We start from the raw sequence: 112,262 nt of genomic DNA on the forward strand, positions 1-112,262 counted from the left end.
GTTCCTTTAGCTATACTCCCAATCCCGGTTTTGTTGGGTTGGAGGAATTCAGCTACAGTGTCAGCGATGGAACTTTCGTGCCTGCGACCACTCAGATAGGTATCAATGTCACAAATCAGCCGCCGCAGGCAAATAGTGACAGTTACAAAACCCTGCACGGTCGAGTGATAAACGTTCCTGTGGCTGAGGGAGTTTTAGCCAACGATAGCGACTTGGACGGTGATTTGCTGACGGCAACGAAAGTCACAAATCCCAACAATGGCACTCTCGGATTTAATAAGGATGGTTCGTTTACTTATACTCCGAATCCTGGATTTGTTGGACTCGATAGCTTCACCTACAGTGTCAGTGACGGGGCTGCTACTTCACCAGAAATTTCGGCAAATATCAATGTCATAAACAATCCGCCCACAGCAAATCCCGACACCTACAGCATCAGTGCGGGAAAAGCCCTCAACGTCACAGTGCCGGGAGTTTTAGCCAACGACTCCGACGCAGAGTTAGACCCGCTGACGGCTGCGGTGGCAGCAAATCCGACGAAAGGGTCGATCGCCCTCAACAAAGACGGTTCTTTCGCTTATACTCCTAACGCTGGCTTTTCAGGGACAGACACCTTTACCTACACACTCAGCGACGGAATAGTTAACTCTACACCCGCTACAGTGACTGTTAATGTCAGCAATAACCCACCTGTCGCGATTCCTGACAACTATACAACTTCTTTTAATACCCCTCTCAACGTGGCAGGGTTGGGAGTCTTAATCAACGATACAGACCCGGAAAACGATCCGCTGAGTGCAATTTTGGTGACTGGGCCGACTAAAGGGGCGATCGCCCTCAACGCTAACGGTTCCTTCGATTACACTCCGAATACTGGTTTTGCAGGGACAGACTCTTTTACCTACAAAGCTAATGACGGGAAAGCTGATTCTGCGATCGTCACCGCCAGCATTGTTGTCGATAACCCTCCGACAAGTCCAACTCCGACAAGTCCTACACCGACAAGTCCAACTCCAACAAGTCCTACACCGACAAGTCCGACTCCGACAAGTCCGACTCCGACAAGCCCGACTCCAACAAGCCCGACTCCAACAAGCCCGACTCCGACAAGTCCGACTCCAACAAGTCCGACTCCGACAAGTCCGACTCCGACAAGTCCGACTCCAACAAGCCCGACTCCAACAAGTCCGACTCCAACAAGCCCGACTCCAACAAGTCCGACTCCGACAAGTCCGACTCCAACAAGTCCGACTCCGACAAGTCCGACTCCAACAAGTCCGACTCCGACAAGTCCAACTCCGACTCCGACAGAAACTCCGACACCGACAAGTCCGACACCGACAAGTCCAACAAGTCCGACACCGACAAGTCCGACTCCAACAAGTCCGACTCCGACACCAACAAGTCCGACACCAACAAGTCCGACACCAACAAGTCCGACACCAACAAGTCCGACTCCTGCGGGAACTCCGACTCCAACAAGTCCGACTCCGACAAGTCCAACTCCGACAAGTCCGACTCCGACAAGTCCGACTCCGACTCCTGCGGGAACTCCAAGTCCGACTCCGACTCCGACTCCTGTTGACTCTGACAGTGTTGTCGGCGGCGATGCCGATCGCACTTGCGACGACATTACCCTACCCGCGATCGCTTCGATTCCCGGCGCTAATTCAGTCGATCGCACTTTTAACGGCACTGACGGCAACGACTTCCTCACCGGCAGCAATCTCAGCGATGCGATTAATGGTCTCAACGGCAACGACATTCTGCAGGGAACACTCGGCAACGACAATATTTACGGGGGAGTGCCCAGCAATGTCCCCCTCGGCGCGAATGCAGACAGAGACGTGCTGCTTGGTGGCAGGGGCAATGATTACCTCAACGGCAACGCAGGCGAAGATTTCATTTTCGCGGGTAAGGGCGATGATGTGGCGAGTGGTGGCAAAGATGATGACTTGATTTGGGGCGACAAGGGCAACGATACTATGGTGGGGTCTGAGGGTAACGACTGCTTGTTTGGAGGCAGTGTTAACCCGTCTAGCCCTGACTCTACCGGACGCGATCTGCTGTTTGGCGGTACTGGAAACGACTTTTTACATGGGGGAGATGCTGCCGATACTCTCAGCGGCGATGAGGGCAACGATACGGTTTATGGCGGCAAGGGCAATGATGTGGTGGTGGGGGGTACGGGCAACGATCTGCTGTTGGGCGATCGGGGCAGCGATACTCTTTGTGGTGGTGATGGGGACGATACTATTCTCGGAGGCAGCGCGATCGCTTTTAACGGCGAACCTGATTCCCTGTGCGGCGGTGCCGGTAATGACTTGATGTTTGGCAATGGCGGTGATGACAAACTGTGCGGCGGGGAGGGGAACGATACTCTCTACGGCGGTAAAGGTGACGATACTCTGACGGGGGGATTAGGTAACAATACTTTGATTGGTGGTGTTGGGGGCGATCGCTTCTTGTTAAGTGCAGGTGAAGGCAGCGATGTGATTGCTGATTTCACAAAAGGTGAAGATTTGTTGGAATTAACTGGCGGTTTAAGTTTTGCTGAACTGAGTATTACCCAAAATGCCAATACAACTTTCATCTGGCTCCGTCAAAACGGTCAACTTTTAGCTGCTTTGAATGGAGTGTCAGCTAGTGCGATCGATCGCAGTGATTTTATCGTGTTTGGGTAAGCAGAACTTCATTGTATTTGGTGCGTCAGCCAAGATAATTCTCAAATAGATACAAACCAATAATTCTTGTGGAACAGGCTCTTCGAGCCTGTTTTTTACAGGTTTTGAGAGGATTCGTCTCTTGGGTACAGAAAATCTCACTACTGACATCAAGTTCGATGGATTGACCGCGATTATTGTAGGGGATCGCTTCACTAATAGACTTGAGTTGCATAAATATTCGATCGAGCCGATTAACCGCAGATTTCAAGCGGATTAACACTGATGGACGCAGATAATTCAATAATTGAAAGCGATTGAGTCCAACTCAATTCTAATATTGACACTGAAAACAATAGAGCCCATCAACGCGCCCCGGCCCCTCGATTACGTGCGATCGACCAGGCTTGATATGACCCAATACGCTGCCATCGGCTTTCACCATGTGAAAAATAAATACTGCGATCGCCACGATCGGGATGTTCGCAATCACAAAAAAAATTAACTCAACCGTATTTCTCGATCGAGGGGATGGCTAACCCGGATTTGGTATGATATCTTGTCCGATCGATTGACAAGGATAAAATTGGTTCGTAGTGCGGACTTTAGTCCGTAACCGAGCTGGACTAAAGTCCGCACTGCGAACCGTTTTTGTTATGGTAATTGATCGGACATGGCATGAAGTGCTCGCAAAGCGAAAAAAATACGGCGTTGCAAAGCCGGAGATCCTCCCCATCCCAACTTTATACTTGACACCGATCGGCAGTCAAGATATTATTTGTGTACCCAAAATCACATACAACGGCGATTGTACGTAGAAACTACTGAGAGTTTGATTACGTAAACTAAATTATAGTAATTGTTAAAAAATCACAGTAGTTGATAGCTAAAACCATCATCTCAAATTTAGGTGCATCTAAATGGGACAGATAATTATTAACGAATTCCGGCGCGCTACTGGAGACTTGACTGGCAACGAGTATGTAGAGTTACTGCTGACAGAAGATGTAAGTGCAACTCAGCTTCAGAGCTATTTCGTGGGCGACTCAACTCTTCCAACAACAGCCAAATATTCTGCTTACCAATTTACGAATATGGCGAGTATTGCTCCTGTGTTTAAAGCAGGAACAATAATTGCGATCGGCGGTTCGCCCGCCAATCAAGAGATTGCCTACAACCCCATACCGTCGGGAACAAATAATGATTGGAACATTAGATTGAGCCTTGAAGGTGGATTTTTGACAAAGCTGCTCCCCGTGGGAAATTTTGATGGGGATTTCGCGGCTTCAGATGTTGTTTATGTTGATAATACTAGCACTACAAATTTCGATACAGTAGATGCGATCGCCTGGAGGACATCAGGAAACCACGGAGCCTTTGGCAGTGCAGCTAAAATGCAAATTTCCGCACCAAACAACGGGGGAATTGTCGAGTTTTTTAGCGCTCTTGGTGGTGTCAGCGTCACTGCTAATTATGCCGTCAACAGTCCCGGTTCCTTGGGTTTGCCCAACGGCGGAATTAACACTATTTATATTAACAGCCTCCGCAACCCGCAGCTTAACAGCGCTCCAACTTTGGGAAATTCAAATTTTAATACACTCCTCCCAATTAATGAAGATACAACCAACGCAGCTAACACAGGTTTTACTCCTTTAGCCATCACCAGCGAGTTAGGAAGTAACAATGCTAATAGCTATGTTTTGGGTGTTGCAGTCACCACCGCAGACAATACTAACGGCAATTGGCAATTTTCAACTAACGGCAATACTTGGACAAATTTCGACACCGTGTCGGAAACTTCAGCGACAGTGCTCGGCCCTAGTCTTCTTTATGATGGATCGCTTGGCAATACACCCAGTTCACAAAATTGGCTGTCTTTGACAAATTTAAATTCTATTTCTCCTACCGATACTGCTTCCGAAATATTGAGCGGAAATGGAGTTAATTTAAATAGCACTGCTGCCGGTAGCATCTATGCTGGCTATACAAATAATCCTTTAAATCCGTCATTTCCACCGCTCGATCGCAATTCTGGCTTTAGCTTAGGTTTTAATCTACAAATTATCTCAGAAGCGCGCACTAATCCAAATCAAGCGGGTTTGAGCATTATTGCCGTTACGAGCGATCGCAAAGCAATTGAAATCGGTTTCCAGCAGCTATCTGCAACTTCCGGCAACATTTTTGCCCAAGCAGACGGCATTACTCCCAATCCGGGCGGACAAACTAACAGCTTATTTGTCGCCGCCGAAAGTGTTGCTTACAACACCAATAGTGCTACTAATTACACTCTCAGAGTGTTCGGCGACAATTACTTTCTTTCAGACGGCAGCGATATCATACTAACAGGCCCGCTGCGAGATTATTCTGGATTTAGTGGCGCGATCGATCCTTACGAAACTCCTAATTTTTCATTTCTCGGTGACGGCACAACCGAGGCGCAAGCTAATATCAACTTGACTGGGGTTTCCCTGCTAACGCCTGCGAGAGTCCGCTTTGCACCCAACCCAGACTATTACAGCATTTCTGGAAGCGAACCCACAATTACTTTTCGGGGGTGGGATGGAAGGAATGGGGCGGGTAACGGTACTGCGGGCGTTAATGCTTCAGTGACTGGGGGAACAACGCCGTTTAGCACTAATAGTTTGACATATTCGATCGCAGTTAATCCAGTCAACGATGCACCTTCGTTTGTCAGTGGGGGCGATCGCACTTTCAGTAGCAAATCCGGCGCGCAAACCATCCCCGGATGGGCGACTGTCATTTCTCCAGGCCCGGCCAACGAATCGGGACAAACTGTGGCTTTTCAAGTGGTAGGGAATGATAATGCTGCTTTGTTTAGTGTACAACCTGTGATCGACTCGGCGGGAATGTTAACTTTTATACCGACGGCAGGGGCGATCGGCAGTGCTAATATCACCTTAAACCTGAAAGATAATGGCGGCACAGATAACGGCGGTGTCGATACTTCCCCCAACCAAACTTTCACTATAAACCTGACTAATCCCGGCACATTCAACTTCAGCAACGCCAATTACAGCGTTAATGAAAACGGTCAGTTTGCCACAATTACCGTTACTCGCACTGATGCTACTAATGTGGCTGCTGCTGTCAGTTACACTACAAGTAATGGCACTGCTAATGCTGGCAGCGACTATAACCAGACATCGGGAACATTAAATTTTGACATTGGCGAAAGTGTGCAAACTTTCACGATTGCCATTGTGGATGATTCCGAAATAGAACAAAATGAAACTGTTAATTTAAGTCTGAACAATCCCACTAACGGAGCAGATTTAGGAGCAATTTCTAGTGCTCTTTTGACTATTGTAGATACAACTCCGACTCCGACTCCGACGCCAATTCCGACGCCAATTCCTGCGGAAACTCCGACGCCAATTCCTGCGGAAATTCCGACTCCGACTCCGACGCCAATTCCGACGCCAATTCCTGTGGAAACTCCGACGCCTGCGGAAATTCCAATTCCCACACCGACGCCAATTCCGACGCCAATTCCTGCGGAAATTCCAATTCCCACACCGACTCCGACGCCAATTCCTGCGGAAATTCCAATTCCCACACCGACGCCAATTCCTGCGGAAATTCCAATTCCGACGCCAATTCCTGCGGAAATTCCAATTCCCACACCGACGCCAATTCCTGCGGAAATTCCAATTCCCACACCGACGCCAATTCCTGCGGAAACTCCAATTCCGACGCCTGCGGAAACTCCAATTCCGACGCCAATTCCTGCGGAAACTCCAATTCCGACACCGACTCCGACGCCTGCGGAAACTCCGACGCCTGCGGAAACTCCGACACCAATTCCGACGCCAATTCCGATATCTGCGGAAACTCCAATTCCGACGGCTAAACCTGGGGAAACGCCGATCGCAAATCAGAATTCGATCGCCCAAACTACATCTCCACCAACCGAAACCCCCAAACCTGCGGTAATTCCTGCTGCTTCGGAAGACTGTACGTGCGATCGGCTAAATTTACCCGATCGCGCTTCCATTCCCGCCCAAAATATCCCTGCAAACACCCTCAGCGGTACAGACAGCAGGGATTCCCTAACCGGCAGCAATATTAATGACAGCATCAACGGTTTTAACGGCAGCGACTTGCTAATGGGCTTATTGGGTAGCGATAATATTTACGGTGGTTTTGCTAGCCCGGTTGCTTTGGGCCCGGATGCAGACAGCGACACCATATTTGGCAACGAAGATAACGACTACATCGTCGGGCACGCTGGGAATGACATTATTTATGCGGGTAAAGATGATGATTTGGCGATCGCAGGCAAAGATGATGACGTAGTTTGGGGCGACAAAGGCAACGATACCTTGCTTGGGGATGAAGGTGGCGATCGTTTATTTGGGGGCACTTCTGACTCGTCTGAGGGCGACTTAACAGGAAAAGATTTGCTTTTTGGCGATCGCGGCAACGACCTTTTATACGGGCAAGAAAGCGCAGATACTCTGGTTGGGGGCGAGGACAATGATACCATCCACTGCGGCAAAGATAACGATCTAATTTGCGGCGATTCGGGCAATGATTTGCTGTTTGGAGATTTGGGAAGTGACACCATCTGTGGCGGCGAAGGCGATGATACAATTTTCGGAGATACTGACAATATCGCGACGGATGCTAGCAGTCAAAAAGATTATTTGTGCGGCGGTAACGGCAACGATCTAATTTTTGGCGGTGGAGATGCGGATCAATTGTGCGGCGGTGAGGGTAGCGATACTCTGTGGGGCGACAAGGGTGATGATACTTGGATTGGGGGAAGCGGGCGCGATTACTTTTGCTTGACTGCGATGGAAGGTGGCGATGTTATTGTTGATTTTAGGCAAGGTGAGGATTTATTGGTTTTGATGGGAGGCTTAAAGGTCGATCGACTCAGCATAGTTGAAGAAAACACTACAACTTTTATCAAAATTGCCAACACAGATCAAATCTTAGCTAGCCTCAAGGGTGTGCCAGCTAATCTCATCACCCAACAGGATTTTACAGTAATTGGGCTTGGTTTGTAGATAAGACGGCGGTTTCAACCGCGTCTACACAAACTCTTTGAATATCTGAGTGAGTTGCTTTTCGGTTTGTCTAGCCCGGACAAACCACTTAAATCCAACGCACAAAGCGTCAGCAAATAGCCACATCACCTTGATTTATCCTCTCGTTAATTAATCCACCCTGCCTTCTTAGGGCAGGCTAGGGGCGATCGGGAGGAGTATGGAGTTAAACACAATATTGGTACTACACTTGGGGTTAAGTTGAAACTAATGGTGCGAAGTACGCACCCTAAAGTTTCTCGTTTTCCGGCTCTGAGTATTCTTTAAACTGTCACGATATTCGGTTCCAAAGTTGCCACTAATTTGAGATTGTACTCATCTTCAAAACAGGGCTTTTTATAATCCAAACTCCACATTTCCAGAGCGCAATCGTCCGCGGGGTTGAGCGGTTGCAGCCGCAAGTGAAACTCTCGCACTTCCGGGCGGTGTTCGCATTTGAAGTCAGCAATAGCGCCAATTTGCCGCCTATCTAAAGCCACAGCCAACCGCAGAAAAGGATGCAGTTTACTCACTACTTCTCGGTATCTTTTCGGGAGAATTTGAAAATTTTCATGCTTCTTTTTGGGAGGATTTTTGCGGTGATATCGAGCTAGATTAGCAATTACTTCAATCTCTGTTTCAGTGTATCCCAATAACTCACCATTGCGAATTAAATAGTAAGAATGCTTGTGGTGCGCCGAATGACTGACGTACAAACCGGAGTTGTGCAGAATCGCCGCCGCCCACAGCAACTCGCGTTCTTCTGTTCCCCAATTGTGTAAAATTCCTTGGGTTTGGTCGAACAAATTCAGGGCAAATTCGGCGGTTCTTTCACTTTGTTTTAAGTTAACTTGATATTTTGCAGCCATGTGTAGAACGCTGCGCTGGCGGATTGAACCTTGATAGCGCAAGCGGTTTTCGATCAAACCGCGGCTCAGCATCCAGTCAACTATTACGCCTTCTCTCAAAGATCGATCGCACACAGTGAGCGATTCCATCCCTAATAGTGTCATCGCTTCCTGCAAAATCAAAGCGCCGGCGAGAATAATTTCCGCCCGCTTATCAGACATTCCGGGAATTGCCAGCCTTTCCGAGTAAGAAAGTTTGCGAAAGCGATTGACTAAATCGCGCAAATCTTTTAAACTTAACTGATAGCCAGCTAGCGGACTCGGAACTGTTCCCAACTTTTCGCGAGCGTTAATTGCAGCCAGAGTTTCGATGGTTCCAGCAGTGCCAATTAAGCGCAGATGTTCGTCTGTCTTGAATTGCGATCGCAATTCGTCGATCGGTCTTTCCAGCGAAATCCGAATATAAGCTTGCAAATAAGCAAACTCCTCCTTGCTAATCGGGTCAGTTTTGACAAATTCTCCAGTCAGGCGAACCGCACCAATTTTGGTACTGGTGAGACAGCGCGGTTCAGAACTATCTCCTAAAATCAACTCAGTAGAACCGCCGCCAATATCAATAATTACCTGGGACTGATTGTTAAATTCCATTCCCGAAAGTACGCCGAGATAAATTCTCCGCGCTTCTTCCTGACCGGAAATTAAGCTAACATTCAGGTCTAATTCCTCAGCAACTCGTTTGAGAAAATCCCGCCCGTTAGGAGCTTCTCGAACCGCACTCGTAGCCACAGCGATAATTTGTTCGGCGTTGCAAGTTTTAGCAATGTCTAGAAAACGGCTCAGAGTGACGATCGCCCTTTCCATAACCTCAGCCTTTAAACAGCCTGTTTTTGCTTCGGAATCGCCTAACCGAACCGTATCTTTTTCTCTAGCAATAATCGCAAAGGCGGGTAATTTCGGATCGATCCGCGCCACCACCATGTGAAACGAGTTAGTACCCATATCAATAGCAGCAATAATGCGATTTGACTCCGCAGAAGCACTTGAATTAACCATTGGAGTGTATGGGGGTTGATAGATATTATGATTATTTCACGAATCCAGTTAGGCATCCTATGAAATCAGCAAAAATCGGGAATTAGGGCATCGGGCATCGGGCATCGGCCAAACAGGGCATCGGGACATACATCACTTTTTTGAGAACCGCTATATTAGGTGATTTTGCCTAAAATTTGATAACATTTAATGTTAAAAATCTAAAATCTAGAATTAAAATGCTTCAAGAGTCCGATCGCCCAACCGAATCCACATTGCTAACCATCATAAAGCTTTTGAGGTGGGACAAACCAGCAGGAAGGCTGATTTTAATGATTCCAGCCCTGTGGGCCGTCTTTTTAGCATCAGACGGGAGGCCGCCCGCAGCATTGGTGGGCGTAATTGTGTTGGGTACCTTAGCCACCAGTGCGGCGGGATGCGTGATTAACGACTTGTGGGATCGCGATATCGATCCCGAAGTCGAAAGAACGCGATCGCGCCCCCTAGCATCCCGCGCCCTGAAAGTGCAAACTGGTATCGGAGTTGCTTTAATTTCCTTTGCAAGCGCCGCCATTCTCGCCTTTTATCTCAATCCTTTAAGCTTCTGGCTGTGCGCTGCCGCCGTACCAGTAATTATCTGCTATCCCCTAGCAAAAAGAGTCTTTCCAGTGCCGCAATTAGTATTATCAATAGCCTGGGGATTTGCCGTATTAATTAGTTGGAGCGCGGCCGTAAATCAATTAGAAATAGCAACTTGGCTGCTGTGGGGAGCAGTCGTGTTTTGGACGATGGGATTTGACACAGTTTACGCGATGAGCGACAGAGAAGATGATTTGCGTTTGGGTGTGAATTCCAGCGCCATATTTTTTGGGGATAATGCCGCTAATGCTGTGGGTTTTTTCTTTGTTGGGACTGTCGGTTTGTTAGCAGCAATGGGAATTAATTTACATTTGCATATTGGCTTTTGGATAGCGATTGGTGCGGCAGCGATTTTGTGGGTTTTGCAGTACAGTCAACTGCGAAAGACCGACATTCCGAATCCCGTTTACGGTCAAATTTTCCGCCAAAATGTTTGGGTGGGGTTTGTGATTTTGGCGGGGATGATTGTTGGGGATATTTTTTGATAAGTTCCCCAATATCAAGTGTAGGTTAAGTTTAACGCTCGTGAAACAAAACTTACACTTGCTCAGAATCGTGAAGCTGAGAAATAAAAAGTGGGTTCCAGAAACACTCAAGTGAAAGCAAAAAAATAGTAGCAGTGAAGATTAAAGCAATCGACGACGATCGCCAAAAATTCAGTTTATTTACTTGACAAAATAACTCTTGTAAGCTACTCTGAAAGCACCTCTACATTTAAATTGTCATATAAAATTTTATTCATAATGTAGACCCTACACTTTATGATTCAAAAAATCCGTGAAGCTCTTGCATTATTCGCATCAAACTTTGTGCTGTTTAGTTTGATAGTGCTAACAGTATGGTTGCCGGGGTCAATTCTGTTGATATATTTGCGCCTGTACGTTTTTCCGGGGATGAATGGCGGAGACGAGTTGCGTATAACCATTCAAGAGTTGCGAATGTCGCAATTCATTGAAGGCTCGTTTGGTACGCTGTACGTGGGTGCATTACTTCATGCACTTGCTCAGTTGAAGCGGGGACTTCATCCAACTTATCGTGAGTCCATGACCCACGCAGCACGAAAGTGTTTCAAGCTGTTCGGAACTCGTTTTGTCACGGGATTTATTGTGCTAGGTGGTTTAATTCTTTTCATCGTTCCAGGTGTCATCTTCGCATTGCGCTATGCACTAATTGATGCCGCTGTGGTGCTGGAAGGTGTAGAAGGCTCGAAGGCTCAAAAAATGAGTGCGAATTTGACTCAAGGGAAAAGATGGAAGATATTTTGGACGATGATTCTGACCTATCTTGGATTGTTTATTGCTTCGATGATTGTGTCTTGGATTTTGTATTTACCGCTATCATTAATTGGACAACATGATAACTTTGGAATCGAATTAATCTACCAGTGTATTGCGAGTATTCTTTCTGCATTGCCCATCATAGTTTTGTTTTTGTTCTACTGGGATGCAAAAAATCAGCAGCCGGTTGTCTAGGGTAAGTCTGATGTCTAACAGTGCGATCTCCTACTATCAAGGTGACAATTCAGGTAATAGCTCTATCTACGATCCTGCTCAAAATTATCAAATCGTATTTGCCAGTTCAAGTTATGAAGAAGCTAAACTCTGCCTATTAGAAAATGAATACGAACGAGTAGAACGTCGATTACAAATGTCAGCAGCATAAACCCTATTGTTCAGACACAATAAAAGTGCGAGCGCCCGTTATACAATCAAAAAGGCGATAGATAATTTTATCCGGCGGTAAGCTACGAATTTTTTCTATCAGCTTGGTTTCGAGACTTTTAGCGCTACTCATTTTCTTTGACCTGTTTAATAAAAAAATAACACACATTCTTCCCAACCAGATACTCAACCATAAAATATGAAAAAAACTATCATTGGCATCATGGGCCCAGGCGAAAGTGCCACATCAACTGACTTAGAAAACGCCTATCAACTCGGACAACTCATCGCCGAAGCAGGATGGATATTGCTAACTGGCGGCAGAAATCTCGGCGTGATGGATGCCGCCAACAAAGGTGCAAAATCAGCTAACGGTTTAACAATCGGCATCCTTCCGGGAAACGATACTCGCGGCATTTCCGAAGCTGTAGATATTGCCATTGTCACCGATATGGGAAACGCCAGAAATAACATTAATATTCTTTCTTCAGATGTGATAATTGCCTGCGGTACGGGCGCGGGTACCGCTTCGGAAATTGCCCTCGCCATCAAAGCTCACAAGCAAGTTATTTTGTTAAATCATAGCTGGGAAAGTCAACTTTTCTTTAAAGATTTAGGCAAAATTAACATTTTTGTGGTACACAATGCTGTAGAGGCTATGAATCAAGCTCGCGAAATCCTAACAAATCCCAGATGAAATTCAAGATGAAAGTAAGCAAATTCAACTTTTGTGCGATCGCAATTTTCCTAACTCTGGGTATTTTCGGCAGTACCAAAGCAGACGGAGGAATTGCACAGTTCAGTTTCAGCAACAAATCCACTCAAACTTTAGCACAAACCCTCCCTCCTGCGCCCCCTTCGGCACAGCCTGTTACCGAACAAGAAGCGCCACTTATTCGCAGCGAATCCGTGCCGGATCAAATAGCTTTAGCAACCCATTTGCAGACAATCAAAGCTAGAATGTACGGTGCTTACTGGTGTCCTCACTGTCACACGCAACAAGAACTTTTCGGCAAAGAAGCATTTACTGCGATTACTTACATTGAGTGCGATCCCAGAGGGAAAGATGCTCAACCGGATTTGTGCAAAGCTGCGAAGATTCAAGCTTATCCCACTTGGGAAATTCGGGGCAAATATTACACCGGCAGGCAATCTTTGGAAAAACTTGCTCTTTTATCCGGTTATAAAGGCAGCAGCAATTTTGTGCCACCACTTCCCTCTCCTTAAGAATATCTAACTGACAAGGCAAACATTCTTAGCGACACCACCGAAACTCACCTAAATCAAATGATTTCTGATTTTAGTCGTTTTACCTCGATCGCAAATCGATCTATGAAGCTCAAAAAAAACTCATCTGTAACTGGCAATTAAGATAAATTAGTCAGGATAAAAGCTTCCCGATTGACCTGTAACAGTAATTTTTACTCTATCGGGCTGCATAGTCTGCGAGCGCATCTCTCATAAGTATGATGCGCTCGCTAATCATATCAAACAGCATCACAAAACGTTGCGATGACTCGTTGCAAATTTTAATTATTTAGAATAAGATTTATTAAGGATGAAATCAACCGTGAAATATCAACTCCTTTTTTTTATCCCAACCTAAAAAATTGATCGAGTTGGGTTCACTATAAAATCATCAAAAACTTGAGTTTCTACTACCCAGCTCATCTTGTTAAATAGCATAGGAATTTTTCAATGAAACCGAATTTAGTTACGGTAGCTTTAAGTGCGATCGTCCTCCTAGGGCTGCCCAGTTGCAGTACGACGACCAGCAGTGCCACCACGACAACAGCGCCCACGACTGCGGCAACGCAAACCCAAACCTCGATCAAAGTTGGGGGATCAAGCAGCACGTTGGGTCTGATTAAGGTGCTGCAAACCAACTACGAAGCTACCGCAAAAAACGTCAAAATTACCCAGCTAGAACCGGGGCAGTCTGAAAATATAATTGATGGGATTAAACAGACATTAGTCGATCTAGGTGTAATCTCGAAAAAATTAAAGCCAGAAGAAAATGATGGCACTTTAGAGTCTCGCGAGGTGGTTCATGATGCCCTTTTAGTTGCCACTCATCCCAGCGTCACAGGGGTGAAAGACCTCACGACTGAAGACCTCAAAGGTATTTATAGTGGCAGCATCACCAACTGGAAGGAACTCGGAGGAACCGATGCTAAAATTGTACTGCTCGATCGCCCAGAAGATGAATCTGCCAAGCGACTCTTGCGGGAATATTACCTAGGAGCAGATTTAAAGAATTCATTAGAAGCAATCGTATTTCGGAAAGAAGGGGAATTGATCGAGGCAATTCAAAGCACTCCTTACAGCATCGGTACCTTTTCCCTTGCTCACGCCATTTCCGAAAAACTACCTGTCAACCGCCTCAGCCTCAACGGGGTTGAACCAACACGAGAAAATGTCAAAGCGGGCAAGTATCCGATGGTTCGGACAATTTCAATTCTCTGGCACAAAAAACCGACCGAGGCTACCCAAGCGCTACTTCAATACATCTCTAGTCCGCCAGGAATCAACGCGATTGAGGAGTCTGGCTTTATTTTCGTGACCCCATCCGCCAAGGATTAAGAGCTGTGGCCATCCAATCCAGATACGCGCGGTTACCCGTTTCCGCCAAGTTGTTATCGCCTCTGTTATTTGCATTTCTGAGTCTATGGACTGTTGGAACCTTGGGTTTTGGTTATTTTGCTAGAAACAGCTTAGAACAAATGGCGCGAAAGGAGATCGTGGATCTGGCTAGTATGCTGCGGGAATCTCTAAAGCAAAGGCAAGAATCACTCCGTTTGAAAGCCCGTTCGGTGAGTGAGGATAATGATGTCATCACAGCAGTAATAAAGGGCGATCGCCCTTTATTGCTGCGGACTATATTACCAATCCAAGCTGGTCTTAAACTGGATTTGATCAGAATAGTTGACGCTGATGGTCAAGTCTTAGTGTCTTCACAGTTGGGAGCAATAAGACAGGCGACATTGCAGGATGCCTCTGTGAACCGTGCCGCCCGAACCGGACTAGAGTTATCGGGAATCCTCCTGGCCCAAAACAGGGCTCCGTCTTCCATGATTGGGTTAATATCAATCAAATCATCTCAAAAGATCCTAGCTGGTTTGGTTGCGGGATTAGCCATTGACGATACAGCGCTCCAGTCGATTCGTGGCAACACATCCATACATTTGGTGGCTTTTGACGGCGAGAAGGTGACGGCTGCTACTTTGCCACTTCCGCGCGATCGACCTTGGCAATTTCGACAGCCAGACGGGTTGCCCACCAAAATCAGGATTGCAGGTGAAGAATACCTGATCGCAACAATCGAATTACAAAGTTTTGATGGGGCAAATCTCCAAATTGCTGTACTCAAGTCTGCTAAGGAAATAGACGAAGCAGAACAGCATTTATGGTTTGTGGTGGGCGGCTTTGGTCTATTAGGAAGTGTCCTGATCGCAGTCGTGATGATCGGAGGTTTCCGTCTCACCCAAGCTCTGAGCCGTCGCATTCAAAGACTGACTGAGGCAACCCAGGAATTGGCCAGAGGCAATTTAGCCATTGGTATTCCGGTTGATAGTCAGGATGAAGTGGGGCTTTTAGCTGAGGGATTTAAGAGTATGGCAGAGCAACTTATGGCTCGCGATCGGCAACTGAACCAACAGGTGCAACAACTAGAGAGTACCCTTGAAGAACTGCACCGCACCCAGAGTCAGATGGTGCATAACGAAAAAATGTCGGCACTGGGGCAAATGGTGGCAGGGATAGCGCACGAAATCAACAACCCGGTAAGCTTTATCTACGGCAACCTGTCTCATCTCAACGATCACATCCATGACTTAGTGCGATTACTAGATGCCTATCAAATGGATCATCCCAACCCGTCCCCATCAATTCAAGATGACCTAGAGGATGTGGATCTAAACTTCCTAAAAGAGGATCTCACTAAGATTCTTAAGTCGATGAAAGTGGGCAGCGCTCGCATTCGGGACATTGTGGTTTCGTTGCGTAGCTTTTCTCGTCTGGATCACTCGGAATTCAAGGCTGTCGATCTCCATGAAGGCATTGATGACACTTTGATGATTTTAGAACATCGCCTTCAAGCCAACCCAGAACGCCCAACCATTGAAGTAGTCCGACAATATGGCGAGGTACCGTTGGTAGAATGCTATGCAGGTCAACTTAATCAGGTGTTTATGAACTTGCTATCAAATGCGATCGATGCTTTGGAAGAGAGCAATGAAGGACGTAGTTTTCAGGATATTGCTGACCAACCGAATCGGATTTGGATTAAGACTACCAAAACAAAAAAACAGTGGGTGCAGATTGCGATCGCCGATAACGGTACAGGTATTCCAGAGAAAGCGCGATCGCGCCTATTCGATCCCTTCTTCACTACTAAACCCGTAGGCAAGGGGACAGGATTAGGCTTATCCATTAGCTATCAGGTGGTGAAGGAAAAGCATGGAGGAAAACTGTGGTGTGATTCCACCCTGGGCGAAGGCACGAAGTTTGTGATTGAGATTCCCATAGAGGTCGGACTCAGCCAATAAATAGTTGAGCATCGGTTTGCAGTTTTTCGACTCACTGTCAACCGTCAACCGTCAACCGTCAATTGTCAACTGTCTTCTCACTAAAATACTCTTCAACAATTTTCAAAATCCGCGACGCAGCCAAACCGTCACCAAAGGGATTAATTGCCATTGCCATTGCGTCGTAAGCTGTAGAATCACTCAGCAATTCTGCGGCTGCTGTGAAAATTGTATCAGAATTTGTACCGACAAGTTTAGCGGTTCCGGCGGCAATTGCTTCTGGTCTTTCTGTGGTTTCTCGCAATACTAAAACTGGCTTACCCAAACTCGGTGCTTCTTCTTGCAAGCCGCCGGAATCTGTGAGAATTAAATGACTTCTCTGCATGGCTCCTACTAATTCGGCGTAGTCCAATGGTTCAGTTAAAAAGATTCTTGGATGGTCGCCCAAAAGAGCTTTTAATGGTTCCCGAACTGTCGGATTTCTATGCAGCGGTAAGAGTAAGGCTGTATCGGGAAATTTATCGAGAATTTGGATGAATGCCCTGGCAATTCCTGCTAAGGGTTTTCCCCAATTTTCGCGGCGGTGGACTGTTGCTAAAATAGTGCGATGTTTGCTCCAATCTAGGTTGGGAATTTTGCATTCTGGTTCGCGTTTGGCGACGGATAACAAAGCGTCGATTACTGTGTTGCCTGTACGGTGAATTTCTCCTAAAACGCCCGATCGCCCTAAATTCTCTGCAGCCAGCGCTGTTGGGGCAAAATGCAGCCTTGTGAGCTGAGATATCAACCGTCGGTTAGCCTCTTCGGGATAGGGATTGAACACGTCGTCTGTCCGCAATCCGGCTTCTACGTGACCGACTGGTATTTTCTGGTAAAATGCAGCTAAAGCTGCTGCAAATGCTGTTGTTGTATCGCCCTGCACTAATACGATTTCTGGCTGCAATTCCTTAAAGCAGGCTTCTAAACCTTGCAAACTGCGGGATGTAATGTCGGTTAGGGTTTGCTGGTGCTGCATAATTGCTAAATCGCGATCGGCTTTCAGGTCGAACATTTGCATTACTTGCTCGACCATTTCTCGGTGCTGACCGGTTAAAATTACTTGGGTGTCAAAGATTGGTGAATTTTTGAACAGTTGAATTACAGCGGCTAGTTTGATCGCTTCCGGGCGAGTTCCTAGGACGATACAAACGCGGTGTGTGGCTTCGGGCATGGTAAAATTGGGTAGTTGAGATTTTTGCTGCTCTTAAAGGCTGAATATTTTATAGCAGGTTTGAATAGTTGGTGAATAAGATTTATTTTTTTTATGAACCGCAGAGGGCGCAGAGGGCGCGGAGGAGAGAATAGAGTTAGAAGGTGTTTTTTTGGGAGTTATATTGTTTTTGCTTGCACTATTTGTACATTTTTAATTTTTAATTGGTCATGCCCTATCGCTACATTCTATTTTACAAACCTTACGATGTTTTAACTCAGTTCACTGACAATTCCAGCGAGAATAAACGCAGTACCCTGAAAGATTATATTCCGATTCCTGATGTTTATGCGGTGGGAAGGCTCGATCGCGATAGCGAAGGTTTGTTGCTGTTAACGGATGACGGACAAATGCAGCACCGCCTCAGCGATCCAAAATTCGCTCATCCTCGCACTTATTTGGTTCAGGTGGAACGGGTTCCAGATGCAGGCGCGATCGCCCTTTTGCAAACTGGTGTCACAATTCAAGATTATCGGACTCGATCGGCAAAAGTGCAATTATTATCAGCAGAACCCCAATTACCGCCCCGCCAGCCCCCGATTCGATTTCGCAAAAACATTCCCACAGCTTGGCTGGAAATGACTCTCACAGAAGGCCGCAACCGCCAAGTGCGCCGGATGACCGCAGCAGTAGGGTTTCCGACGCTGCGGCTGGTGAGAAGTGCGATCGGGCATTTGCAACTAAATGACTTGAAACCCGGTGAATGGCGCGAATTAACTCAAGCTGATTTGAGATTTGAGATTTGAGATTGCAGAATTACAGTCAACAGTCAAAAGTCAGTAGGGGCGGTGGATGGTGCGGGCCCGCCCTCAACAGTCAACAGTCAACAGTCAACCGTTAACAGTCAACCGTCAACAGTCAACAATCAACTACTTTCTGGGCGGCAAAATAAAACTCTCGTTTCCATCCTTATCTTTTTTTACCTGAGCTCCCAACTTAACAAGAGCTTGTTTCGCCCTTTGCCGCACCAACTTATCAGTTGTTTGAGCATAAACCGTACTCCAAGCATTAAACCGCACCGGCACGCTATCTGGATCTCGGCGCAAATACTCAGCAGTTGCTCGAAACAGCGGCGCTAATTTCGGGCCGTCGGCTGTGTTTTCTACCCAATCAGCGGCCATTTCGTGAGAGCGCATTGAGTCGGGAATATCGCCCAACAGCAGCAACTCATCAAGACCTTTGGTTCGCCACACAATCCACGCTTGGGGATTATTTTCCCGCGAAAGGGCGTTAGTACCGCGCTCTATAAACTTAACAGCAGTTTCAGGCTTTCCCTGATAAAAAGAAACGGCTGTGGACAGAAACAGGTAGATGTCAGCCCAGCGTGGATCGCGCCGAGTAATTATGTCAAAATAATCTTGACTGAGATTGTAGCCCGTCACATCTCGGGCTTCATCGTCGCCAAAATACTGCAAAAATTTCAGAAATGTCCAGTCGGCAATTAAATTGTCAAACCCAAAACTAGGAAGTGTTTTGAGCATTTTTAGCCGCAGGGCTTCTTGCTGCGCTTCTTGCTGGGAGGCTTGCTTGAAACTGGCGGCAGACATTGCAGAGACCGGCTTTCGTTCCGGAACGCTAACTGCGGGCATTCCTCCCAATTGCCCGATCGACTGCATGGTAATCACTCCCGCCAGCGCTGCTATACCGATAACTCCATTAACGAGCAGGCTCAACCACTTACGCGAAAATTGTTTGATTTTAGCTTCCACGGCACCTTCAAATCCAAGTTTAAAATTAAGTTTATTAAAATACAGTAACGATTGGTTGGCGATCGGCTATGAATCTCGTTAAACTATCCAAAGGGATGGTGGAGCCTCCACACAATAGTTTAAATGGTAGTTTGAGATTTTTTAGCAATATAAAATCTCAAATCAAAAATCTAAAATCGAATTGAGCCAAAATTCAATGAATCAAGCCCGCAGACGCTTTTCTATGTTACAGGCAGCCCTGTTCACTGGGGCGATGGCCACAACCGCTTCGATATCTTTACTCGTTCCTGGCCTGAGTCAATCAGTCCGCGCCGAGCTTCAAGATAGCCCCAAAGCTGTCTTAGACGAAGCTTGGCAAATTGTGAACCGAGACTATGTTGATGGCAGCTTTAACAAGACTGACTGGCAAGTGGCCCGCCAAGAATTGTTGAGCAAAAACTATACCTCTCGCGAAGCTGCCTACACCGCTCTCCGCAAAGCCCTAGAGAAATTAAACGACCCCTACACGCGCTTCATGGACCCGAAGCAGTACGAAGCGCTGACGAATCAAACCTCCGGGGAACTGACAGGGGTGGGGATGAGGCTGGAACAAGACGAGAAAACGAAAGCGATTACGGTAGTCGAACCGATGGAAAATTCCCCGGCCCTGAAAGCAGGGATTCAAGCGGGCGATACGATTTTGGCGATTGATGGCAAAACTACCAAGGACTTGACTGTCTCGGATGCGGCTCAGATAATTCGGGGCGACGAAGGCACGAAAGTTTCGCTGCGGATGGCTCGTCCGGGCAAAAGCGAGTTTGATATTACTCTGACTAGGGCGAGAATTGAGGTAGCTGCGGTTCGCTACAGCCTCAAGGATGAAGGGGGTGAAAAAGTAGGTTACATCCGCTTGCAAGAGTTTAGTTCCCACGCGGGCGAACAAATGGAGGCGGCGATTAAAAAGCTCTCGGCTCAAAAAGCTGACGCTTTTGTGTTGGATTTGCGGGGGAATCCCGGCGGTTTGCTGCGGGTGAGCATTGATATTGCCCGGATGTGGATGGATACAGGGGCGATCGTCCGTACAGTCGATCGCGCGGGCGATTCTCAGGAAATGCGGACAAACCGCACTGCGCTCACTGACAAGCCTTTGGTGGTGCTCGTGGACGACAACTCGGCCAGCGCCAGCGAGATTTTGGCTGGTGCTCTCAAGGACAACAAGCGCGCAACTGTGATCGGCACCCAAACTTTTGGCAAAGCTTTGGTGCAGTCGGTGCATTCTTTGTCTGACGGTTCGGGATTGGCGGTGACGATCGCACATTACTATACTCCCAACGGTACGGACATCAGCCACAAGGGCGTTACTCCCGATGTTAGGGTGGAAATCACCGACGAACAAAAGCTGACATTAGCTAACAAACCGACATTGGTTGCGACTAAGGACGATCCTGTTTACGCGCAGGCGATCGCACTTTTGAAAACTACCGCGGCCTCAACCCGCCCCGTTGCGGCTAATGAGACTCTTACTCCTGAGAAGTAGTTGAAAGCGTAAGCTATTAACAATTAGTTTTAAGATAAAACCCGCCGATGCGGGTTTTATTTTTGTAGCCACGGCAGGAGGAGATTGCTATGATTAGGTCGATCGCCAAAAATCAATCAATCAATCAGCGATCGTGATTTTAAAGATTTTTAAATTCGCGAGTTCCCTGATAGCCAGATAAATCTCCTAACTCCTTCAACGATTTTTGCCCTTGGTAAAACTTACCGTTAATTTCCCAAGTGGGAGTCCCCTGAATCTTCGCAGCTTGACAAAGATCAGGCCTCGCATTTTTCCCTTGAGGATTGCACTCGATATAATTGATAATGCGAGCCGCTTCTTTGCCAAAACTTTCTTTCTGCATCTGACAGTGATCGCAGGTAAAAGAGCCGTACATTTTAGCTCCCACTCTTTTTAAATGCTGTGCTAAAGCAATTTCCGAAGTACCGGAAGATGTTGTAGTCTTCATGCTAGTCTCCCTAGCAGTACCGAGATTATTCACATCGGCATAAAGAGCGAGAGAAGAAATCAGCACTAACATAGATACCAGAATTCCAATGAAAAATAGTTGCCCAATATCATCCCATTCGCGACCGATTAATGCTAAGACAAACAAGCTAGTTGCAAACAAAGCAGACGCAACACAATAAATACAAGTTGCTTTGATGTCAACAGTGAGTACGTACATCAAATAGCCACTAAAAATCATCATTGCTGTACCGCCAGCAAACAGCAATAGTCCCGTCCAAGACTCTAACTTAGAGCGGAGAGCCTTCTGTTCTGCCGGATTGACTAATAGGGGAGCTACGGCAAAAATTATCATGCTCAAATAGCCCAAAAACCCGAACAAAGAAAGAGGCAAACCAAAAACATAAGCATAGGGACTCGAAAGCACTATATCGCAGCCGGCTATGGGACAAGTTACCGCTCCTTGGGATAACTTGACGGCTGTTAGATAGGCAGTGATCGCAGCCCCAATACTTGCAATTCCTGCCATAATCGGACGGGAATAGCGGTGAATCCAAGGCAGAGAACGTTGACGACGCATAATATTTTTTCCTGTGCTGGATATTTCGCCAGACTAAAGTTTATTACCAACCATTTTACACTTTTAGGAAATAAGCTACAACTCCTAAAACTATTAACACTGCTCCGGTTAATCCTTGTTCATGATGCTCAAAAAAATGCAGCTTTTCTTCTAAAGCATTAACTCCTTTCATGCCCAAATCTACTAGCAAAACCATTCCCAAAACAGTCACCACTAAGTAGACGACAGAAACTACAAGTATGCCGATCCAACCAATCGTTCCTGCTGAAAAATAATAGGCTTCTATTTCGATGCAAGGCGAGAAAAACATTCCTGTTCCTAAAACAGCTAGAATTTGAAATTGCGATCGCTTGGTAGTTAAATTAACTGTTTCAACGTGATGATGGTGGTGGTGCTGTTTGCGAGAACTATCTAACTCTGCCAAAAGATAGATAATTCCTAAAACCAATAAAACTAAAGGCGCAATTACTTTAGCTGCCTCTACATAGGTAGCAGCTAACTTGTAACCAAATAAGCCGACGACAATTCCAATTAGGATAATGCTGAGAGTATGAGCAACTCCTGTAATTACTGTTGCCCGCAAAGTTTCGCTGCGAGACCAATTTTCAGTTTTACCAATCGCAATTAATGGCATCCAGTGGTTGGGAATTAATGCGTGAATAATACTAAGAGCTAGACTTCCCAACAGAATTTTGATGACACTTTCCATTTGCTTTCCTCTACAAATTGCTACAAGGATGGAGGAATTGCCCGCCCTCCTGGAGTTTTCATCCGACTACTTTAAAACTCTAGTTGCATTGAAAATTGCAGCTAAAGCGACCCCAACATCGGCAAAAACTGCCTCCCACATAGTAGCCAAACCAAAAGCACCCAAAGCAATAAATATCGCTTTAACTGACATCGCAAAAATGATATTTTGCCAGACAATATTGTGAGTCTTTCTGGCAATTTGGATGGCTTGCGCCACCTTTGACGGTGCATCTGCCATAATCACAATGTCAGCAGTTTCGATCGCCGCATCCGAACCCAAACCGCCCATCGCTATGCCCACATCAGCCCTAGCCAGAACTGGTGCATCATTAATTCCATCCCCGACAAAGACAATTTTATCGCCTTTTTTAGATTGGGATATCAGTTTTTCGATCGCCTCAACTTTTCCTTCGGGCAATAACTCAGCTAAATAGGAATCTAAACCGAGCTTTTTCGCAACACTATCGGCTACAGCTTGATTATCTCCCGTCAGCATCACAATTCGCTCCACACCCAGTTTCTTGAGGTCGCGAATCGCCTGTACTGCGTCGTCTTTAAGCTCGTCAGCAATTAAAATATAGCCAGCGTAGCGGTTGTCTACTGCTAAATGGACGATCGTACCTTCAGCATTGCAAACATCGTGAGCAATGTTTTCTCGGTGCAGCAAACGGTCATTTCCCGCAAAAACAATTTGATTGTTGACTTGGGCTCGGATGCCGTGTCCCGCTATTTCTTCGTAATCTTTCACATCCGATGAATCAATCTTGCCGCCGTAAGCTTCCAGAATAGATTTCGCAACTGGGTGATTAGATTGAGATTCTACTTTTGCGGCTATTTCCATTAACTGAGATTTGGAAAAACCATTTTGAGGTACAATTTGTGCTACTTTAAAAACTCCTTTTGTCAGAGTTCCTGTTTTGTCCAAAACAACTGTCTTGACTGCTGTCAGCGTATCTAAAAAAGTCGAGCCTTTAACCAAAATACCGCGCTTGGCTGCACCGCCAATTCCCCCAAAGTATCCCAGAGGAATGCTAATCACCAATCCGCAAGGGCAGGAAATAACTAACAAGACTAGGGCGCGGTACACCCACAAAAATCTGTCTGCATTAGTTACTCCAGAAATGAACAAAGGCGGAATTAAAGCCACTGCTAGGGATGCAAACACTACAAAAGGCGTGTAGTAACTGGCAAATTTGGTGATAAATTTCTCAGTTTCAGCTTTTTTGCTTCTGGCATTTTCTACTAATTCCAGAATTCGGGAGATTGAAGATTCGCCGAAGAGTTTGGTAACTTTGACGGTGAGAACTCCTGTCTGGTTAATTGTTCCTGCTAAAACTGTTTCTCCAACTTTCACGGTTCGAGGTACTGATTCTCCGGTTAATGCAGAGGTATCAATTTGAGAATTTCCGTCGATAATTTCGCCGTCTAAGGGAATTTTTTCTCCCGGTTTTACTAGGATGATGTCGCCGACGGCTACGGTTTCGGGCGAAACTTTTTTGATGTCGCCATTTTGCTTGAGGTTGGCGCTGTCTGGGCGAATTTCTAAAAGCGATCGAATTGATTGACGCGATCGCCCGATCGCAAATTCTTGAAAAAGTTCTCCGATTTTGAAGAACAACATCACCCCGACAGCTTCAGGCAATTTATGAATGGCTAAAGCCCCCAGTGTTGCTACAGTCATTAAGAAATTTTCATCAAACACTCGGCCTCGCAGAATGTTGCGGCCGGCGCTGGTTAAAACATTCCATCCGCTCAAAAGATAGGCGGGGATGAAAACCAGATATTCAGCTATAGAATAGGGCGTGTTGTGCAGTTTTTCTTCAAAAATTAGACCGCCGACAAACAGTACAACGACCAAGATCACAGGAATCAATTCTTGCTTGAGGTTGAAATCTCCGTTCCCGTGGTCGTGTCCGTGGTCGTGTCCGTGGTCGTGTCCGTGGTTATGATTCTCATGGCTGCGATCGTCGTGGTCGTCGTGACCACAGCAGCCGGAATCGCTAGATTTGGCTTTTTGCATGGTGTTTTCTGGGTTTTTGTTTATGCCTGATAGTATGAATAGATGTTCATATTATAGGTTAAAAAGATAATTTACTAGATTTTGATTTCAAAATCTAGCTATTTTTTAGAAAAATATTGTTGAGTTTGTAGTGACGGTGAGAACTAATTAATAATAATAACTGTTCTCAATTGCGGGCAAGTAATTACATGGCTGATACACAAAGCTCAAGAAACCGGGTTTTTCAGCGATATTGAGGGTGTTTGGCGAGTATTTTGGTGTAAAAACCCGGTTTCTGTCTACCCATTTTTTTAAGTATTGTTAAGAGAACATAATCTGTGCTAATCGTCACAGGCAGAAAACATGAAAAAAGGTTTTTGTTGTGAAATAGACATAAAAAAAGTCAAAAAGCCTGCCGTACCAGGGCCGAAAGATTCATCACCATAAAAGTTATGGCGATGGTTGTTTCAGAAGTATTAGAAAGTTTAGCCATGACTCTACCAAGGCTGAATCTTCTTTTAGCTTCTCCAAATTTTCTGACAAATTGAGTTACGAATTCTCTCGTCTGACTGAGCTTGTTTCTTCTTTGACTTGCTAATATTTTTTGGGGTCTTCCTACAGGAACGCCACTCATCCTAATTCCTCTTTCTTTGCACCAAGCTCGATTTTCCTGCGTTCGATATAGCAAAATCACTTCACCCCTGACAATATTTCGGTCAAAACCGTTTTCTTCTTCATCCAAGGAAAAGGTTCTTCTAATATAGGTAAATTGAAAAATGGACAGAGCTTTTCCCATCCTTCGCCATCACAAACATCAATAATTAACAAAGATTCTGGACGGTCTTTAAAATATTCAAGCACATTTCTATAATGTAAATCATAAACATAAGACATTCTATCTTCATTAAACGCATAAGTACCATAAACAGCCGCTCTTAATAATCTTCTGATCTGCATCTTAGTCTCATTACTAGGATCGAAATCAAACGCAGACCTCTTTGACCAGTGAGCTTCTAAAGACTTTAACCAACATGATTTATTACGCACGGTTAAGATAAACTTACTATCAGGAAATAATTTATCTAACTGAGAATAAAAAGGAGCTACCGTTATATCTGTAATCCCATCATAATCATTGAGAATCGAAAAGTCATACTTAGCAGCCATCAGGTCTTGTAAAATTGTCTCATCATCAGGATAATGAACAACATTAATCCCTAGCATATTTAATGCCATTGTTAAGCTTTTAGTTCCCGTGCGACTCAAGCCAATTCCAAAAACTTTCATCTTTTTACTTATCATGGGTCTTTGAATAATAATTTTACTAGAAAATTCTATAGTTTCGGCTAACGTCAAAGGAGCTTTTTCCAAAATATTCATTTGCTTAAGTTCGCGGAGAGCAATATTTGGTAAATTCTCAATAAACCTAGCAATTTCCGGCTGACTTGCCTGCTTTGAAATATATTTTCTTGCAGAATCTACACCATATTTAGCAACCAAAAAATCTAAATCTTTTTCTTGTCTTCCCCAATCTTCCTGACAAACAGTTAATTTAGCTTGATGATAATCTTGGCGACTTCTCAGTTCTCTCAAAGCGCATTTGGCAAAAATATGGTGATAGAATTGAAAAAAATCATGGATAATGTTAAATTTCTTAAATGCTTTTTTTAGCTTCAGTTTTTTTAGTGCCAGTGCACGAGTTCTTGATTCAGGTCTTAACACATATTTAGCATCATTATCAGGTACTTTAATTGCTTGCATTTCTCTGATTACATCAATTCTAGTAATATGTACACCACAATGAATATGACCTCTGAATTTATCAAGAACATAACAGTCTACGTATGGCAAACTATTGCTGGTAAGGAAAGGAGACATATTCTCCATAATTAAACAATCAGCATCCATGAAGACAACAAAATCACAATCGTAATTCATCTTCAGCATTTGCTGAACAGCGTGGGCAAAAGGTTTAACATTTTCAATAATATGAACTTGACGAGGCTGAATATTTTTGATAGCTAGGTCTAAGGCTATTTGGGATGTTCTTTCGCCAACAGTTCTAAAAACTAAATCGATTTTGTTCATGGTATTTTAATCCCAAGCCTGAGTTTTTAACTTGGAAAGCTGATAAATTATACTATCACCAGAAAAATCAGAAGTCAAGTGCTTGATTTTTCTGTAAATTTATGATAATGGTGTGAACTTGTACCAATTCTTAAAAGTTATGTAACAAGCGACATATTAGACCTCTTGCATAAGTCTTTTTAATCAAATTTTCGGACGATGCTCAGAGCCCATCCCACAAGAAAAAAAAATTGTGGGATGGGCTCTGAGCATCGTCCTAATTATTTTTGCAAGAGGTCTATTAAGTGCAGATTCATAGTGAATTGCTATGAGCCGCCTCCTTGTGGAGGGTGAACGCTTAATAGCAGAATTTTCATAGCAAATTTACAATACTCCGAACAATTTTGAGTTGAGAAGAGGTCTGAGAAATATCAAAAGTTGGTTCGATGCTACACCTCCCATTTCAATTCTTCGTTTTCTTTATCGGCAATTTCTTCAAATAAACGCTCCACAGTAGGGTCAAGTTCTTGACGCCAACGCAAATCTAAAGTAATTTCTAAACCATGATTTTGGTAATAATCTGAGCAACGCTTTGATACCTTATGTAAAAATTCTTCTGTATTTTTGTGTTGAGCCTTTACTATTAAAAACTTCGTTCCGTTGTTTCCTCCTACTGGATGATGTTCGTGCTGGTAATATTTAACCATTTGGGGTTGATAGTCTATTTCCAAAAAATCGCAAAGCGTTCTGATGACATTTTCTACATTTGTGGCAAGATGTTCATATTTTATCTTAATTTTATTACCCTTAAAATGACGGTACAATTCTTGGGTTTCATTAATGAGTTCCTTCCAATCATTAATTATTTCTTTGACATTTTTTTGAGGATATTTTCTGGTGCGGGAATTGATAACTGCCCGCCCATCTCTTTGGAGAAATATCAAAAAAGGTTGGGAAGATGTTTTTTGAATAGTGGCTATTTGCTCTTCTAGCCAAGAAGTGTTTTTTGTAGAATCAATTACAATTGGCTTTTGTGTTTTGAGCGATATTTGTTCGTATAAGTCTAGGTGAGTGCTAGTAATAAAATCTTTCCAAACTGGACAATTGATACCACAAAGGTTGCAAGTTCTTTTTATGGGGTAGTTTGTATTTTGCATGAATCTGGCTTTCCTTGCCTCTCCCGAGTAGAAACAATCCTGATGACTTCCCAGTATAAGTCCTAGAAGCGTAGAGCCAGAGTGACCAGCGCCACAGATAAAACAAACCTTTTGATTGATTCTTGATCCAGAATTTAGCACCATATCGCTGTAAGAAATAAATTGCTTTGGGAGAATATTTTAGAACTTTAATTAACACACAATTTCACTGACGGAATATCAAAACACTGAGTTGTTAATCCTTCACACTGCTGTTTTGACCATTACGGCATCAATTGGCCAAGCTTGTAGTCATACTCAGGAGGCTCAAATTTTCCCATGCCAGAACTAGGATTAAGGGTTAGCTCACCAAAGATATGACGGCCAATATCCTAAAAATCGACGCGTAAAAATGGCTGCTCGCTTGCTAAGGTTTCAGCCATATCAATTATAACAGTAAAGTTTGTAGGTTTCATCAGTTCTCCCCGAGAGCGGGGGTATTCTTCACCTAGAGCTAAGTCGAGAATCTTAAAATTGTTTTTATACTCGGACTTATCCCCAGGCTTCTTGAACTTTTTGGCTAACATTTTTTAATTGCTTTGGTTCTTGTTTAGCCCAGTCTTTGATTTGGGCTTTCTGCGAAGAGTTAAATAGTGCCTCTTCACCTCTTCCTGGTTTATTATAAAGTCCTATCATTCCCTCTAATTCCCACCGAGTGAACCACTTATAGAGTGTCTTATAACTTATTCTGAAAATATTCATTAACTCTCTTTTTTTTACTCCTTGCGAAGCTAATATGAGGCAATGTGCTCTCTGTTCTGATGATGTCGGCTTTAGCGATGAATTCGCTGTAGCAATTTAGACAAAAGAGGATTTATTTTCCTGATAAACATCATAGGAAATTCTAATTAACTCATAATTTTGCCTGGAATATCATTATACTATGTATTTGTGTAATTAATTCTGTCTAATACCAATTCACCATGAAGGTACACGCTTATATAGGCTAAAGTAGAGGAGATCCAATATGGTCAACAAATTTCAGGTAGAAATCCAGGAAACGGTTGAGGAACTAGAGCATCGACTCGAACGCGCTATAACCGCAGTAAGTAAATAAAAATTACTGCTATTATACTTGATTGCCACCCAAAAAATCGGTGTTGCTTAATCATGGTATGAAAAAAATAACTTGAAAATCCAAACGCTTTGTGAATACTGGTTTCTATGACGGGCATATTTAGCCTTTCATACCGTAAATCAGCAACGCCGTTAATTGATATCCGGATTAAAGCAGATTAGTGGGATTGGGATTTTTCAACCGCAGATATCAGCAGATGAACACAGATGGGATTTCTGAAGTGTTTTAACTCAGACTTAATTAGCTATTCATCCGCCGGATAAACTCTAAGGGTAAACCGTCTGTATCGGCAATAAAAGCTACTTCGTAAACATTTTGCCCGATCGCCTGTTGAGTCGGTTCTAATAAAACTTTCAAAGGTTGAAACTGGTTTGGTTCGTCTTTAGCTGCTTCCTCAAACTGTTTTTTGAGAGACTGCAACCAACTAGGCAAGTCAGTTGTCGCCTCAGTTAAATCGAAAGATAAATGATAATACCCAACATAATGCTCGTCACCGAAAGCATCCGGTGCGGGTTTTGGTTCTGGGATTTGGATTAGTTCGATGCGTCCGTTGAGACCTTCCATCCAACAGGCTAAGGTGTAACCTGTGGTAAAGCGATCGCTCACAGTAAATCCTAACTGTTCGTAAAAGGCGATCGCCCGGTGAATGTTAGCAGTGCGAATCGAGGCGTGGTGCATTTGGCAGTTGACAGTTGACAGTTGATAGTTGACAGTTGATAGTTGGCAGTTGGCAGTTGACAGTTGATAGTTGACAGTTGATAGTTGACAGTTGATAGTTAACAGTTGATAGTTAACAGTTAACAGTTAACAGTTAACAGTTGTCAATTGTTACCTATGACCAATGACTACTGACTACTGACTATTCAAACAACCGAAAATAGGGATATCTAATCGGAACTCCCGGCTCTTTTTCCAAATCAAAATTAATCACTTCCCAGCAAGGTTCCTCCTGGGGTTCGGGGCTAAAATCCACAGGTAAACCGTACAGCTTTGGGCGCGGCGAATCCGGTTGGCCCCGCCAAGGCGTGCTGCGTTCCAAATAAGCGCTGATTAAGTCTCGATAGCGTTGAGCAACGATCACGCGAGTTGCTCGGTAGCCTTGAGTATAAAGTCGATCGAGCGCTTCGTGAATTTCAAACCGAATCCCGTCGGGGTGGGTGTGCTGGCGATACCATTCATCCTCCCAGCGGCGCCAGTGCCGCCCAGACTGAAGATGAACAAGTTCCCCCGTTTTTGGATCTGCCTCAAATGCCCCGTGACGCACGCACAAATAGGTATCCGTGAGCGTTAGAGCCGGAATTGTTTGGCGGCAGTGGGGACACTGAATTTCCGGGCCAAACATCGGGTATTGCAAGGCAACTTCAATCATTTATTGCGTCCCAGCATATTTATCTGCAAAAGTGGCAAATAGTCTTATTATATCCCGTATCAACAACCAGCTAATCTGCTAGAAGTATCACGATCGACCAAAAAGATGAGCAATCTCAACGAACCTCTGCTTGCACTTCCTGCCTATTGGCCCGCACCGGATCTCTCCCAAGCGGCTTTTGTCGCTGTTAGCGCTGTTGTCATCGGCAGGGTAGAGGTGGCTGCAGGCGCTAGTATTTGGTACGGGGCGGTGGTTCGGGGGGATGTAGAGCGAATTGCGATCGGTAAAAGTACCAATATCCAAGATGGAGCAATTCTGCACGGCGATCCGGGAAAACCGACTATTTTGGAAGATTTTGTGACTGTCGGACACCGAGCGGTGATTCATTCAGCTTACATTGAACGGGGGTGTTTGATCGGGATTGGGGCGATCGTCCTAGACGGAGTGAGAGTGGGCACAGGCTCGATCGTCGGTGCGGGGGCGGTTGTGACGAAGGACGTTCCCCCTCGCACGCTGGTTGCGGGAGTGCCTGCGAAGCGGCTGCGAGATGTCTCTGAGGAGGAATCTGCGGAGTTGGTGGAACACGCTAAGCGTTACGAAAAGTTGGCTCTGGTGCACGCGGGGAAAGGTTCTGATTTGGGATTTGCGTAAGGAAGTGCGATCGGGTTTGTCTTTAGGATTAAAGGCTAGAATGCAGTATTTTCGTCCATCAAACCTGGTTTCTGCGTCCAAGACAGAACAATCAGGATTGGGAAGCTCGATCGAGCGGTAAAATTTAGACCATGAACGATCGCACATTTAATCCAAACATCCCTCCGCACACCTGGAATCGCTCCATCGGCCTCGGTTGGGAAAATCCCTATACAGTCCGCTACGCAAGCAATCTCGACGACGGCCCCTGGCACGGAATGCCTCTGGGCGGGTTCGGGGCTGGCTGCATCGGGCGATCGCCCCGCGGCGACTTCAACCTCTGGCACATCGACGGCGGCGAGCACATTTTTCGCAGTTTACCCGCTTGTCAATTCAGCGTTTTTGAAGAAACAAAAGGTAAGAAACAAGCCTATGCACTGTCTACTGAACCGCCTACAGATAGCAGTTTATCTAGTTGGAAATGGTATCCTTGCGAAGGAAGATTGGCAGCGAGCAATGTACGGGATTTAACGGATGTAACGGATGGGAGAGAGCAGGCTGAAGGAATGGGGGGAAAGTCTTATACTGGGACTTATCATGCTTTGTATCCGCGCAGTTGGTATGTTTATGAAAATGTGTTTGAGGCTCAATTGAGCTGCGAGCAATTTTCCCCAATTTTGCCCAATAATTATCAAGAAACCAGTTACCCAGTCGCCATGTTTGAATGGGTAGCGCACAATCCTACAGATGCGCCGATTACTCTCAGCATCATGTTAACTTGGGAGAATATTGTCGGCTGGTTTACTAATGCTAACAAGTCGCCGGAAGTGATGGTGCGAGATGATGGTAGTCCATTTTATGACTATAAACCCCGCTGGGGAGAAAGTGCGGGAAATTTGAATTTGTTGGTGGAAGATTTTCACCGTTTTGGTTGCGTGATGACGCGGTTGACTGCTGACGATCAGCCACAAGAAGGGGATGGACAGTGGGCGATCGCAACTGTGACTAATCCGGCGGTAGAAGTATTCTATCAAACTCGCTGGAATCCGGCGGGGAATGGCGAGGATATTTGGCGACACTTTGCTGCGGAAGGTTTCTTGTTGGATGACAAAGATGAGACAGCGGCCTCGGCAGGGGAACGGTCGGCTTGTGCGATCGCAGTTCGCTTTACAATTCGACCAGGGAAAACTCGCAAAATCCCCTTTATCATAGCTTGGGATTTGCCCGTTACTGAATTTGCATCGGGAGTTTCTTACTACCGCCGCTATACTGATTTCTTCGGGCGGAATGGCAAAAATGTTTGGCCGATTATTCGCACGGCGATGAAGCATTCCGATACTTGGCGCGAAAGTATTGAAGCTTGGCAAAAACCCATTTTAGAACGCACAGATTTGTCCGACAGTTTCAAAATGGCGCTGTTTAATGAGTTGTACATTTTGACTGACGGCGGTACTATTTGGAGTGCGGCGGACGAACGCGATCCGAAGGGTCAATTTGGGGTTTTGGAGTGCATTGATTACCGCTGGTACGAAAGTTTGGACGTGCGGCTTTACGGTTCTTTTGCTTTGTTGATGCTGTGGCCTGACTTGGAAAAGTCGGTAATGATTGCCTTTGCTAGGGCAATTTCTGCAGGAGACGATACTGCGCGAGTTATTGGTTGGAATCAAGCTGCGGCTATTAGAAAAGCTGTCGGTGCAACGCCGCACGATTTGGGTGCTCCGAACGAACATCCTTGGGAGAAGACGAATTATACTAGCTATCAAGATTGCAATTTGTGGAAGGATTTACCGTGCGATTTTGTGTTGCAGGTTTATCGGGATTTCCTGTTGACTGGTGGCACAGATTGCGAGTTTTTGCAAGAGTGTTGGCCGGCAATTGTTGAGGCTTTGGCTTATCTGAAAACTTTTGATGAGGATGGGGACGGCATTCCTGAGAATTCGGGTGCGCCGGATCAGACGTTTGATGATTGGCAAATGCGGGGGATTAGTGCGTATTGCGGCGGTTTGTGGTTGGCGGCGCTGGAAAGTGCGATCGCGATCGGCGAAATCTTGGAAGATGCAGCACCGCAGATAATTCCTAACCCTCAAGCAAAGATAGCATTATATCACAGTTGGCTGCTACAAGCAAGACCAAGCTATCAAGAAAAACTGTGGAACGGTCAATATTACCGTTTGGACAGCGAGAGTAATTCCGAAGTGGTGATGGCAGACCAACTGTGCGGTCAATTTTACGCAAAACTGTTAGGATTGCCGGATATTGTGCCGCCGGAATGTGCAGTCAGCGCTTTAGAAACTGTGTACGATTCTTGCTTTTTGAAGTTCAACGAGAGCGAGTTCGGTGCGGCAAATGGGGTGATGCTAAACGGTTCGCCGGAAAATCCCAATGCGACTCATCCTTTGGAAGTTTGGACGGGGATTAATTTTGGGTTAGCAGCTTTTTTGGTACAGATGGGAATGGAGGAGAAAGCTTTTAAATTGACGGATGCTGTGGTGAAGCAGATTTATGACAATGGCTTGCAGTTTCGCACGCCGGAAGCGATTACGGCGGGGGGGACTTTTCGGGCGAGTCACTATTTGCGGGCGATGGCAATTTGGGCGATTTACGGGGTGTTGACCAATTTTAAATAGGGGAAAAGGTATATTAGCTGGTGAAGCCCACTAAAATTTAAAAAATTTAAGCCTTCAACCCCATTTTTAGCAAGGAAAACGGTTAATTCACCTATCAATAAAATTGACCGTAAAAATTTTTTGCGTTCGAGGAAGACATTAAGGTTTCATGCTCAAATGTTAGCATAGCTAAAGTTTGAGCATGAAACAGCCCTGGGATGCGAGGGGTATCGAACTCGGCTAAGTAGTCGTGCAAAATTAATTACACAATATTTCGCGTGAAAGCCTTACCTAGCAAGGAGTCTTTCTGTAATTAATTTTGTTTAGTTACTTATAAACGAGAGAGACCAAGGGTATGAGGCAATTATTGACACCAATGCAGTCCGCACCTTACCCGTATATAATTTGGAGCGATCGCCAATTTCAAGATAAAATATAAAAATGTCAAATCCTTTACTTTCCCTCAACTACGAACCCGCCATCGAATCCCTCGGTGGCGACTATTTTGATGAAGTCCCTGCTGCCGATTTTCCGCAGCATATTCTCCGCTTCCGCAATGACCAATTATTGCCGACATTGGGTTTAGACCCCGCACAAGTAACCGACCAACATTTCATCGAAGCATTCGGCGAATTTCACTGTGTGCGTCCCTTTCTCGCACTCCGTTACCACGGCTATCAATTCAACGAATATAACCCGAATTTAGGCGACGGTAGAGGCTTTTTATACGGTCAAGTTCGCGGTACAGACGGCAGACTTTACGACTTCGGCACTAAAGGTTCCGGCCGCACGCCCTACTCGCGCAGCGCTGATGGTAGACTCACTCTCAAAGGGGGAATTCGCGAAGTTTTAGCCGCCGAAGCTTTGCACCGATTGGGAGTTCGGACATCTCGCTGTTTTAGTTTAGTTGAAACTGGGGATGCTTTGTGGCGAGGGGACGAACCATCACCCACGCGATCGTCTGTAATGGTGCGTTTCAGCCACTCTCACATCCGTTTTGGCACTTTTGAAAGACTGCACTATATCCGGCGCCCGGATTTAACTAAAAAACTTTTAGATTTTGTTATTGAATATTACTATCCAGAACTGCATTTAGAAGCAAGTAATGCCGGTGTTTCGCCTGCAGAAAAATATGCGCTATTTTATGCATATTTAGTCAAGCGAGTAGCTGAATTAGTCGCTCAGTGGATGGCGGCAGGATTTTGCCACGCAGTGCTGAATACTGATAATATGTCGATTACAGGAGAAAGTTTTGATTACGGGCCTTTTGCTTTTATCCCAACTTATAAGCCGGAATTTACAGCAGCTTATTTCGACCATTACGGTCTTTATTGTTACGGCAATCAACCGTTTATTTGCAAGGGGAATTTAGAAAAGCTCCAGCAACCGCTAGCAGCGGCAATTCCTCAAGCTGATATGGATGCTGCTTTGGCAAAGTTTGGCGATTATTATAATGCAGCTTACCGCAAGTTGATGCTGAATAGATTGGGCTTTGAGGATTTGCCAGAGGCGGAGGGAGATGAGTTGTTGAAGGTGACAATTAAAATGCTGGCGCAGTCTCAAGTAGCCTATCACGATTTCTTTTGGGAATTGCGAAGACAGTTCTCTGGCACTTGGCGAGATGATGCTAGTCTAATTTTTGCGGAGGCGGAACCGGCCGATTTGATAGCACCTTGGCGGCAGTTTTATTATCACGTTTTGCAAAGTTTGTCGGCGGATGATATGGACAAAATGGCGGATAGGTTGCGGAAGCACAATCCCGAACAATCGCTGTTGAGACCGACGATTGAGGCTGTGTGGGAGTCCATAGCTATTGAGGATAATTGGGAACCGTTTTATGAATTGGTGAAGAGACTTCAAAATTCTTAAAGGGAATTGGGCATGGCATTGTTGACTGTTGCCTGTTGACTGTTAACTGTTGACTAACAACTAACAACTAACAACTAACAACTGACAACTGACTAATGACTACTTGAGTTTTTCAATCTCAAATTGTGTGTCTTTGTAACCGCCAGTAAGTCCTTGATCTAGAAACATTTTGCCGGCTTTTTCTAAATCGCTAATTGCTCCCGCTTTGTCTCCCAATGAGCGGCGAACCATGCCTCTACCGTAGTAAGCACCAGCATAATTCGGACTGATCCGAATAGCCTGCACATAATCGGCGATCGCACTATTGTAATTCTTTAACTCCTGATAAATCTTAGCCCGATTGGCGTAAGCTTCAGCATTGTTGGGATTGAACCCGATTGCTGCTGTAAAATCTGCGATCGCCCCCTGGGCGTCACCCCCGGCGCTGCGAGCTAAACCACGATTGTTAAAAGCATTAAAATCATTCGGATTTACTGTCAGCGCTTGAGTGCAATCGGCAATTGCTTTCGGATAATCCTTCAAATTTAAATAAGCAATGCAGCGATTGTTGTAAGGAACCCCATCCTCATCGCTTAGCGAAATTGCCTGAGTGCAATCGTCAATTGCCGCTTGATGCGCTCCCAAATTCAACTGCGTGCTACAACGATTAGCGTAAGCATCTCCACTCTTGGGATCGATCGCAATTACCTGAGAATAATCCGCCAAAGCTCCCTGATAATCTCCTAGGTGAAAGCGAGCTCTCCCCCGACTGTAAAAAGCATCAACATTCTTAGCATCAAGTTTAATTGCCTCAGTATAATCTCCAATCCCCCCCTGCAAATCGCCGCTCCCAGCACGAGCCAGTCCCCGCGAATGATAAGCTTTAACAAGGTTCGGCTGCAACCGAATTACTTCGGTAAAATCCTGAATAGCCATCTTGTAGTCTTGCTGTTCTAAATAAGTAACTCCTCTTTCATAATATGTATCAACATCGTTGGGCTGGAGATTCAAAGCTTGAGTGTAATCCTCAATCGCCCCACGCTTGTCGTTAAAATCGTGACGGGCTAGGCCGCGGTTAAAATAAGCCTGAACATATTTAGGATTGAGAGCGATAGCCTGAGAATAATCCGCAATTGCTTCTTGATACTTTTTTAAATCATAATTAACATTACCGCGCTGGTAAAAACTCTCAGCATTTTTAGGATTCAATTGAATTGACTTATTAAAAGCCTGCAAAGCTGCATCCGCATCTTGATTGCGAGACTTTTCTACTCCCTGTTCGTAATATTCCTTAGCTTTAATCGGATTCGGTCGGCTCCCATAACTAAACAGAAATATCAGAACTATCGCCGCCCCTACGCCCGCCAAAATCAGCAACCAAAATCGACTTCCCAAACGTGAATAAAAACGATCAGAAGACACTAAGCTGGGAGCAATACTTTTCTTGTGAGCCGTATTCACAGGATCTTGGCGGTGTCTCAACTTGCTGAGAGCTACCAAAACTTCCTCTGCAGATTGATAGCGCTTGGCAAATTGGTGACAGACCATTTTGTCAATTATATTTGCTAATCCCACAGAACATTGAGATCGGTTTCGCCAAACAATTTCCCCGGTATGAGAAGGACTCGGATCTTGCAATTTTGGCAAATCCGTACCGGGTAAACCAGTGATAGCTTGGACTGCCATCATCCCGACTGCATAGAGGTCACTGCTAAATTGCGGGTTGCCTTGAAATTGTTCGATCGGCATATAAGCCGGAGTTCCAGTAGCAATGGTGCGCGGAAATTCTGTATCGTAGTCACTGACGTGACTCGCAACTTCTTTAACCGAACCGAAGTCAATTAAAACTAATTTGCCGTCTGGTTTGCGGCGGATTAAGTTGGAGGGATTAACATCGCGGTGAATCACTCCCTGAGAGTGTACGAAGGCGAGAAGTTGTAACACTTCTTCCAACAAATCCAGCACTCTTTCTTCCCGCCAAGGTTGACCGGCCACAATTTCCCTATTTAGGGCGTGTCCGGGTACAAACTCTTCGACGAGGTAGAATTGATTGGCTTCTTCAAAATAAGCTAGTAAAAATGGAATTTGATCGTGTTTTCCCAGCTTTTCTAATATTTCTGCTTCTTGTTTAAATAAGCGGTAAGCGGTTTTGAGAACTGTGGAAGTGTTGCTGGGAGGGCGTAGTTGTTTGACTACACATTGAGGGTGGCCCGGCCGGCGAGTATCGACAGCTAAATAAGTTTGTCCAAAAGCTCCTGAACTGAGAATTTGCACTACGCGATAACGCCTGTCTAAAAGTTGACCAACCATGTTCATATCTATAATTGAGAATTGGTAACGGGGAGTTGGTAATTGGGAATTGGTAACGGGGAGTTGGTAATTGGAAGTTGGTGATTGGGAATTGCTGATTGGTGATTTTCCCTTCTTCCTTCTTCCTTCTTCATTGTTCATTCTTCATTTTTCCTGATAACTGATGATTGATGACTACTGACTAATGATTGATGACTGAGAGGGCGGGTTTAGCCTTTTTTTTAGTCATTTATATCATATATCCTTAGCTAAACCCGCCCCTACAAAATGCTAATGATTGATGACTGATGACTGAGAGGGCGGGTTTAGCCTTTTTTTTAGTCATTTATATCATATATCCTTAGCTAAACCCGCCCCTACAAAATGCTAATGATTGATGACTGATGACTGATGATTGATGACCGATCGCTAATAGTTTATTTAGGGTCGTTTATTTGTGCTTGGGCGTTTTGGAAACCATCGGCTCTTCCTTGTTCTAGAAAGAGGGTTGCAGCTTTCTGAAAATCCTCGATCGCCCCAGCACGGTCTTTGAGTTGGCGGCGGACGAGGCCTCGGCTGTAAAAAGCGCTAGCATTGTTGGGGTTGAGCCGCAGCGAGTGAGCGAAATCCTCAACCGCTAAAGGGTAATTTTTTAGTTCTGAGTAAATAGTACCGCGATTGCTGTAAGCTACTGCATCGCTGGGATTGAGCCTAATTGCTTGAGTAAAATCTTCCACAGCTCCCTGTTTGTCTCCCGAAGCCGATCGAGCTAATCCTCGATTGCTGTATGCTTTGGGATTGTTGCCGTTGAGTCCGATCGTCAAACTGCAATCTTCGCTGGCCTTTTGAAATTGTTTTAAATTCAGATAAGCAATGCAGCGGTTGTTGTAAGCTGCTTCATCTTTTGGATCGAGGCGAATTCCTTCGGTGCAATCTGCAATCGCTTTGTCGTAGGTGGCCAAATTCAAGTAAGCGCTGCACCGATTGGTATAGGCATCAGCGAGATCTGGTTGCAATTCGATCGCCTTAGTATAATCTTCCATCGCTCCTTGATAATCTGCCAGATTAAACCGTGATCGACCACGACTGTAGTATACGCCAGCTTGTTTGGGGCTAATTTGAATGGCTTGAGTAAAATCTGCCATTGCTCCTGTTTTGTCGCCTGCTGCCGATCGAGCTAAACCCCGATTGCTGTAAGCTGTAGCATCGTTGGGAGTGAGCCGAATTGCTTGAGTGTAGTCTTCAATTGCCTGGCGGTAGTCGCCCAAATCGTAGTAGGCTAAACCCCGCTGAGAGTATGCCTCACCGTCGCTGGGATTCAGTCGCACTACTTGGGTGAAATCTTCCACGGCCCCCCGCTTGTCCCCGATGTCGAGGCGGGCCATACCTCGATTGTAGAGAGCTTTGGCGTGGCTAGGATTGACTTTAATTGCTTGCGTGTAATCCTGTATTGCTTGCTCGGTTGCGCCCATGTCATAGCGAGCGTTTGCCCGCTTGTAGTAAGTTTCCGCATCGCTGGCATTCAGGGCGATCGCTTGAGTATAATCGGCGATCGCACCTGTTGTGTCACCTTGCTGCGCCTTGCCCACGCCGCGGGCTAACCATTCTTTTGCCCTCGCCGGACTTTGACTCTGCCAAAAGTAAATTATCAGTGCCGTCAGGATTAAAGCTGCCGCTGTTGCAGCCAACAGCAGCAGTTTGGTTTGGCTTTGTCTTCGCGGTTGACTCATAGCGTGCGTGATGATTGTGGCTGGCGGTGGCTCAAGCTCCAATTTTACGGCGATTTGTTTGAGGTATGCTAAAACTTCGGCGGCCTCCTGATAGCGTTCCTCGCAGTCAGGGCGCACCATTTGATCGATAATATCTGCTAGGGCAGGCGAACAAGTTGCCCGGTTTCGCCAGGGAATTTGGCTTTTGTTGTTTTTTAAGGCACTCAGTTCGTTGGGTGAGAGTCCCGTCACGGCAAGCTGGGCGATCGTACCTAGAGCGTAGATGTCGCTATTGTAACGGGGGTTGCCGCTCAATTGCTCGATCGGCACGTATAACTCCTGGGCCGCCAAATCCTGTTTTTTTGCCTCATGCCCTTTAACAGAGTTGGGGGAGGTTTGCGCCAACAAATGACAATTAGCGACTTCCGGGTTAATTTCTTTGTCTAAGCTAAAGTCTACCAACACAAATTTGCCGTCTGACTCGCGCCGGATAGCTCTGTCTGGTTGAATTCTGCGGTGAATAAAACCCTTCTCGTGTATGAACACCAAAATTTCTAATATTTCTGATAGCAGAGCAATTACTTGGTCTTCATCCCAAGGTTGACCGGGTATTAGTTCTTGACTTAAAGGTGATCCGGCAATAAATTCTTCAATTAAGTATAAACTTTGATTTTCCTCAAAATACGCCAATAATTCGGGAATTTTGTCGTGTTTTCCCAATTTTTCAATTATTTCAGCGTTTCTTTGAAATATAACTTTGACTAATTCGGGAGTTTGCGAACTTGTGCCGGGGAGTCGCATTTCTCTAACCGTGCATTGCGGATACCCGGGACGGTGAGTATCTGCTGCTAGATAAGTTTTTCCCACCTCACTTGAGTCTGTGACTTTAATGATGCGGTAACGTCTGTCTAGAAGTTGACCAATCATGCTTTGCCCTCTACCCTGTCAATTTCCCATTATCGCATGAAATCAGGATATATCACTGCGGTGTCAAACTTTTAGCTATTGATTCGGGTGTGCCAAGCCGCCTTTAAATTGCCAGTAGTAGGACTACAGGTGCTGGCAATTTAAAGGCTATCGCCCGGACTTTGAGCCTTGTCTGAATTTGAGCAGTCTTGGACGCAGTGTTAAAAGCCGGGATGCAGTATTTCCGTAAAAAAAACCAATTTCTGCGTCGAGGACTATAGCATTAAGATTAGTCCCAGTCTGCTGCCCGTATCCGTTGACTCTAGATGCAAACCCTGAACTTATAGTATAATTTAGTAACCGAGCAACAGATGACTTAAAATGAACGTACAACTGGTTGACTCCCTAATTCAAGTTATCTTATCTCTCTCCGCAGACGAGCAATTAGCGATTACGGACAAATTACTAGAAAACATCCCGTACCCTTCGACTCAGGAACTTATGCAGCTCGATCAAAGCGGTGGCTGTTTTGACTTTTTGCATGACGAACCTGATATTTACACGATAGAAGATGGAGAACCTATTGCGTGATACTAAAAAAAGGAGATATTGTATTAGTCGAATTTCCATTTACTGATTTGAGTCAGATGAAATTGCGTCCTGCTTTAGTGCTATGTGCTATTTCAATTCCTGATGAAGTTACTGTTTGCTTTATTTCGTCTCAAAATGTTACCCGATTAAATAATGAAGAGTTTGCTCTTAATGTGGAAGATATAGAATTTCCTGCAACTGGATTGCGAGTATCATCTAAAGTTAGAGTAACTCGAATAGCTACCCTCCAACGCAGATTAATTATCAGACGATTGGGTGAATTAGGAAATCTATATATACAGCAATTAGATGCATATATGATCGAGGCATTGCAGATAGGGTGATCGAGATAATTATTGAACTATAGAGCAATTAAAAATGGCTGAATCACTAACAAAAGGAGGAACGATCGCAGCGATCGCCACTGCCATAGTTCCCCAACAAGGCAGCGTCGGCATTGTGCGAGTTTCCGGTTCCGCAGCCTTAAAAATTGCCGAAACTCTGTTTTGCGCCCCAGGACGGCAAATTTGGGAGTCTCACCGCATTCTTTACGGTCACATCCGCCGCCCCAAAACTCAAGAATTAGTCGATGAAGCTTTGCTGCTAATCATGAAAGCGCCGCGTTCTTTCACCCGCGAAGATGTGGTGGAATTTCACTGTCACGGCGGTATTATGGCCGTGCAGCAAGTCTTGCAGTTGTGTTTGGAACATGGGGCGAGATTGGCCGTGCCGGGAGAGTTTTCGCTGCGGGCTTTTTTGAACGGAAGGCTTGATTTAACTCAAGCTGAAAGTATTTCAGATTTGGTGGGAGCAAAATCGCCTGCTGCTGCACAAAGTGCTTTAGCTGGTTTGCAAGGAAAATTAGCGCAGCCAATTCGCCAACTGAGAACAACTTGTTTGGACTTGCTGGCAGAAATTGAGGCGAGAATTGATTTTGAGGAAGATTTGCCGCCTTTAGATGAAGCTAAAACTTATTTGGAAATAAAGCTTGTTTTGGCGGAATTGTCAACAATTTTGACGACGGCGGATCGTGGTGAATTGTTGAGAACCGGTTTGAAAGTGGCGATTGTGGGGCGGCCGAATGTGGGAAAGTCGAGTTTGTTGAATGCGTGGAGTAAGTGCGATCGGGCGATCGTCACGGATTTGCCCGGTACGACGCGGGATGTGGTAGAATCGCAGCTAGTTGTGGGCGGAATTCCGGTGCAGGTGCTCGATACTGCGGGCATTCGAGAAACCGAAGACAAGGTAGAAAAAATTGGCGTTGAGCGATCGCGCGCCGCAGCAAAACAAGCTGATTTAGTATTATTGACAATTGACGCAGAATCGGGTTGGACAGAGGGCGATTCCGAAATTTACGAACAAGTAAAACACCGCCAGCTAATTATAATTATCAACAAAATCGACCTAGTAAAAACAATCCCAGAATTGCCTTTTACCTCGGAAATTCACCCGATAGTCACCGCAGCAGCCGCCCTCGATCGAGGCATAGAAAAATTAGAAACAGCCATCTTAGATGCCGTCAGCGGCGGAAATTTGCAAGCAGCAAACTCCGACTTAGCAATCAACCAGCGGCAAGCAGCAGCCTTAACCAAAGCTAAAATTTCTCTAGAACAATGCACGGATACTATTAGCAACAAATTGCCTTTAGATTTCTGGACAATAGATTTGCGCGGGGCAATTCAAGCATTGGGAGAAGTGACGGGGGAAGAAGTGACCGAATCAGTGCTCGACCGAATATTTAGCAAGTTTTGCATTGGGAAATAAGGAGGGAAAAATATTATTAATCCTTAATAGTAAAAGTAATATTACAATTATGAGTTTAACCTGAAATTACCAACAAATAATAGCAGTGCAATTACCAATCTACCACATCACTCACATTGATAATCTAGAATCTATTTTTTCTGCAGGTGGATTGTTAGCATACAACGCTAGGCGTGCCGCACGCACTCAGTACACTAATATCGCCTACGAGAACATCCAAGATCGTCGTGCTAGAATCCGCGTTCCCTGCGGTGCAGGCGGCGTACTACACGATTATGTTCCATTTTATTTTGCACCGCGTTCTCCCATGTTATATACCATTAACCGAGGCAATGTAACAAGCTATACTCAAGGTCAAGCAGCAGTTATTCACCTCGTTTCTGATGTAGTTGAAATAGACATTAGGGGTTTAGATTTTGTTTTCACTGACGGTCATGCAGTCATGGCATTCACCGAGTTTTTTGACGACCTCAACCATCTAGAGCAAATCGACTGGGATGTTATGGAATCCCGTTACTGGAACGACACAAACGAAGACAACGACAGAAAGCGCAGGCGTCAAGCCGAATTCTTAGTTCGCAACTTTTTCCCTTGGCACTTAATCACAGAAATCGGCGTTATCAATTCTATAATCAAATCACAGACAGAGAATATTTTACAAAATTTTACACATAAACCCTCAGTAATAATTCGTAAAGAATGGTATTATTAAGATAAAAAACAATCGGAAAATTAAAGTGATTGAAATTCAGGAAGGCAACCTTTTAGAAGCAAATGCAGAAGCCTTAGTGAACACAGTTAATTGTGTTGGAGTTATGGGCAAAGGAATTGCCTTGCAATTCAAGCAGGCATATCCCGATAATTTTCGTAAATATGAAAAAGCTTGTCGGGCGAGCGAAGTGCAGCCCGGACAAATGTTTGTAATATCTACTGGCAATCTATTCAATCCCCGATACATTATTAATTTTCCGACTAAACGCCACTGGAGAGACAAATCAAAAATCGAAGATATTCAAACTGGACTAAAAGCTTTGATTCAGGAAGTAAAGCAATTGGGCATCACTTCTATTGCTGTTCCTCCGCTAGGCTGCGGGAATGGTGGATTGTCTTGGAAGACAGTCAAACCGCTAATTGAATCAGCTTTTTTAGAACTGCCAAACGTGCAAGTTTTGCTGTTTGAACCGCAGGCTGCTCCCCAAGCTGATTCGATGCCGATTGCTACCGAAAAACCCCAAATGACTCGCGCTCGTGCCTTATTTATTAGCTTGCTAGAATTGTACGGAATTCCTGGCTATCGCTTGACAATGCTGGAAATTCAAAAGCTAGCTTATTTTCTTCAGGTAGCCGGTGAACCGCTAAAATTGCAGTATGTGAAAGAAAAGTACGGGCCCTACGCAAATAATCTAAATCATGTTTTGCAGAAGCTGGAAGGGCATTATATTCGAGGTTATGGAGACAGAAGCCAAGAGGCACAAATCTATGTGTTGTCTCAAGGTAAAATAGCCGCGCGGGATTTTTTACAAAATGCTGCTGATGCTAATATTAGACTAGAGCGTGTGAGCGGGTTAATTAATGGTTTTGAAACTCCTTACGGGATGGAACTGTTGGCAACTGTTCACTGGGTTGTTGGGGAAAATAGGGAAGCTGCCGAGGATTCCGAAAGAGCGATCGAACTTGTGCGCGAATGGAATATTCGCAAGAGCGAACTATTTAAGCCTCAACATATTCGCAAAGCGTGGCAGCGGCTTCGCGAGCAGAGTTGGTTTTTTTAGAATAAATTCTGCCTTCTGACTACTATCGTTCGATCGCTAATTCTCACGATCGCGGTCTTCCCAGAGTAGTAATATAAAGCACGGCCTCGCTCGCAGGAATACCGAGAACGTCATTGACGCGATCGTCAAAAAAGCCCGCGATACCGCTGACACCCAAACGCAGTTGAACCGCTGCTAAATTCAACCGCTGGCCCAAATGACCCGCGTCCATGTGCAAATAGCGGTAAACTCGATCGCCATATTTTGCTACAGCCCTGTTCAAATCCGCCGTGTGAAATAACAGCGCCCCCGCATCTCTGCCCAAGTCTTGCCCCAAGCACAAAAAATGCAACTCCCTGCGGAAATTTTTAAACCGAATTTGCCGCAATTCTTGAGCTTTCGGAGCGTAATAGTAACACCCTTCTTCTAAGCCATGCACTCCCGAAACAGCAATAAAAGTCTCGATCAAACTTAGATCGAAATAGTCTGGATAACCGTCTAATCCTTGGTCGATATAGTGCTGCGGCTGGTAAGTAAAATCGAGCATAGCTAGCAGTTCGCCCAAGCTCAAAGAAGCACCTGTATAAGCACGGGTCGAACGCCTTTTGAGCATAGTGTTTTCTAAAGTTTCCAGGTTCACTCCCCAAGGAATCGAAGGAGTGACCGTCGAAACTTTAGTACAAAATGGAAAGTTATATTTATCCTCTAATTCCCCTTCACTTTCGTCAAGTTTCCAGCCGTCAGATCCTGTAGGGTCTGATTCTAAATGCGTGGCTTTGTGGAGGTATTTTAACAGTTGCCCTTCGGAAATTTTCGGGTAATCTGTCGTGGTGTTTCCGGGCAAAGCTGTTTTAAATTTAGGCAAGTTTTGGTCAATATCTAGCAAGTCGGCTAAAGCAACTACACAAATCGCTCCTTCTTGCTCCGAGTCGATGTATAGTAATTCATTGACAGCTTCGTCGGCGAATCCTCCAATCAGGTGAGGTCGGTAATCGTTGACGGCGCAAGCTAACTCGATATTACTCAATAAATGGCCGGTGTCTAGAAAAATTCGCCGATAAGCTCGGTCTTCGTAACGCCAAGAAGAACGGAAAAAAACAGTGGTAATGGCGATCGCCAATTGGGTATTTTCTAGCGCCGGCGACTGGAAACAAGCGGCTTGCAATGCCGGCCAAACTTGACTGTCCCAAAAATGAACAAGTGAATGAGTTCTGCACTGATAGTTGTAGAGTCCGGCCGGCAAATGCGGCGTGCCACGGGAGATTAAATAAACTTCTGCTGGGTAGAGGCCGCCCGCCGACGGTGCCGATCGCAAATACAGGTAGCTGTCATCTACCGTCTGCACCTTCGCCGTCAGCCCGTAGCTGCACAGCAACAAGCTAGACAACCGATGCCACCAACCGGCATCGGGAGTGGCATTTGGATCGTCTGAGGGGTCTTTTAGATAAGGCTTGAGGTCAAAATACGCTCCAATTTTATATTCTTTGAAAGACACAGGTTGCTCTGTCCAATCTAGCTGTTTACTTTTAGCAGCAATGGTTTCAGGGTCGTATTTTGTCCGTTCGTGGTAGTGCTCAGCAATGGAGAGAGGAAGTTCTGGCATATTTCAGTAGAGGATTGGCTTTGGTTTCTCGATCGATCTTGACATTACTAACCGCTTACTGGTCGAGCAAGGCAGAAATTCACAAATATAAAAAAAATCTTAGAAAAAATGCGACTGTTGTTACACAAGCTTAACATAATAAGAGACATAAGTATAAATACGCAGAATAATAACCATTAATTACTGTTATGGATTGGCTGCTGTAGCTGTCATCATGAGGAGTGAAAATGCAAAAGCTAAGCGCTGAGGAATTGCTCGCTCAGTATGCTGAGGGCAAGCGAAACTTTAACGCCGTTGACTTAAGTGAAGATAACTTGTTTCAAGCAGATTTGGCGGAAATAAATCTTTCTGGTAGCGTTCTGAAGCGAGCTTATTTGCCCTACGGAAATTTAACTCAAGCCAATCTTTATAAAACTGATTTGCAAGATGCTGAATTGGGCGACATTCAACTTTATGAAGCTAACTTGTCGGAAGCAAATTTATCAAGAGCAAATTTATCAAGAGCAAATTTACGTCACGCAAATTTGCAAGGTGCGAATTTGCAGAAAGCCAATTTGCAAGGTGCGGATTTGTACAATGCAGATTTAAGGAATGCCGATTTGAGATATGCGGATTTGAGCCGAGCTAATTTGGAGAAAGCAAAGTTAACCAAAGCTCAACTAGCCGGCTGCAACTTATTTCGATCGCGCTCGGTTGATTTGTCGGAAGCAGAGTGCGATCGCACTACTATCGGACCCGAAGGCTATTGATGATTCGCAGCACTGCGGGCGATCGGCTTAATTAGTCGTGAAGCGTAGCTATCCCGTAGGGAATCGCCCTTTTTAAAATTTCTTAACATTTCTCGACACGGGGGAAAATGTGAGTTACAGTCGTAGAGAACTTATCGCTGCGCAACATTGACAATAAATAACACATTTTTCCAGCACAAAACAGGCTAAGATTTATGAATTCTCCCGATAAAAAAGCCAGAGAACTCCGGCACAAAGAACAAGAACTACGGCAGCGCGAACAAGAACTTCGGCTCCGCGAACTAGAAGCCGAAATCGACCGCTCAGTGCCAGAACATCTAACAAGCAAGTACCAAGAACCAGACAGCCAAGTTAACGGCAAACTCAAACAGTGGCGCCGAAAAATTATAGCAGCCGCTCAATTTACAGGCATTGTCATTGCTGTTGTCGTTGCAGTTCGCATAGCATCTTGGCTGGCAGCGGCGCTGATAGTGGGAGGCATTGCTTTCATAGCTTACAAAATGTTTATTGAAGAAGACAAAAATTGAGAATTTCAAGCAGAAAACTATCAGGAAATACCCATGAACCTTAAAGTAGAAACTAGCAACTTTCTCAACGATCTAGAGCGCGTAGCCGCCGTCCGCCGAGAAATTGCCACTCGCCTCAGCAACATCGCGACAGCCATCAACCAATCAGAATTAGCAGGAGGAGAAGCATCGGGAAAACTCGGTTTAGAAACAGACAACGCTGACATAGATCTCGCCAGTAAAAACTTGCGCCAAGGAGTCTTTCGGCTGTTAGTGCTAGGCGACATGAAACGCGGAAAAAGCACTTTTCTCAATGCGTTAATCGGCGAAAACTTACTGCCCAGCGATGTAAATCCCTGTACAGCTTTGCTGACGATTTTGCGCTATGGTTCAGAAAAAAAAGTTACCGTTTATTTCAATGACGGCAAAAGCCCAAAACAACTAGATTTTAAAAGTTTTAAACAGAATTACACAATTGACCCCGCTGAGGCAAAACGCCTAGAAGAAGAAAAGAAACCAGCATTTCCAGATATCGATTGCGCCGTAGTAGAATATCCCTTACCCTTGCTAGAAAAAGGCATAGAAATAGTAGACAGTCCTGGACTAAATGATACAGAAGCCCGCAATGAATTATCTCTAGGTTACATCAACAACTGCCACGCTATTTTGTTTGTGCTCAGGGCAACTCAGCCTTGCACAATGGGGGAAAGGCGCTATCTAGAAAATTATATCAAAGGTCGCGGTTTGAGCATTTTCTTTCTGATCAATGCTTGGGATCAGGTGCGGGAAAGTTTGATTGACCCGGATGATGCTGAAGAAATGGCAGAAGCAGAAGAGAAACTGCGGCGCGTTTTCAAAGTTAATTTGGCTGAATATTGTTTAACCGAAGGACACGATATTTACGACGAGCGAGTGTTTCCAATTACTTCAATTAAGGCGCTCAGGTTGCGGATTAAAAACCCGGATGCGGATTTAGCAGGAACTGGTTTTCCCGAGTTTATGGCGGCACTGAATACGTTTTTGACGCAGGAAAGGGCGATTTCTGAACTGCGTCCGGCGAGGACTTTGGCGCGTCAAATTTCTGCTCGCGTCCGCGAAGCTGTTGGGCGCAGATTACCATTGCTCGATCGCGATGTCAATGAGTTGAAGGAAAAGATTAATTCAGTTGAGCCGGAGTTTAAGAAGCTGACTCAGATTCGCGATGAGTTTCAACAAGAAATTATCGGAGTTAGAGATAGTAAATCGCGGGCGATCGCCGATTCTTTCCGCGCCTACGTTCTCAACTTAGAAAATACCTTTGAAACAGATTTTTTGCGGTATCAACCGGAGCTGAGCTTTCTGGATTTCTTCAGCCAAGGCAAGCGAGAAGCTTTTGAAGCATCGCTCAGAAAAGCATTAGAGCAGTACATCAACGACAAACTAGCAGCTTGGACTCTCACCGCTGAACAAGAGATGAATTCAGCATTTTCGCAGTTGTCACAAAGTGCAGCAAATTACGGAGCATCTTACACAAAAGTGACTGAAAAAATTACCGAAAAACTGACGGGGCAAAAAATACCAGCAGCAGTCAGTAACTCGAACGAAGATAACTCGCCAGCTTGGGCAAAATGGGCGATGGGATTGTTCTCGTTAACGACCGGAAATCTGGCAGGTGTAGCAATGGCAGGAGCGGGTTTTGATTGGAAAAATATCCTGCTCAACTTAATCACTGTGTTGAGCGTCAGTACGATTCTTGCTAGTTTGACGGGGATTGTTTTGGGGCCGCTGTACTTGGCTTTGTTGGGGATGGGTGTTGGGGTTTTGCAAGCAGACGGAGCTCGCAAACAATTGGTAAAAGCGGCGAAAAAAGAGCTTGTGAAATATCTGCCGCAGGTGGCTCAAGAGCAGTGGCAGCCGATTCACGATGCTGTGAAAGAGTGTTTTGATGTTTACGGGCGCGAAGTGGGCGATCGCATGAATGCGGATATTAATTCTCGGAAATCGGAGTTAGATAATTTGCTCGAACAAAAGGAATCTCGCGAGATTAATTGTCAGGCTGAATCTGAGCGGTTGAAAAAATTGGAGGCTGATGTTTCTGCCCAGTCGCAAAGTATTGAATCGCTATATCAAGGTTTCCTAGCATCTGCCAACTGAGATAAAAAAACAATATGCAACAACCCGAAACTTATCAAGATTTAACTAACAATCTCAAATCAGCACTCGGCATCCTCGAACTCGATAAAAACTCCCAACTTTACCGAGATACCACCTCAATCTGCGACTATCTCGCCAAACCAACTTTTCAAATTGCTGTCTTTGGCCCGTTTAATTACGGCAAGTCAACTTTGCTGAATGCTTTGCTTGGAAATCGTGCTTTGCCGATCGACCTTGTGCCCACTACAGGTGCTGCCATTTATGTCAACTACGGCGAGGAATTGCACGCAAAAATTACCCTCAAAGACGGCACAGAAATTAGCGAACCGGGGACTGATGTGTTGAAACGCTATGCCATCCTTGACGACGCTAGGCAAATGCGGGATGATGTGGCAGCCGTGAATGTGTACTGTCCCCACCCATTCCTAAAAACGGGCGTGGAATTGCTGGATTTGCCGGGAACTAACGATCGCCAAGAACAGGATAACTTGGTTAGGGATAAATTGCTCACTGCTGATTTAGTGGTGCAGGTTTTGGACGCTCGAAAATTGATGACTTTGGGCGAACGGGAGAACTTGAGAGACTGGTTGAGCGATCGCCAAATCAACACTGTCGTCTTCGTTGCCAATTTTCTCAATCTACTCGAACCAGACGACCAAAAACAAGTATACAATCGGTTGTTGTTTGTTGCCGAAAGTTTTCGATCCAACTTGCCGAACAATATTAGCAATATCTACCGCGTCGATGCTTTGCCGGCTTTGAGGGCGAGGCTGAAAGGAGATGTGGCGGCCGCCCAAACTACAGGAATTGCCACGTTTGAATCGGCTTTGCAAAGTATTGTGGCAGCTCAACAGGAACAACTAGCAGTTAAGTTACCCAGAATTGAAGCCATAGCTACTAAGATTTGTCAATCTCTGCGAGCTAAATCTGAAACTGTAACCGCCGAAATAGCCGCAGCTCAACAAAAGCAAAAAAACAAAATTGAAATTAAACAAAAAGCAGAAAAACTGATATTAAAAGGCTTTCAAGCCAGCGTTTCTGACTTCGAGATTTGGCTTTACCAGCCCACATTTTTGCAGCGATATCAATCGAAAATGGCGCTGTCGCTTCAGGAAGGGAGTTTTGATGCGTGGAATCTAAAATTTCAGCGAGAGGTCTTGAAGCAGCAGCAAACCATCGCAGAATGGGTAAATAAAGCTTGCGAATTCTTTGATAAAGAACAGCCGATCGCACTTTTGATTTCGTTTCCCCCAGCCCCGCAAATCGTTTTACCGCAACCGCCGCCACCTCCACCTCAAAAGTCGAACGAGGGCGAAGTGGCTCCAGTGGCGATCGCAACCGGCTTAGGTTGGCTGTTGGGCGGGCCTGTGGGAGCCGCAGTAGTCGGCGGTGCTAGCTATATTTTGAATAAAAGAACTGGGTATGAAAAGCCGCCTGAATCGTCAGAAGCTTATCTAAATCAAGTAAGGGAAATTTGCAGCGAGGCTGCTAAAAACTATCTCGCTCGCTTCAGTACCGATACTTTTTCCATGCTGCAACACTACAAGGAAATCGCCGGAAAAGTTATCTGTTTTCAAGACAGCAAAGAGCCGCTACAGACAAATATTCAGCAATACCAGATACAGTTAATCAATAATTTGTTAGAAAATATCGAATCCTGTCTTCAAATGACCAAATCTGTAATTAACGGCAAATGATCCGAACCGACATTGCGGCCAGTACGAATCTTTAAAACACCAATTTCTTTGCTGACTAGAAAGTGATCGATCGGAATATAACCACAAGTTACACTAGACCTTTTGCAAAAGTCTATATTTCTATGTGTTTTAAACACTTTGCATTAGGGCTTTTGTATTCACGAACACAAGGAGACTTAGCAGTGACTTATTCCTTTAGACAGTTCCATAACTCAAGCACCTCCGACCAAGGCTAGAGAAAAGATTGCTTCTAGCTCTTTAGGATTATTTCTGTGACCTACTTTGATAGAGGTTTTTTGCATCTGTTCTTCTAATACTGTGAGTAAGTCCTAGTTATTTCTTAAAGGAGACATTTATGGGTATCACCAGACGCGATTTGTTAAAAGTAACTTCTGCTTCGGGTTTGGTTGCAGCAGGGCTGGCTGCTTCCGAAGGATTTTTCAAACCTTTGTTAGCTCAAGATGAACCGACCCAAGTATACGCTGAAAGTGCAGTTGCCCAAGGTCAAACTCAAAGTGACGAGATGAGTTACAGGACGCTGGGACGCACAGGAGAGCGAGTGTCTGCAATTGGTTTAGGGGGACACCATATCGGACGCCTTCGAGAGGAGCAAGAAAGTATCAAGCTCATCCGCAGTGCGATCGACCGCGGCATCAATTTCATGGACAACTGCTGGGATTATCACAACGGACGCAGCCACCGCTGGATGGGTGCAGCGCTCAAGGATGGCTACCGGCAAAAGGTCTTCCTGATGACAAAGATCGACGGTCGCACTAAAGGCGCTGCTATGATGCAGATTGACGAATCGCTGAAAGCCTTGCAGACGGATCGCATCGACTTGATGCAGCATCACGAAATTATTCGGATGGAAGACCCCGATCGCATTTTTGCACCCGGTGGGGCAATGGAGGCTGTGGTGGAAGCGCAGAAGGCGGGCAAGATTCGCTACATCGGGTTTACAGGACACAAAGATCCTTTGGTTCACTTGCGAATGCTGGAAGTTGCCGCTCAAAACAATTTCCGTTTTGACGCAGTACAGATGCCGCTGAACGTGATGGATGCTCATTTTAGAAGTTTTGAGCAACAAGTTCTGCCTGTGCTGCTGAAGAACCAAATCGGTGTGTTGGGGATGAAATCTATGGGCGACCCCTACGTTCTTAGAAGCAATACTGTCAACCCGATCGAATGTCTTCACTATGCGATGAATCTGCCTACTTCAGTTGTGATTACTGGCATTGATACCATGCAGATCCTCGATCAAGCGTTTGAGGCCGCTCGCACGTTTAAGCCGATGGATGGGGCACAAGTTGCGGCGATGCTGAATCGCACACGCGAGGCTGCTGCAAAAGGGCAGTACGAACTGTATAAAACCAGCAACCAATTTGATGGTACGGCAATGAACCCATCGTGGCTAGGATAATTTGTTATACCAATTTAATGTGAAGTTGTACATATCTCGATCCCCCTAAATCCCCCTTAAGAAGGGGAGTAGCGGTTGACTTTGAGCGGAATCTTGTCCCCCCTTATTAAAAGGGGCTAGGGGGGATCGGATTCTATGCAGCGTCATAAAAAATTGGTATTAGAAAATATCGAATCATGCCTTCAAATGACTAAATCTGTAATTAACGGCAAATGATCCGAACCGACATTGCGGCCAGTACGAATCTTTAAAACACCAATTTCTTTGCTGACTAGAAAGTGATCGATCGGAATATAAGCCAGCGGCATAAAAGTCGGCCAAGTCGGTAAAATCCCAAAGCCCGATCGCGCATTTCGCAGGTTTCCGGTTTTTACCATATTTTTGTAAAATGGCGACCACATTGTGGTATTGAAATCCCCAACCACAATCAGCGGATTTTTGACTTGGGCTGCATACTCGCCGATGGCTGCTAGCTGTTGGTTGCGATCGATAAAACTCTGCTGTTTAATCGGCACAGTCGGATGAGAAAGAATCAGAGAAATGATTTTACCTTGAAATTTAACATCCACCAACAAGCTCTTTCTTTGGTTTGAAAAGGCTCTAACAGAGGAATTGTTTAAAGGCAGCTTGCTGTATATTGCACTGCCAAATCTCTCAGATTCTTGCTGGGTTGAAGAGTAAGGAAATATCTCCCTTAAAACCGATAACTCTCTTGCCCAAGATGAGTTGAGTTCTACAAAAACCGCGATATCAGGTTGTTCTGCTTTAACTAGCGATATCACCTCAGAATATCGCCGATTACTCCTTAAAACATTTGAATGCAAAATCCGCAAGTTTTGTCCGGGATTTGCTCCTGCAAATGCTGGCGCTGGAAAATACCAAGGAACAATTTCCGCCAAATTAATGATAATGCAAAATGCGCTCACCAGCAACCATATTTTTTTTGAGCGCACCAGAGCGAAGAATATAAAAGTAGATAAACCAACGAGCAGATATTGTAGTTTAAAATGAGAACTCAATTCAAGAAGTAGATTTAATTCTCCTAAATAACCTGCCAGTGACAATAGTCCATCTACAATTGCTGCGATAATAAACCATTTAGAAATTATGTGCTTCAAGCTATGTATTTTGTTTGTGGTGCTGTGCATCACCGCCCATTTGAGCTTGATTTTGAGGTCATTGGTAATCGGCAATTTATCAATTTCTATTATCAATTGTTCTGGCTGTTCCAACTCTCGCCGCTTTTGATAAAATCTCACCAGCAAGCTATCTACCACAAAATAACTAAAATAATTAGCAACAAAGCCTGCAAATACCAACACACCTAAACCGATCAGCATACCAAAGGAACCGCCGACTTTGACCAAACCAGACCAAACGGCTGCATCACCTGTTTTACCTGTAGCTAGTATGGCTATAAATAGCATTAAAGCAGGCAATCCGATCGTGATTGTGTTTCTGATGAGATAGTCCATTATTTATCTTCTCGGCTCAGCTTTTTTCGATTGGGCTGTTGCTCTAAGTTTCATAAATTTCTAAGGGTAAGTTGTCGGGATCCCTGAAAAATGTAAATCGTTTTTCGGTAATTTCGTCAAGGCGAATTTCTTCTACTTCTACTTGTTGAGATTTTAAGTAAGCAACTGATGCTTCTATGTCCTCAACTGCAAAAGCTAAATGTCTCAAACCGCACGCTTCAGGATTGTTAACTCTTTCTGGAGGATGGGGAAATGAGAAAAGCTCGATTGTGTCGCCGTTTCCGACTCGCAAATCTAGTTTGTAAGAATTCCTCTCGGTTCGGAAAGTTTCTTTGATAATGGAACATCCCAATACTTCTACATAAAATTTCTTCGATGCTGCGTAATCCGAGCAAATAATCGCCACATGATGTATTGCCTTTATTTTCATCTTAAAAAAGTTAGTTAGTTGCTTTTTTCTGAGATGTTGCACCATTCTCAATAAGCTTTTTATGAACAGGCAAGATGCCTGTTCCACAAGAAAATGCACTCTTTGTGGAACAGGCATCTTGCCTGTTAAGCGAGAATGGTGCCAGATGTGAGGTTTTTCCAAATGCACAGCACGCTATTAACAATTATATTTGACGATCGCAGACTCGGCGACAAACCCTGCTAAATTCAGCGCGATCGACCTGAATTTTCCCTCCCCCAAATCTTAATCTGAAAATTTCTGCAAAAAAAAGCACCCTACTTTGATAAAATGAGAGTTTTGCAGTCAATCACCCAATTTGCATCTCAGGAGACAAGCATTATGGCCCGTATGTATTACGACACCGACGCGAACCTAGACCTCTTAGCCAACAAAACGATTGCTATCATCGGTTACGGTTCCCAAGGACACGCCCACGCCCTTAACCTCAAAGACAGTGGCATGAATGTCGTTGTCGGTTTGTATCCCGGTAGCAAATCTGCAGCCAAAGCAACCGACGCGGGTTTAACAGTTCACCCCGTAGACAAAGCAGCCGCCGCTGCTGACTTCATCATGATTTTATTGCCCGATGAAGTTCAAAAAACTATTTACAAAGAACAAATCGAACCGAACCTTTCTGAAGGAAATGTTTTAGCATTTGCTCACGGTTTTAACATTCACTTCGGCCAAGTTGTTCCCCCTGCCAATGTAGACGTAGTAATGGTTGCCCCCAAAGGCCCCGGACACTTGGTGCGGCGCACTTACGAACAAGGGGAAGGTGTTCCGAGTTTGTTTGCAGTATATCAAGATGCTTCCGGTCAAGCGCGCGATCGGGCAATGGCCTATGCTAAAGGTATCGGCGGCACCAGAGCCGGCATCCTTGAAACCACTTTCCGCGAAGAAACAGAAACGGATCTTTTTGGCGAACAAGTAGTTTTGTGCGGCGGTTTGAGCGCCTTAATTAAAGCTGGATTTGAAACTTTAGTTGACGCCGGATATCAACCGGAATTAGCTTATTTTGAATGTTTGCACGAAGTTAAACTTATCGTTGACTTAGTAGTAGAAGGAGGCCTCGCCAAAATGCGCGACAGCATCTCCAATACAGCAGAATACGGCGATTTAACTCGCGGCCCCCGCATCGTCACGGATCAAACCCGCGCCGAAATGCGTAAAATTCTCAGCGAAATTCAATCCGGCCAATTTGCCCGCGAATTCGTTCTGGAAAACCAAGCCGGCAAACCAGGCTTTACCTCCATGCGCCGTCAGGAAGCAGAACATCCTATTGAAGAAGTTGGTAAAGATTTGCGAGCTATGTTTAGCTGGTTGAAAAAGCAGGCTTAATCAATTTTAGATTTTAGATTTTAGATGGGAGTACAAATCTAAAACAGTCTGGACGCATAACCTCTATCTGTAGGGTGTGCAATGCACACCTTACCGCTAGGAGGAAAATCTAATACCAATTTAATGTGAAGTTGCACGTATCTCGATCCCCCTAAATCCCCCTTAAGAAGGGGGACTTTGATCGGAATCTTGTCCCCCCCTTATTAAGGGGGGCTAGGGGGGATCGGATTCTACGGCGCCTCATAAAAAATTGGTATAAAATCTCAAGTTTAATCGATTTGAGATTGGAGGAAAAATCTAAAATCTACAATCTCAAATCCTCATGTTTGGTTGGGCTTCGCTTAACCCAACCTACAAGAAAATGGCTAGGTATTATTAGAGAAACCGGGTTTCTCGCTGGTAGCTCAAAACTATCGACTGGGACTAGGACTTTTTTGCAATTTATCAATATCCTGTTGCCTTTGCTCGTTGAAATCTCTCGGTCTCAACCAATTCGGCCACAACCCGACGAAGAACTTTCGACTTGCCACGCTAGTATCTCTTACAGGTTTGGGCAGGAAAGTTAAACTGTCACCGTAAAGGGTAAACAGCGCTATAAACAGCAGCAACAGCGGGATAAGATTTTTTTTAGGCATGGCAGTTTGGGAGTAGAGTTTGTGAAAGCACTTGGTTATATTTTGCCCTTGCACGGACAAAAAATATCAAAAACAGCTTAAGAAGAAAAATACACCCTGGCGGCTAAGCGGCCGCGCATACAGAAGGAAAGGCTGTTAGTCGTAATATCGTTTCCCCTGACATCGGAATCATAATTTTCCCAGTGCAGTGGGAGCTTCCCGTGTGGCTCCGCGCTCTCAGGAGCGAGCGGGACGCTACCACTCAAGTATAATTCTGATGTTACCTTATTTGATATTACTACAAGTCTTAATCATTAGTTATTAGCTCATGACTAATGACTAATGGCTACTTATTCCCTTGAATAAAAGTTTCCACTACTGCATTAGTTTCCGGGGAAATTTCTGTTACGAGTCGCACTGGGATTGCTGATGTAGAAGCAAATTGCGCGTATTCTGGTGTTAGAAACACTGCATATTTGTCAGCTTCAGCAGTCAGTTGAGCGGCAGTAGCCAAACTTACAGCTTTAATATAATTGCGTATGCTAACAGCTTGGTCGCCGACAACTTCATCGCCGGTAATTCCTGTGCTTGGCCTGCGAAGTTGGTCTAAAGTTGTACTGGGATCTTTGACGCTTAAGTGGGTTCCTCCTACAAAACCGACTAGCCATTTGGGAGATGGAATTTTCGGAAAGCCGGCAATTTGTTCGGCTAAGGCGGGAGTTGTTTTGTCGGCAGAAGATGCTACTATTAATGTGGGAATCTTAATTTTACTTAAGCCAGTTTCTCCAAATAGTAATGATGCGATCGGATTCATGACGATCGCCCTTTTAATCCTTGCATCCCGCAATTGATACCGTTCTTCGGGCAATCCAGCCGCCGCGCACTGAATGCCTTCGCCCAAGCTAAACCCAATCAAATCCCCCTGACACCGCTGTTTAAGTCCGCTTAATTGCAGTTCGGCACCGGCCAAGGACAAGGCTGTGGCCCCGCCAAAGGAATAGCCAATGATCATAGATCGCTCGATCGCAATTTTTCCCTGCAAATTATCATCAGTTTGGTTCAATTTTGTCAGTTCGTCGAGTACAAAACTGATGTCTTTGGGACGGTCTAAAAACTCTTGAGGGGCTAGCAAGGGACACTTCCCCGCCATCGCAGCATTGGTATTCGTCTCGTTGCTGCCCGGATGTTCTAAAGCTGCTACCACATAGCCGTGAGACGCCAAATGCTCGGCTAAGTAGCGCAAATCCGTGCGGACGGAACCCAAACCGTGAGAAAAGACGATCGTCGGTTTGTCGGCTGTCGCAGCTTCCGACCAGTACACGTCAACCGGAATAGGTCGATTGCGGGCGCTATCGTTCAAATCTAGCGCCCGTACCTGCACGGAATTAGGGCCTGGCTGGGTGGGATCGAAAGGCAGGTTAAACGCGGGTTTAACTGGTGCTAACTGAGGTGCGATCGCCGCCATAAACCGCTGAGTTTGCCAAAAACTTACGTTCAAATTTCCCAAAACTGCGAAAGCTCGATCGAGATCCACCACGACCCGCGAGCTGGGATAAGATTCAATGAAACTCAATATCGATAAGCCTTCCGGCGCGTTTGCTCCCTGCACCAGAGCGGCTCGCAGCGCTTCCACACCCCCACCGTCGCCCCTGGGTATGACAGTAGTCAAATCCGTCAGGATGGCAGTGCCGATGCCCGTATTTAGCAAGTTGCTCAGGCCGACTACATTTAGGGGAATTTTCGCTTGCAGTGCTCGAAAGATTTTACTCCGCTGTTCGGAGGACAGGAGATTGGCGTAAGCTTGCAGTCTTGCTGGGACTTTTCCAGTTTTTGCGAGTTCGCGCAAATCTGCAACCGATATCGAGGATTCTAAAATACCTTTGCGGACAACAACAGTTTCAGCAGCTTTTACAGGGGATGTCACGTCGCTGAAAGGATTAATCGAGATTGAACCCAAAACACTCGCCACCGAAGAAAACCATCTGAAAGTTGGTCGGATGCTCATTTTTACCTTATTGAACTAGAGGGGATACATCACCATATTCTCAAAATTCTCCCAGATACTGAGAAATTGTCTAGTTTGAGGTGCGATCGTCAAGGCCTCTGGGCATATTTAGTTGGCGATCGCACATTCCGTACCTAAGTGCACTTCTTGTGCGGGTGCTAATGATGATGAGTTGAAGGATTTTTTCATCTGACGAGCCAAAAATACAAACTTCGCGAGTTAAAAGAGCGATCTAGTGTATTCCCGAACCGCACAAAGGTGCGGAAATTTTGCTAGCAATTCCGTTGGATTAGGATTAAATATAAGACTTACACAATTGCCACAAATAGGGCTTAAATTTTAGGTATGTAGTTGCGCTTTAGCGCTCTTTCTTAGCTTAGGAAAGAGCGCTGAAGCGCAACTACATACCTTTGTTTAATTTGCCAGTTGGCTTTAGTCCTAAAATCTTAACCGCAGATGAATCCAGCTACATAAAATCATCTGCGGTTACAATATTCCTCAAGATACAGGAAAATAAACAACAAGCATCGAAATATTTTGGTGAGTCCGGGCGATCGCTTCCGGTTCTTTGAGAGTTCCCGGTTTTTCCCACAAATTCTGGTGAGAAATTGTTGTTAAAATCAGCAAATCGTGTTCTAACAAATTCTGCGAAACTAGCTTGATAAAATTGCCCCGCACCCGATTTACTGGTATCTCAGAAAGAATTTCCACCTCCGCCGCACTTTTGTTGCTTTGTTCCCGTTTTGTCGCCACCAACAACACTTGCAAAGTCGCCTTGAGTTCGTCGGCCAAACTCTTAGCAATATCCACGGTTTCCTGAAATCCAAACCGAGTCAACTCGCTGTCAGTTACCGCCAAAATAATTCTGGCTGTATTCTGGATAGGATCGGGAAATCGAGCAATCAGTACGGGTACGGGCGATCGCCTCACTATATTGTCAATGATGCTGCCAAAAAAATTGTCGCGAGTCGTGGAAAATCCCTTCCAACCGCAAACTATTAAACTAGCCTCGCGTTCGGTTGCACTCCGCAGAATTCCGCGATCGATCGCATCATCTATCCTCGCGATCGGTTCCACCGCACAAGCAGCAGCATGGGCCACAGTTTCCGCAGCCGTCAAAAGTTGAGTTTGCTGCATTTTATCTGCAGGTGAAATTGCTTCCCCGCGATCGGACAAAATATGCAGCGGCAGCAAAGTTCCCTGAGAGCTTTTTGCTAAAATCAAAGCCAAACGCAGCAAATTATCTTCTGTATTGGGATTAGCAACCGGCACTAAAACTCGTTCTCCCCATGAACGCTTTCCCGAAGTAGGAGTCGGCAAACTCGACTCCGGCTGCTGCATTTCTTGACCCCACCGAGATACAATCCAAGGAGAAGCCACACAAGTTACTAAAATCATGGCAATGATGCCGTTCACCGTTACGCGATCGACCAATTTAATCTCAAAAGCAACCGTAATTGCAGCCAAAGTAGAAGCAGCTTGAGCAGCAGAAAGACCGAACATTACCATAATGTTTGGAAACTTAAAACCAAATATTTTCCCCGGTATCCAAGCTGCCAAAAACTTGCTCCCCAATTCTGCTAAAATCATCACCCCCGCCACCAACAAAGACTGCGGCTGCTTCACCAAAATTAGCGGGTCAATTAACATCCCCACAGAAATCAGAAAAAACGGCACAAACAGCGTATTCCCAATAAACTCAATCCGATTCATCAGCGGACTCATTTTGGGGATGATTTGAGTAATGGCAATTCCCGATAAAAACGCACCAATAATTGCCTCAATCTCAATCATTTCGGCTGCGTAAGAAACTAGAAATAGGGTGGCCAATACAAATATAAATTCGGCATTTTCGTCGTGTCCGAATTTCTTAAAAAACCAGCGACCGATTTTGGGGACTCCCCACAAAGTAGCAAAAGTGTAGATAGCAAGAGATGGAATGAGAACCAGCCAAAAATCTAGAGTGAGATTTCCTTTGTAAGCTTTGACAACAATTGCCAGCACCAACAGTCCCAACACATTCGTAATTAAAGTCCCGCCCAAAGTCGTAGTAATAGTCTGAGTTCGCATCAATCCCAATTTTGTGAGAATTGGTAGGGCTAAAAGCGTGTGCGTAGCGAAACAAGAAGCGACTAAAATTGCAGCCAGCCAGCTATATCCCAACAGCAGCATCGCTCCCGTGCCCAATATCATCGGCAAGGAAAAAGTAGCCAGCCCAAATATAACAGCTTTGTCTGCATTGAGTTTGAGGTCATCGAGGCTAGTTTCTAGTCCCGCTAGGAACATCAAAAATAGCAATCCTACAGTACCTAACAAAACAATAGTAGCGTCCCGTTGCAGCAAATTGAGACCGTTGGGCCCGACAATTACGCCGGCAATAATTAAACCGACGATTCCCGGCAGCCGCAAGCGCTCAAATAACAGCGGTGCGAGTAGCATGATTGCTAAAAGAACTAGGAAAACGGGAACAGGGGCGGTAATTGGCCCGGAAGTTAACATGAATTTTTTACCCTACATATTGGCAGCGAACTGGTACCACTTTTAAAATAAAACCCTCAAAATATCTATCAATCTAAAGAGGTATTCTCAATATTTTACAGCGTAATTGGTAATAAGTTGGACTGGGCGGGAAAAACCGGGTTTATTGGTAAAATACGGGTTTGATGACGAGAAATTTCTGAAAAAAACCTGGTTTCTAGTTCCCCGCACACAAGTCCTGATTTGGAATAATACCCATAAAAAAGGGAAACGTGCTTTTATCCCTTACCTTTCTCTATTTAAAATCTAACACCGGGAAAGGTTTCGCCGCTTCCATCTGCGCCGCTAAAGCAATTAAAGTTGCTTCCGCTGCGGGCCGCCCGATAATTTGAATACCCACGGGTAAACCGTTGTTATCTAAAATAGCAGGAAGTGCGATCGCAGGCAAACCGCTAGCATTAAATGGCGGACAAGGAGCAACCCAATTAATAATCCGCTGCAAAGTTTCCTCACAACTCAAATCCGCCCACTCTCCAACCCGGATTGGCGAGTGCATATAAGTGGGCAAAACTAAGACATCAAATTTTTCAAAGAATCCCACAATCCGCCGTGAAATAACCTGCATTTGATTCACCGCCCGCAAATATTCCCCAGCCGAAACTGTTCTTTCCAACAGCCAGCGATTCATCGGTTCCAAAACTTTGCTGGGAATGCCGCTTGCACCCGCCCCAGACTGCCAAATGACTGTAAAGGGTTCGATTAAACCCGTAAAATCGGGGCATCCCGGTTCGACATCGTGACCCAAATCTGCCAATAATTTTACGGTATCAAGTACCGCTTGCTGACACACAGGCGCTGCCTCACCCACGGGAGCAATATTGGTAGAAAAAGCAATTCGCAGCTTGCCCAATTTTTCACTGGCAGCCTTTAGAAACGTGGGATTTTGGTCTGGTAGCCAGTACGGATCGCCGGTTGTGTACCCTGACATCACGTCTAAAAGTGCGGCCGCGTCAGCTACGGTACGCGCTAGAGGGCCGTTGGTAGAAATTCCGCTCAGGTAATCTCCGACAGGTGCCCAGGAAACTCGCCCCCGCGAGGGTTTAATGCCGACTAAACCGCAGGCGGAAGCTGGGCCTCGGATCGAACCGCCGCCGTCTGAACCTTGGGCGATCGCGCATAAACCGGCCGCTACAGCCGCTGCTGAGCCGCCGCTGGAACCTCCGGGCGTGTAGCCTAAATTCCAGGGATTGCGGGCGGGCCGGAAACCTGGGGGCTCGGTGTAAGGCAATGAGCCGATTTGAGAGGTTGCTGTTTTGCCCAGAATGTTAAATCCGGCTGCTTTGATTCGCCAGACTACTGACTCGTTGTAGGGAGATATGTTACTGTGCAACGCCTGAACTCCATAAGTACAGGGAATGTCGGCAACTGGTGTCAAGTCTTTGATGCCGATCGGCACTCCGAAAAATGGCGGCAATTCCTCTGACTTGTTTAAGCCTGCTAGGTGTTCGGTTTGCGCTGTCGCTAGTTCGATCGCCCGATCAGCCGTTACTGTAAAATAACTACCAAGCTGATGGTTTAATCGATCGATCCGTTCCAAGTACAGATTGACAATTTCTAGAGGCGATACTTCCCGATCACGGATAGACTTCGCTAATTCTAGGGCTGGAGTAAAAGCCTGATCGACAGAATTCATCCGTTTAACTCCTTAATAGTTGGGCAAAGTATAATTTAATGCTGTTGAGTTGCGGCAAACTCTTGTCCTTAAGAAATTTATCCAAAAAAGTCAAAAATCCATATTTGATCATATATCGAGAGTGATGGCATCCTCCAATTGGCAGAATATTTCCTTAGTAGTGCAGCACTACGACCCCCTCTTGGGATAGACTGAGAACAACAGTTAAGCTTTTGTGCAAGAGACGCTCTTCGGGCGATCGGCATTGTTCAACTCCCACAAATCATCTGTTCGAGTCAGCCTTCTCACCAACTTAAGGTAGCGCATATGACACAACAGCATCCGCCAGCTCCTCGCCCGCCCGTACCCGGAGCCCCCCCACCACCAGGAATGCCCCGCCCTCCTGCTCCCGGAATGCCCCCCAGAGCAGCAGGAATGCCACCAGCACCCCCGCCCGCACCAGCACCAGCACCGCCGCCTGCACCAGCGCCCCAATCCTTCGCCACACCTAAAGGCCAGAGCTCTAGCAGCGGCGGAGTTCCGAGTTTGAAAGAGCTAGTAATCCGAGCCAAAGAAGAAGGAGTATCCGACCTTCACCTCGGAGTAAACGAATTCCCCCGCTTCCGCACGCGGGGCGAGATTGCCGACATCGGCTATCCACCGACGGATTTAGATACGTTTTTTGGCTGGCTGCGCGAGTGCATGAGCGATGAAGAAATAGAAAGTTTCCAAAAAACCCTAGACTTTGATGGCGCTTTCGACTTCGGCTTCGTCCGCATTCGGATCAGTTGCATGGACTCCTTGGCCGGCCCGGCGATGGTGCTGCGGCTAATTCCTGCCAAAATATTGACAATGGAGGAATTGAAGCTGCCTGAGGTATTTAAGAAAATATGCGGCTACCACAAAGGGCTGATTTTGGTGACGGGCCCGACAGGTTCGGGCAAGTCTACCACCTTGGCGGCGATGATCGACTACATCAATAAGAATAAAGCCTACAACATCATCACGATCGAAGACCCGGTAGAATTCGTACACGAAAGCAAAAAATCCTTGATCAAGCACCGCGAAGTCGGCCGGCACACCCTCAAGTTTATGAATGCTCTCAAAGGCGCTCTGCGACAAGACCCGGATATGCTGCTAGTCGGAGAAATTCGGGACAGAGAGACGGTGGAAATCGCCCTCAAAGCCTCTCAAACCGGTCACTTAGTTGCAGGAACCCTGCACACTAACAGTGCGATTAAAACCCTGAACCGGATTCTGGATATGTTCGGGGCGGAAGAACAAGAGGCCATACGGGTTTCAATTTCCGAATCCTTAGTGGCAATTATTGCTCAACTGCTGTGCAAAACCACAGACGGGAAGCGGGCTGCTTTCCACGACGTTATGATCAATACCGACGTGGTTAAGGAATACATTCTGAAGGGGCAGAATGAGGAAATCAATCAAATCATGATCAAAGATACTTATGAAGGCATGACGACGATGAATAAGTCGCTCTACGGCCTTTATCAAGAAGGTCGGATTACTGAAGAACTTTGTGTAGAGAACTCGCCGTTCCCGAACGAAATGGCTCAGATGCTTCGGGGTCGAGTCTAAAGGTGGAGTGTTAACAGTTAACAGTTGACTGTTAACTGTTAACTTTAATTGGTGTACTGAATTGAAAGTCGATCGCCCGATTTTGCCAGAATTTTTCAAAGGCATTGCACTATTTACGCCAGGGGGAGACTTAATCTATTGCATAGATCCCCGCAAGCAAACTCAGTGGCACTTGCAGTTGTGCGTAGCTCTACAGGAGATCCTCGGTTTGTCGGAACCGCCGCATTTTCTGATACCTTGCTATACGGCAACTGTTGACTGCTGGATCGATCGCACCGATCGACAGTTGCGGGTTGCAGCCGAGGCATACCCCCCCGTGCTGCGACATCAAACGCTACTAAATGCCATTTTTGGCACTGCTGACTTGGTTTGGGAAGCCCGCAGCGAAGAAATTTGCGAACCAATGGCGATCGCAACTTATCACGAACAATTCCCCGAACTTTGGGAAAATCACGACTTAGTTATACAGTATGCCAGCCCCGAAGCTCGATCGGACTGGAGTAGTTCGATCGTAACTCCCTTGGGCTTTCCGCTATTGCAGCAGACTCGGCTTCCCAAACCAACAGCACTCACCCCACCGCCACAAACTCAAGGGTACGTTTTGCGTCTGTTTGTTTCCGGCAGCAACCCCAGCACCGAACGCACCCTCGAAAATTTACACCAGTTTTTAGAGCAATGCCTCGATCGTCCCTACACTTTAAAAGTAATTGATGTTTTGAAACATCCAGAACAAGCTGAGGCAGATCAGATTTCAGCAACTCCTACTTTGATTAAAATCTGGCCGAAACCGGTGCGACGAATTGTTGGCGAATTGAACGATGATGAAAAAATAGTGCGGCTGCTGACCTATTCGGAATTTTAGATGGGGGCGAGGATTTTTGCGATTATTTAATACTGGCGATCGCACACATTGTATCTGTAGGGTGCGCACTGCGCACCTTACCCCTGCTTGGGGCGGAGCATACCATTTTTTGGCCTTATTCCTATCTCCGAAAGAGATGCTCCCAAAGCCCATCGGCTTAATCAGGAAGACAAACATCAGGAGGGCACAAACTGGGGAAATCCAAAGTTGTGACTTCCAGCGTATCCAACTCAACTCTCCGAATTACATGATTGTTCGTATCAGCAACAAACAAATGAGGCCCGATCGCACTCAACCCTGAAGGTTCAAAAAATCGAGCCTTGAGACCTTTAGCATCAACCAAACCTGCTGTACCATCTCCAATCATGGTTCTGCACGTACCGCCCCGGTGGTCGATCCGCTTAATTTTGTGATTGTAAGTATCAGCCACCCAGAGGTAATTTTGAGCGTATTCAACACCCAAACAGTGCTGCAACCTTACCTCATCAGCGCGACCATCTTTATCCCCAAAACCAAACAATTCACCGCTACCGCAGACAGTTCGCACCTTCGGGTCTTCATCAATACCCACAGCACGAATCGAACTAATTTCGCTGTCAGCAACAAACAACTCCGATCGATCCGTAGAGAGGCCGCTGGGCTGAGAAAAAGCAGAATCTGCAAGATTCCCGTCAACACAGGATTCTCTGCCAATACCCGCATAAGTGCCAATCGTGCCAGTGTCTAACTGCATTTCCCAAATCTGGTGCGAACCCGCCATTGCAATAAAAAGTCTATTTCCAACTCTTTCTAAATCCCAAGGCGAATTCAATTGCGTTTCTAAACCCTTGCCGCTGGGGGGTGAAATTTCGTGACTTTGTTCGCCCGTACCAGCAACAGTTTCTACCCGTTGAGTCGTAAAATCAATCTTTCTGAGAGCATGATTTTCCGTATCAGCAATATATAGAATTTGACTTTCTGCATCAAAAGCCATACCTTGAGGTGCAAAAAACTCAGCCTCTTCAAAGTCCCCATCAGTTAAACCCGGTTTGCCGCTACCGATGACGTGCAGCACCTCACCTTCGAGGGTGCTGACAACAATCCTATTGTGGCCGGAATCTGCAATAAATAAGCAAGAACCGACTAAGTTTTGTATAACTGAATTAGCAGGTCCGGGCAATACAGTTTCATCTACAGATTCATTTTCCTGACTCATTTCGCCCAAAAGCGCGCCCTGTTGGTGAAGCTGTTTTGCCTCCGTTGCAGCGATCGCAAATGCCAGCACTTTACCGGGAAAAGCCAGCGGTGTTGATACAGGTTTGCGCTGTTTTTCTAAGCTAAAACTGAGTTGTTTAAAGTTGAGTGCATTTTTATCTTTGTATTCAGCAATTAACTTGCCAACTAACTCGTCAAGTGCTTCTCTATTGCCTTCGCCGGAAACAAAGCCGACGACATAACTTTCAGGATCGATCACCATTAAAGTCGGCCAAGCGCGAACGGCATAGCTTTGCCAAACTTTCATGCCACTGTCTACAATTACCGGATGTTCGATATCGTAGCGGAGGATAGCTTGGCGGATGTTTTCTACTTCTTTTTCGTTTTCAAATTTGGCTGAGTGAACGCCGATAACCGTGAGGGAATCTTTATATTTTTGTTCGAGGTATTTTAAGTCTGGGAGGACGTGCAAGCAGTTGATGCAGCAGTACGTCCAGAAGTCGAGGAGGACGACCCGCCCTTTTAAGGATTCAATGGATAAAGGTTTTTCGGTGTTCAACCAGGGGTATTTTACGGGGAATTCTGGTGCTCTGACGCGAGGCATGGGATCTCCTTGGTGGGGCGTGAATGATTTTTTACCTTCTTTAATTTAGCGGGAAGTTTGGCAGGATGGGGGAAAAGGGAGGTTGAGTCCGGGAACCGCTTGAGGACATAGGCGATACGCCCGTGCCACAAGAGGAGGGGGAGGGGGCGATCGCACGGGAGTGTTTTTTTGACTGCCGATCGCTCTTGCCACCTTAATTGACGGCTGTTGCGGTCTAAAATACCAAATTTACAAGTTCTCGATCTTACTTTTCTCTGTTGATATTTTCCATAACTACCAATGCCCCGTTAATTTTGTCCGGGTCGATCGCATCTGTCATTGAGTTAACCCACAGATTGATATTCTGCGGTTCCCCTTGCAAAGGCAATAGGACGCGATCGGGGTAATATTGCTCTCGACCTTCGTCGCTTTGAGGTGACAAAGCAGCATTTAACCATTCAGCGAAATTATCATTTTTTAGTTTAATTAAATCCCCCAAACTTACACCTTCTTTGAGTTCGGCATTGCTAGCACCTAGCAATTGCTTTGCCCGATTGTTGGCTGTGATGATATTTCCCTTTTTATCGGTGGAGATGATTGCATTCGGGAGCGATCGCAGTACATCTTTATGTCTTGTTTCTTGTTGTTTGACCTCGGAAAACAGCATAGCATTTTGCAATGCAACACCCGCTTGGATGTTAAACGCCTGCATAAATTCTATGTCGTTGCGACTAAAACTCGCTTTAAACTGTTCAGGGGCGTGCGGCCAATCTGCCGGGTTGTAGGGCGGGAATTCTCCCTGTCGTTTTTTATTAACTAATTGGATGACGCCAATCAATTTTCTGTTTGAGTTAAACACTGGCATACACAGCATACTGCAAGTGCGGTAGCCGGATTTTTGATCTACTTCGGCTCTGGCGGCCCGGGGGTCGTCGTACATATCAAAGGGCATCAACAGCGGTTCGCCGGATTGAGCCACAATACCTGCAAAACCGGCGGTTCTGGGTATGCGAATTTCTTTAAGGTCGCCGGCGATGTTCGGGATTGTTGTCCACAGTTCGTCTTTATCTTCGTCGATCAGCCACAGGGTGCTGCGATCGGCGTTCATGAGTTCTTTTGCCTCATCCATCACCCTTTTTAGGGTATCTTCTAAGTCTAGGCTGCTCTGAGAAAGAGCCCCGATGGCATTGATTAGCGCCGTAACAGCGCACTGTCTCTGAGATGCCGCGTAGAAAGACTTGCAGGATTCTATACTTAAGCGAATCGAGGGAGCAAATTCTTTAAAAACTTGTTCGTCTTCTTCAGTAAATCCAGTCTTGTCGATTTTTTCGTGAATAGTAGTGTGATTTTCGCGATCGGGTTTCAGTTTATTAATGAGTTGAACCACTGCCACTAACTGCCCTGTTTTCTCATTGATAACGGGCATAACCAGCATTGTATAAGTGCGGTAGTCCGTTTTTTCATCCATTTTTTGGGCGTTAGCCGATCGCGCGTCGTTGTAAAAATCATAAGGAATGTTAACCACTTTTTTTTCTGTGGCTGCTTCTCCTGCGATGCCCACGTGGGCGGGAACTCTGATTTCTATGTTTTTGCCATTCTCATCTTTGGCAACTATCGCCCACAGTTCGTTATGTTCTTCATCTAATATAAAAATTGTAGCTCGATCTGCATTCAACAAATCCCCTGTTTTTAATGTGATGGAAGACAACATTTCATTAAGAATGCGATCGCAGCCTTCTGGTTCAAGCAGCAGATCCAACATTGATAATATGTCGGGAAATCTTTGACAATTTCCACACTTATTATCCCCACAAACATTACTCAAAACAGATGTATAACTCTCCTTATCGAGTAGTGTTAAAATTTCCTCAAATTTACCTTCAGGTTCCATGAAATAACTCCAATAATAATTTTTAGATTTTACGCGATTTCAGGACAAATTATTAGCCGACAAGATTGCCAAACTCGCCAACTATCTTGAGTTTATCTGGGTTCATTGGCGTTCATCTACTGTTTTCCTCTGGCATCAAAAATTCATGCAATCTTGTCTAGGAAATATCTTGTAGGTTGGGTTTAACGCAACTTCAACCCAACCTATCTGAATAAAATTCGGTATGACAACTTTTTACCTAACAGCAACCGCCGCCATTATAATGCCAATTCGAATCAGTAATCAACACCCGATCCGGCATCAATCCCCCCAACTTCCCAGCCGTTTTATCACACACCGCCGCCGGAACTCCGCGCTGCAAAACGTGACCAGCACCGTCATCAAATAGCTCTTCAGAACCCGCATAAATCGCCGTCTTACCAGTAAAAATACAAGCGCCATCCGGGGGTATGTCCACTTTAAAAGACACTGAATCAAGGCTTTCTAACAGCAAATCCGCATCCAATTTGTAATTGTGTTTGTCCAGCAGCCGGTAAGGACGGCGCGCCCGGACTTCTACTTGCCCAAAGCCCACGTCTACAAGGTGTTGAACGTATTCTGCGTATGTCAGAGCACCCGACAAACACAAGGCCCGCAAGCGTTGGTCTTCTTTCAAATGTTGCGGAATGGGGCGAGTTGCGATCGGATCGCTCATCAACAACCGGCCACCCGGTTTTAAAACCCGATAAGTCTCTTTTAATGCTTTAGCTAAATCCGCCGGTTCAAAGATATTAAACAAGCAGTTTTGGGCGACAACATCGACAGAAGCATCGGGCATCGGCAACGCAAAAGCATCGCCTTCCCGAATTTCCACAAAACTCGGATCAAACCACTCATTCTCGTGGGCTGCCTTTTGCAAGTTGCGTGCCGCAGCTTCTCGCATTGCTGCAACCGGATCTACGGCAATTACTGCTCCCTTTTTTCTAGAGAAATAAGCAAATTGCAGCGCTTCCAAACCGCCGCCGACGCCTACATAAAGCACGGTTGGATTGCCGACAAGTTCGGCGGCGTGGACTGTTGTACCGCAGCCGTAATTCATCTCTTGCATTTGTTCGGGAATTTTTAATCCTGGCAGTTGCAAGGGGCTGCTTTGGACGCAACAAAGTCCGATTTGGGGAGTTTCGGCAACGTCGCTGTAGAATTTGGCTGCTGTTTCGAGGTAGGTCATTTTTTAGTGTCCTTTAATTTTTGACCGCAGATGGAGCACGGGCGGGACGCCCATGCCACAAAGAAGCCCAGAAAGTTTTTGTTAGGTGGCAAATTCGACTTTTTGTTCGGATTTGGGGGGATTTTCGGGTTGGGAAACAGTTGTTTTGGGATCTGCTAATTCCGTGGTTGGCTGGCTAGGAGTTTCAGCGGCAACTGGTGGCGTTGGCTGTACAAGATTGGGAGACTCTTCTGGTATCGCGGGAGCGACTACTTTTGGTACTGGAGCTTTTCCTGTTATTTCTGGCAGGGTTGGTGGCTCTGAAGGATTAGAAGGTTGGGGTTCTTCACGCAAGAAGTTGCGGAACCGATTGTAGTATCCTTTATATTCCTGTTTTTTTGCTTGGGGAGATGCTGTTGCGGTCGGTTCTATTATTTTAACTGGTGCAACAACTTTCGGGGTTTCTAACTGTGGAGTTGCTGTCGGTGTCGTTTCTATTACTTGAACTGGTTTTACAAGTTTGGGCGCTTCGAGTTGGGGGGTTGCTGTAGGTGTCGTTTCTATTACTTGAATGGGAGCAACTTCGGGAGCGACTGTTGGCTCTAAGCTGGGTTCGGTAACAGGGGTTTCTGGAACCGCTGGTGAGGGTGGGACAACTGGTGTTTTTTCTAATGCAGGTGTCGGTGTCGGTTCGGGGGTTGGGGTTGGTGTGGGAGCAGGGGCTTGGTAGGTGCGATCGACTATACCGCGAGTTTCTGCTGCTGTTAGTTCGCCCCGCACTAATTTTGAAAGAGGATCTTGACCGAGCGGTTGGAAATTGATCAGTCTGACTGTATTATTAAAGGCGTTTTTGACAATTTTTCCCCGTTCGTCAATTAATTCTAGCTGTACCCAGTTTTTCCCTGGTTTGAATCCTTTAAGATATATAGGTTGCCACTGGTCGATCGCAAAGCTTTGGCCGTTGACTGTGGCTCGAATTTTCCAATCAAGTATTTCATCTTGGGAATTTTCTTGCGCCACTTCGTGCGGGGGGGCATTTGTCAAGTAAAAGTCGAGCAGGATGGGTTCTGCCCCGTAGCTGCCTTGGGGGCTGTTGTACGTTAATAAGGGCAATGTTCGATCGGGATTATTGTCGTCTGTTTTGGTAAAAACGTGAAAGGTGGTTTGAGCTGCGGCACCTTCGTTTTTAAAGCTTTCTTCCCAAGGGCGAGCGGCGAACACCTGCAGGGTATGGGTTCCGGGTTCTAAGTCGGAGAGCGTTAAAGGTTGGTTGATGTCGTAAACTGCTGCATAAGGTTGGTTGTCTAATAAAACTTGCAGATGGGGGCCCAAACCCGAGTTTGCATCTTTGAAGATGGGGAAGTCCTTAACTTGGAAATGAACAGACACATTTATATCCTGAAGCACTTCGTCAGGTAATGGATTCAAAATACTAATTTGAGGCTGGTTGATTTCTAGAGCCTGACGCAGTTGTTGAATGGCTTCTGGGGGAGAAACCTCTGAGATTCTGTTTACTGGGGCGGGAGCTGAGCCGCTCTTGTTCCCTGATTTGGGCATTTCGGGATGGCCCGCGCCACAACTTGCTAAACCCCAAAATACTGCTGCTGCGCACAATGCCAGCAGCCTGCCCGTAACCGTTCTGTGCCAATTGATGCCAATCACGCAACCATACTCCTAGAAGCCTTCTCATAGGGAACTATAGCCCAAAACCGAATTTAGTATTGGGGAATTGCCGATCGGGAATTCGGGGCCCGTAGGAGCCCGGATTGAGGCTCCGTGGGCAACCCATCCGATCCGACTAATAACTCCTGCACCCATTTTCTTAAACATCTCTCTATAAATGAGTATTCCTCCATTCCCTAATCTTTGAGTTTTGTAAACTTAATGGCAATACCCCTTGACTTTTTTGAGGGGGTGTGGAAATTAAAGGGCTTATTACATCAAGAATTGAGGCTTTTTTAAGTATTGTTAACAAGCGATTAATACTTCTCAGAGCAGGCTTATAATTCATAAAACTCCCTCAAAAGGAGCAGCCGTATCAATCCTGAAATCAATCTTGAATCAAGGAGGCGATCGGCGGCTCCAGATAGCGAGAAGAGTTGGCAGTACCCAGGGACATTGTTAGCGACACTGGGGAACTGGCTTCTTCAAAGAAGCAAAATGCTTGGGGAGACGATGCACCTGCGTCTAACTCTGCAAAGAGTGAAGTGCAAGCAGTGTCGGCTTTCCCGAGAATCCCCGCCCGCTTTAGGACGGGGAGTGTCAGATACAGTATTCAGTTCTCGTTCCTTGTCTTACCGAGAGGAGAGTCTTCATGACCATTAGTCCTCCAGAGCGAGAGGTAAAAGTTAGAGTAGTAGTCGATAAGAATCCGGTTCCAACTTCTTTCGAGAAGTGGTCAAAACCAGGTCATTTCGATCGCACTCTAGCTAAGGGGCCAAAAACCACCACTTGGATTTGGAACCTCCACGCTAACGCTCACGACTTCGACAGTCATACAAGTGACTTAGAAGACGTTTCGCGCAAAATCTTTAGCGCTCACTTCGGCCACTTGGCAGTAATTTTCGTATGGTTGAGCGGCGCATATTTCCACGGCGCTAAATTCTCCAACTACGAAGCTTGGCTGACAGATCCTACAGCCATCAAGCCCAGCGCTCAAGTGGTTTGGCCGATTTTTGGTCAAGAAATTTTAAATGCAGATGTAGGCGGCGGCTTTCACGGAATTCAAATCACCTCTGGTCTGTTTCAACTGTGGCGCGCCAATGGCATCACTAACTCATACCAGCTATATTGCACTGCGATCGGCGCTTTGGTAATGGCAGCTTTGATGCTATTTGCCGGTTGGTTCCACTATCACGTCCGCGCTCCGAAACTGGAATGGTTTCAGAACGTAGAATCGATGATGAACCACCACTTGGCAGGTTTGCTAGGCTGTGGATGCTTGGGCTTTGCAGGACAACAAATTCACGTTGCTCTGCCGATAAATGCTTGCATGGACGCGATCGATGCAGGCTCACCCCTGACAGTGGGCGGCAAGCTGATTAAAACAGTTGCTGATATCCCCCTGCCGCATGAGTGGATTTTGACACCGGGCTTGATGGCTGACATCTACCCGAGTTTCGCAAAAGGTTTAACCCCCTTCTTCACCCTCAACTGGGGCGCATACGCAGACTTCCTGACCTTCAAAGGCGGTCTGAACCCCACTACAGGCGGTTTGTGGCTGACAGATACAGCGCACCACCACTTAGCTTTGGCAGTGCTGTTCATCGTCGCCGGACACTTCTATCGCACGAACTGGGGCATTGGCCACAGCTTCAAAGAAGTTCTGGAAGCTCACAAAGGCCCTTTCACTGGCGAAGGCCACAAAGGGATGTACGAAGTCTTCACACAGTCTTGGCACGCCCAACTGTCGTGGAACTTGGCCTGGATGGGCTCTATCAGCATCATCGTGGCTCACCACATGTACGCGATGCCTCCGTATCCGTACATCGCAACCGACTACCCGACTCAGCTATCCCTGTTCACCCACCACATGTGGATTGGCGGATTCCTGATTGTTGGAGCAGCGGCTCACGCAGCAATTTTCATGGTGCGAGATTACAATCCGACTCAGCACGTTAATAACTTGCTCGATCGTGTAATCCGCCACAGAGATGCAATCATCTCTCACCTCAACTGGGTTTGCATATTCTTAGGCTTCCACAGCTTTGGTTTGTACGTTCACAACGATACAATGCGGGCTTTCGGTCGTCCTCAAGATTTGTTCTCAGATACTGGTATTCAATTGCGTCCGATATTTGCCCAGTGGGTGCAAAACATCCACGCTTTGGCTCCGGGAACAACAGCGCCTAATGCTACGGAAATCGTCAGCCACGCTTTTGGCGGCGGTGCAGTAGTAGTCGCGGGCAAAATAGCGATGATGCCGATCGAATTGGGTACGGCGGACTTCTTAATCCACCACATCCACGCTTTCACAATTCACGTTACAGTCCTGATTCTTTTGAAGGGCGTGTTGTTTGCACGCAGTTCACGCTTGGTTCCTGACAAAGGTAACTTGGGCTTCCGGTTCCCTTGCGACGGCCCTGGCCGTGGCGGCACCTGCCAAGTATCCGGTTGGGATCACGTTTTCCTCGGCTTGTTCTGGATGTACAACTGCATCTCGATCGTGATTTTCCACTTTAGCTGGAAAATGCAGTCGGACGTGTGGGGAACAGTATCGCCAGACGGCACCATTTCTCACATCACCGGCGGCAACTTCGCACAAAGTGCGATCACGATTAACGGCTGGCTGCGGGACTTCCTGTGGGCGCAAGCTTCTCAGGTAATTCAGTCCTACGGTTCGGCACTGTCGGCCTACGGTCTGATGTTCCTAGCCGGACACTTCGTATTCGCTTTCAGCTTGATGTTCCTGTTCAGCGGCCGCGGCTACTGGCAAGAACTGATTGAGTCCATTGTTTGGGCTCATAACAAACTCAAAGTGTCTCCGTCGATTCAGCCTCGCGCTCTGAGCATTATTCAGGGTCGGGCAGTGGGTGTAGCTCACTACCTCCTGGGAGGAATTGTCACTACTTGGGCATTCTTCCTAGCGCGAATCATCTCGGTAGGGTAAACTACCTTTAGGTTTTGGATTCAGGATTTGGGAGCAATCTCAAACCCAGAATCCAAACCTCGGAACCGAACCTCTTCAACGTTCAGGATTCAGGATTAATCAAGGCTTATGGCAACGAAATTTCCAAAATTTAGCCAAGACCTTGCCCAAGACCCGACCACACGGCGGATCTGGTACGGGATTGCCACAGCGCACGATTTTGAAAGCCACGATGGCATGACCGAAGAAAATCTTTACCAAAAGATTTTTGCTTCTCACTTCGGCCACCTAGCAATCATTTTCTTGTGGACTTCGGGCAGCCTGTTCCACGTAGCATGGCAAGGTAACTTTGAACAGTGGATTAAAGACCCCCTAAATGTCCGCCCGATCGCTCACGCGATTTGGGACCCTCAATTCGGCGCTCCTGCTGTAGAAGCTTTCACTCAAGCTGGCGCTTCTAACCCGGTGGACATCTCTTACTCTGGTGTCTACCATTGGTGGTTCACCCAAGGGATTCGGACAAACGCCGACCTGTATCAAGGAGCTATCTTCTTGCTACTACTGGCGGCTGTCTTCCTGTTCGCAGGTTGGTTGCACCTCCAGCCCAAGTACCGCCCGAGCTTGTCTTGGTTCAAGAATGCTGAATCTCGCCTCAACCACCACTTGGCTGGTTTGTTCGGTGTCAGCTCTTTGGCTTGGACTGGTCACATGGTTCACGTTGCTATCCCCGAATCTCGCGGACAGCACGTAGGTTGGGAAAACTTCTTGTCTACCCCGCCTCACCCGGCCGGTTTGGCTCCGTTCTTCACTGGTAACTGGGGCGTATACGCCGAGAACCCAGATGCAGCGAGCCATGTCTTCGGTACTTCCGAAGGCGCTGGAACAGCAATTCTGACTTTCTTGGGTGGCTTCCATCCTCAGACAGAATCTCTGTGGTTGACAGACATTGCTCATCACCACTTGGCGATCGCAGTTCTGTTTATCGTTGCCGGTCATATGTACCGGACTAACTTCGGTATCGGTCACAGCATCAAAGAGATGTTGGATTCTAAGGCAGGTTTGGTAGGCGGCAAGAGTGAAGGTCAGTTCAACCTGCCTCACCAAGGCCTCTACGAAACCTACAACAACTCGCTGCACTTCCAACTGGCATTTCACCTCGCTGCTTTGGGCGTGATTACCTCCTTGGTCGCGCAGCATATGTACGCAATGCCTCCCTACGCTTTCATAGCGCAGGATCACACGACAATGGCTGCGTTGTACACCCACCACCAGTACATTGCTGGTTTCATCATGGTCGGCGCTTTCGCCCACGGAGCTATCTTCTTGGTGCGGGACTACGATCCTGAAGCAAATAAAGGCAACGTGCTCGATCGCGTGTTGCAGCACAAAGAAGCGATTATCTCTCACTTGAGCTGGGTCTCGCTGTTCTTGGGCTTCCACACTCTCGGCCTGTACGTTCACAACGACGTTGTAGTCGCTTTCGGAACTCCCGAAAAACAAATCTTGATTGAACCAGTGTTCGCACAGTTCATCCAAGCTGCTCACGGGAAGGCTCTCTACGGCATGGACGTGCTGTTGTCTAACCCTGACAGCATTGCTTCTACCGCTTGGCCGAACTACGCTAACGTGTGGCTCCCCGGCTGGTTGGATGCGATCAACAACGGTACTAATTCTCTGTTCTTGGCGATCGGACCTGGCGATTTCTTGGTTCACCACGCGATCGCACTAGGCTTGCACACCACTACCTTGATTTTGGTCAAGGGCGCTCTGGATGCACGCGGTTCTAAGCTGATGCCGGACAAAAAAGACTTCGGTTATGCTTTCCCTTGCGACGGCCCCGGCCGTGGCGGTACCTGCGATGTCTCTGCTTGGGACGCCATGTACCTGTCTGTCTTCTGGATGTTGAACACCCTAGCTTGGGTAACGTTCTACTGGCACTGGAAGCACCTGGGCATCTGGCAAGGTAATGTGGCTCAGTTTAACGAGTCTTCTACCTACCTGATGGGCTGGTTCCGCGATTACCTCTGGCTGTATTCTTCTCAGTTGATCAACGGTTACAACCCGTATGGTACTAACAACTTGTCAGTCTGGGCTTGGATGTTCTTATTCGGACACCTCGTTTGGGCAACTGGTTTCATGTTCCTGATCTCTTGGAGAGGTTACTGGCAAGAGTTGATCGAGACTTTGGTTTGGGCTCACGAGCGCACTCCTTTGGCTAACTTGGTTCGCTGGAAAGACAAGCCTGTTGCTTTGTCGATCGTCCAAGGTCGTTTGGTTGGCTTAGTTCACTTTACTGTGGGCAACGTCCTCACTTACGCGGCCTTTGTAATTGCCTCGACGGCCGGGAAATTCGGGTAACTCTGAACTCTGGTTTCTAGGTAATTAAATGAAATCCCCTGCCTTATGGCGGGGGATTTTTTTGTATAGAAGAAGGAAGTTCGGCAACGGATTCTGTAACGGATGTAACGGATGTAACGGATGTAATGGATTTCAGGAATCAGGAAAATGCAGTCCGATTGATGTTCATCGGTGGGAGAATGCGAAATGGTTGGCTGAGTCTGTCAAGCAGGAATAAAAGTGCGATCAATCCTCTAAACCTCATTTTGCGTAATAATAGAGAAAATCCTGAGTTTTCAACATGGTTCAACTGTCTTATGACTGGAATAATGAGGCTTATGTGTCTCTGCATCTGGTTCAGACAATGCTGGAAATGGTGGGTTTGCCTCGGAAAAGTAGTTATTCTCACTGGATTCCAGAGTTTAAGGTTAAAGTACCTAGACTGACTGCCAATAGTCAGATGGTTTGGACTCAAAAAGAGGTTGATTTCTTAGTAGAAGACTTGAGTAGGTATATTAACTTTCTGGTTGAAATTAAGACGGCTAAAACTAGACTTGATGCGGCAGCTCGCATTCAGTTAGAAACATATCTGAAATACTCTCATACAAGATTTGGGATACTGATTGACCCATTTTCAGTGGAGATTTACGAATATACACAAGGGTTCGCGACTCTAAAGTGTAAGCACAATATAGAAAACCCAGAACAAGTTCAATCAGTAGCAAATTTCGTTAGCAACTTTTTGGATACAGTTAAAATGCGTACAATTGCAATTCATACATCCAAGGGCGGAGTTGGTAAAACTACTTTAGTTGTCAATATTGCCTATGAGCTGGCAAAACTAGGTAACAGAGTTTTAGTTATTGACTTAGACGATCAAGCCCATGCCAGCCTCTCCTTGGGAGTCAACAAAGCTGAAGACTTTGACAAAGCTTCTACCTTAGAAGAGTTTGAAAAAGTTTTGGATTCTTTTCAGGATAGAAAAGAAGTTGTAGAGTTTTTGAAAGACTATGAAACCCAAAGTTTTAACTACAAAGAATATATACAAATTTCCCCTGTTAATCAAATTTTTAGTAAAACAGGCTGTGCTGGGAAAATAGATGTTTTACCCAGTAGCTACAAAACTACAGATGCTGCTCTTGTAAACTTAGGCGGTATTCGTGAAAAGCGACTGGATAAGGCTTTGCGACAATCGGGTATAGCTAGTGAATATGATTATGTAGTTATCGATACACCGCCAAGTGCTACTGCCATCGCTCTTAATGGACTTTATGCAGCTCAATATGTGGTTATCCCATCCCAAATGGAATATCTTTCAGTCTATGGCATCAGAACCCCAATCAGACGAGCTAGGGAAGTTCAAGAGGAAATGGGAAAGCGGGGAGTTATTTTGGGGATTGTGCCAATGATGACCGAAAAAAATGTAAAACTTCATACTACAATTAAGCAGTTAGTGAAGCAAAGATTTCCGGGGATCACTATTCTGCCGGAAATAAAGAGAGCTGCTGCTGTTGGTCAAGCATCTCAAGCTCGTCAGCCTCTTTCTTTATTTGCGGAACAGAATAGAGGGGCTGCCGATGCCGTAAAGCAATTCAGCGAATTAACCCAACAGATAGTGGCAAGAATCAATCAGATTGAAAGTTCAGTAGGAATGTAGAAATGGTAAAATTTTATAAAGGGATTCAGAGTCAGCCTTGCCTTGTAGTTTTAAATCAGATTGAGATTTCTCAAGAAAAATCGGGAACTTCAAAGTCTGATTTAAAAAAAGTTTCCGAAAGCTTGAAGGTGTGGGAATTTAACTTGGCCCTGCCAATCATTTGTATTACTGACGAGGAAGACAAATACCACTTGCTAACTGGGCTACCAATCTATGAAGCAGCAGTTGAAGCAGAGCTTGAGCGAATTTGGGTATTTCTAATTGCAGCCAAACAACCAGAAGCAGAATTAGCGATTGAACAAGCTGTTTTGCAGTCAAAGCTGAATGAAAGAGTTGTTGAGCCTCAAGATGTTACAGATTTCTTGGATTTTATTAACAATCCAAAATCTGACCTTACCTCAATCCCTGGAGTTAAAGATGGATACGCAAAGCTGATCCGCGATAAGCGTGTTTACAGTTCTCTGGAAGATATACAGAAAAAACTAGGTGCTAAGCGGGGCTTAAATTGGCTAAGAGCATACAAGCAATCAAAAAGCTAAGTCCAGTTTCGAGAAGTTCGATCGCCCTCGACCCCTCAAATCTCCCCATTCACCTGCATCTGATGTACTTTGTCAGCCAACTCTTGCAGGCGCTTTTCGTCCAACTCGTCGATCGCCAGCATTCCGACATATATAATTTCTTTCAGCGTTAGTCTGGTTGCTAGCGCCTTTTTCTGCACAAGATCCTTGATAATTGGGCTGACTCCGATCGCGGTACTGGCTCTAGTCACAAAAATAACGGGAGATTAATTAACAACTTTGACTAAATCTTAGCACCTTTAAGTTAAGGTTTTAGCTGCGATGCAAAATGTTTAAGCGCGTCTTGACAAGACGAGACACGAAGGTTTATATTGAAGATGTGGAAAGAGCGATCGCCCTCAACCCCTCAAATCTCCCCATTTACCTGCATTTGATGTACTTTGTCCGCCAACTCTTGGCGACTTTCCTTATCGAGTGCATCAATTGCCAGCATTCCCAAATAAACGACTTCCTTCTGGGTGAGTCTGGTCGCTTGGGCTTGTTTTTGAATGACTTCCTTAATCACGGAACTGACCGCGATCGCAGTATTAGTTTTTGCCACGAAGAATAATCAACTATGAATAACTTTCCTTGATGTTAGCATCCTAAGTCAGATTCAGTGCGATAATGTTTGACAATCTACAGTTAATCATGCTATAGTGTAAAACATACAAAAAAGCGATCGCCCCCGGTCTAGACAACTTAAGGTCGATCGCCCTATTCTTCCAAAACCTCAACCAAATCCTCAACCATCACATCAAAAGTTCGAGCTAACCTCCGCAGGCAAGTAAAGTCTACCATTGCCATTTCAGGACGACGAGCATAGCTTCTGACGGTGCTATAAATTACCCCAGAGCGATCGGATACTTCCTTAAGCGTCCAACCCTTCTCCGCCGCTAGTTCCCGAATTTTTAGCCTGACTAAACCCATGCTTGAGAGTTGATGCAATTGCGTAGTTATTTTATAAAGATAGATTATTTTGACCGAGGATGCTCAAGGTCGATCGGCTATTCCTCAATAATCTCCACCAAGTCCTCAATCATCACATCAAATGCCCGCGCTAACTTGTACAGGGCGGTAAAGTCAACCATTGATATTTCGGAACGACGAGCATAGCTGGTTATGGTGCTGTAGATCACGCCGGATCGCTCAGCCACCTCCTTGAATGTCCAGCCCCTCTCGGCCGCTAACTCTCGCACTTTAACTCTGACTAAACCCATACTTGACAAATAATGCAGTTGCGTTTTAAGATAATTATATCTGAAAAAGCAATCGCCCCAATCTCGAATGCTCAAGGTCGATCGGCTATTCTTCCAAAACCTCAACCAAATCCTCAATCATCACATCAAAAGTTCGAGCTAATTTCAGCAGTAAGGTAAAGTCAACCGTTGTCAGCCCCGGACAGCGGGCATAGTGCTTGACAGTGTTGTACACCACCCCAGAACGTTCTGAAACTTCCTTGAATGTCCAGCCTTTCTCGGCGGCTAGTTCTCTGACTTTAATTCTAACTAAACCCATGCTTGACAATGGGTGTTATAACACCTTACAATAATTTAATCTGAAAAAGCGATCGCCCTCTGGCCTCGAAAACTAAAAGGCGATCGTTTTCAAAACTTAAATAGACAGTTACTAGCTGTCTGACCTACCATCAATAGATTTATCTACAATCAGAATAGGCACTTACTATGATATCAGATACTTCGAGAAAATCATCGGCGATCGCAGAATCCAAGATAATTCACAAATCTCCCATCCTGCATCCGCTGGCGCGATTCGTCACCGAAGAAACAGTCGCACTGCTGTTCGATATCGCAGTAGACGAGATTTACCGCATCGAATGCTGCCGCTACATGGTTTACGTGCACGGTAAAAGCATCAGCCGGTTTGTCAGCTACGCCGATTTTCCCCCAATTATAGAAGTAAAGCCGATCGCCCTTCAAGATTTTGGCAGATGGTACAAACGCTGGAAAAGCAAGCTAGCACCGGCATTTTGGACTAAATTCTACACGCACAAGTTTAAAAAAGCTGTTTCAGTTGACAGATTGCTGGAGTGGGGGCTCTTGGTAGCTAATGTTAAATCGGTGATTTCAGGGGCCGCGCTGCAACAGCTACGAGATGTTTACGCCCAAGAAAAAGATTTGATGGAAAAATTTTAAAGTGCGATCGCACGAGCAACTGTGAGAATGGGCACAGGCACAATTCAAATAAATGGCTAATGGATACAATGGAGGTAGAAAATGGACAATCACCATGCCTAGAAAAATTCGCGAGTTAAAAGCTCAGATTACCCGCGAAGGCTTTATTTGGCAAAACGCGGAAAAAGTAGCCATGAGAGATGGCAGCATCCTTTGATTTGCAAAACCTTAACAATTCCAGGCAAAGACGGAGATGATGTGCCACGCTATGAGAGAGAAGCAGTTGGCAATATTGTTAGCGGAACTCGACGAGTTAAAGCAAAAAGATTCATGAATCGATACAGTATGAGCATCCAATGGTCTGACGAAGATCAACTTTTCCTAGTGACAATTCCAGAATTTGCCGATCGCGTGATCATGCCCTGTACCCACGGCAAAACCCGCGAAGCAGCCATCCGACATGGCGAAGAAGTGCTCGAAATGTATCTAGAAGCTTGGCAGGAAGAAGGTGAACCCATCCCGGAACCTAGCATTCTTCAAATCGCCTGAGTATAATCCAAAGCCGAAAAGTTTGTGAATCGCAGCTATCCTTCTTCGTGAATCGCCTGTTCTCTTTGTCTATTAAACTGAGACAATTAGACGATGGAATTAGACTATTGATGAATTTCTGATTTTACCGATCGCGATTTAACTTTTAAAACACTTCATCTTCGATTCCCACCCACCATTCGCCCAGATTCATTAAATCCCGGTGGAGGTCGGCAAGTTCTATCATATATTCTTCAGTCGAAATCTCCGATCGCCTTTCTTGCAGTTTTTTCAGCCGCAGTTGCACCAACAGCCACGGTTTAGAAATCCCGTCGGTTGCTTCGATATATTTTGCGACATCTTGGCTATTCATGATTTTTTTTTAGATGGGATTTTTTTTACCGCAGAGAGCGCAGAGAGCGCAGAGGAGGAGAAGAGAGAGGTGTATATTTATGATGCTAATTTATTTAATATCATACCTTTTTTGAAATCGATTAAACAACTCTCTTTTTTCCAGGTCAGTTGCAACTTATATTTTGCACCATTGTCGAGAACAGGCAAGATGCCTGTTCCACAAAGAATGAGTTCTGTTGTGTGGTGGGATTCTAGGCCGCCCGCCAACATCTTTTACCTGTAATCTGAAGTCTGAATGTTCTTCAACTTCGCTGCGTATTTCATGCCGTATTCCGGGCGGCAGAAGCGATCGATCTGAGACTCGAAAAACGCCCGATTCGCCTTCAAATGCTTCGGATTTGGATCGTCCAAAGGATACAGTAGGGCAACCCGCAAAGCTTGAATCACCCCCGAAGTAACGCAGTACATCGATCGCTGGAACGTTACGCCAATTTGATTGAGAATATCATCTTCGCCGCGACACCGCTGTTTGTAGAAATCCATCAAATAAGGCGGCAGGAAGTGCAGCATATCTTGTGCTAGCAAAGTCGGCGGAATTCCGGCAGTACCTACTGGGAATTTATCTGCATACAAAACTCCGTAGTGGAAGTCTTTTTGATCGTCGGGAACTTCCTTGGCTTGCGCGTTGTACGATTTGGTTCCCCGGAACGGCGAAGTGCGGTAAAATATAGCTTCTACATAAGGTAGCGCTGCTTCGTACAGCCAAGTGAAACCTTTAGATTTCGGGATGATTTCGTAGGTTTCGCCGTCGATGAGAACGTGGTGGTAAATCGGACGACCGGCGATCGCAAATATGCCATTTGTGATGAAATCCATCGCCTGCGGGACAGTGGTAACTTTGCCTTCGTCGTACAAGTCGGAAACTTCAAAAAATACCGGGGCCATTACTTCCCAAAACAAGCCGAGATTGCTGTAATAAGACATCTGGCGGCACTGTTCTAAAAACATTTCGGGGAATGCTTTGTGCAGCGCCAGCATGAACGGGTCTTTTTTGAAGTAAGCTTTAATGGCGCGATCGGCATTAGCTTTGTATTCGTCGCTGTCGAGATAAGGGTCAAACTGATTGACAGGAACGTACATCCCCCGGTGCCAAAGCATCGACCTCATGACCTCTTCGGCAAATTCCATGTTAATGCGATCGTGCCACAAATGGTGAAACAGTCGCGACTTTTTGCCGGTTTCCCCATTTTCCATGAACTCCAAGAGTTCTGGGTGGGCACTTCCAGTCCCCCGCCAAATCCGCAAATCTGCACCGTCACCTGAATAGTGATTTTGCAAATCTAAATACTCCTGGGGTAAGAAGTATTTAAAGAAGGGAAGCGGGTTTAAAAATACCCGTTCCGCGATGTAAAGCAAATCCCGCCAGTAGAAGTCCATCGGCACCGCGTAGGCTTTCCAAATAGCGATGATTTGCATCAGATTTTCCGGCGTATCTGGAATCATCGCGCCGCCAGCTTCCAGTCTGTGAATTACTTCAGCAAATTCGTGCTTAGAAGGAGGCAATTTAGTGGCTGGTTTAGTAGGAGTTTGTACCATTGTTTGTTCCTTGATTTGAATGAATCTCAATATTTAGAAATATTCGGAATTCGGTCTAGGGCTTACGCACAGGCAGTCAGAAATTTGGTTCCTTTACGAATATTCTTCGTTAAGGTCACGAGGAAGGGTAAAAAATTAAGGTTTGAATGTTTTTATGCCTCCAGGAATGTCGGAGGCAATCTTCTTGTTCGCAATCCCAGGCTCTGCGGACATATAGCGCAAAATTTTGCAGTTAATCGTCGTTCTTGTCATCCCAAGGCTCCCGGCCTTGGGGAGAGCGGATGTTAATTAATGAGCCGTTCGAGCGAGTAATAGAAAAAGCATTAAATTCATCGTCGTCCATCTCGCCAACAACTCTGATTGTTTCACCTTTTGATACATTAATATCGCGCCACCGGCGGGGGCCGACATCGATTCTAATTCGACCGCTGCCGTCGTCAATAATCCACTCATTGTCATCAGCATCTCCAAAACCGACTATTTTCCCAGAGATGGTAGTTGGTGTTCTCGACGGTTGCAAATCGCTGATTCGAGTTAGGGCTTGTGCAAAGGCAGAAGTGGCTGATCCAGATGAAAGAATGGTTGTCACTGCGAGCAAACTAAAAAGTTTTTTCCGTTTCATGAGTTCTTATTTCCTGGCAATCAGTGCTATTTTGTCAGTTAGCTAAAACTATCGCGTCTATTTATGAAACTGCCGTCGTTGACGGATCTATCCTATTTTAACACATTTATAATCTGCTGCAACAAGGAAGAAGAAGAAAGCAGAAAGCAGAAGAAAGCAGAATCATCAAAGACTCGTACTTTTTCCATCCCCCACTTTCTCACGCTCTATTTCTCCGGCTGATAGCTAACAGCTACTTGAGAATATCTACCCGTTGACAGAGTTACTGCGATCGCATTTGTAGTAGATTCGCTCCACTTCAGCAGCCACACTGGTTGCACTCCCAAGAAGAAAATGATCGCGGCTAAAACTAGGGCTGGCATATTTTCGGCAAACTTAACTGGAGGATAGTAAGCCGTGGCGTTGTCCAACTTTCCAAAACAGGTGCGGTTGAGCAGAATTACAAAGTAAACTGCTGTTAACCCCGAGGCTAAAATGCACAGTAAAGTCGGAATTGGAAATGCAGAAAAACTGCCTTGGAATACTAAAAATTCGGCGATAAAACCGACCAAACCGGGAATGCCGGCGCTTGCCATGCCACCCAAAACTAACAGCGAGCTCGCCGTGGGTAAACCCCGCATCGGATTCATCAAGCCGTTGAGCACGTCCAAATCCCGCGTGCCGGCTTTGGTTTCGATGATGCCTACTAGATAAAACAGCAAAGCTAGAATTAAGCCGTGGCTGACCATTTGCCCGACAGCACCGATTAAGGCGAGTTTGGTGCCCGCGGCGCAGGCGACGAGGATGTAGCCCATATGCCCGATCGAACTATAGGCTACCATGCGCTTGATGTCTTTTTGGGCGATCGCGCTCAAAGCACCGTACATCACGCTCACCGTCCCAATTATCGCTAAACCGGGAGCGATAATCGACCAAGTTTCGGGAAACATCTGCAAACCAAACCGGATCAAACCGTAAGTTCCCAACTTCGCCAAAACGCCTCCCAACAAAATTGCGGTTGCTGGCGAAGCTTCGACGTAGGCATCTGGTAGCCAAGTGTGCAGGGGAACTAAAGGAATTTTAATTGCCAACCCCAGCAGCACAATTGTTAGCAGGATTAATTGCGTTTTCAAGGACAAGTCTTGAGTAGTAATCGCACTGTAATCGAAGTTTAAAGAGCCGCTCAGCCAAGCTACACCCAAAAATCCCGCTAAAACTAAAAGTCCCGAAACTGCCGTGTAAATCAGAAACTTCATCGCAGCGTATTCCCGCTGCTTGCCGCCCCAAATCGCAATCAACAGGTAAAACGGAATTAATTCTAGTTCGTAAAACAGGACGAACAGCAGCAAATTTTGAGACATTAAAGCTCCCACCACCCCCGCATTGATCAGTAAAATCAAAGAGTAATAAAGTTGGGGGCGAGCGATTTCTTCACCGGTACCATAGATTACTAATACCGTCAGCAATCCGGTTAAAACCACCAGTGGCAAAGATAAGCCATCAACCCCTAAGTTGTAGCTCAAACCTAATTGGGGAATCCAAGGCAAATATTCTTGAAATTGCAGTCCTGAATTTGTCGTATCAAATTGAGTCAACAGCAGGATATTCAACAGAAAAACAGCAGCAGCGAAAGCGGAGGCTACTGAACGCACCCGCATCGTATTCATGTTTCCGGGCAAGAACCCGACTACCGCAGCGCCCAACGCGGGCAACCAGAGCAAGGCACTAAGCATAATGTGTGAAGAGTGAAGAGTAAAGAATCTATTTTGTAGGCTTTTGTGATTAATAATGTGAGATTTTAGATATTAACCTTCTCCCCTATTATCAATCACAAATTGCATCACTAATCAGCAAGAATACTGACTGCACCCGTGTCTAAATCGTAGTATCCACCAACAACTTTCAGTTTGTTCTCCTCAATTAACTTAGAGATAACTGGAGATGCTTTCAACCTTTTAGCTTGCAGCAAAACATTGGCTTTTACGGCATTTTCTAGATGATCGCCCGTTTGACCTTTCGAGCTTTCTACAGCAGGCTTAATTGCTTCTAGCAAACTGCCAATTTGACCGGGAACCTGAGCTCCTTTGATGGTTGCGTCTACCGCACCGCATCTTTTATGCCCGACTACCACAAGCACTTTTGCTCCAAGTACCAGAGTGCCAAATTCCAAGCTGCCAATTTCTTCTGGGGTAGCCACATTTCCGGCCACGCGACAGACAAATAAATCTCCAAATCCCTGATCGAAAATAATCTCGGAAGGAAAGCGGGAATCTGCACAGCCAAGAATAGCAGCAAAGGGTTTTTGATCTTTGGCTACTTCGGTGAGGCGGGGGAAGTCTTGGTGGGGACTTGTGCGTTTTTTGTCAACAAATCGCTTGTTCCCATCCATTAAGCTTTTCAAAGCTGCATCGGGATTCATGTCATTTTGAGCAATTGCTGGTGCCGGTGCAGCCACATCAGCGCCGACTCGTGCTGCGAGTATTCCTGTACCTATTGCTCCTGCTACAAATTTGAGTGAATTGCGTCGGGAAAGATTGACTGGTCGGTTATTGTCTTTCATGTACTTGGGATTGTTGGATCGGGTTTGAAATCTTTATTCAAGAGTTCATTTATTTAAAATTTTAGGTTGTAAATGTCACCTAAAATTTTATACGTTATATCTCTTTACCCACCAACAATCAACGAGAGGCGAGCCAACAGAGGCCAGCTTACTAGCAGTCCCAAAAGTGCAACTCCGAACAAAATTGTCAGGGCGTAAAATTGAGTTTGACCGTTGACGTTGTATTTGAGGCTCTGTCCGCCGAAAACTGTGGCTAAACCGATTAAGTTTACGAATCCGTCAACAATATTGCGATCGATCCAGGATATGATTTGGGATATCAGACCGACTGCAAATATCACGGTCACGCGGTAAAGTTGGGCGGTGTAAAAGTCGTAAGCAAAGAAGTCTTGCACGGCTTGAGAACCAATTCGCACTGGTTTTTCCCACTTTTCGTTCAGGTAAATAAATGCTCCGCCACCAATGCCGATCGCACTTGACAAAACTAACAGTCCCGCTGCTGTATAATTCAAAGTTGCCAAAGGCAGCAATTGCCACGCGACGAGCAAGTGCGGAACGTGCAAGGTAAATCCCATTAACACGGTCATCGGCAAGATAAAAGGCCAGGAAACTTCGGGGGAACGTTCGGTCATTTGCTTTGGTTTACCACCAAAAACTAAACCGAAAACGCGCACTAAGCCAAAAGCAGTTACACCGTTGACAAACAGCAGGACTCCTAACAGTGAAGGGTGGGTATTCCAAAACCCGCCTGCTAGTTCCGATAACGCCCAGAAGCAGCCGAAGGGTGGCAGTCCAATTACTCCAGCAGCGCCGACAAGAAAGGATATGCCGGATATCGGCCGCTTCGCCCACAAACCGCCTAGAGAGCGGACATCCTGAGTAATGCTGTTCCAAACTACCGAACCGATGCTCATCACCAACAAACCCATTGCCAAGGTGTAGGCAAACATTAATGTCAGGGCTGTCTGGGTTTGTCCGGTACCGACGGCGATAAATACCAAGCCCATGTAAGAGCTAACTATATAGGAAAGTGTGCGTTTGATGTCGATTTGGGCGATCGCAATTAAGGAAGCACCAACGGCCGTTGCAGCACCTACAATAATAGTTGTCTTCAGTCCCACGGGCGACAAAGCGATGACCGGCTGCAATTTAATCAAAATCCAAGCGCCGGTTTCCACAACTACCGTGTTCCGCAAAATCGTTGCCGGCAAGGGGCCTTCCATCGCTTCATCCAGCCACAGGTGCAGGGGAAATTGAGCGCATTTGCCCATCGGGCCGGCAATCAAAGCTAAACTCAACAGCGTCGCCACTGTGGGGTCAATGTTTGCAGTCTGAGCCCAAACTGCCAACTCGTCAAAATTCCAAGTTCCCGCCAGCGGCAGAATTGCCACTACTCCCATCAGCAGGAATAAGTCTCCCACGCGCTTAGTCAAGAAAGCGTCGCGGGCTCCTGTCACCACCAAAGACTGATTGAACCACAGCCCGATTAGCAGGTAAGTTCCCAGAGTCAGGACTTCCAGAATCATGTAGCTGAAAAACAGAGAGTTGGACAAAACCAAGCCGCACATCCCCGCTTCAAACAGCCCCATCAGGGAAAAGAACCTCGCCCAGCCCCAGTCCATTTCCATGTAGCCGACTGCATAAATCTGCGCCAGAAAATTTAGTCCGGTAATCAAAACTGTCGCCCCGACGGTGACAGCAGAGATTTCTACGGGAATGGTTAAGTCTAAACCTGCCACATTCAGCCAGGGAATTAACTGGTGTTGCGCCGGTTGGTTCCAGATAGCTGTCAGGGCGATGACGCCGTGGACGAAAGCGAAGAAAGTTAAGATGGCGTTGACGTAACCGGAGGGTCTAGGCCCCGTGCGGCGAGTTATTGCTGGGAACCACAGTATCGAGAGAAATGCGCCGATGAGTGGATAGCAAGGTATAAACCAAACGGTCTGGAGTAGGATTTGAGCCATTGGCATTACCTGTAATTGTTACAAAAATTAAACAATCTGAGAATAATCTCGATCGTCAGAAGTAAAGATTTTTTGGGGTGACTGCGAGTTTCCTGTCGTTTTGAAGCCTGGAGCTGCAAAAATAGACTTATTAATTTTATATTAAGGATTGCCTGAAATTTTCATATTCCCTGATTCAGCATACTTATATAGAGATAAACTCTACTTATATGATGGAAATATCAGAGGGCGGTTGAAACCTGGTTTACACAAACGATGTCCGGATGGTGCGCGGACTAAGAGAGGATAACATAGGTCTTCAACCCGCTTGGAGTGGGTTTTGCCTGTATAGACGCGGTTTAAACCGCGAGCGTCTTCTAAGGATTAAAGTTGCTCAATTTCCCTAGCTAGTTGTGGGAGTTGGGCTTGTCGCTGTCCGATCGCCCTTGCCCTAACATTCAAAAGACCGATCGGCGTATTGAACAAATCTACCAGATCGGCGCGGGCGATCGCGCCTTTGGCCGCAGCAATCGGTAATTCCTTTAACAACCACCTAGCCAGCCGATACAAATATTCCCCTGTGGTGAATTCTCGCATCAAATCCACACCGTGGAGTTCGTGCAAATATTTATTCGACTCGCCGTAGCGATACCATTGACTGTGCAACTGTTTCAGTGTACTGCGGTGCCGGTGTCGGACGATCGCACTTTCGGCAAAATACATTTTATATGATGTTTCCCGCAAAATCCGCCAACACAAGTCAGCATCGCCGCCACTGGTGAGGTAAGGGCGAAATAATCCTATTTGTTGTAAAACTAGCCTCCGTACAGCTAAATTTGCGGTTTGGCCGTAGGGACAAAAAAGGTGAGCGAGAGTATGTTTTTGAGATAAAGTATTTTGGCGGGCTGCGTGTTTTTCTAAGAGACTATTACCGGGGAGGGCGAGGATTTCACCGCAGGTAATTCCTATTTCTAAGTCAGCAAACGGTTTAACTAAATTTTCCAACCATTGAGTTTCGGGGCGACAGTCTGCATCGGTAAAGGCGATGATTTCGCCTGTGGAGGCGCGAATCCCTTGATTGCGGGCGGCGTAGGAACTTTGAATCTTATTTTCGCTGAGATTGCGAATGGTGATTTGATTATTACTTCCCTTCTTACTTCCCCCCCTTAGCAAGGGGGGGACTGAGGGGGGGTTAGATGCTGCGGTTTGGAGGATGGTTGAAGTGCGATCGCGACTTTTGTTGTCTACTAACAGATATTCTACACTGTGTGACGGGTAAGTTTGCGATCGCAGGCACTCGATCAACTCCGGCAAATCCATCTCGCCGTTGTAAACAGGCACAACCACCGAAACCTCCGGTAAAAACGTTTTAGTCATTCACAAACAACCTTAAACGATAGCATAACTAATATTGAGTAAGATTAAACGAACCGCGAAGGCGCTAAGGAGGCTAAGGAAGATAAATAAGCAAATGTAGTTCTTCCTTTGTCCTATAAGCCTCTTCGCGGTTCTTCAAATAATTAAAAAGCCTTACTAAGTTCCATTGCATTAACTGGATATAAATTGTCAAAATTATAACTTCCGAGCCTTAAACAGGCAAGATGCCTGTTCCACAACTCCATTCAGTTCTTGTGGAACAGGCATCTTGCCTCTGTCTTTCAAATAGTAGAAAATATCTCTATACATCCCCTGTGCAATCCGTTACCCAATCCGTTCTCAACTGTTTCTCGTCAACATCAGAGTCATTAACACTAACGCCCCATTAGTTAAATAAAAAATGCCAACAACCTGAGTTTCCAACCACCCGCACAACTCTAAATGATGGTGCAGTGGAGCCATTCTTAACAGACGCTTGCCGATTCCATCAGGCCCTTTTGTAGCTTTGTAATAACCTATTTGAGCAATTACTGACAGCGTTTCTACAAAGAAAATCCCGCTGATTATTAATAATATCCAAAGGCTATTTGTTAATAAAGCTACCGCACCCAACGCACCGCCCAAAGCTAAAGCCCCTGTATCGCCCATAAACACACTGGCTGGATTGCGGTTGTGTGCTAAGAAACCGAAACAACTGCCGCTGATGCAGGCGCAAAATATCATTAATTCTGGCGAAGTAGAGGCTACAGATGCGCCTAATCCCAAAAGTGCGATCGCGCCCAAACCGCCCATCAATCCGTCAACACCATCGGTAAGATTAGTAGCATTGCTTTCGGCAACTAGCACAAAACCAGCCAGTGGCCAGAAAAGCAAACCTAATGGCAATACCCAACCGAAAGGCAAAGCAACATTTGTAGAAATAGCAGGTTGATGAAACATCAGCCACAGACAAAATAGAGCAGCAAAACTTATTTGCAAAGCCAATTTCATCCGAGGAGAAATACCTTTGTTCGACTTACGTCGCAGAATTTGCCAGTCATCTATCCAGCCAATGAAACCGTAAGCTAAAGTTAAAGCCGATACGGCAACAACATCTGAGTTAAACTTAGACCAAAGTAAAGCGACTGCTACCCCTGCCGGTACAAAAAAGATACCTCCCATTGTCGGCGTTCCCGCTTTTTTCAAATGGGCTTGGGGGCCATCTTCGCGAATTATTTGTCCGGCTTTTAGTTGCTGGAGTAAGGGCACAACTACATAGCCCAACCCCGACGCAACTAAAGCACAAACAACTAGCGGCATAAATAGTGATGCAGGTAAATTCAAAAATCTACCCGCTGCTACATCTAAACCGATCGCTACAATGCCTAGTCCCAAACCCAGCAGCAGGAATAAATTCTTGCCTGTAAGTTTGAGAGGCAGACTAAAAGGGATTTTCTCATCCAAAAAATTATCCATAACACTCCTCACCACACACTATTTGAGAATAAGCAATTGACAATGGGGGGATAGGGTGCGATACAGGAGATTGAGAAATCTCTTAGTTTTTCTTCCCTGTTTCCTGTTGATTTCTTCACCCTTCTACCCGTTATTCTTCGCCTACACTCACATCCTCTTCTACTTCTTCTTCTAAATCATCGTAAGGACTGTCGTCAACTGCCATCAGTTCAGAAATTTCTTCTTCGTGTCGATAGTCGGGTTCTTGGACATCCCTTGCTAACAGGCGATTGTTAGATTCCAACCAGTCTAAAAGAGAAGATTGCTGCTTTAATGGAATTACATCCGCAGGCAAGTGGCGAGGTATTTGACGCAGAGATGGGTTGTACATGATTCTCGGTTTTTAAAGACAAAGACGCGATCGAGTAGAGGTAACGTTTTGCCGACGGACTGCTCATTTGATCAAGCACTTGCAAATCGGGCATTTAGCAAGGCTAAAGCATTATACCACAGGCACTGTTTGGTTCCGGATCGGATAAGATGGGAGACCCAAAAGGCGATCGCCCCCAAGCATGGGCATGAGGATAACACTAAAATCCGCTCTTGCCAATCCTTCTTTAGCCCTAAGCATTGTAATCTGAGACGATCGTCTTTAAAATATCACGCGACAGGTGGCGATCCTATTCTGCAAGCTTCGCTAAGGGCAAGGCGTTGATTCACAACAGTCTCCTGGTTTTTCATCAAAGCCTGAGCCCGAATGCCCTCTGGCTTCTTCAGTCAACTCTCAAGCAATAAATCTCAGAATGGATATAACGGCAGCGGTTTTATACAACAAAGAGGGTTACCACACCGGAGGGCAAAAACTTCTGGGGCGTCATTCAGCCGGAGAAGGGTTTCTCAAAAGCTTAGTCCAACACGGAACCGCTAACTCTCTCTACTGTTGCGCCGATAGCGAAACAACCTTTAAGGAGTTTTGTTCGCACATCCAACCTTGGCTGCAAAAACCTCGGAAAGTCCGCTGGATTCCGATGGAACGACCGGATTTGCTATCTCAACCGGGCACAATTTACCGACCCGATCCGGTTCTGTCGCAGATGGTTTGGGCGCGCAGATTTGTCGATCAGCGGGCCTACAGCGTTTGCGGCGTTACTCACACGATCGGTACAAAATACATCATGGACGCGATCGGCGATTTGATCACCGCACCCATGCAGCCTTGGGACGCCCTGATCTGCACCTCTGCAGCCGTGAAAACAGCAGTAGAAGGAGTTATGAGGGAGTGGTCTGAATATTTAGCCCAGCGTAACGGCGGTAAACCGGAAATTTTGGTCAAATTCCCCGTTATTCCCCTAGGAGTCGATTGCAGCGCGTTTCCGCAGGGTGTGGAAGCAGTTAATAGTCGCCGCCAACTGCGACAAGAACTCGGCATTTCTCCCGAAGATATTGTTGTGTTATTTGTGGGTCGATTGACTTTTTCTGCAAAAGCTCATCCGGTACCCATGTACATCGCCCTAGAACGGGCATCACAACAGACAAAAGCCAAAATCCACTTAATTCAAGCCGGTTGGATCGAAGATCCGAGAGAAGAACCCGACTTTAAAAATAGTGCACAAATATTTTGTCCCTCGGTCAATGCTATTTTTTTAGATGGGAGACAGCCGGAAATTAGAATAAATATTTGGTCGGCGGCAGACATTTTCATTTCGCTTTCCGACAACATTCAAGAATCCTTCGGACTGACACCAATAGAAGCCATGGCGAACGGACTGCCGGCCATAGTCTCCGATTGGAACGGATACAAAGAATCTGTACGCCACGAAATAGAGGGCTTCCGCATTCCCACACTCATCCCGCCCCCAGAATCTTGTTTAGATTTAGCCCTAAATTATCTTGACGGCAGCTTAAATTGGCCGACTTACATGGGTCACACTTCCCTAGCCACAGCAGTTGACATTGATGCTTGCACCCTGGCGTTGTGCCAATTAATTGAAAACCCCGAATTGAGAAAGCGGATGGGGGAAAATGCGAGACAAAGGGCAAAAGAAATTTATGATTGGAAAGTAGTAATTGCTGCTTACGAACAATTGTGGCAGGAATTAGCAGAAATTCGCCTTGCCGCACCGGAGTCAGCACCTTTAAAACCTGGGAAGCCGCCTTATCCCCTAGGCGACGATCCGTTTCGGGTATTGGGTAATTATGCGACTAGAAGTTTAAGCAATGAGATGATGCTGAGTCTGGGTGCGATCGCCACACCAGAACTTTTCAAGCAGGTACAGACAATTAGGTTTACCAGTTTTGGTGAGGATAGGAGAAGATCTGTTAGCATTCAGATGGAGATATTGGATACAATTAAGCACGAAGGTGCGATCAGTGTGGGGGAAGTTATCCGACGCTACGTTAAAAACGAGCAAGAATTAGCATACCTATATCGGACGATGCTCTATCTGGTGAAATTTGGTATCTTAGTTATTAGTCATTAATCTATGTAGGGTGCACACTGGACACAGACAAACCCAATAATAAGCGCGCTAAAAACGACTTGTCGCGTAATTTATAAATAATATTGAACGCGAACTCAAGAATATTTTTTCCTTCTTCATCCCTCTTCCTAAAAAAATATATGCTTAGAAAATCTGCACTATTAGAGATAATTGCTGGTAAGAATCGCGGTTTGCTGGCCACTCCCAGCGACAAACAAGCGATTTTAAGTGCGATCGCCCAATTGGAAGATTACAACCCCACAACACGCCCTGTCGAAGCTGCAGAGCTTTTAAATGGAGATTGGCGGTTATTGTACACCACCAGCCGCGAACTGCTGAATCTTGACAGTTTTCCCTTGGTGAAATTGGGTCAAATTTATCAATCTATCCGCGTCAAAGAATCTAAAATTTACAACATTGGCGAACTTTACGGCTTGCCTTATTTGGAAGGAATTGTCAGTGTAGCGGCGAGATTTGAGCCAACTTCGGAACGGCGAGTGCAGGTGAAGTTTGAGCGGTCTATAGTAGGTTTAAGCAGGTTGATTGGCTATGAATATCCGGGGAAGTTTATCGATGAGATTGAGTCGGGGAAAAAGTTCGCTGCTGTAGATTTCGGGCTGGATACTCGCGAACAGCAGGGATGGCTGGATATTACTTATTTGGATAAAGATTTGCGGATTGGACGGGGGAATAAAGACAGTGTTTTTGTATTGACAAAAGAGTGATTTTGTGATGTGTGATTAAGTGCGATCGCCCCTTAACTCATTCTCAATTTATCTTTCCTTCATCCGCGTTAATCTGCGGTTACAAATCAAAAATATATCCCTTTTGTCAACAGTTCAAGACTTCATAAATATTGTTACTCCGTCAGTTTTGTCTGTTCTTTCTTTTCCGTCGGCATTGACTTTCTGACAGCTAGCATCAACTCCGCTTCGCTACATCGATACAAATCTCGCATTCGGAATACTTGCCAAACTTCCATCTTTGGCAAGGTTCGGCTTTTTTCCCAGTTGCGAATTGAAGACTCCGCGCATTCTAGTTCCCGTGCTACGTCTAAGATTGTCAGCCCTGCACGTTCTCTCAAGGCTCTCAAATCCATAGCTGAATAAACCTTTCAATATAACAAGTGTTAATATTTAGCGCCAAGTATTGACACATGAGGTGAGTTTGGTGTTTAATCATAGTAGTAGAGGCGTTAGTCGATTTCCGGCAAGAGACTTACTAACGCCCTTTCCTGTAGTCCATAGAGGATACTAAACCATCATGCCACAAAACGGTTATCAACAGGGATTCACTGCGAATCCTCGGGCGATCGCGTACCAAAAACGCCTTTACCCTTGGGCGATTGCCAAACTCATGCCCAGTATGCAGCGGGCGATTGTGGGGCGATTTCGCAGTCGATCGGATGCTGACGGACACTTGCTGTGTCTGCGTCAACTGATGCCTCAAGCAACCCTTGTCGTAGTTTTTGACTTGCAACCAGACTTAGAAGTACCAATTGCTGCGCCCACAGCAATTCGATAAGCAGAAGGATCTGATCCCCCCCTTAAAAAAGGGGGGCTATAAAAATTGACAAATTACTAACTACTAATTACCGCAGCAGATAAATATCAACCTAAGTTAGGATAATTTTATCCTCAATTTGCTTTTAAATCATGACTTCTACAACTGCCAAATTCATCGTGTCTCAAGTGGGAGAAATTCCCCAATGGCAAGCCGCGACATGGGAAGATTATGTAGCAGCCTGCGAAGATCCATCTTTGGAGGAAGCCAGAATATTTTTTTATGAAGGATATCTTTGGATAGACATGGGTAATGAAGGGCCTCAGCACGCCAGATTTAACGATCTGTTTACTATCATATTTTTCGTGTGGTTTACTACCAAAATAGGACAAACTTTTGATTCTCTCAGCGGTTGTGTAATTGAGAAACCTAAAGTGGGAGCGGGTGCACCAGATAAAGTTTTATACATCGGCGGAGATTTCCACCAATGGCAAAAAGGGGAACCCCGCCGAATTAATCTGAATCAGTCGCGAGTTCCCGATTTAGTCGGGGAGATAGCCGATACTACTTTGGCCAGCGATTTAGATGAAAAAAAGCGGTTGTATGCTGCTTTGGGAATTCCTGAGTATTGGGTAGTAGATATTAAGGGCGAGACAGTTTTGGCATTTCGCTTGCAGGAAAACGGGAAATATCAGGAATGCGACATTTCCGGTGCTCTTGAGGGATTGCCAATTGCTTTACTATCGGAGACTTTGAAACTTTTGGGTGATGGAAATGGGACGGCTGCGATGCGGTTTGCTCAACAAATTGGGAAGTTGTAGAGAAGTTAGCGAAAAGTGCGTGAAGCGTAGCTATCCCGTAGGGAATCGCTCTTAATTTTTTACACACTTATAGCCTCAATCATAACATATAATAAAAATATATCTGCCCTGTTAATCTGCCATGAATGTACAATCTGTTTCGCGTTATGTCGCACGTCACCCTGAAATCTTGCAAAGCGAACCAATTATCGCAGGAACCAGGACTTCCGTTCGGGCGATCGTGGAATTGTGGCGTTTGGGTATAACTCCTGAAGAAATCCCCATGCACTTACCTCACCTGAAATTAGCTCAAATTTTTGACGCGCTGAGCTTTTATTTGGATAACCAGGAAGAAATAAATACTTATATTGAGCGCAATCGAATTCCTGAAGAATTGATTCATCCTGCTGTTAAAGCTGCAATGAGAAAGCCGTGAAACTGTTTGCAACCATTTATGTTTGCAACCATTTATACAGATGAAGATGTTTCTAGGCTTGTAGCTACTTTACTGCTGGGTAGAGGGTTCGATGTGACGACAACCAGCGAACAGGGAATGCTGAGTAAATCCGATAGCCAACAATTAGCTTACGCAGCATCTATGGAGCGATGTTTGCTCACCCATAATCGCGTAGACTTTGAGCGACTGCATCTAGATTATATGACAGAAGGAAAACAACATTCTGGGATTATTGTGATTCCTCAAAAGAACGCCTATGAGATTGCTCAACGGGTTGCTATTTTATTAAATACGCTAACGGCTGATGAAATCGCCAATCAGCTTTTATATGTATAAAGCGATCGCACTCTAGCCCCAAAAACCGATCGCACTCTCCTCCAAAAATGCGATCAAAATTATCGGCGTCTATTTGCGTCATCAGCCTCAATCTGCGGTAAAAAAGATTAATCGCCTCGCTTACAATCATAAAAAATCTAAAATCTAACATCATAAAAAAATGCTCCGACTATCCCAAACCCAACTCAAAATCCTCGAAGAATGCCCCCGCAAATTCCAACACAGCTACCTCGAACTACTCGCCACCACCGCCTCCCCAGAACACAAAGAAAAACTCACATGGGGAAGCCACTTTCACCTATTAATGCAGCAGCGAGAACTCGGACTTCCCATTGAATTTATCATCCAACAAGACCCCGAACTGGGACGCTGTGTGGCAGCATTTATCAACACCGCACCCGAACTTTTCGCCAATTCAGAAAATAGCGATAGAATTTTCCGCCAAGCCGAACACCCCCGCACCCTAATTTTCCAAGACTACCTATTCACCGTTATCTATGACTTGCTAATAGCAGAACCAAACGCCGCCCAAATTCTCGACTGGAAAACCTATCCCCGCCCTCAAAAATCAAAATGGATAGCCGAAAGTTGGCAAACTCGCCTCTATTTATATGTTTTAGTAGAAACCAGTGACTATTCCCCCGAACAAGTTTCCATGACATACTGGTTCGTACAATTGCAAGGAGAAGAACCGCCGCAAAAACTCACATTTTATTACAACCAAACAGAACACGATCGCACAAAACAAGATTTAACCCACCTATTGCACCAGCTAACCGACTGGCGACAGCGCTATGGTGAAGGCGGCGAATTCTTCCCCCAAGTAGAAATTAGTTCCAATCTTTGCGCTTCCTGTCAATTCGCCACTCGCTGCAACCGCACACAAGATACCAAAGCTTCCTCACTAAATCTTCCCGCAGAAACTCCCGCAAATTGGCTGCCAAATCTTGCTATAATCGACGAAATATTTATTTAACATAACTGATAACTCTCTACAATCTAAAAAATCTAATTGAAAATCTAAAATCTAAAATAGAATGACAGAAACCCCTCAAAACTGGCAAAATCAACCCTTACCCCAACCCCCAGCTTGGCTGATCCAAGCTGTCAGAAACCACGCACCAGAACTCCCCGGAAATTATGCCGCTGCACTTCTCTGGTATAGAGGAATTCAAAACCCCGAACAAATACCCGGTTTCTTAAATCCCCAACTTTACCAACCAGCAAGTCCCTTTGAGTTTGGGCTAGAAATGACCTGGGCGATAGAAAGAATCCAGCAAGCACGAAACAGCGCAGAAAAAGTCGCAATTTGGGGAGACTTCGACGCCGACGGCATTACCTCAACCTCCGTACTTTGGGACGGACTGGGAGAATTTTTTGCTCAAAATGACCAACTAATTTATTACATTCCAAACCGCTTAACCGAATCTCACGGACTCAATATCACAGGAATAGATGCCTTAGCAAAATCTGGAATTAGCTTGATTATTACCTGCGATACTGGCAGTACAAACATCGCCGAAATCGAATATGCCACCAGCTTAAACATCGATACAATTGTTACCGACCATCATACATTACCAGACGATCGCCCGCCAGCTACAGCCATTATCAATCCCCGCTACTTCCCCCCAAACCACCAACTATTTAACCTTTCAGGAGTGGGAGTAGCTTACAAATTAGTTGAAGCATTATATCACACATTACCGGATATTCCGCAGCGCCCGCTCACAGATTTATTAGAATTAGTAGCGATCGGCTTAATTGCCGATTTAGTCCAACTTACAGGAGACAGCCGCTACCTCGCACAAATCGGCATCCAACAACTGCAAAAACAAATCGCAAATCCCACCCGCCCAGGAGTTGCAAAATTGCTCGAACTGTGCAAAAGATCGGGCGATCGCCCAACCGACATTTCCTTCGGCCTTGGCCCTCGAATCAACGCCGTCAGCCGCATTCAAGGCGATGCCAGCTTCTGCGTAGAACTCCTCACCAGCCGCGACAAAAAACGCTGCGAAGAACTAGCAAATTTAACCGAAATTGCCAACTCCCGGCGTAAATCTTTACAAAAAGATGTTGCCAAAGATGCCGCCAACAAACTAGCCAAACTCGACCTCTCAACTACTAGCGTCATCGTCCTCAGCGACCCCCAATGGCCCGTAGGAGTATTAGGATTAGTAGCGGGACAAATCGCCCAAGAATACGGCCGCCCCGTGATTTTATTCAGCACAGAAGGAAGCGAAGAAATTAACGAAAATTCCCCGGAAACGCAATTTCCCTCTTTCTTAGATCCAGAATCACAAACACTTTCCCCATCCAAAATTGCCAGGGGTTCGGCGCGTTCCGCCAATCAAATCGACCTTTACCAATTAGTCAAAGACCAAGCGCATTTATTGCACAGATTTGGCGGTCATCCCTTCGCCGCCGGATTGAGTCTCCCCGTTGAAAATATCCCCCTATTTACAGATGCGGTAAATCAGCAACTACGACAACAATACAGCACCGATAGTTTAACAGCCACCCCTGTTCAAGCAGACCTAAAAATTACTGTCTCCGAATTAGGCAAAGACTTATTTCAAGAATTAAAATTGCTCGAACCTTGTGGCATGGGCAACCCCGCCCCCAAATTGCTGATTGAAAACTGCTGGTTTGAGAATCTTTGGAATCAAAAAATCAAGGATTTGAAAGGGCAAAAAGTAGAATATATCAAAACAGAATTTACAATTAGGGATGAATCTAGCGATACGGGATTTCCCGGCATTTGGTGGGGACACAATCAAAACGAAGTTCCCCAATGCCACTGCGATGTCACCGTTGAACTCGATTTTAATACTTACAAATCGCGCTATGAAGTGCGCCTCGTATCAGTGCAAGAACGCACGGAAGACAATCAAATCAATTCCCCGACTAAAATAGATTGGATTGTAGACTGGCGCAATAGAAATAACGATGAAGAGTTATTAGGCGCTAGCACAAACTTAGAATCTCCAATGCCGATCGACAATCTAGTTTACAATTCCGAAAAGGTCGATCGCGAAAACTCGATCGTCCTCAAAGAATGCCCCGCAAGCTGGGACGAACTGCGGATCTGGTTTCGCCAAGCACAGCACACTCAGAAAAAACTCGCGATCGCCTACACATTACCCCCACTCGTACCCCCACAGCAAATCTGCCAACAGCTAATCGGCATCGCCAAATACCTCAGCCGCACCAACAAACCCGTCACCCGACAACAACTCCGCCAAAAACTCGGCATCAGCGACACATCGCTGCAACTGGGGTTCAAAACCTTAACATATCTCGGTTTCCAAATCAATTATCGCGATCGAGCTTTCCACATCTCCAGACAACCCGAAACCGCACAGCAGCAAGACGCGCCTGATCAAATCCCCAAATCCTTATTAGATAGCCAATCCATCCACTTCTCAGTGCCAAATTCCCCCATCGCCGCCCGTTTTGCAGCGCAATTCCTAGCAGCAGTCTCCGAAGAACAATTCCGGCGGAAATATTTCTGTGAAGTACCCCTCTCCACCATTGTGTCGATCGCCAGAGAGACCGTTTTCCAGGAAGATTCTACAGCAAATCCCTTCTAACTGATATCTGCCACTATTGTTAAGCATAGGCAGGATGCCAGTTCCACTCCTGAGATAACTTTTCTTGTGGGGCCCGCACTCGCTCGCGCCTGTGGAGCTGGCTTTTTGGGCCCTGAAGCGAGAGAGGTTGTTGTAGATGTGGCTTAAGAGGCCTATTCCTGACACGGATGCAACATCTCAGTTCTAAGAAACATCTTACTTCTGAATTCATCCCGATAAAATAAGGCATAGGACAATGAGAGTTATCCGTTGCGAGTCAGGCGCAAAACTCATAACTCCTAACTCACAAGCCAAAACCCAAAACTCCCCACCGCCAAACTCGATCGCCCATCTCCAATATAAAACCCCTATGCTTCTCTGTCCCCGCTGCCAATTTGAAAATCCCAATCCAAACAAGTTTTGTCAACAGTGCGGAAATTCCCTAATTTACAAACCTTGCCACGAATGCGATGCTCAAGTCGCTTTTAGTGCCGCATTATGTCAGAATTGCGGCGTCGCAACAGGTCAAGTGTGGCGGGCCATTATCTGCGGTCGATCGAATTTTCCAGCAGTCGAGCCAGACGAGTCCACCCTACCCCCAGCCGAGTTTCCGCAAACTACATCGCCCCAAAACTCTGCTGAACCAATCACAGACAGCATTCAAACAGAAATAACCACCCCAGCCGAATCCCCAATAGCAGTCGCACCAACTTCTCCACTAGCCGAAGTCGCCGAATTCAGCAGCCCAGAAATTGACGCTGTGGTAGCCTTGGGCGCGATCGCACCAGCATCCTTTCAAACAACAGAAAAAAGCTCTACTACAGCACCAGATCGCGAAATAACCCCATCTGAGCAGAATTTTACAACCGCACCACAGCCTAAACAAATCCAGGAAGCAACCGAGAACCCCGACAGCCCAAACATAGCTGACACCTCCCCTCCATCTCCAGAATTCCCCATCCCCAATTCAGAATATTTAATCCCTTCCCAGCCAGCAGGAGCTTATTTAGACACCCAGCAGCGCTACCAACTCCTAGAAACCGTGCCACCGAGAAAACGCTCAGACACAGTAGCAGTCACAGTATTGGACTGTCAGCCGCTGGAAATGTCACCCCTCAAAGCCATGCTAGCAGCCAACTCTGCCAGCGTCGCCAGACGAACATCCCCCTATACCGCAGCAATCAAAGGCGGAGAAAATTCAACCAATTCCGCCTTAGCAGAGCTTTGCCAAGGCATAGCTGAACCTTATCTGGCACTCCGGTGGCAATTCTCTCAAAACCTGCCAGTCATTCACGATAGCTGGTCAGACAACGAACAGGCAGTGCTGCTGCTAGAAGACTGCTCCCAATGGCCGCTGCTGGTAGAACGGTGGAATCAACCGGAAACTTCCACCCAGCAAATTTTATACTGGCTGCACGAAATGACAGAACTCTGGGCAGCCCTAGAACCCTGGCACTGTCGGCAAAGCTTATTGGAACTGACTAATTTGCGAGTCAACCCCGACTCTTCCTTTTCCTTGGCTTCTTTGCGGCTGCAATACCTCTATCCCGAACCCGCCGGCTCAAACCTGCAACTGGTAGATTTGGGGCAATTGTGGCAGGTGATATTTAGCCAGTCAGATCATCGCACTGAGTTTGGCGCATTGCTCGAACTGCTGCAACAAATGTACAGAGGCGAGATTAACACAATCGAAGAATTGCGATCGCGCCTAGAAACTGTTCCCCTCGAACTCCAACCCGCACCTTCACCAAGCTCAACCCCGACACGCAGGCATTACCGCAGCCCCGACGAGTCGCCCCCCGAGGTTGGCGAGGTCTTAACTCAGCCGATGCCACTCCAGATTTACAGCTTAGAAGACGCAGGCCTCACCGATGTTGGCCGCACGCGCGACCACAACGAAGACTTCTTCAGCATCTGGACTCAGCTCAACAAACTCGAAAGTTCCTTCGGTCGCATTTTTCAAACCAAAGGGCTTTACATTCTCTGCGACGGCATGGGCGGACACGACAGCGGAGAAGTAGCCAGTCAACTAGCCGCTGAAACCCTCAGAGAATTCTTTCAAACCTGTTGGGAAAATCAACTACCTGCGGCAGACACCATCCGCGAGGGAGTCCTGCTAGCCAACAAAGCCATCTTTGAAATCAATCAAAAGGACGGACGCTCCGGCAGCGCCCGTATGGGTACAACTCTAGTCGCAGTCTTAGTTCAAGACACCCAATTCGCCGTAGCCCACGTCGGCGACAGCCGCCTCTACCGACTGAGAAAGGGACAAACCCTAGAAAAAATCACCTTAGACCACGAAGTAGGTCAGCGCGAAATTAAGCGCGGGGTTGACCCGGAAACTGCTTATGCCCGTCCCGACGCCTATCAACTAACTCAAGCCATCGGTCCGCGAGACAGTAATTTTCTCAAGCCTGACGTGCAGTTTTTAGACTTGTGCGAAGATACTTTATTGATTTTGGCTTCCGACGGCTTGACAGATAATGATTTGTTGGAAACTCACTGGCAGAACACTCTCGAACCCCTATTCAATCCCCAAGCTGATCTCGACCAGGGAGTTGCCGAGTTGATTGAACTGGGTAACAAACGCAACGGTCACGACAATATCACGGCAATTATCATTCGGGCGCAGGTAGGCGCATTTCGATTTTAGAATTTGGATGCTGCCAACTTTTTCAAAGGTGGCGCTTTTCCCCCGCGACCGCTTGGGTTAAACCTGCAATCATTGCAGAGAAAGGATACAGCTTCGGCAGTTTCCGAACCAGGCTTTACGGCTTGCTCTGCTATTAGGAATCCGGTGTTGAAACAGCTTCCGTTTGATCGCTCAAAAACTGATTGCAGCCCCATACGATTGCTGAAAAGCTGTTGAGGGCAAACCATTTATCAGTAGCTTTAATTTTGAGAGTCTGTTCTGAGAATCTGGGGGGAAAACTGGCTTGATAGTAAGTGGATTCATCCTAGCTGAAAGAGCTTTCTCCTACAGAAAGAGTTAGTTTAATAAAAAAAAATAAACTAAAATGAAGTAGGCAGCAGGTGGGCTGATGCGAAATCTGTTTTATACCCGATCGCTCTCGGAGCAAGGTGGTCTAGGCGGGAATTGCCCGCCCTACATGATGTGGGACGTAAATCACAATCTGCTGCAACATCAAATTTACGTAAAAGTTTAGTGATTGTTTACCTAGTTTTTGTAGTTTCAAGTGTTAAATCAATCGAGTATATTTTGAGGAGCGCTCGACCCTTCTTAATTTTTACGGATAATTGTTCCCAAAAAACTATTTATAACTTAATTGTTTATGGAATCTTTAATCACAATCAGGATATTATAAAGTTTTAGTGAAACTCACCTGTGAAGCTCATAATTAATTTTTAATTTCTAATTTTTCAAAGCCCTACGCCCCTAATCTGTAAATTCCCGCCAACTCTCACTGCCACATCAGGGAGTTCAACCACATCAATCGAAAATGCTGCTGACTCTTTTAGATCCAGACAAACAGACCCCCCTGCAACAGTGGAGTTTCGAGAGCGAATCCATTATTCGCATCGGCCGCTCTCCTGAAAATCACGTTGTGATCCCCAATGCTCTAGTGTCACGGCAGCATCTGGAATTGCAAAGAGTTAATAGCGGCACGTCAAGTCAGTGGTACTTAGTCAATTCCGGGACAAATGGGACTTTGGTTAACGGTATTCTGATGTCTCAGGGTTGGATATCCGACGGTGCCCTGATCCAGTTGGCGCGGGGCGGCCCAATTTTGCAATTCCAAGTTATTACTATTGAACTCGGCGGCAAAATTAAGGCGAACCCCAACGTCAATCTCGCCGCCCCGCGGTGTACCCACGCGGGAAACCCGCCGGAGAATTTATTCTGTATCCACTGTGGCGAACCGATTAAAGTCGATCGCACTGTGCGACACTACCAAGTGTTGCGAACTTTGGGCCAAGGCGGTATGGGGACAACGACTTTAGCCTGGGATCGAGAGCTCGCGAAAGCTCAACAACCCGGAAGTTCCCCAGCAGCTTCTCTGGTAGTCCTCAAGGAAATGAATGCTGACATGGCTCAAATCGCCAAAGCTCAAGAACTGTTTGAACGTGAAGCTAAAACTCTCAAGGCCCTCCACCATCCAGGAATTCCTCAGTTTTTTGACTTTTTTGTGGAAGGGGGCAAAAAATACTTGGTGATGGAAATGCTCCACGGCGAGGATTTAGAAAAACGCATCTACAACCGCGGGCCTGTTGCTCCCCAACAAGCAATAGAGTGGATGATCCAAACCTGTGAGGTTTTGGACTACATTCACTCTCAAAAACCCCCGATCGTCCACCGGGATATTAAACCTGCTAATTTGCTAGTGCGCCACCGGGACAATTGCATTACACTGCTGGATTTTGGCGCCGTTAAAGAAATCGGCACTCCTCCGGGCACTCGCATCGGCGTTGAAGGCTACACCGCACCAGAACAAGACCGGGGACAGCCTCTGCCTCAGTCGGATTTATATGCTATTGGGCCTACTTTGATTTTTTTGCTGACGGCCCAAAGCCCTCAAAACTTTTACGGGAAAATAGCTGGAGGTTACGGGTTTAAGCTCGAAAATATTCCGACCATCGCCCCCAAGCTGCGGGACACCATTTTGCGAACCACGGCAGCTAAGCCTGGGGATCGCTTTCAAACAGCTCAACAATTAGCTCGAGCTTTAGCAGCTTGCCTCTAAAAGAAGTCATTAGTCATTGGTCGTTAGTCATTAGTTAGGAGTCCTGCCGTCAACCGAACGACCGGCTTTCGGGCAAGCTGTTATCTGTCAACCGAACGACGGAGTTCACGGCAAGCTGTCAACCGTCAACCCTTCGACAAGCTCAGGGCAAGCTGTCAACTGTCAACTGTCAACCGTCAACTGTCAACTGTTATTCTTCGTCCCAAGCTTCTACAGCTATCAACTCGCTCACGGGGTCTTGCATAGAAAAATCAAACTCTAGCAATTGCTGTTTCCAGTACGGCCATTCGTCGCCGTAAAGCAGAGCAATTTTCCAAATGCTGTCTGTGGGCTTGATAATGTCAGACGTGACGAGAGAATGCACCTGACGCTGGAACTTAACCATCGGCTGTATAACCTTCTGGCTCATAATACCTCTTGAATTGTTTAAATTTTGTGTAATTACCACTTCCCAGCTCTCACTTTTTACCGCAGTTTCGCCAAGAACAGTCTCGCCAAGATACGTGTAGATTTTTGTCGGGAAGCTACATATTCAACTTGTATCTTAACAGAGTTCGTTTTGACAAGGGCCTATAAGCAGGACTGAAGAGTCAAGACCGACTTCAAAGAATTAATCATCTTTAAAATGTCCCGCTATATGCTGTCGATCGACAGTGGGAGGTTTGCCGCCTCGATTGTTTCCACATAGTGGTAGATGCAAGGGCTGCGTTCGGCTTGTTCTTGAAAAGGCTGAGTTTGCGTAGGAGAAACTGCAACTACTGCGCTTTCGCTGCTACAGCGTAATTTCCGCTTTCCTGCGGGTAAACCACACCTGTTTCACCTTCGACGCTGGGTTCGCTGTGAAAGTGGGGTCTGAGCTACATAAACTGATTATAACTCTACTCACCGCAAAAGCGATCAAAAATTGTTGGATACTGTTGATCGCCATCCCTAAATGTCGCTCGAACATTCTAGGCTGCCCCACGTGGGCCAGCAGGCAAGTTTCAAACCCATCGTCCGTCTTGATTCAATAAATCTAAAAGCTCAAATCTCAAATCTCAAATCTAAAATTGTATGACTTGGACAAGGCGACACATTCTCACTCTGGCTGATTTTACCTCGGACGAATACGATACGGTGCTGCAAACAGCAGCCAGTTTTCGGGAGGTGCTCGGCCGCCGCACGAAGAAAGTGCCGGCCCTGCAGGGTCAAGTGGTCGCGAATTTGTTTTTTGAACCTTCTACCCGGACTCGCAATAGTTTTGAGTTGGCGGCTAAGCGTCTGTCGGCGGATACGCTAAATTTTACGCCGGGAAGTTCTTCTCTAACGAAGGGGGAGACTATTCTGGATACGGCTAAGACTTATCTGGCGATGGGAACGGATTTGATGGTGATCCGGCACGAACAAGCTGGAGTTCCCAGCACAATTGCTTCGGAAATGGATCGCTTGGGTTCGAGAGTCAGCGTTCTCAATGCTGGAGACGGCCAGCACGAACACCCATCGCAAGGTTTGCTAGACTTATTTACTATTTGTGCTCTGTTAGATACCGAACGTCCGCGGCTGGAACTTTTAGCGGGCAAAAAAATTGCTGTGGTGGGGGATATTTTGCATTCGCGAGTGGCTAGGTCTAATATTTGGAGTCTAACGGCTTCTGGGGCCGAGGTTCATTTGGCCGGGCCGCCGACTTTGCTACCGCTGTTGTTTGCTGAGTGTGGCGACGGTAGGGAAGGCAAATTATTTTTGCACTGGCAGCTTGAACCTGCTTTGGCTGATGCTGATTTTGTGATGACTTTGCGGCTGCAAAAGGAACGGATGAGCGAGCATTTGCTGCCGAGTTTACGAGAGTATCATTCTTTGTACGGAATTACGCGCGATCGGCTGAAACTCTGCAAGCCGGATGTGAAGGTGTTGCACCCGGGCCCGGTTAACCGCGGCGTGGAAATTAGTTCGGATTTGATGGACGATCCCCAGTTTAGCCTGATTTCTCAGCAAGTTACCAGCGGCGTGGCGGTGCGGATGGCCTTACTGTATCTGATCGGCGGCGGTAAAGTTTAGGTTGTTATTTGTTAGTGATTAATTTCGGATATTCGATTATTTTCAGTCTCCATCGCCTCTTTAAAATAATCGTTACCCAGTATGGCCGGGTAACGATTAAAACTCTTTCTAGAAATGTAAAGTGATCTAGTTAAGAGTTAGGAGATCCAGGACGCAGACACCCAGCCGCCACCTTTGACTTGGGCCCAGCCGTTTCTGTAACGACCGGTCAATTTGATGTGGTCTCCATAATATAACTTGCCGATTACATGAGAACAGCCATTGGGACGGTTGCGGATATTCAGTCGGCCGCCATTAGTGACAACTTTGGCGTAGCTGTGATGGCCGTGATGGCTTTTCTTGCCGCAGCGGGAGTAGCAACTTGCGGCCTGCGCTTCACCACCGACACTCAGAACAGACAGGGCTACTGCCATACCTGCAACGCCTACCATTGCCGATTTAGGAATTTTAAATTCCAGTTGGAGTTCGGACTCTGGAGATTCATAAGCAACAAAAGAGTGGCTCAATGCTAGTGCTTCCATAGTTTCCTCGTGATTGTTGTTAACCTTTCTTGGTGCAGACTCAGGTCGAAACCTCAATTAACAGCCCAAACCATTAACTTATGTTTCATAAAAGCCACAAAAGGGCGTTAAGGTCTTGCTTTTGCCGAGTATTGGCTAATGTTCCTGAACCCTGCACAGGTATATCATGTCATCTATGTAGCTTTCCGGAACAAAAAAATAAATAAAGTTTACATCCACTGCTAAAAATTTTGCCGACGCGGATCAGAACTCCGGGCAGAATTAAACTTAACTGTCTCATTCAAAAGGGGAGGAAGTAATCGTTTGGGGTGTGAGATTGCTTGTACTGAGTTGCGAATGACACTACTTATTTGGGTGTTTATTTATTGAATTGCTACAGCAATATCGCCAGTTAACTCGCTCGAACAAGCATCCGGCTCGTCTTCAAGCACAATCTTAATTTGCTTCGGGCCAGTCATAGTGTAGCCGATCGCACTTGTGCAGAAGTTCGGGGCAATAGCGTCTAACCCTTACCCATGCTACGAAATATGGCTCAAGATTCACCACCCAGTTTCCCGGACAAGGATGCAAGATCGATCGCGACTTGATTTGTGTCAAGATCAATTAACTTATCCAGCACCACTTTTTTGGCAATGAACTCCTTCGCTGCACTTTCGATCGCCACAATTCCTCAACGCCATGAATCAGACAGCTTCGCCATTACCATAGCGCCGTTGTGTGTAGAGGAAATATACGCTTTGGCAGATGACCCCGCCAACGGAGCCGTGGTAATTATGAGCGGTACAGTCCGCAACCAAACTGACGGTCAAGCTGTAGTTTCCCTAGAATATCAAGCCTACGAACCGATGGCCGTGCGAGTATTCCAGCAAATCGCTACTGAAATCCGTCGCCAGTGGGCCGATGTCAATCGGGTTGCCATTCACCACCGCGTCGGACACTTGCAGGTGGGCGAAATCAGCGTACTGGTGGCTGTTGGCTGTCCCCACCGGGACTCGGCTTTTGCAGCTTGCCAGTACGCCATAGATACGCTCAAACACAATGTACCGATTTGGAAAAAGGAACATTGGGCCGACGGTTCTAGCAGTTGGGTTAGTATTGGAGCGTGCGAGGTTGTCGGGCATTAGTCAATCGATTTTAGATTTTAGATTTTAGATTTTAGAGTTTAGATTGAAGATGGGAACTTGTTACGATCTGCTAGCGTCAAAAAGTGTGGAATGTTCGATGAGCCAATTCCACCGATGAGCGACTTTATTTCCGTGTCCTGGTCTGCGGTTGTGGCGACCGTTCAAAGAGTGCAATTGCCAGCCGAAAAACTCTCTAATTATGACTTGGTGTTGCGTTGTCAGGAAGGAAATCGACCTGAGAGCACTGTTTTTTCAGAACTGTTGAAGCGGTATCAGTCCCACGTAGACAGGGTTCTCTATCACTTGGCCCCTGACTGGCAAGACCGAGCAGACTTGGCTCAGGAAGTGTGGATTCGGGTCTACCGCAATATTAACCGCTTGCAAGAGCCTGTTAAATTTCGGGGCTGGCTGAGCCGCATCGCCACTAATTTGTTTTACGATGAGTTGCGGAAGCGCAAGCGGGTGCGAACTCCGCTGTCGCTGGACGTACCCCGTGCTCTGGAAGATGGCGAGGTAGATTGGGAAATTCCGGCCGACAGTCCTGGGCCTGATGAAGATTTGACGACTAGAGAATTTTACGACCAGTTGCGGGTGGCGATCGCAGATTTGCCGGAAGTATTCCGCACGACAATTGTTTTGAGAGAAATAGAAGGTTTAGCCTATGAGGAAATAGCCGAAATGACTGGAGTTTCTCTGGGAACTGTCAAGTCTAGAATTGCTAGAGCTCGCCAAAGATTGCAGTTGGAATTGCAAAAATATCTCGATGGTAATTAGCAAGAGTAATTTTAGAGGCGGGTTAAGAAGATTTGGTGATGTTTGCTGTGACATCAAAACTTCTCTTTTAAAATATAAATAAGCAGTAAATCATTCTAATAGCGAGTGCGTGATTCCCCAATTAGAGCAAGTCTGAAATTATGAGTGGTAACTTTGAATCCGATAAAAATCAGAATCAGCAGGGTGTCGGGGATTCACTCGCTGAAACTCAAGTTAACAACAATTATGCCCAGGGCAATGTAACTACTATGATGCGCGATCGCTTTGAATTGCTAAGTGCCTACCTCGACGGTGAAGTGACGGCGACAGAACGCCGGCAAGTTGAGGAGTGGCTGACAAATGACCCCACTACGAAACGTTTGTACTCGCGACTGCTGATGATGCAGCAGAGTTTTCAGGCAATGCCGGTGCCTGCTGCGGAACAATCTGCACAGGAGTTGGCCGCGAAGGTTTTGCAGCGGGTGGAACGCAAGCCGAAACAAACTTGGATTTGGGGTGGAGGTGCGATCGCAGCTTTGTTGATTGCGATCGTGTCTGCTGTCGGTGGCGGCCGCCAATTGTTTGCTCCCCAGTTTGCTCGATCGCCCCTTCCTGGTGAATCTGACGGTTTGATTGTGGCTTTGAACGAGCCTCTGGTGGAGATTGTTAATCCTAACGATTTGATGCTTGGGGTGAATGCACCGATAATGGATATTCCGAAAGTTGGTGTAGCAACCCCTCAAAAGTCACTGCCAAAGGCGCAGTAGGATTTCTGTTTTGAGCAATAACTGAAGTCGCTAAGCTCCCTAAAAAAGGGGGCTTTTTGCCATTTTTCCCAGTTTTTTAAGGTGGATATATCCTTTGACAATCTCTGGGTTTTGATTGGCTAATTGCCTAAATTTTTGATTGATAGGGAAACCGCAGATAAACGCAGATAAACGCAGATAATTTCAAGATAGTTGGCAATTTTTGCAATCTTGTATAATGAGGAATTATGGGGCGCTCGATCGCAATTAAGGGCGATCAGACTTTTGACGTGTTTTTTCGATATGGGCGATCGGCAACAGCAATGTCTCCTCAATTTCCTGTCGCACAGCAGGAGATACATTACAACCGCTATTAAGGCACTTTACCAGCAATTTATTAGCATCGTAATAATTCTTCAGCAATGACTTCTGTTGTTCGCTAAATTGCCAAACGCGACCCATATCACGATACAAAATCATCATTTGTCTTAATCGCTTATCCCAAGCCTGACCGTTATCTTGCCACCATTTTGCAAATATCTCTTTGTCACTTTTTGGATCGGGCAGTTGTTCCAGAAGTTCTTGTATCCCTTGCCTTTGTTCAGGCTTAAGGGCAGGTACAAGGTCGCAGTCAAGAACAAGGTCAAGGTTAGGGACGAGGGTACGTTCAAGGGTAAGGCTGATGTAACCAAGAGTAGGCTCAAGCGCATCCTTAAGGACGGTATTCAGGGCAAGGTCAAGAGCACCTTCAAGTGCAAGGTTAAGAACCTGTTCCAGAGCTTGTCCCACAACTTTTTTCAGACAAGGGTCAAGAGAAAGGGCAAAGCCGCAGTCAAGGAGGGGATATTCAAGGGTAAAGTAAAATGCTCTAACTGCCGCAGGTTTGTAGGCACAATCAACAGAAAGGGATTTTTTGTTGATCCATATTAGGAACTGCTGCAACTGCTCATCCTCAGCGACCAGTCCATCAACTTGCTGCTTAAGTGACAGCAATAAGTCATCAGCTTTTTGCAACATCCCAACTGCTAACAACGAGACTTCTCGCCAACGCTTCTCGGTCAGGTGGCAGGTCAGTTTTTCCAAAGCTTGTGGAGCAGAATTGTCAACTATTTCTTTAGCAGTAAAATACTCTTGAAATGTTAGATGAGAAAACGAATAAATTCCTCTTGCCCTTTCCACTAATAATCCATGTTGTGCTTCGATCGCCTTCAGCACAACTCACTATGGATCTCCAACTGAACGGAGTCATTTGTGGCATCGGGCAAATTAGCTAGATAGTCGGCAATCAATTGCTGAACTGTGTTTTTTTCAAAAAAATAATCCCCCCGTTCAAAAGTAATAGCTGCTACAAAAGCAAGTAAATGTTTCTTGCGGCACAAATTCAAATCGCGATAAACTTCATCCCGTTGAATGCCTCTAGTTTCATCCCATTTTCTGAGCATTATTTCCATTCCTTCCTCATACACTGTAGTTTAGACTAACCAAAGATGAGAACGGTGGCAAAAGAAGAACTAGAGCCACCGCGCTAGGAGAGAATGAGGGTGAAAAATAAAACCTATCCACTCCTTAAATGAACAGTGAACGATTAAAGGACTTTCGTCAAGCAGCATACGAGTTATTG

91 protein-coding genes and 4 pseudogenes are annotated in these 112,262 nt (G+C 45.9%); 51 read left to right on the top strand and 44 right to left on the bottom strand.

The genetic code is table 11. The features are described from left to right. Window positions 1-77: 77 nt before the first annotated feature. Both QUA44_RS30615 and QUA44_RS30620 read left to right on the top strand, forming a co-directional pair. Window positions 78-905, top strand: a pseudogene (locus tag QUA44_RS30615) (cadherin-like domain-containing protein); the annotation flags it as partial. 7 nt (window positions 906-912) lie between these two features. After that, window positions 913-1,233, top strand: a pseudogene (locus tag QUA44_RS30620) (pentapeptide repeat-containing protein); the annotation flags it as partial. A gap of 15 nt (window positions 1,234-1,248) precedes the next feature. On the opposite strand, the pseudogene QUA44_RS30625 reads toward QUA44_RS30620, so the two are convergent. Continuing rightward, a pseudogene (locus QUA44_RS30625) lies at window positions 1,249-1,443 on the bottom strand (hypothetical protein); the annotation flags it as partial. A gap of 296 nt (window positions 1,444-1,739) precedes the next feature. Between QUA44_RS30625 and QUA44_RS30630 the strand changes: the two are divergent. Continuing rightward, on the top strand, window positions 1,740-2,684 hold the full coding sequence (locus QUA44_RS30630) for a calcium-binding protein (protein ID WP_445243629.1): 945 nt from the start codon (window positions 1,740-1,742) through the stop codon (window positions 2,682-2,684). Window positions 2,685-2,997: 313 nt separating this feature from the next. Here the strand turns inward: QUA44_RS30630 and QUA44_RS03675 are convergent, their stop codons facing one another. Further along, a complete protein-coding gene (locus QUA44_RS03675; protein ID WP_333248372.1) occupies window positions 2,998-3,156 on the bottom strand; it encodes a hypothetical protein in 159 nt (52 codons plus the stop codon). Between the two features lie 427 nt (window positions 3,157-3,583). On the opposite strand from QUA44_RS03675, the gene QUA44_RS03680 reads away from it, so the two are divergent. Continuing rightward, window positions 3,584-7,696, top strand: coding sequence for a choice-of-anchor Y domain-containing protein (locus tag QUA44_RS03680; protein ID WP_333248368.1), 4,113 nt, complete (start codon window positions 3,584-3,586; stop codon window positions 7,694-7,696). A gap of 302 nt (window positions 7,697-7,998) precedes the next feature. Here the strand turns inward: QUA44_RS03680 and QUA44_RS03685 are convergent, their stop codons facing one another. Further along, entirely contained in the window at window positions 7,999-9,615 is a 1,617-nt protein-coding gene (locus QUA44_RS03685; protein WP_333248367.1) for a Ppx/GppA phosphatase family protein, read from the bottom strand. A gap of 218 nt (window positions 9,616-9,833) precedes the next feature. Between QUA44_RS03685 and QUA44_RS03690 the strand changes: the two genes are divergently transcribed. The 7 genes from QUA44_RS03690 (at window position 9,834) to QUA44_RS03720 (ending at window position 16,441) form a co-directional block, all read left to right on the top strand. Beyond that, window positions 9,834-10,718, top strand: coding sequence for a 4-hydroxybenzoate solanesyltransferase (locus QUA44_RS03690; RefSeq protein ID WP_333248365.1), 885 nt, complete (start codon window positions 9,834-9,836; stop codon window positions 10,716-10,718). Window positions 10,719-10,994: 276 nt separating this feature from the next. After that, entirely contained in the window at window positions 10,995-11,705 is a 711-nt protein-coding gene (locus QUA44_RS03695; protein ID WP_333248363.1) for a hypothetical protein, read from the top strand. Window positions 11,706-11,715: 10 nt separating this feature from the next. After that, complete coding sequence (locus QUA44_RS03700; protein ID WP_333248361.1) at window positions 11,716-11,895, top strand: hypothetical protein; 180 nt, start codon at window positions 11,716-11,718, stop codon at window positions 11,893-11,895. Between the two features lie 198 nt (window positions 11,896-12,093). Then, a complete protein-coding gene (locus tag QUA44_RS03705; protein ID WP_333248358.1) occupies window positions 12,094-12,591 on the top strand; it encodes a TIGR00725 family protein in 498 nt (165 codons plus the stop codon). An 8-nt stretch (window positions 12,592-12,599) separates the two neighbouring features. Next, window positions 12,600-13,121: a hypothetical protein gene (locus QUA44_RS03710; RefSeq protein WP_333248356.1), complete on the top strand. Its 522-nt coding sequence runs from the start codon at window positions 12,600-12,602 to the stop codon at window positions 13,119-13,121. 471 nt (window positions 13,122-13,592) lie between these two features. Then, window positions 13,593-14,477, top strand: a complete 885-nt coding sequence (locus QUA44_RS03715; protein WP_333248354.1) for a substrate-binding domain-containing protein — start codon at window positions 13,593-13,595, stop codon at window positions 14,475-14,477. A gap of 140 nt (window positions 14,478-14,617) precedes the next feature. After that, window positions 14,618-16,441, top strand: a complete 1,824-nt coding sequence (locus tag QUA44_RS03720; RefSeq protein WP_333309503.1) for an ATP-binding protein — start codon at window positions 14,618-14,620, stop codon at window positions 16,439-16,441. 58 nt (window positions 16,442-16,499) lie between these two features. Here the strand turns inward: QUA44_RS03720 and wecB are convergent, their stop codons facing one another. Further along, entirely contained in the window at window positions 16,500-17,630 is a 1,131-nt protein-coding gene (gene wecB / locus QUA44_RS03725) for a non-hydrolyzing UDP-N-acetylglucosamine 2-epimerase (RefSeq protein ID WP_333248350.1), read from the bottom strand. Between the two features lie 209 nt (window positions 17,631-17,839). Here wecB and QUA44_RS03730 point away from each other — a divergent pair, with 209 nt between their 5' ends. Next, window positions 17,840-18,415 (top strand): pseudouridine synthase, encoded by a 576-nt coding sequence (locus QUA44_RS03730; protein WP_333088165.1) that lies wholly within the window; start codon window positions 17,840-17,842, stop codon window positions 18,413-18,415. Window positions 18,416-18,538: 123 nt separating this feature from the next. On the opposite strand, the gene QUA44_RS03735 is transcribed toward QUA44_RS03730, so the two are convergent. After that, window positions 18,539-19,378: a hypothetical protein gene (locus QUA44_RS03735; RefSeq protein ID WP_333248349.1), complete on the bottom strand. Its 840-nt coding sequence runs from the start codon at window positions 19,376-19,378 to the stop codon at window positions 18,539-18,541. 196 nt (window positions 19,379-19,574) lie between these two features. Here QUA44_RS03735 and ctpB point away from each other — a divergent pair, with 196 nt between their 5' ends. After that, on the top strand, window positions 19,575-20,894 hold the full coding sequence (gene ctpB / locus QUA44_RS03740) for a carboxyl-terminal processing protease CtpB (protein WP_333248347.1): 1,320 nt from the start codon (window positions 19,575-19,577) through the stop codon (window positions 20,892-20,894). 139 nt (window positions 20,895-21,033) lie between these two features. Here the strand turns inward: ctpB and QUA44_RS03745 are convergent, their stop codons facing one another. From QUA44_RS03745 to QUA44_RS03785, 9 genes and pseudogenes are all read right to left on the bottom strand, one after another. Further along, window positions 21,034-21,939: a vitamin K epoxide reductase family protein gene (locus QUA44_RS03745; RefSeq protein WP_333248345.1), complete on the bottom strand. Its 906-nt coding sequence runs from the start codon at window positions 21,937-21,939 to the stop codon at window positions 21,034-21,036. Between the two features lie 55 nt (window positions 21,940-21,994). Continuing rightward, window positions 21,995-22,648 carry a hypothetical protein gene (locus QUA44_RS03750; protein WP_333248343.1) on the bottom strand — a complete coding sequence of 218 codons (654 nt, stop codon included), beginning with the start codon at window positions 22,646-22,648 and terminating at the stop codon, window positions 21,995-21,997. A 66-nt stretch (window positions 22,649-22,714) separates the two neighbouring features. Then, the gene (locus QUA44_RS03755) at window positions 22,715-24,709 is read right to left on the bottom strand and encodes a heavy metal translocating P-type ATPase (RefSeq protein WP_333248341.1); all 1,995 of its coding nucleotides are present in this window, start codon (window positions 24,707-24,709) and stop codon (window positions 22,715-22,717) included. Between the two features lie 409 nt (window positions 24,710-25,118). Next, window positions 25,119-25,484, bottom strand: a pseudogene (locus QUA44_RS03760) (transposase); the annotation flags it as partial. Beyond that, window positions 25,379-26,776: a sulfotransferase family protein gene (locus tag QUA44_RS03765; RefSeq protein ID WP_333248337.1), complete on the bottom strand. Its 1,398-nt coding sequence runs from the start codon at window positions 26,774-26,776 to the stop codon at window positions 25,379-25,381. The gene QUA44_RS03765 and the pseudogene QUA44_RS03760, both read right to left, overlap by 106 nt. 428 nt (window positions 26,777-27,204) lie before the next feature. After that, window positions 27,205-28,056, bottom strand: coding sequence for a sulfotransferase (locus QUA44_RS03770; RefSeq protein WP_333248335.1), 852 nt, complete (start codon window positions 28,054-28,056; stop codon window positions 27,205-27,207). 387 nt (window positions 28,057-28,443) lie between these two features. Next, entirely contained in the window at window positions 28,444-28,749 is a 306-nt protein-coding gene (locus tag QUA44_RS03775; RefSeq protein WP_333248539.1) for a helix-turn-helix domain-containing protein, read from the bottom strand. 520 nt (window positions 28,750-29,269) lie between these two features. Then, window positions 29,270-29,707 carry a VOC family protein gene (locus tag QUA44_RS03780; protein ID WP_333248333.1) on the bottom strand — a complete coding sequence of 146 codons (438 nt, stop codon included), beginning with the start codon at window positions 29,705-29,707 and terminating at the stop codon, window positions 29,270-29,272. 181 nt (window positions 29,708-29,888) lie between these two features. Next, window positions 29,889-30,398, bottom strand: a complete 510-nt coding sequence (locus tag QUA44_RS03785; protein WP_333248331.1) for a TIGR02652 family protein — start codon at window positions 30,396-30,398, stop codon at window positions 29,889-29,891. 105 nt (window positions 30,399-30,503) lie between these two features. Between QUA44_RS03785 and QUA44_RS03790 the strand changes: the two genes are divergently transcribed. The 3 genes from QUA44_RS03790 to QUA44_RS03800 all read left to right on the top strand — a co-directional run bounded on the left by QUA44_RS03790 (window position 30,504) and on the right by QUA44_RS03800 (window position 35,503). Continuing rightward, the gene (locus QUA44_RS03790) at window positions 30,504-31,049 is read left to right on the top strand and encodes a gamma carbonic anhydrase family protein (RefSeq protein ID WP_333248329.1); all 546 of its coding nucleotides are present in this window, start codon (window positions 30,504-30,506) and stop codon (window positions 31,047-31,049) included. Window positions 31,050-31,180: 131 nt separating this feature from the next. Continuing rightward, window positions 31,181-33,655, top strand: a complete 2,475-nt coding sequence (locus tag QUA44_RS03795) for a GH116 family glycosyl hydrolase (protein ID WP_333248327.1) — start codon at window positions 31,181-31,183, stop codon at window positions 33,653-33,655. A 420-nt stretch (window positions 33,656-34,075) separates the two neighbouring features. Beyond that, complete coding sequence (locus tag QUA44_RS03800; protein WP_333248325.1) at window positions 34,076-35,503, top strand: protein adenylyltransferase SelO family protein; 1,428 nt, start codon at window positions 34,076-34,078, stop codon at window positions 35,501-35,503. 99 nt (window positions 35,504-35,602) lie between these two features. On the opposite strand, the gene QUA44_RS03805 is transcribed toward QUA44_RS03800, so the two are convergent. Beyond that, window positions 35,603-37,792 carry a tetratricopeptide repeat protein gene (locus QUA44_RS03805; protein WP_445243630.1) on the bottom strand — a complete coding sequence of 730 codons (2,190 nt, stop codon included), beginning with the start codon at window positions 37,790-37,792 and terminating at the stop codon, window positions 35,603-35,605. A 416-nt stretch (window positions 37,793-38,208) separates the two neighbouring features. Beyond that, a complete protein-coding gene (locus tag QUA44_RS03810) occupies window positions 38,209-40,407 on the bottom strand; it encodes a tetratricopeptide repeat protein (RefSeq protein WP_333248322.1) in 2,199 nt (732 codons plus the stop codon). A gap of 360 nt (window positions 40,408-40,767) precedes the next feature. Between QUA44_RS03810 and QUA44_RS03815 the strand changes: the two genes are divergently transcribed. From QUA44_RS03815 to darG, 5 genes are all read left to right on the top strand, one after another. Next, window positions 40,768-40,977 (top strand): hypothetical protein, encoded by a 210-nt coding sequence (locus QUA44_RS03815; RefSeq protein ID WP_333248320.1) that lies wholly within the window; start codon window positions 40,768-40,770, stop codon window positions 40,975-40,977. After that, on the top strand, window positions 40,974-41,321 hold the full coding sequence (locus QUA44_RS03820; protein WP_333248318.1) for a type II toxin-antitoxin system PemK/MazF family toxin: 348 nt from the start codon (window positions 40,974-40,976) through the stop codon (window positions 41,319-41,321). Before QUA44_RS03815 ends, QUA44_RS03820 begins: the two co-directional genes overlap by 4 nt. A gap of 34 nt (window positions 41,322-41,355) precedes the next feature. Further along, a complete protein-coding gene (mnmE, locus tag QUA44_RS03825) occupies window positions 41,356-42,741 on the top strand; it encodes a tRNA uridine-5-carboxymethylaminomethyl(34) synthesis GTPase MnmE (protein WP_333248316.1) in 1,386 nt (461 codons plus the stop codon). An 85-nt stretch (window positions 42,742-42,826) separates the two neighbouring features. Further along, window positions 42,827-43,453 (top strand): type II toxin-antitoxin system toxin DNA ADP-ribosyl transferase DarT, encoded by a 627-nt coding sequence (gene darT, locus QUA44_RS03830; protein WP_333248314.1) that lies wholly within the window; start codon window positions 42,827-42,829, stop codon window positions 43,451-43,453. Between the two features lie 25 nt (window positions 43,454-43,478). Next, the gene (gene darG / locus QUA44_RS03835; protein WP_333248312.1) at window positions 43,479-44,513 is read left to right on the top strand and encodes a type II toxin-antitoxin system antitoxin DNA ADP-ribosyl glycohydrolase DarG; all 1,035 of its coding nucleotides are present in this window, start codon (window positions 43,479-43,481) and stop codon (window positions 44,511-44,513) included. A 43-nt stretch (window positions 44,514-44,556) separates the two neighbouring features. Here the strand turns inward: darG and QUA44_RS03840 are convergent, their stop codons facing one another. Then, window positions 44,557-46,095 carry a SagB/ThcOx family dehydrogenase gene (locus tag QUA44_RS03840; protein WP_333248310.1) on the bottom strand — a complete coding sequence of 513 codons (1,539 nt, stop codon included), beginning with the start codon at window positions 46,093-46,095 and terminating at the stop codon, window positions 44,557-44,559. A gap of 227 nt (window positions 46,096-46,322) precedes the next feature. Between QUA44_RS03840 and QUA44_RS03845 the strand changes: the two genes are divergently transcribed. The 5 genes from QUA44_RS03845 to QUA44_RS03865 all read left to right on the top strand — a co-directional run bounded on the left by QUA44_RS03845 (window position 46,323) and on the right by QUA44_RS03865 (window position 52,600). Then, window positions 46,323-46,844, top strand: a complete 522-nt coding sequence (locus QUA44_RS03845; RefSeq protein ID WP_333248308.1) for a pentapeptide repeat-containing protein — start codon at window positions 46,323-46,325, stop codon at window positions 46,842-46,844. Between the two features lie 194 nt (window positions 46,845-47,038). Beyond that, window positions 47,039-47,371: a hypothetical protein gene (locus tag QUA44_RS03850; RefSeq protein ID WP_333248307.1), complete on the top strand. Its 333-nt coding sequence runs from the start codon at window positions 47,039-47,041 to the stop codon at window positions 47,369-47,371. Window positions 47,372-47,404: 33 nt separating this feature from the next. Then, entirely contained in the window at window positions 47,405-49,483 is a 2,079-nt protein-coding gene (locus tag QUA44_RS03855; RefSeq protein ID WP_333248305.1) for a dynamin family protein, read from the top strand. A gap of 14 nt (window positions 49,484-49,497) precedes the next feature. Next, entirely contained in the window at window positions 49,498-51,180 is a 1,683-nt protein-coding gene (locus QUA44_RS03860) for a dynamin family protein (RefSeq protein ID WP_333248303.1), read from the top strand. 355 nt (window positions 51,181-51,535) lie between these two features. Then, on the top strand, window positions 51,536-52,600 hold the full coding sequence (locus QUA44_RS03865) for an aldo/keto reductase (protein ID WP_333248302.1): 1,065 nt from the start codon (window positions 51,536-51,538) through the stop codon (window positions 52,598-52,600). A gap of 182 nt (window positions 52,601-52,782) precedes the next feature. Here the strand turns inward: QUA44_RS03865 and QUA44_RS03870 are convergent, their stop codons facing one another. Continuing rightward, window positions 52,783-54,075 carry an endonuclease/exonuclease/phosphatase family protein gene (locus QUA44_RS03870; protein ID WP_333248300.1) on the bottom strand — a complete coding sequence of 431 codons (1,293 nt, stop codon included), beginning with the start codon at window positions 54,073-54,075 and terminating at the stop codon, window positions 52,783-52,785. Between the two features lie 43 nt (window positions 54,076-54,118). Beyond that, entirely contained in the window at window positions 54,119-54,505 is a 387-nt protein-coding gene (gene gloA2 / locus QUA44_RS03875) for an SMU1112c/YaeR family gloxylase I-like metalloprotein (protein WP_333248298.1), read from the bottom strand. Window positions 54,506-54,814: 309 nt separating this feature from the next. Here gloA2 and ilvC point away from each other — a divergent pair, with 309 nt between their 5' ends. Further along, entirely contained in the window at window positions 54,815-55,864 is a 1,050-nt protein-coding gene (gene ilvC, locus QUA44_RS03880; RefSeq protein ID WP_333115024.1) for a ketol-acid reductoisomerase, read from the top strand. A gap of 960 nt (window positions 55,865-56,824) precedes the next feature. Here ilvC and QUA44_RS03885 read toward each other — a convergent pair. From QUA44_RS03885 to QUA44_RS03895, 3 genes are all read right to left on the bottom strand, one after another. Beyond that, window positions 56,825-58,483, bottom strand: coding sequence for an alpha/beta hydrolase (locus QUA44_RS03885; RefSeq protein ID WP_333248294.1), 1,659 nt, complete (start codon window positions 58,481-58,483; stop codon window positions 56,825-56,827). Window positions 58,484-58,981: 498 nt separating this feature from the next. Then, window positions 58,982-60,982, bottom strand: a complete 2,001-nt coding sequence (locus tag QUA44_RS03890; protein ID WP_333248292.1) for a cation:proton antiporter domain-containing protein — start codon at window positions 60,980-60,982, stop codon at window positions 58,982-58,984. A gap of 274 nt (window positions 60,983-61,256) precedes the next feature. Continuing rightward, the gene (locus QUA44_RS03895; RefSeq protein ID WP_333248290.1) at window positions 61,257-62,654 is read right to left on the bottom strand and encodes an amidase; all 1,398 of its coding nucleotides are present in this window, start codon (window positions 62,652-62,654) and stop codon (window positions 61,257-61,259) included. Window positions 62,655-62,960: 306 nt separating this feature from the next. Here QUA44_RS03895 and QUA44_RS03900 point away from each other — a divergent pair, with 306 nt between their 5' ends. Both QUA44_RS03900 and QUA44_RS03905 read left to right on the top strand, forming a co-directional pair. After that, on the top strand, window positions 62,961-64,229 hold the full coding sequence (locus QUA44_RS03900) for a type IV pilus twitching motility protein PilT (RefSeq protein ID WP_333248288.1): 1,269 nt from the start codon (window positions 62,961-62,963) through the stop codon (window positions 64,227-64,229). A gap of 61 nt (window positions 64,230-64,290) precedes the next feature. Continuing rightward, window positions 64,291-65,091 (top strand): circadian clock KaiB family protein, encoded by an 801-nt coding sequence (locus QUA44_RS03905; RefSeq protein WP_333248286.1) that lies wholly within the window; start codon window positions 64,291-64,293, stop codon window positions 65,089-65,091. Between the two features lie 157 nt (window positions 65,092-65,248). Here QUA44_RS03905 and QUA44_RS03910 read toward each other — a convergent pair whose 3' ends face one another. The 4 genes from QUA44_RS03910 to QUA44_RS03925 form a co-directional block, all read right to left on the bottom strand. Continuing rightward, complete coding sequence (locus QUA44_RS03910) at window positions 65,249-66,889, bottom strand: thioredoxin-like domain-containing protein (RefSeq protein WP_333248284.1); 1,641 nt, start codon at window positions 66,887-66,889, stop codon at window positions 65,249-65,251. A 244-nt stretch (window positions 66,890-67,133) separates the two neighbouring features. Then, window positions 67,134-68,759, bottom strand: a complete 1,626-nt coding sequence (locus tag QUA44_RS03915) for a GAF domain-containing protein (protein WP_333248282.1) — start codon at window positions 68,757-68,759, stop codon at window positions 67,134-67,136. Window positions 68,760-68,997: 238 nt separating this feature from the next. Next, entirely contained in the window at window positions 68,998-69,966 is a 969-nt protein-coding gene (gene arsM, locus QUA44_RS03920; protein ID WP_333248281.1) for an arsenosugar biosynthesis arsenite methyltransferase ArsM, read from the bottom strand. Window positions 69,967-70,047: 81 nt separating this feature from the next. After that, window positions 70,048-71,607: a hypothetical protein gene (locus QUA44_RS03925; RefSeq protein WP_333248279.1), complete on the bottom strand. Its 1,560-nt coding sequence runs from the start codon at window positions 71,605-71,607 to the stop codon at window positions 70,048-70,050. Between the two features lie 652 nt (window positions 71,608-72,259). Between QUA44_RS03925 and psaA the strand changes: the two genes are divergently transcribed. From psaA to QUA44_RS03945, 4 genes are all read left to right on the top strand, one after another. After that, window positions 72,260-74,554 (top strand): photosystem I core protein PsaA, encoded by a 2,295-nt coding sequence (psaA, locus tag QUA44_RS03930; protein WP_333248277.1) that lies wholly within the window; start codon window positions 72,260-72,262, stop codon window positions 74,552-74,554. A gap of 108 nt (window positions 74,555-74,662) precedes the next feature. Further along, complete coding sequence (gene psaB, locus QUA44_RS03935; RefSeq protein ID WP_333248275.1) at window positions 74,663-76,891, top strand: photosystem I core protein PsaB; 2,229 nt, start codon at window positions 74,663-74,665, stop codon at window positions 76,889-76,891. Between the two features lie 280 nt (window positions 76,892-77,171). Continuing rightward, window positions 77,172-78,527: a ParA family protein gene (locus QUA44_RS03940; protein ID WP_333248273.1), complete on the top strand. Its 1,356-nt coding sequence runs from the start codon at window positions 77,172-77,174 to the stop codon at window positions 78,525-78,527. 2 nt (window positions 78,528-78,529) lie between these two features. Next, complete coding sequence (locus tag QUA44_RS03945) at window positions 78,530-79,066, top strand: hypothetical protein (RefSeq protein WP_333248271.1); 537 nt, start codon at window positions 78,530-78,532, stop codon at window positions 79,064-79,066. Between the two features lie 35 nt (window positions 79,067-79,101). Here the strand turns inward: QUA44_RS03945 and QUA44_RS03950 are convergent, their stop codons facing one another. Next, the gene (locus QUA44_RS03950; RefSeq protein WP_236506338.1) at window positions 79,102-79,296 is read right to left on the bottom strand and encodes a hypothetical protein; all 195 of its coding nucleotides are present in this window, start codon (window positions 79,294-79,296) and stop codon (window positions 79,102-79,104) included. Between the two features lie 77 nt (window positions 79,297-79,373). Here QUA44_RS03950 and QUA44_RS03955 point away from each other — a divergent pair, with 77 nt between their 5' ends. Then, window positions 79,374-79,655 carry a hypothetical protein gene (locus tag QUA44_RS03955; RefSeq protein ID WP_333309506.1) on the top strand — a complete coding sequence of 94 codons (282 nt, stop codon included), beginning with the start codon at window positions 79,374-79,376 and terminating at the stop codon, window positions 79,653-79,655. Window positions 79,656-79,801: 146 nt separating this feature from the next. Here the strand turns inward: QUA44_RS03955 and QUA44_RS03960 are convergent, their stop codons facing one another. From QUA44_RS03960 to QUA44_RS03970, 3 genes are all read right to left on the bottom strand, one after another. Next, complete coding sequence (locus tag QUA44_RS03960) at window positions 79,802-80,014, bottom strand: helix-turn-helix transcriptional regulator (protein ID WP_333248269.1); 213 nt, start codon at window positions 80,012-80,014, stop codon at window positions 79,802-79,804. Between the two features lie 77 nt (window positions 80,015-80,091). Continuing rightward, window positions 80,092-80,304, bottom strand: coding sequence for a helix-turn-helix domain-containing protein (locus QUA44_RS03965; RefSeq protein ID WP_006631308.1), 213 nt, complete (start codon window positions 80,302-80,304; stop codon window positions 80,092-80,094). Window positions 80,305-80,389: 85 nt separating this feature from the next. Further along, window positions 80,390-80,602, bottom strand: a complete 213-nt coding sequence (locus QUA44_RS03970) for a helix-turn-helix domain-containing protein (protein ID WP_006631306.1) — start codon at window positions 80,600-80,602, stop codon at window positions 80,390-80,392. A gap of 167 nt (window positions 80,603-80,769) precedes the next feature. Here QUA44_RS03970 and QUA44_RS03975 point away from each other — a divergent pair, with 167 nt between their 5' ends. The 3 genes from QUA44_RS03975 (at window position 80,770) to QUA44_RS03985 (ending at window position 81,768) form a co-directional block, all read left to right on the top strand. Continuing rightward, window positions 80,770-81,240 carry a hypothetical protein gene (locus QUA44_RS03975; protein ID WP_333248267.1) on the top strand — a complete coding sequence of 157 codons (471 nt, stop codon included), beginning with the start codon at window positions 80,770-80,772 and terminating at the stop codon, window positions 81,238-81,240. A gap of 52 nt (window positions 81,241-81,292) precedes the next feature. Then, window positions 81,293-81,436: a hypothetical protein gene (locus tag QUA44_RS03980; RefSeq protein ID WP_333309508.1), complete on the top strand. Its 144-nt coding sequence runs from the start codon at window positions 81,293-81,295 to the stop codon at window positions 81,434-81,436. Window positions 81,437-81,549: 113 nt separating this feature from the next. Continuing rightward, entirely contained in the window at window positions 81,550-81,768 is a 219-nt protein-coding gene (locus QUA44_RS03985; RefSeq protein WP_333248537.1) for a type II toxin-antitoxin system HicB family antitoxin, read from the top strand. A gap of 145 nt (window positions 81,769-81,913) precedes the next feature. Here the strand turns inward: QUA44_RS03985 and QUA44_RS03990 are convergent, their stop codons facing one another. From QUA44_RS03990 to QUA44_RS04030, 9 genes are all read right to left on the bottom strand, one after another. Next, window positions 81,914-82,120 carry a hypothetical protein gene (locus QUA44_RS03990; RefSeq protein WP_333248265.1) on the bottom strand — a complete coding sequence of 69 codons (207 nt, stop codon included), beginning with the start codon at window positions 82,118-82,120 and terminating at the stop codon, window positions 81,914-81,916. Between the two features lie 254 nt (window positions 82,121-82,374). Further along, window positions 82,375-83,697 carry a CO2 hydration protein gene (locus QUA44_RS03995; RefSeq protein WP_333248263.1) on the bottom strand — a complete coding sequence of 441 codons (1,323 nt, stop codon included), beginning with the start codon at window positions 83,695-83,697 and terminating at the stop codon, window positions 82,375-82,377. Window positions 83,698-83,929: 232 nt separating this feature from the next. Beyond that, window positions 83,930-84,319 (bottom strand): NirD/YgiW/YdeI family stress tolerance protein, encoded by a 390-nt coding sequence (locus QUA44_RS04000; protein ID WP_333248261.1) that lies wholly within the window; start codon window positions 84,317-84,319, stop codon window positions 83,930-83,932. 206 nt (window positions 84,320-84,525) lie between these two features. Then, window positions 84,526-86,031 carry an NADH-quinone oxidoreductase subunit M gene (locus QUA44_RS04005; RefSeq protein ID WP_333248259.1) on the bottom strand — a complete coding sequence of 502 codons (1,506 nt, stop codon included), beginning with the start codon at window positions 86,029-86,031 and terminating at the stop codon, window positions 84,526-84,528. A 110-nt stretch (window positions 86,032-86,141) separates the two neighbouring features. Further along, a complete protein-coding gene (locus QUA44_RS04010; RefSeq protein WP_333088094.1) occupies window positions 86,142-86,858 on the bottom strand; it encodes a carbonic anhydrase in 717 nt (238 codons plus the stop codon). A gap of 104 nt (window positions 86,859-86,962) precedes the next feature. Continuing rightward, window positions 86,963-88,822, bottom strand: a complete 1,860-nt coding sequence (locus tag QUA44_RS04015; protein ID WP_333248258.1) for an NAD(P)H-quinone oxidoreductase subunit F — start codon at window positions 88,820-88,822, stop codon at window positions 86,963-86,965. 363 nt (window positions 88,823-89,185) lie between these two features. Further along, on the bottom strand, window positions 89,186-90,178 hold the full coding sequence (locus QUA44_RS04020) for a glycosyltransferase (protein WP_333248256.1): 993 nt from the start codon (window positions 90,176-90,178) through the stop codon (window positions 89,186-89,188). 339 nt (window positions 90,179-90,517) lie between these two features. Continuing rightward, the gene (gene mraY / locus QUA44_RS04025) at window positions 90,518-91,633 is read right to left on the bottom strand and encodes a phospho-N-acetylmuramoyl-pentapeptide-transferase (protein WP_333248254.1); all 1,116 of its coding nucleotides are present in this window, start codon (window positions 91,631-91,633) and stop codon (window positions 90,518-90,520) included. A gap of 130 nt (window positions 91,634-91,763) precedes the next feature. Continuing rightward, complete coding sequence (locus QUA44_RS04030; RefSeq protein ID WP_333248253.1) at window positions 91,764-92,003, bottom strand: DUF3134 domain-containing protein; 240 nt, start codon at window positions 92,001-92,003, stop codon at window positions 91,764-91,766. 412 nt (window positions 92,004-92,415) lie between these two features. On the opposite strand from QUA44_RS04030, the gene QUA44_RS04035 reads away from it, so the two are divergent. Both QUA44_RS04035 and QUA44_RS04040 read left to right on the top strand, forming a co-directional pair. Further along, a complete protein-coding gene (locus QUA44_RS04035) occupies window positions 92,416-94,092 on the top strand; it encodes a glycosyltransferase family 4 protein (RefSeq protein ID WP_333248251.1) in 1,677 nt (558 codons plus the stop codon). A gap of 140 nt (window positions 94,093-94,232) precedes the next feature. Continuing rightward, window positions 94,233-94,817, top strand: a complete 585-nt coding sequence (locus tag QUA44_RS04040; protein WP_333248249.1) for a PAP/fibrillin family protein — start codon at window positions 94,233-94,235, stop codon at window positions 94,815-94,817. Window positions 94,818-94,951: 134 nt separating this feature from the next. On the opposite strand, the gene QUA44_RS04045 is transcribed toward QUA44_RS04040, so the two are convergent. After that, window positions 94,952-95,191 carry a helix-turn-helix transcriptional regulator gene (locus QUA44_RS04045; protein WP_333228438.1) on the bottom strand — a complete coding sequence of 80 codons (240 nt, stop codon included), beginning with the start codon at window positions 95,189-95,191 and terminating at the stop codon, window positions 94,952-94,954. A 164-nt stretch (window positions 95,192-95,355) separates the two neighbouring features. Here QUA44_RS04045 and QUA44_RS04050 point away from each other — a divergent pair, with 164 nt between their 5' ends. From QUA44_RS04050 to QUA44_RS04085, 8 genes are all read left to right on the top strand, one after another. Then, entirely contained in the window at window positions 95,356-95,616 is a 261-nt protein-coding gene (locus QUA44_RS04050) for a hypothetical protein (RefSeq protein WP_333248248.1), read from the top strand. Between the two features lie 131 nt (window positions 95,617-95,747). Next, window positions 95,748-96,416, top strand: coding sequence for a Uma2 family endonuclease (locus QUA44_RS04055; protein ID WP_333248246.1), 669 nt, complete (start codon window positions 95,748-95,750; stop codon window positions 96,414-96,416). A 121-nt stretch (window positions 96,417-96,537) separates the two neighbouring features. Then, window positions 96,538-96,831, top strand: coding sequence for a DUF433 domain-containing protein (locus tag QUA44_RS04060; RefSeq protein ID WP_333140545.1), 294 nt, complete (start codon window positions 96,538-96,540; stop codon window positions 96,829-96,831). Window positions 96,832-96,849: 18 nt separating this feature from the next. Next, window positions 96,850-97,188, top strand: a complete 339-nt coding sequence (locus QUA44_RS04065) for a DUF5615 family PIN-like protein (protein ID WP_333248245.1) — start codon at window positions 96,850-96,852, stop codon at window positions 97,186-97,188. A gap of 160 nt (window positions 97,189-97,348) precedes the next feature. Beyond that, a complete protein-coding gene (locus QUA44_RS04070; protein ID WP_333248243.1) occupies window positions 97,349-98,164 on the top strand; it encodes a PD-(D/E)XK nuclease family protein in 816 nt (271 codons plus the stop codon). Between the two features lie 61 nt (window positions 98,165-98,225). Then, window positions 98,226-100,781 (top strand): DHH family phosphoesterase, encoded by a 2,556-nt coding sequence (locus QUA44_RS04075; protein ID WP_333248242.1) that lies wholly within the window; start codon window positions 98,226-98,228, stop codon window positions 100,779-100,781. Window positions 100,782-101,016: 235 nt separating this feature from the next. Further along, complete coding sequence (locus QUA44_RS04080; RefSeq protein WP_333248240.1) at window positions 101,017-103,413, top strand: serine/threonine phosphatase; 2,397 nt, start codon at window positions 101,017-101,019, stop codon at window positions 103,411-103,413. 808 nt (window positions 103,414-104,221) lie between these two features. Further along, window positions 104,222-105,463 carry a protein kinase domain-containing protein gene (locus QUA44_RS04085; protein WP_333248236.1) on the top strand — a complete coding sequence of 414 codons (1,242 nt, stop codon included), beginning with the start codon at window positions 104,222-104,224 and terminating at the stop codon, window positions 105,461-105,463. 190 nt (window positions 105,464-105,653) lie between these two features. On the opposite strand, the gene QUA44_RS04090 is transcribed toward QUA44_RS04085, so the two are convergent. Beyond that, window positions 105,654-105,872: a DUF4327 family protein gene (locus tag QUA44_RS04090; protein ID WP_193973492.1), complete on the bottom strand. Its 219-nt coding sequence runs from the start codon at window positions 105,870-105,872 to the stop codon at window positions 105,654-105,656. Between the two features lie 644 nt (window positions 105,873-106,516). On the opposite strand from QUA44_RS04090, the gene QUA44_RS04095 reads away from it, so the two are divergent. Further along, window positions 106,517-107,497, top strand: a complete 981-nt coding sequence (locus tag QUA44_RS04095; protein WP_333248234.1) for an aspartate carbamoyltransferase catalytic subunit — start codon at window positions 106,517-106,519, stop codon at window positions 107,495-107,497. Window positions 107,498-107,634: 137 nt separating this feature from the next. On the opposite strand, the gene QUA44_RS04100 is transcribed toward QUA44_RS04095, so the two are convergent. Continuing rightward, window positions 107,635-108,018, bottom strand: coding sequence for an SH3 domain-containing protein (locus QUA44_RS04100; protein WP_333248232.1), 384 nt, complete (start codon window positions 108,016-108,018; stop codon window positions 107,635-107,637). A 632-nt stretch (window positions 108,019-108,650) separates the two neighbouring features. Here QUA44_RS04100 and QUA44_RS04105 point away from each other — a divergent pair. The 3 genes from QUA44_RS04105 (at window position 108,651) to QUA44_RS04115 (ending at window position 110,662) form a co-directional block, all read left to right on the top strand. After that, complete coding sequence (locus QUA44_RS04105; RefSeq protein ID WP_333248231.1) at window positions 108,651-109,142, top strand: molybdenum cofactor biosynthesis protein MoaE; 492 nt, start codon at window positions 108,651-108,653, stop codon at window positions 109,140-109,142. Between the two features lie 114 nt (window positions 109,143-109,256). Continuing rightward, window positions 109,257-109,916: a sigma-70 family RNA polymerase sigma factor gene (locus tag QUA44_RS04110; RefSeq protein ID WP_333248536.1), complete on the top strand. Its 660-nt coding sequence runs from the start codon at window positions 109,257-109,259 to the stop codon at window positions 109,914-109,916. A 140-nt stretch (window positions 109,917-110,056) separates the two neighbouring features. After that, window positions 110,057-110,662, top strand: coding sequence for a zf-HC2 domain-containing protein (locus QUA44_RS04115; RefSeq protein WP_333248229.1), 606 nt, complete (start codon window positions 110,057-110,059; stop codon window positions 110,660-110,662). 246 nt (window positions 110,663-110,908) lie between these two features. On the opposite strand, the gene QUA44_RS04120 is transcribed toward QUA44_RS04115, so the two are convergent. Next, window positions 110,909-111,856, bottom strand: coding sequence for an NACHT C-terminal helical domain 2-containing protein (locus tag QUA44_RS04120; RefSeq protein WP_333248227.1), 948 nt, complete (start codon window positions 111,854-111,856; stop codon window positions 110,909-110,911). Next, window positions 111,850-112,092 carry a hypothetical protein gene (locus QUA44_RS04125; protein WP_333276380.1) on the bottom strand — a complete coding sequence of 81 codons (243 nt, stop codon included), beginning with the start codon at window positions 112,090-112,092 and terminating at the stop codon, window positions 111,850-111,852. The genes QUA44_RS04120 and QUA44_RS04125 overlap by 7 nt, the downstream gene beginning before the upstream one ends. Window positions 112,093-112,262: the final 170 nt, after the last annotated feature.

Source organism: Microcoleus sp. N9_A2, from assembly GCF_036701775.1.
GTDB lineage: Bacteria > Cyanobacteriota > Cyanobacteriia > Cyanobacteriales > Microcoleaceae > Microcoleus.

Coding starts and splice junctions, on each gene's coding strand:
- QUA44_RS03680 (WP_333248368.1), top strand. CDS start 3,584: ATGGGACAGATAATTATTAACGAATTCCGGCGCGCTACTGGAGACTTG.
- QUA44_RS03685 (WP_333248367.1), bottom strand. CDS start 9,615: ATGGTTAATTCAAGTGCTTCTGCGGAGTCAAATCGCATTATTGCTGCT.
- QUA44_RS03690 (WP_333248365.1), top strand. CDS start 9,834: ATGCTTCAAGAGTCCGATCGCCCAACCGAATCCACATTGCTAACCATC.
- QUA44_RS03695 (WP_333248363.1), top strand. CDS start 10,995: ATGATTCAAAAAATCCGTGAAGCTCTTGCATTATTCGCATCAAACTTT.
- QUA44_RS03700 (WP_333248361.1), top strand. CDS start 11,716: ATGTCTAACAGTGCGATCTCCTACTATCAAGGTGACAATTCAGGTAAT.
- QUA44_RS03705 (WP_333248358.1), top strand. CDS start 12,094: ATGAAAAAAACTATCATTGGCATCATGGGCCCAGGCGAAAGTGCCACA.
- QUA44_RS03710 (WP_333248356.1), top strand. CDS start 12,600: ATGAAAGTAAGCAAATTCAACTTTTGTGCGATCGCAATTTTCCTAACT.
- QUA44_RS03715 (WP_333248354.1), top strand. CDS start 13,593: ATGAAACCGAATTTAGTTACGGTAGCTTTAAGTGCGATCGTCCTCCTA.
- QUA44_RS03720 (WP_333309503.1), top strand. CDS start 14,618: ATGGCGCGAAAGGAGATCGTGGATCTGGCTAGTATGCTGCGGGAATCT.
- wecB (WP_333248350.1), bottom strand. CDS start 17,630: ATGCCCGAAGCCACACACCGCGTTTGTATCGTCCTAGGAACTCGCCCG.
- QUA44_RS03730 (WP_333088165.1), top strand. CDS start 17,840: ATGCCCTATCGCTACATTCTATTTTACAAACCTTACGATGTTTTAACT.
- ctpB (WP_333248347.1), top strand. CDS start 19,575: ATGAATCAAGCCCGCAGACGCTTTTCTATGTTACAGGCAGCCCTGTTC.
- QUA44_RS03745 (WP_333248345.1), bottom strand. CDS start 21,939: ATGCGTCGTCAACGTTCTCTGCCTTGGATTCACCGCTATTCCCGTCCG.
- QUA44_RS03750 (WP_333248343.1), bottom strand. CDS start 22,648: ATGGAAAGTGTCATCAAAATTCTGTTGGGAAGTCTAGCTCTTAGTATT.
- QUA44_RS03755 (WP_333248341.1), bottom strand. CDS start 24,709: ATGCAAAAAGCCAAATCTAGCGATTCCGGCTGCTGTGGTCACGACGAC.
- QUA44_RS03765 (WP_333248337.1), bottom strand. CDS start 26,776: ATGAACAAAATCGATTTAGTTTTTAGAACTGTTGGCGAAAGAACATCC.
- QUA44_RS03770 (WP_333248335.1), bottom strand. CDS start 28,056: ATGGTGCTAAATTCTGGATCAAGAATCAATCAAAAGGTTTGTTTTATC.
- QUA44_RS03780 (WP_333248333.1), bottom strand. CDS start 29,707: ATGCACCACGCCTCGATTCGCACTGCTAACATTCACCGGGCGATCGCC.
- QUA44_RS03785 (WP_333248331.1), bottom strand. CDS start 30,398: ATGATTGAAGTTGCCTTGCAATACCCGATGTTTGGCCCGGAAATTCAG.
- QUA44_RS03790 (WP_333248329.1), top strand. CDS start 30,504: ATGAGCAATCTCAACGAACCTCTGCTTGCACTTCCTGCCTATTGGCCC.
- QUA44_RS03795 (WP_333248327.1), top strand. CDS start 31,181: ATGAACGATCGCACATTTAATCCAAACATCCCTCCGCACACCTGGAAT.
- QUA44_RS03800 (WP_333248325.1), top strand. CDS start 34,076: ATGTCAAATCCTTTACTTTCCCTCAACTACGAACCCGCCATCGAATCC.
- QUA44_RS03805 (WP_445243630.1), bottom strand. CDS start 37,792: ATGGTTGGTCAACTTTTAGACAGGCGTTATCGCGTAGTGCAAATTCTC.
- QUA44_RS03810 (WP_333248322.1), bottom strand. CDS start 40,407: ATGATTGGTCAACTTCTAGACAGACGTTACCGCATCATTAAAGTCACA.
- QUA44_RS03815 (WP_333248320.1), top strand. CDS start 40,768: ATGAACGTACAACTGGTTGACTCCCTAATTCAAGTTATCTTATCTCTC.
- mnmE (WP_333248316.1), top strand. CDS start 41,356: ATGGCTGAATCACTAACAAAAGGAGGAACGATCGCAGCGATCGCCACT.
- QUA44_RS03840 (WP_333248310.1), bottom strand. CDS start 46,095: ATGCCAGAACTTCCTCTCTCCATTGCTGAGCACTACCACGAACGGACA.
- QUA44_RS03845 (WP_333248308.1), top strand. CDS start 46,323: ATGCAAAAGCTAAGCGCTGAGGAATTGCTCGCTCAGTATGCTGAGGGC.
- QUA44_RS03850 (WP_333248307.1), top strand. CDS start 47,039: ATGAATTCTCCCGATAAAAAAGCCAGAGAACTCCGGCACAAAGAACAA.
- QUA44_RS03855 (WP_333248305.1), top strand. CDS start 47,405: ATGAACCTTAAAGTAGAAACTAGCAACTTTCTCAACGATCTAGAGCGC.
- QUA44_RS03860 (WP_333248303.1), top strand. CDS start 49,498: ATGCAACAACCCGAAACTTATCAAGATTTAACTAACAATCTCAAATCA.
- QUA44_RS03865 (WP_333248302.1), top strand. CDS start 51,536: ATGGGTATCACCAGACGCGATTTGTTAAAAGTAACTTCTGCTTCGGGT.
- QUA44_RS03870 (WP_333248300.1), bottom strand. CDS start 54,075: ATGGACTATCTCATCAGAAACACAATCACGATCGGATTGCCTGCTTTA.
- gloA2 (WP_333248298.1), bottom strand. CDS start 54,505: ATGAAAATAAAGGCAATACATCATGTGGCGATTATTTGCTCGGATTAC.
- ilvC (WP_333115024.1), top strand. CDS start 54,815: ATGAGAGTTTTGCAGTCAATCACCCAATTTGCATCTCAGGAGACAAGC.
- QUA44_RS03885 (WP_333248294.1), bottom strand. CDS start 58,483: ATGAGCATCCGACCAACTTTCAGATGGTTTTCTTCGGTGGCGAGTGTT.
- QUA44_RS03890 (WP_333248292.1), bottom strand. CDS start 60,982: ATGTTAACTTCCGGGCCAATTACCGCCCCTGTTCCCGTTTTCCTAGTT.
- QUA44_RS03895 (WP_333248290.1), bottom strand. CDS start 62,654: ATGAATTCTGTCGATCAGGCTTTTACTCCAGCCCTAGAATTAGCGAAG.
- QUA44_RS03900 (WP_333248288.1), top strand. CDS start 62,961: ATGACACAACAGCATCCGCCAGCTCCTCGCCCGCCCGTACCCGGAGCC.
- QUA44_RS03910 (WP_333248284.1), bottom strand. CDS start 66,889: ATGCCTCGCGTCAGAGCACCAGAATTCCCCGTAAAATACCCCTGGTTG.
- QUA44_RS03915 (WP_333248282.1), bottom strand. CDS start 68,759: ATGGAACCTGAAGGTAAATTTGAGGAAATTTTAACACTACTCGATAAG.
- arsM (WP_333248281.1), bottom strand. CDS start 69,966: ATGACCTACCTCGAAACAGCAGCCAAATTCTACAGCGACGTTGCCGAA.
- psaA (WP_333248277.1), top strand. CDS start 72,260: ATGACCATTAGTCCTCCAGAGCGAGAGGTAAAAGTTAGAGTAGTAGTC.
- psaB (WP_333248275.1), top strand. CDS start 74,663: ATGGCAACGAAATTTCCAAAATTTAGCCAAGACCTTGCCCAAGACCCG.
- QUA44_RS03940 (WP_333248273.1), top strand. CDS start 77,172: ATGGTTCAACTGTCTTATGACTGGAATAATGAGGCTTATGTGTCTCTG.
- QUA44_RS03945 (WP_333248271.1), top strand. CDS start 78,530: ATGGTAAAATTTTATAAAGGGATTCAGAGTCAGCCTTGCCTTGTAGTT.
- QUA44_RS03955 (WP_333309506.1), top strand. CDS start 79,374: ATGTTTAAGCGCGTCTTGACAAGACGAGACACGAAGGTTTATATTGAA.
- QUA44_RS03960 (WP_333248269.1), bottom strand. CDS start 80,014: ATGGGTTTAGTCAGGCTAAAAATTCGGGAACTAGCGGCGGAGAAGGGT.
- QUA44_RS03965 (WP_006631308.1), bottom strand. CDS start 80,304: ATGGGTTTAGTCAGAGTTAAAGTGCGAGAGTTAGCGGCCGAGAGGGGC.
- QUA44_RS03970 (WP_006631306.1), bottom strand. CDS start 80,602: ATGGGTTTAGTTAGAATTAAAGTCAGAGAACTAGCCGCCGAGAAAGGC.
- QUA44_RS03975 (WP_333248267.1), top strand. CDS start 80,770: ATGATATCAGATACTTCGAGAAAATCATCGGCGATCGCAGAATCCAAG.
- QUA44_RS03980 (WP_333309508.1), top strand. CDS start 81,293: ATGGCTAATGGATACAATGGAGGTAGAAAATGGACAATCACCATGCCT.
- QUA44_RS03985 (WP_333248537.1), top strand. CDS start 81,550: ATGAATCGATACAGTATGAGCATCCAATGGTCTGACGAAGATCAACTT.
- QUA44_RS03990 (WP_333248265.1), bottom strand. CDS start 82,120: ATGAATAGCCAAGATGTCGCAAAATATATCGAAGCAACCGACGGGATT.
- QUA44_RS03995 (WP_333248263.1), bottom strand. CDS start 83,697: ATGGTACAAACTCCTACTAAACCAGCCACTAAATTGCCTCCTTCTAAG.
- QUA44_RS04000 (WP_333248261.1), bottom strand. CDS start 84,319: ATGAAACGGAAAAAACTTTTTAGTTTGCTCGCAGTGACAACCATTCTT.
- QUA44_RS04005 (WP_333248259.1), bottom strand. CDS start 86,031: ATGCTTAGTGCCTTGCTCTGGTTGCCCGCGTTGGGCGCTGCGGTAGTC.
- QUA44_RS04010 (WP_333088094.1), bottom strand. CDS start 86,858: ATGAAAGACAATAACCGACCAGTCAATCTTTCCCGACGCAATTCACTC.
- QUA44_RS04015 (WP_333248258.1), bottom strand. CDS start 88,822: ATGGCTCAAATCCTACTCCAGACCGTTTGGTTTATACCTTGCTATCCA.
- QUA44_RS04020 (WP_333248256.1), bottom strand. CDS start 90,178: ATGACTAAAACGTTTTTACCGGAGGTTTCGGTGGTTGTGCCTGTTTAC.
- mraY (WP_333248254.1), bottom strand. CDS start 91,633: ATGGATAATTTTTTGGATGAGAAAATCCCTTTTAGTCTGCCTCTCAAA.
- QUA44_RS04030 (WP_333248253.1), bottom strand. CDS start 92,003: ATGTACAACCCATCTCTGCGTCAAATACCTCGCCACTTGCCTGCGGAT.
- QUA44_RS04035 (WP_333248251.1), top strand. CDS start 92,416: ATGGATATAACGGCAGCGGTTTTATACAACAAAGAGGGTTACCACACC.
- QUA44_RS04040 (WP_333248249.1), top strand. CDS start 94,233: ATGCTTAGAAAATCTGCACTATTAGAGATAATTGCTGGTAAGAATCGC.
- QUA44_RS04045 (WP_333228438.1), bottom strand. CDS start 95,191: ATGGATTTGAGAGCCTTGAGAGAACGTGCAGGGCTGACAATCTTAGAC.
- QUA44_RS04050 (WP_333248248.1), top strand. CDS start 95,356: ATGCCACAAAACGGTTATCAACAGGGATTCACTGCGAATCCTCGGGCG.
- QUA44_RS04055 (WP_333248246.1), top strand. CDS start 95,748: ATGACTTCTACAACTGCCAAATTCATCGTGTCTCAAGTGGGAGAAATT.
- QUA44_RS04060 (WP_333140545.1), top strand. CDS start 96,538: ATGAATGTACAATCTGTTTCGCGTTATGTCGCACGTCACCCTGAAATC.
- QUA44_RS04065 (WP_333248245.1), top strand. CDS start 96,850: ATGTTTGCAACCATTTATACAGATGAAGATGTTTCTAGGCTTGTAGCT.
- QUA44_RS04070 (WP_333248243.1), top strand. CDS start 97,349: ATGCTCCGACTATCCCAAACCCAACTCAAAATCCTCGAAGAATGCCCC.
- QUA44_RS04075 (WP_333248242.1), top strand. CDS start 98,226: ATGACAGAAACCCCTCAAAACTGGCAAAATCAACCCTTACCCCAACCC.
- QUA44_RS04080 (WP_333248240.1), top strand. CDS start 101,017: ATGAGAGTTATCCGTTGCGAGTCAGGCGCAAAACTCATAACTCCTAAC.
- QUA44_RS04085 (WP_333248236.1), top strand. CDS start 104,222: ATGCTGCTGACTCTTTTAGATCCAGACAAACAGACCCCCCTGCAACAG.
- QUA44_RS04090 (WP_193973492.1), bottom strand. CDS start 105,872: ATGAGCCAGAAGGTTATACAGCCGATGGTTAAGTTCCAGCGTCAGGTG.
- QUA44_RS04095 (WP_333248234.1), top strand. CDS start 106,517: ATGACTTGGACAAGGCGACACATTCTCACTCTGGCTGATTTTACCTCG.
- QUA44_RS04100 (WP_333248232.1), bottom strand. CDS start 108,018: ATGGAAGCACTAGCATTGAGCCACTCTTTTGTTGCTTATGAATCTCCA.
- QUA44_RS04105 (WP_333248231.1), top strand. CDS start 108,651: ATGAACTCCTTCGCTGCACTTTCGATCGCCACAATTCCTCAACGCCAT.
- QUA44_RS04110 (WP_333248536.1), top strand. CDS start 109,257: ATGAGCGACTTTATTTCCGTGTCCTGGTCTGCGGTTGTGGCGACCGTT.
- QUA44_RS04115 (WP_333248229.1), top strand. CDS start 110,057: ATGAGTGGTAACTTTGAATCCGATAAAAATCAGAATCAGCAGGGTGTC.
- QUA44_RS04125 (WP_333276380.1), bottom strand. CDS start 112,092: ATGGAAATAATGCTCAGAAAATGGGATGAAACTAGAGGCATTCAACGG.